The organism is Cupriavidus sp. D39 (genome assembly GCF_026627925.1).
GTDB classification, from domain to species: domain Bacteria; phylum Pseudomonadota; class Gammaproteobacteria; order Burkholderiales; family Burkholderiaceae; genus Cupriavidus; species Cupriavidus ulmosensis.
The window spans coordinates 1-104,190 of record NZ_JAPNLE010000005.1 but is presented as its reverse complement, the minus strand read 5'-3'; the positions used below and the strand labels follow the sequence as shown (position 1 = coordinate 104,190).

The 104,190-nt window shown below is 59.3% G+C and carries 112 protein-coding genes and 1 pseudogene; 22 read left to right on the top strand and 91 right to left on the bottom strand.

What is annotated here, in order from left to right:
- From OMK73_RS04065 to OMK73_RS04055, 3 genes are all read left to right on the top strand, one after another.
- Positions 1 to 257 (top strand): hypothetical protein (locus OMK73_RS04065; protein WP_420715454.1); only part of this gene is annotated, 257 nt, incomplete at its 5' end.
- 56 nt (positions 258 to 313) lie between these two features.
- A complete protein-coding gene (locus OMK73_RS04060) occupies positions 314 to 886 on the top strand; it encodes a hypothetical protein (protein WP_267600895.1) in 573 nt (190 codons plus the stop codon).
- Positions 871 to 1,257 (top strand): KfrB domain-containing protein, encoded by a 387-nt coding sequence (locus OMK73_RS04055; protein ID WP_267600894.1) that lies wholly within the window; start codon positions 871 to 873, stop codon positions 1,255 to 1,257. The genes OMK73_RS04060 and OMK73_RS04055 overlap by 16 nt, the downstream gene beginning before the upstream one ends.
- Positions 1,258 to 2,124: 867 nt before the next feature.
- Here OMK73_RS04055 and OMK73_RS04050 read toward each other — a convergent pair.
- The 24 genes from OMK73_RS04050 to OMK73_RS03935 form a co-directional block, all read right to left on the bottom strand.
- A complete protein-coding gene (locus OMK73_RS04050; protein WP_267600893.1) occupies positions 2,125 to 3,198 on the bottom strand; it encodes a hypothetical protein in 1,074 nt (357 codons plus the stop codon).
- A gap of 247 nt (positions 3,199 to 3,445) precedes the next feature.
- Positions 3,446 to 3,772, bottom strand: coding sequence for a hypothetical protein (locus OMK73_RS04045; protein ID WP_267600891.1), 327 nt, complete (start codon positions 3,770 to 3,772; stop codon positions 3,446 to 3,448).
- Positions 3,773 to 4,430: 658 nt separating this feature from the next.
- Positions 4,431 to 4,940, bottom strand: a complete 510-nt coding sequence (locus OMK73_RS04040; RefSeq protein ID WP_267600889.1) for a hypothetical protein — start codon at positions 4,938 to 4,940, stop codon at positions 4,431 to 4,433.
- A 458-nt stretch (positions 4,941 to 5,398) separates the two neighbouring features.
- Positions 5,399 to 5,872 (bottom strand): DUF5677 domain-containing protein, encoded by a 474-nt coding sequence (locus OMK73_RS04035; protein WP_267600888.1) that lies wholly within the window; start codon positions 5,870 to 5,872, stop codon positions 5,399 to 5,401.
- 155 nt (positions 5,873 to 6,027) lie between these two features.
- Positions 6,028 to 7,743 carry a phage integrase family protein gene (locus OMK73_RS04030; protein WP_267600887.1) on the bottom strand — a complete coding sequence of 572 codons (1,716 nt, stop codon included), beginning with the start codon at positions 7,741 to 7,743 and terminating at the stop codon, positions 6,028 to 6,030.
- 64 nt (positions 7,744 to 7,807) lie between these two features.
- Positions 7,808 to 8,521: a DUF7673 family protein gene (locus OMK73_RS04025; RefSeq protein ID WP_267600886.1), complete on the bottom strand. Its 714-nt coding sequence runs from the start codon at positions 8,519 to 8,521 to the stop codon at positions 7,808 to 7,810.
- Positions 8,518 to 8,760: a hypothetical protein gene (locus OMK73_RS04020; RefSeq protein WP_267600885.1), complete on the bottom strand. Its 243-nt coding sequence runs from the start codon at positions 8,758 to 8,760 to the stop codon at positions 8,518 to 8,520. Before OMK73_RS04020 ends, OMK73_RS04025 begins: the two co-directional genes overlap by 4 nt.
- Positions 8,757 to 9,305: a site-2 protease family protein gene (locus tag OMK73_RS04015; RefSeq protein WP_267600883.1), complete on the bottom strand. Its 549-nt coding sequence runs from the start codon at positions 9,303 to 9,305 to the stop codon at positions 8,757 to 8,759. Before OMK73_RS04015 ends, OMK73_RS04020 begins: the two co-directional genes overlap by 4 nt.
- Positions 9,305 to 9,661 (bottom strand): hypothetical protein, encoded by a 357-nt coding sequence (locus OMK73_RS04010; protein WP_324291650.1) that lies wholly within the window; start codon positions 9,659 to 9,661, stop codon positions 9,305 to 9,307. Before OMK73_RS04010 ends, OMK73_RS04015 begins: the two co-directional genes overlap by 1 nt.
- Before the next feature lie 125 nt (positions 9,662 to 9,786).
- A complete protein-coding gene (locus OMK73_RS04005; RefSeq protein ID WP_267600881.1) occupies positions 9,787 to 10,479 on the bottom strand; it encodes a hypothetical protein in 693 nt (230 codons plus the stop codon).
- 169 nt (positions 10,480 to 10,648) lie between these two features.
- A complete protein-coding gene (locus OMK73_RS04000; protein ID WP_267600880.1) occupies positions 10,649 to 10,972 on the bottom strand; it encodes a hypothetical protein in 324 nt (107 codons plus the stop codon).
- A 28-nt stretch (positions 10,973 to 11,000) separates the two neighbouring features.
- The gene (locus OMK73_RS03995) at positions 11,001 to 11,303 is read right to left on the bottom strand and encodes a hypothetical protein (protein WP_267600879.1); all 303 of its coding nucleotides are present in this window, start codon (positions 11,301 to 11,303) and stop codon (positions 11,001 to 11,003) included.
- 53 nt (positions 11,304 to 11,356) lie between these two features.
- Entirely contained in the window at positions 11,357 to 11,584 is a 228-nt protein-coding gene (locus OMK73_RS03990) for a hypothetical protein (protein WP_043418368.1), read from the bottom strand.
- A 152-nt stretch (positions 11,585 to 11,736) separates the two neighbouring features.
- Positions 11,737 to 11,946, bottom strand: coding sequence for a hypothetical protein (locus tag OMK73_RS03985; RefSeq protein ID WP_267600877.1), 210 nt, complete (start codon positions 11,944 to 11,946; stop codon positions 11,737 to 11,739).
- A gap of 101 nt (positions 11,947 to 12,047) precedes the next feature.
- The gene (locus OMK73_RS03980) at positions 12,048 to 12,344 is read right to left on the bottom strand and encodes a hypothetical protein (protein WP_267600876.1); all 297 of its coding nucleotides are present in this window, start codon (positions 12,342 to 12,344) and stop codon (positions 12,048 to 12,050) included.
- Between the two features lie 28 nt (positions 12,345 to 12,372).
- Complete coding sequence (locus tag OMK73_RS03975) at positions 12,373 to 12,588, bottom strand: hypothetical protein (RefSeq protein ID WP_267600875.1); 216 nt, start codon at positions 12,586 to 12,588, stop codon at positions 12,373 to 12,375.
- A 422-nt stretch (positions 12,589 to 13,010) separates the two neighbouring features.
- Entirely contained in the window at positions 13,011 to 13,241 is a 231-nt protein-coding gene (locus OMK73_RS03970) for a hypothetical protein (protein ID WP_267600874.1), read from the bottom strand.
- 146 nt (positions 13,242 to 13,387) lie between these two features.
- Positions 13,388 to 13,585: a hypothetical protein gene (locus tag OMK73_RS03965; RefSeq protein ID WP_267600873.1), complete on the bottom strand. Its 198-nt coding sequence runs from the start codon at positions 13,583 to 13,585 to the stop codon at positions 13,388 to 13,390.
- A gap of 40 nt (positions 13,586 to 13,625) precedes the next feature.
- Positions 13,626 to 13,910, bottom strand: coding sequence for a hypothetical protein (locus OMK73_RS03960; protein ID WP_267600872.1), 285 nt, complete (start codon positions 13,908 to 13,910; stop codon positions 13,626 to 13,628).
- 68 nt (positions 13,911 to 13,978) lie between these two features.
- Positions 13,979 to 14,281, bottom strand: a complete 303-nt coding sequence (locus OMK73_RS03955; protein ID WP_267600871.1) for a hypothetical protein — start codon at positions 14,279 to 14,281, stop codon at positions 13,979 to 13,981.
- A gap of 61 nt (positions 14,282 to 14,342) precedes the next feature.
- Positions 14,343 to 14,552: a hypothetical protein gene (locus OMK73_RS03950; RefSeq protein WP_267600870.1), complete on the bottom strand. Its 210-nt coding sequence runs from the start codon at positions 14,550 to 14,552 to the stop codon at positions 14,343 to 14,345.
- A 274-nt stretch (positions 14,553 to 14,826) separates the two neighbouring features.
- Positions 14,827 to 15,018, bottom strand: a complete 192-nt coding sequence (locus OMK73_RS03945) for a hypothetical protein (RefSeq protein ID WP_267600869.1) — start codon at positions 15,016 to 15,018, stop codon at positions 14,827 to 14,829.
- A 129-nt stretch (positions 15,019 to 15,147) separates the two neighbouring features.
- Complete coding sequence (locus OMK73_RS03940; protein ID WP_267600867.1) at positions 15,148 to 16,173, bottom strand: nucleotidyl transferase AbiEii/AbiGii toxin family protein; 1,026 nt, start codon at positions 16,171 to 16,173, stop codon at positions 15,148 to 15,150.
- Between the two features lie 329 nt (positions 16,174 to 16,502).
- Positions 16,503 to 16,736, bottom strand: a complete 234-nt coding sequence (locus OMK73_RS03935) for a hypothetical protein (RefSeq protein WP_267600866.1) — start codon at positions 16,734 to 16,736, stop codon at positions 16,503 to 16,505.
- Between the two features lie 399 nt (positions 16,737 to 17,135).
- Here OMK73_RS03935 and OMK73_RS03930 point away from each other — a divergent pair, with 399 nt between their 5' ends.
- Together OMK73_RS03930 and OMK73_RS03925 are read left to right on the top strand one after the other, a co-directional pair.
- Positions 17,136 to 17,351, top strand: a complete 216-nt coding sequence (locus tag OMK73_RS03930; protein WP_267600865.1) for a DUF2188 domain-containing protein — start codon at positions 17,136 to 17,138, stop codon at positions 17,349 to 17,351.
- 4 nt (positions 17,352 to 17,355) lie between these two features.
- Positions 17,356 to 17,988, top strand: coding sequence for a hypothetical protein (locus tag OMK73_RS03925; RefSeq protein ID WP_267600864.1), 633 nt, complete (start codon positions 17,356 to 17,358; stop codon positions 17,986 to 17,988).
- 85 nt (positions 17,989 to 18,073) lie between these two features.
- On the opposite strand, the gene OMK73_RS03920 is transcribed toward OMK73_RS03925, so the two are convergent.
- Both OMK73_RS03920 and OMK73_RS03915 read right to left on the bottom strand, forming a co-directional pair.
- Positions 18,074 to 18,262, bottom strand: coding sequence for a hypothetical protein (locus OMK73_RS03920; protein ID WP_267600863.1), 189 nt, complete (start codon positions 18,260 to 18,262; stop codon positions 18,074 to 18,076).
- Complete coding sequence (locus OMK73_RS03915) at positions 18,259 to 18,585, bottom strand: hypothetical protein (RefSeq protein ID WP_267600862.1); 327 nt, start codon at positions 18,583 to 18,585, stop codon at positions 18,259 to 18,261. The genes OMK73_RS03920 and OMK73_RS03915 overlap by 4 nt, the downstream gene beginning before the upstream one ends.
- 620 nt (positions 18,586 to 19,205) lie before the next feature.
- Here OMK73_RS03915 and OMK73_RS03910 point away from each other — a divergent pair.
- The 9 genes from OMK73_RS03910 (at position 19,206) to OMK73_RS03870 (ending at position 31,315) form a co-directional block, all read left to right on the top strand.
- A complete protein-coding gene (locus tag OMK73_RS03910; RefSeq protein WP_267600861.1) occupies positions 19,206 to 20,069 on the top strand; it encodes a WYL domain-containing protein in 864 nt (287 codons plus the stop codon).
- A 41-nt stretch (positions 20,070 to 20,110) separates the two neighbouring features.
- The gene (locus tag OMK73_RS03905) at positions 20,111 to 22,837 is read left to right on the top strand and encodes a DUF499 domain-containing protein (protein ID WP_267600860.1); all 2,727 of its coding nucleotides are present in this window, start codon (positions 20,111 to 20,113) and stop codon (positions 22,835 to 22,837) included.
- Positions 22,837 to 23,832 carry a hypothetical protein gene (locus OMK73_RS03900; protein WP_267600859.1) on the top strand — a complete coding sequence of 332 codons (996 nt, stop codon included), beginning with the start codon at positions 22,837 to 22,839 and terminating at the stop codon, positions 23,830 to 23,832. The genes OMK73_RS03905 and OMK73_RS03900 overlap by 1 nt, the downstream gene beginning before the upstream one ends.
- An 8-nt stretch (positions 23,833 to 23,840) precedes the next feature.
- Positions 23,841 to 25,379, top strand: coding sequence for a hypothetical protein (locus OMK73_RS03895; protein WP_267600858.1), 1,539 nt, complete (start codon positions 23,841 to 23,843; stop codon positions 25,377 to 25,379).
- Positions 25,280 to 27,094 carry a hypothetical protein gene (locus OMK73_RS03890; protein ID WP_267600857.1) on the top strand — a complete coding sequence of 605 codons (1,815 nt, stop codon included), beginning with the start codon at positions 25,280 to 25,282 and terminating at the stop codon, positions 27,092 to 27,094. The genes OMK73_RS03895 and OMK73_RS03890 overlap by 100 nt, the downstream gene beginning before the upstream one ends.
- Positions 27,091 to 27,258 carry a hypothetical protein gene (locus OMK73_RS03885; RefSeq protein ID WP_267600856.1) on the top strand — a complete coding sequence of 56 codons (168 nt, stop codon included), beginning with the start codon at positions 27,091 to 27,093 and terminating at the stop codon, positions 27,256 to 27,258. Before OMK73_RS03890 ends, OMK73_RS03885 begins: the two co-directional genes overlap by 4 nt.
- Positions 27,252 to 27,614: a hypothetical protein gene (locus OMK73_RS03880; protein ID WP_267600855.1), complete on the top strand. Its 363-nt coding sequence runs from the start codon at positions 27,252 to 27,254 to the stop codon at positions 27,612 to 27,614. The genes OMK73_RS03885 and OMK73_RS03880 overlap by 7 nt, the downstream gene beginning before the upstream one ends.
- Positions 27,614 to 30,259, top strand: a complete 2,646-nt coding sequence (locus OMK73_RS03875; RefSeq protein ID WP_267600854.1) for a DEAD/DEAH box helicase — start codon at positions 27,614 to 27,616, stop codon at positions 30,257 to 30,259. The genes OMK73_RS03880 and OMK73_RS03875 overlap by 1 nt, the downstream gene beginning before the upstream one ends.
- Before the next feature lie 183 nt (positions 30,260 to 30,442).
- Positions 30,443 to 31,315 (top strand): restriction endonuclease, encoded by an 873-nt coding sequence (locus tag OMK73_RS03870; RefSeq protein WP_267600853.1) that lies wholly within the window; start codon positions 30,443 to 30,445, stop codon positions 31,313 to 31,315.
- Between the two features lie 738 nt (positions 31,316 to 32,053).
- On the opposite strand, the gene OMK73_RS03865 is transcribed toward OMK73_RS03870, so the two are convergent.
- The 29 genes and pseudogenes from OMK73_RS03865 to OMK73_RS03730 form a co-directional block, all read right to left on the bottom strand.
- The gene (locus tag OMK73_RS03865) at positions 32,054 to 34,117 is read right to left on the bottom strand and encodes an acyltransferase family protein (RefSeq protein WP_267600852.1); all 2,064 of its coding nucleotides are present in this window, start codon (positions 34,115 to 34,117) and stop codon (positions 32,054 to 32,056) included.
- Between the two features lie 273 nt (positions 34,118 to 34,390).
- Positions 34,391 to 34,537: a KfrB domain-containing protein gene (locus OMK73_RS38775; protein ID WP_420715456.1), complete on the bottom strand. Its 147-nt coding sequence runs from the start codon at positions 34,535 to 34,537 to the stop codon at positions 34,391 to 34,393.
- Between the two features lie 293 nt (positions 34,538 to 34,830).
- Positions 34,831 to 35,667, bottom strand: a pseudogene (locus OMK73_RS38770) (DNA cytosine methyltransferase); the annotation flags it as partial.
- Positions 35,667 to 36,086 (bottom strand): hypothetical protein, encoded by a 420-nt coding sequence (locus OMK73_RS03855; protein WP_267600850.1) that lies wholly within the window; start codon positions 36,084 to 36,086, stop codon positions 35,667 to 35,669. The gene OMK73_RS03855 and the pseudogene OMK73_RS38770, both read right to left, overlap by 1 nt.
- Before the next feature lie 15 nt (positions 36,087 to 36,101).
- On the bottom strand, positions 36,102 to 39,335 hold the full coding sequence (locus OMK73_RS03850) for a KfrB domain-containing protein (protein WP_267600849.1): 3,234 nt from the start codon (positions 39,333 to 39,335) through the stop codon (positions 36,102 to 36,104).
- Positions 39,308 to 40,306: a hypothetical protein gene (locus tag OMK73_RS03845; RefSeq protein ID WP_267600848.1), complete on the bottom strand. Its 999-nt coding sequence runs from the start codon at positions 40,304 to 40,306 to the stop codon at positions 39,308 to 39,310. The genes OMK73_RS03850 and OMK73_RS03845 overlap by 28 nt, the downstream gene beginning before the upstream one ends.
- The gene (locus OMK73_RS03840) at positions 40,240 to 41,463 is read right to left on the bottom strand and encodes an Eco57I restriction-modification methylase domain-containing protein (protein ID WP_267600901.1); all 1,224 of its coding nucleotides are present in this window, start codon (positions 41,461 to 41,463) and stop codon (positions 40,240 to 40,242) included. The genes OMK73_RS03845 and OMK73_RS03840 overlap by 67 nt, the downstream gene beginning before the upstream one ends.
- A 317-nt stretch (positions 41,464 to 41,780) precedes the next feature.
- On the bottom strand, positions 41,781 to 42,137 hold the full coding sequence (locus OMK73_RS03835; RefSeq protein ID WP_267600900.1) for a hypothetical protein: 357 nt from the start codon (positions 42,135 to 42,137) through the stop codon (positions 41,781 to 41,783).
- Positions 42,138 to 42,507: 370 nt separating this feature from the next.
- Positions 42,508 to 43,134 (bottom strand): lytic transglycosylase domain-containing protein, encoded by a 627-nt coding sequence (locus tag OMK73_RS03830; RefSeq protein ID WP_267600847.1) that lies wholly within the window; start codon positions 43,132 to 43,134, stop codon positions 42,508 to 42,510.
- A complete protein-coding gene (locus OMK73_RS03825) occupies positions 43,122 to 43,736 on the bottom strand; it encodes a hypothetical protein (protein WP_267600846.1) in 615 nt (204 codons plus the stop codon). The genes OMK73_RS03830 and OMK73_RS03825 overlap by 13 nt, the downstream gene beginning before the upstream one ends.
- Positions 43,733 to 46,036, bottom strand: a complete 2,304-nt coding sequence (locus OMK73_RS03820; RefSeq protein WP_267600845.1) for a type IV secretory system conjugative DNA transfer family protein — start codon at positions 46,034 to 46,036, stop codon at positions 43,733 to 43,735. The genes OMK73_RS03825 and OMK73_RS03820 overlap by 4 nt, the downstream gene beginning before the upstream one ends.
- Positions 46,037 to 46,290: 254 nt before the next feature.
- Positions 46,291 to 47,895 carry a KfrB domain-containing protein gene (locus OMK73_RS03815; RefSeq protein ID WP_267600844.1) on the bottom strand — a complete coding sequence of 535 codons (1,605 nt, stop codon included), beginning with the start codon at positions 47,893 to 47,895 and terminating at the stop codon, positions 46,291 to 46,293.
- Positions 47,896 to 47,947: 52 nt separating this feature from the next.
- Positions 47,948 to 48,805 carry an ArdC-like ssDNA-binding domain-containing protein gene (locus OMK73_RS03810; protein ID WP_267600842.1) on the bottom strand — a complete coding sequence of 286 codons (858 nt, stop codon included), beginning with the start codon at positions 48,803 to 48,805 and terminating at the stop codon, positions 47,948 to 47,950.
- 291 nt (positions 48,806 to 49,096) lie between these two features.
- Positions 49,097 to 50,851: an LPD7 domain-containing protein gene (locus tag OMK73_RS03805; protein ID WP_267600899.1), complete on the bottom strand. Its 1,755-nt coding sequence runs from the start codon at positions 50,849 to 50,851 to the stop codon at positions 49,097 to 49,099.
- A 5-nt stretch (positions 50,852 to 50,856) separates the two neighbouring features.
- On the bottom strand, positions 50,857 to 51,081 hold the full coding sequence (locus OMK73_RS03800) for a hypothetical protein (RefSeq protein WP_267600840.1): 225 nt from the start codon (positions 51,079 to 51,081) through the stop codon (positions 50,857 to 50,859).
- A 235-nt stretch (positions 51,082 to 51,316) separates the two neighbouring features.
- Positions 51,317 to 51,832, bottom strand: coding sequence for a KfrB domain-containing protein (locus OMK73_RS03795; RefSeq protein ID WP_267600839.1), 516 nt, complete (start codon positions 51,830 to 51,832; stop codon positions 51,317 to 51,319).
- Between the two features lie 36 nt (positions 51,833 to 51,868).
- Positions 51,869 to 52,156: a hypothetical protein gene (locus OMK73_RS03790; RefSeq protein ID WP_267600838.1), complete on the bottom strand. Its 288-nt coding sequence runs from the start codon at positions 52,154 to 52,156 to the stop codon at positions 51,869 to 51,871.
- Between the two features lie 188 nt (positions 52,157 to 52,344).
- Positions 52,345 to 53,727: a DUF5710 domain-containing protein gene (locus OMK73_RS03785; RefSeq protein ID WP_267600898.1), complete on the bottom strand. Its 1,383-nt coding sequence runs from the start codon at positions 53,725 to 53,727 to the stop codon at positions 52,345 to 52,347.
- Between the two features lie 173 nt (positions 53,728 to 53,900).
- Positions 53,901 to 54,968 (bottom strand): ParB/RepB/Spo0J family partition protein, encoded by a 1,068-nt coding sequence (locus OMK73_RS03780; RefSeq protein ID WP_267600837.1) that lies wholly within the window; start codon positions 54,966 to 54,968, stop codon positions 53,901 to 53,903.
- 12 nt (positions 54,969 to 54,980) lie between these two features.
- Positions 54,981 to 55,721 carry a ParA family protein gene (locus tag OMK73_RS03775; protein ID WP_267600836.1) on the bottom strand — a complete coding sequence of 247 codons (741 nt, stop codon included), beginning with the start codon at positions 55,719 to 55,721 and terminating at the stop codon, positions 54,981 to 54,983.
- Positions 55,714 to 55,902: a hypothetical protein gene (locus OMK73_RS03770; RefSeq protein ID WP_150986957.1), complete on the bottom strand. Its 189-nt coding sequence runs from the start codon at positions 55,900 to 55,902 to the stop codon at positions 55,714 to 55,716. Before OMK73_RS03770 ends, OMK73_RS03775 begins: the two co-directional genes overlap by 8 nt.
- A gap of 165 nt (positions 55,903 to 56,067) precedes the next feature.
- A complete protein-coding gene (locus OMK73_RS03765; RefSeq protein ID WP_267600834.1) occupies positions 56,068 to 56,334 on the bottom strand; it encodes a hypothetical protein in 267 nt (88 codons plus the stop codon).
- A gap of 429 nt (positions 56,335 to 56,763) precedes the next feature.
- Positions 56,764 to 58,164, bottom strand: coding sequence for a TrbI/VirB10 family protein (locus tag OMK73_RS03760; RefSeq protein ID WP_267600833.1), 1,401 nt, complete (start codon positions 58,162 to 58,164; stop codon positions 56,764 to 56,766).
- Between the two features lie 10 nt (positions 58,165 to 58,174).
- Positions 58,175 to 59,062: a P-type conjugative transfer protein TrbG gene (trbG, locus tag OMK73_RS03755; RefSeq protein ID WP_267600832.1), complete on the bottom strand. Its 888-nt coding sequence runs from the start codon at positions 59,060 to 59,062 to the stop codon at positions 58,175 to 58,177.
- Positions 59,063 to 59,069: 7 nt separating this feature from the next.
- Positions 59,070 to 59,834, bottom strand: a complete 765-nt coding sequence (locus OMK73_RS03750) for a type IV secretion system protein (protein ID WP_267600830.1) — start codon at positions 59,832 to 59,834, stop codon at positions 59,070 to 59,072.
- Between the two features lie 1,177 nt (positions 59,835 to 61,011).
- A complete protein-coding gene (gene trbL / locus OMK73_RS03745) occupies positions 61,012 to 61,833 on the bottom strand; it encodes a P-type conjugative transfer protein TrbL (protein ID WP_267600829.1) in 822 nt (273 codons plus the stop codon).
- Between the two features lie 17 nt (positions 61,834 to 61,850).
- A complete protein-coding gene (locus OMK73_RS03740; RefSeq protein WP_267600828.1) occupies positions 61,851 to 62,036 on the bottom strand; it encodes a hypothetical protein in 186 nt (61 codons plus the stop codon).
- Between the two features lie 10 nt (positions 62,037 to 62,046).
- Entirely contained in the window at positions 62,047 to 62,790 is a 744-nt protein-coding gene (gene trbJ / locus OMK73_RS03735; protein ID WP_267600826.1) for a P-type conjugative transfer protein TrbJ, read from the bottom strand.
- A complete protein-coding gene (locus OMK73_RS03730; protein WP_267600825.1) occupies positions 62,790 to 63,407 on the bottom strand; it encodes a hypothetical protein in 618 nt (205 codons plus the stop codon). The genes trbJ and OMK73_RS03730 overlap by 1 nt, the downstream gene beginning before the upstream one ends.
- A gap of 36 nt (positions 63,408 to 63,443) precedes the next feature.
- Here OMK73_RS03730 and OMK73_RS03725 point away from each other — a divergent pair, with 36 nt between their 5' ends.
- Positions 63,444 to 63,662, top strand: a complete 219-nt coding sequence (locus tag OMK73_RS03725; RefSeq protein WP_267600824.1) for a hypothetical protein — start codon at positions 63,444 to 63,446, stop codon at positions 63,660 to 63,662.
- Positions 63,663 to 63,686: 24 nt separating this feature from the next.
- Here OMK73_RS03725 and OMK73_RS03720 read toward each other — a convergent pair whose 3' ends face one another.
- The 4 genes from OMK73_RS03720 to trbB all read right to left on the bottom strand — a co-directional run bounded on the left by OMK73_RS03720 (position 63,687) and on the right by trbB (position 68,028).
- Positions 63,687 to 66,290, bottom strand: a complete 2,604-nt coding sequence (locus OMK73_RS03720; protein ID WP_267600823.1) for a transporter — start codon at positions 66,288 to 66,290, stop codon at positions 63,687 to 63,689.
- A 5-nt stretch (positions 66,291 to 66,295) separates the two neighbouring features.
- On the bottom strand, positions 66,296 to 66,535 hold the full coding sequence (locus OMK73_RS03715; protein WP_324291649.1) for a hypothetical protein: 240 nt from the start codon (positions 66,533 to 66,535) through the stop codon (positions 66,296 to 66,298).
- Between the two features lie 105 nt (positions 66,536 to 66,640).
- A complete protein-coding gene (locus tag OMK73_RS03710) occupies positions 66,641 to 67,012 on the bottom strand; it encodes a TrbC/VirB2 family protein (RefSeq protein WP_267600822.1) in 372 nt (123 codons plus the stop codon).
- A 20-nt stretch (positions 67,013 to 67,032) separates the two neighbouring features.
- A complete protein-coding gene (gene trbB / locus OMK73_RS03705) occupies positions 67,033 to 68,028 on the bottom strand; it encodes a P-type conjugative transfer ATPase TrbB (protein WP_267600821.1) in 996 nt (331 codons plus the stop codon).
- Between the two features lie 105 nt (positions 68,029 to 68,133).
- On the opposite strand from trbB, the gene OMK73_RS03700 reads away from it, so the two are divergent.
- The gene (locus OMK73_RS03700; RefSeq protein WP_267600820.1) at positions 68,134 to 69,144 is read left to right on the top strand and encodes a TcpQ domain-containing protein; all 1,011 of its coding nucleotides are present in this window, start codon (positions 68,134 to 68,136) and stop codon (positions 69,142 to 69,144) included.
- A gap of 2 nt (positions 69,145 to 69,146) precedes the next feature.
- Positions 69,147 to 69,596 (top strand): type IV pilus biogenesis protein PilM, encoded by a 450-nt coding sequence (gene pilM, locus OMK73_RS03695; RefSeq protein WP_267600819.1) that lies wholly within the window; start codon positions 69,147 to 69,149, stop codon positions 69,594 to 69,596.
- Between the two features lie 76 nt (positions 69,597 to 69,672).
- Here the strand turns inward: pilM and pilV are convergent, their stop codons facing one another.
- From pilV to istA, 25 genes are all read right to left on the bottom strand, one after another.
- Complete coding sequence (pilV, locus tag OMK73_RS03690; RefSeq protein WP_267600817.1) at positions 69,673 to 71,049, bottom strand: shufflon system plasmid conjugative transfer pilus tip adhesin PilV; 1,377 nt, start codon at positions 71,047 to 71,049, stop codon at positions 69,673 to 69,675.
- The gene (locus OMK73_RS03685; protein WP_267600816.1) at positions 71,046 to 72,014 is read right to left on the bottom strand and encodes an ATPase, T2SS/T4P/T4SS family; all 969 of its coding nucleotides are present in this window, start codon (positions 72,012 to 72,014) and stop codon (positions 71,046 to 71,048) included. The genes pilV and OMK73_RS03685 overlap by 4 nt, the downstream gene beginning before the upstream one ends.
- A gap of 12 nt (positions 72,015 to 72,026) precedes the next feature.
- The gene (locus OMK73_RS03680; RefSeq protein ID WP_267600815.1) at positions 72,027 to 72,572 is read right to left on the bottom strand and encodes a type 4 pilus major pilin; all 546 of its coding nucleotides are present in this window, start codon (positions 72,570 to 72,572) and stop codon (positions 72,027 to 72,029) included.
- 51 nt (positions 72,573 to 72,623) lie between these two features.
- Positions 72,624 to 73,730, bottom strand: coding sequence for a type II secretion system F family protein (locus OMK73_RS03675; protein WP_267600814.1), 1,107 nt, complete (start codon positions 73,728 to 73,730; stop codon positions 72,624 to 72,626).
- 9 nt (positions 73,731 to 73,739) lie between these two features.
- On the bottom strand, positions 73,740 to 75,260 hold the full coding sequence (locus tag OMK73_RS03670) for a GspE/PulE family protein (protein ID WP_267600812.1): 1,521 nt from the start codon (positions 75,258 to 75,260) through the stop codon (positions 73,740 to 73,742).
- 8 nt (positions 75,261 to 75,268) lie between these two features.
- Positions 75,269 to 75,751 carry a hypothetical protein gene (locus OMK73_RS03665; protein ID WP_267600811.1) on the bottom strand — a complete coding sequence of 161 codons (483 nt, stop codon included), beginning with the start codon at positions 75,749 to 75,751 and terminating at the stop codon, positions 75,269 to 75,271.
- Positions 75,738 to 77,135 (bottom strand): type 4b pilus protein PilO2, encoded by a 1,398-nt coding sequence (pilO2, locus tag OMK73_RS03660; protein ID WP_267600809.1) that lies wholly within the window; start codon positions 77,133 to 77,135, stop codon positions 75,738 to 75,740. Before pilO2 ends, OMK73_RS03665 begins: the two co-directional genes overlap by 14 nt.
- On the bottom strand, positions 77,132 to 78,814 hold the full coding sequence (locus tag OMK73_RS03655; protein ID WP_267600808.1) for a PilN family type IVB pilus formation outer membrane protein: 1,683 nt from the start codon (positions 78,812 to 78,814) through the stop codon (positions 77,132 to 77,134). The genes pilO2 and OMK73_RS03655 overlap by 4 nt, the downstream gene beginning before the upstream one ends.
- A gap of 2 nt (positions 78,815 to 78,816) precedes the next feature.
- Positions 78,817 to 79,212: a TcpQ domain-containing protein gene (locus OMK73_RS03650; protein WP_170301903.1), complete on the bottom strand. Its 396-nt coding sequence runs from the start codon at positions 79,210 to 79,212 to the stop codon at positions 78,817 to 78,819.
- A 142-nt stretch (positions 79,213 to 79,354) separates the two neighbouring features.
- Positions 79,355 to 80,539 (bottom strand): hypothetical protein, encoded by a 1,185-nt coding sequence (locus tag OMK73_RS03645; RefSeq protein ID WP_267600805.1) that lies wholly within the window; start codon positions 80,537 to 80,539, stop codon positions 79,355 to 79,357.
- Positions 80,540 to 80,798: 259 nt separating this feature from the next.
- The gene (locus OMK73_RS03640) at positions 80,799 to 81,155 is read right to left on the bottom strand and encodes a helix-turn-helix domain-containing protein (RefSeq protein ID WP_150986940.1); all 357 of its coding nucleotides are present in this window, start codon (positions 81,153 to 81,155) and stop codon (positions 80,799 to 80,801) included.
- A 1,353-nt stretch (positions 81,156 to 82,508) separates the two neighbouring features.
- Positions 82,509 to 82,808, bottom strand: a complete 300-nt coding sequence (locus OMK73_RS03635; RefSeq protein WP_170301901.1) for a hypothetical protein — start codon at positions 82,806 to 82,808, stop codon at positions 82,509 to 82,511.
- A 61-nt stretch (positions 82,809 to 82,869) separates the two neighbouring features.
- A complete protein-coding gene (locus tag OMK73_RS03630; protein WP_267600803.1) occupies positions 82,870 to 83,748 on the bottom strand; it encodes a hypothetical protein in 879 nt (292 codons plus the stop codon).
- A gap of 19 nt (positions 83,749 to 83,767) precedes the next feature.
- The gene (locus OMK73_RS03625) at positions 83,768 to 84,406 is read right to left on the bottom strand and encodes a hypothetical protein (RefSeq protein WP_267600802.1); all 639 of its coding nucleotides are present in this window, start codon (positions 84,404 to 84,406) and stop codon (positions 83,768 to 83,770) included.
- A 1-nt stretch (position 84,407) separates the two neighbouring features.
- Positions 84,408 to 85,100, bottom strand: a complete 693-nt coding sequence (locus OMK73_RS03620) for a hypothetical protein (protein WP_267600800.1) — start codon at positions 85,098 to 85,100, stop codon at positions 84,408 to 84,410.
- Complete coding sequence (locus OMK73_RS03615) at positions 85,097 to 85,672, bottom strand: hypothetical protein (RefSeq protein ID WP_267600798.1); 576 nt, start codon at positions 85,670 to 85,672, stop codon at positions 85,097 to 85,099. The genes OMK73_RS03620 and OMK73_RS03615 overlap by 4 nt, the downstream gene beginning before the upstream one ends.
- A gap of 30 nt (positions 85,673 to 85,702) precedes the next feature.
- Positions 85,703 to 86,464, bottom strand: a complete 762-nt coding sequence (locus tag OMK73_RS03610) for a hypothetical protein (RefSeq protein ID WP_150986934.1) — start codon at positions 86,462 to 86,464, stop codon at positions 85,703 to 85,705.
- Between the two features lie 46 nt (positions 86,465 to 86,510).
- Entirely contained in the window at positions 86,511 to 86,636 is a 126-nt protein-coding gene (locus tag OMK73_RS38765; protein WP_420715455.1) for a DUF3717 domain-containing protein, read from the bottom strand.
- Positions 86,637 to 86,734: 98 nt separating this feature from the next.
- The gene (locus OMK73_RS03605; protein ID WP_267600796.1) at positions 86,735 to 87,061 is read right to left on the bottom strand and encodes a hypothetical protein; all 327 of its coding nucleotides are present in this window, start codon (positions 87,059 to 87,061) and stop codon (positions 86,735 to 86,737) included.
- A 68-nt stretch (positions 87,062 to 87,129) separates the two neighbouring features.
- Entirely contained in the window at positions 87,130 to 87,267 is a 138-nt protein-coding gene (locus tag OMK73_RS03600; protein WP_170301899.1) for a hypothetical protein, read from the bottom strand.
- A 48-nt stretch (positions 87,268 to 87,315) separates the two neighbouring features.
- A complete protein-coding gene (locus OMK73_RS03595; protein ID WP_267600794.1) occupies positions 87,316 to 87,603 on the bottom strand; it encodes a hypothetical protein in 288 nt (95 codons plus the stop codon).
- A 3-nt stretch (positions 87,604 to 87,606) separates the two neighbouring features.
- Positions 87,607 to 87,867, bottom strand: coding sequence for a hypothetical protein (locus OMK73_RS03590; RefSeq protein WP_267600793.1), 261 nt, complete (start codon positions 87,865 to 87,867; stop codon positions 87,607 to 87,609).
- Between the two features lie 75 nt (positions 87,868 to 87,942).
- The gene (locus tag OMK73_RS03585) at positions 87,943 to 88,167 is read right to left on the bottom strand and encodes a hypothetical protein (protein WP_267600792.1); all 225 of its coding nucleotides are present in this window, start codon (positions 88,165 to 88,167) and stop codon (positions 87,943 to 87,945) included.
- Entirely contained in the window at positions 88,164 to 88,937 is a 774-nt protein-coding gene (gene istB, locus OMK73_RS03580) for an IS21-like element helper ATPase IstB (RefSeq protein ID WP_420715453.1), read from the bottom strand. The genes OMK73_RS03585 and istB overlap by 4 nt, the downstream gene beginning before the upstream one ends.
- A complete protein-coding gene (gene istA, locus OMK73_RS03575) occupies positions 88,915 to 90,420 on the bottom strand; it encodes an IS21 family transposase (protein WP_267600791.1) in 1,506 nt (501 codons plus the stop codon). The genes istB and istA overlap by 23 nt, the downstream gene beginning before the upstream one ends.
- A 1,423-nt stretch (positions 90,421 to 91,843) precedes the next feature.
- Between istA and OMK73_RS03570 the strand changes: the two genes are divergently transcribed.
- Both OMK73_RS03570 and OMK73_RS03565 read left to right on the top strand, forming a co-directional pair.
- Positions 91,844 to 92,791, top strand: coding sequence for an alpha/beta hydrolase (locus OMK73_RS03570; protein ID WP_267600790.1), 948 nt, complete (start codon positions 91,844 to 91,846; stop codon positions 92,789 to 92,791).
- Between the two features lie 535 nt (positions 92,792 to 93,326).
- Positions 93,327 to 93,554 (top strand): hypothetical protein, encoded by a 228-nt coding sequence (locus OMK73_RS03565; RefSeq protein WP_267600789.1) that lies wholly within the window; start codon positions 93,327 to 93,329, stop codon positions 93,552 to 93,554.
- A 1,777-nt stretch (positions 93,555 to 95,331) separates the two neighbouring features.
- Here the strand turns inward: OMK73_RS03565 and OMK73_RS03560 are convergent.
- The 3 genes from OMK73_RS03560 to OMK73_RS03550 are packed head-to-tail and all read right to left on the bottom strand — an operon-like array spanning position 95,332 to position 98,110.
- Positions 95,332 to 95,850: a thermonuclease family protein gene (locus OMK73_RS03560; protein ID WP_267600788.1), complete on the bottom strand. Its 519-nt coding sequence runs from the start codon at positions 95,848 to 95,850 to the stop codon at positions 95,332 to 95,334.
- A complete protein-coding gene (locus OMK73_RS03555; RefSeq protein WP_267600787.1) occupies positions 95,847 to 96,290 on the bottom strand; it encodes a hypothetical protein in 444 nt (147 codons plus the stop codon). Before OMK73_RS03555 ends, OMK73_RS03560 begins: the two co-directional genes overlap by 4 nt.
- A complete protein-coding gene (locus OMK73_RS03550) occupies positions 96,287 to 98,110 on the bottom strand; it encodes a DUF6884 domain-containing protein (protein ID WP_267600786.1) in 1,824 nt (607 codons plus the stop codon). Before OMK73_RS03550 ends, OMK73_RS03555 begins: the two co-directional genes overlap by 4 nt.
- 407 nt (positions 98,111 to 98,517) lie before the next feature.
- Between OMK73_RS03550 and OMK73_RS03545 the strand changes: the two genes are divergently transcribed.
- Complete coding sequence (locus tag OMK73_RS03545; protein WP_267600785.1) at positions 98,518 to 99,231, top strand: hypothetical protein; 714 nt, start codon at positions 98,518 to 98,520, stop codon at positions 99,229 to 99,231.
- A gap of 94 nt (positions 99,232 to 99,325) precedes the next feature.
- On the opposite strand, the gene OMK73_RS03540 is transcribed toward OMK73_RS03545, so the two are convergent.
- The 4 genes from OMK73_RS03540 to OMK73_RS03525 form a co-directional block, all read right to left on the bottom strand.
- Positions 99,326 to 100,663, bottom strand: a complete 1,338-nt coding sequence (locus OMK73_RS03540) for a hypothetical protein (protein WP_267600784.1) — start codon at positions 100,661 to 100,663, stop codon at positions 99,326 to 99,328.
- Between the two features lie 205 nt (positions 100,664 to 100,868).
- Complete coding sequence (locus OMK73_RS03535) at positions 100,869 to 101,735, bottom strand: SprT-like domain-containing protein (RefSeq protein ID WP_267600783.1); 867 nt, start codon at positions 101,733 to 101,735, stop codon at positions 100,869 to 100,871.
- A gap of 23 nt (positions 101,736 to 101,758) precedes the next feature.
- Positions 101,759 to 102,037, bottom strand: coding sequence for a hypothetical protein (locus tag OMK73_RS03530; protein WP_267600782.1), 279 nt, complete (start codon positions 102,035 to 102,037; stop codon positions 101,759 to 101,761).
- A 45-nt stretch (positions 102,038 to 102,082) separates the two neighbouring features.
- Positions 102,083 to 102,622: a hypothetical protein gene (locus OMK73_RS03525; protein ID WP_267600781.1), complete on the bottom strand. Its 540-nt coding sequence runs from the start codon at positions 102,620 to 102,622 to the stop codon at positions 102,083 to 102,085.
- Between the two features lie 359 nt (positions 102,623 to 102,981).
- On the opposite strand from OMK73_RS03525, the gene OMK73_RS03520 reads away from it, so the two are divergent.
- Together OMK73_RS03520 and traI are read left to right on the top strand one after the other, a co-directional pair.
- Positions 102,982 to 103,299: a plasmid mobilization protein gene (locus tag OMK73_RS03520; protein WP_267600780.1), complete on the top strand. Its 318-nt coding sequence runs from the start codon at positions 102,982 to 102,984 to the stop codon at positions 103,297 to 103,299.
- On the top strand, positions 103,296 to 104,190 hold an 895-nt coding region (traI, locus tag OMK73_RS03515; RefSeq protein WP_267600779.1), incomplete at its 3' end, for a TraI/MobA(P) family conjugative relaxase. The genes OMK73_RS03520 and traI, both read left to right, overlap by 4 nt.

Below are 104,190 nucleotides of genomic sequence, written 5' to 3'. Positions count from 1 at the left end.
TTCGGTTCCTAAAGCGCGCGGAGCTCGAGGCGAGGTTCGGCCAGTTTGAACCAGCCGGCGACCAAGCGCGGACGCCGGCGCCAGAGCGGACCTACAAGCGAGATCCTGAGAAGCGGTTGCAGCGGCGCCTGGAGAGGAAGGCTCTTCGCGACGACCTTCGAGCCAGGTTTGCCGCCGAGCAAGTCCGTGCGAAAGAAATGCGGGCTCGCGCCACGCTGGCTCTTGCCCCCTGTACGCTGAGGACAAGCGGCGGCTAGTCGAGCTCGAAGCGCGTTACAAAGCCGGGCGGAAGGAGATTCAGGGAAGCCGAACATTGAACCAGCCACAGAAGCAGCAGGCTTACATGCTGCTGAAGATGACAACGGAGCGGACGCGCGCCCAATTGAAGGAATCCATTAAACGAGAGCGGGAGCAGAGGCGCGCCCTCCTCCCCGCCTTACCTAGTTGGCGGGCGTGGGTGGAGAATCTGGCGCAGCAGGGTGACGAGGCCGCCATCAGTGCTCTGCGCGGCATGGTGTACCAGGAGGGGCGTGATCGGCGAAAGGGCATAGTGGGCGATGCCCCTGCCGAAGGGCGTCCGGAAGACGAGCAGGAAGAGAACGCCATTCGTCCCGCCGAGCCACACCGGACTGACCCCCATGCACGGACGATCCAGAACCTCATTTGGAAGGTCTCCAACAACGGACGGGTGCTATACAGCTTCAACGATGGCGGCAAAGCATTTGACGATGAGGGCTCACGAGTCACCTATGGTCGGAGGGACGTGTCGGACGACGCATTGCTCATGTCTTTGCAGTACGCGGACACCAAATGGCCAGGGGCGTGCGCCTCACCGGCGGTGATGCCGAGTTCAAACGGCGGGCGGTACGCTTGGCTACGCAACTGAATATCCGGATAGCAAACCTCGAGCTGCAAGCTCTGCAGCGAAGCTATCGAGATGAGCTCTCAGCAGTAAGAAAGGTGCACGCTGTTGGCAAGCACGGCGAACGTCCGATAGTGGCCATTGAGGACGAAGTGCGTGCACTGGACAGCAACGCGAAGATTGCACACGTGAGCTCGCAAGCTGGGCGCTATAAAGGCAAGGTGGTGTTTCAGACGGCGACGCACATCGCGCAGGAGGTCGGTCGTCATGAATACGTCATTCACGACAAGACCGCCTTCCGTACCGTACCTGAGACCGGGGGCACCGTTACTGTGACCTACCGAGACGGCAAGGCCGGCATTTCGAGTAAGCCGACGCAAGGGCGCGGTCGTTAGGCAAAAAAAGGGCCGACGATCAGTCGGCCCTCTTGTTTGAGGTACGTCGGGGAGACTCAGGCGCGCGCGGCGCCGGCGCTATGCGCCACGTCGACCGACTTGAAGCAGACGACACGCAAGACAAGGAGCCCGCCCCCAGGCCAAGCAAGCTGCAGAGCAACTGCAGGCAAGACTGGGACAGGCTCGTTGTGGCCGTAAGCAACTGCCGCACTTCCCATGAGAGATTGAGCAGCATCCAGATGGTCGCAGCAACATAGAACACTGAGTGCAACGGCCTTCGCATCGCTTGTTCCATTGTCCGGCGCGGAGCCCGGATGAATAGCCCCAGCCAGCCTCCAACCAATATTGCGACCAGGTAGTGCACTGGCGAGAAGCGGTTTTGGGTTCGACAATGAAGTACACCGTCATGACGAGCACGAGGATGGCGGACGCTCGAAGCCCCTTCGACCAGTTGTCCACGAGTTTGCCAGCTTCCCGGAACACAAGTCCCAGTAGCTGGACGCCGCAAAATGCAATCAGGGTGTAGGCAAATCCTGAAACAAAGTGCTCCAACAAGGGAGGCGCGTCAGCGCTTCCGAGTGCTGCCGCCTCGGCGGCGCGCAGCGCCTGGACCCAGGAATAGTCAACACTACGATGAAACTGAGCAGCAATGCACATAAGCCCAATCGTGGTGGTCAGGAACGTCCACTGAATTGTGGTGAGCCAACGAAAATCTTTCTTCACTTTTTCTCCGTAGAGGTTAGCGGCGCCGACGGCAGCCATCCTAAGTAATGGACTTGGTTTTATCCATCTATAAAAAAACCCGGCCATTAGGCCGGGCGGGACAAAGACGCCAGGGCGGGTCAGGCCCAGCGCCGGAGAGGTGCGTTACAGGGACACGGCAGTGCGGATTGCGTCCAGAGCGCCGACGCTCAGGAACGCGCGCTTCGACTGGATGGCCACGTCCTTCGGGATGAAGAAGCCCGACTTCCAGCGCTCCGAACCGCTGCCGGCAACGATGGCCTTGCGCGCACCCGCCGCAAAGGCGCTGGCGGGAACGTAGGCGTTGAAGGATTCGTAGTGCGCTACGGTCGGGAACGACAGCAGATAGACCGTCTTGCCGTACAGCGTCTGGGTTTCCCATTTGCCGTCGGGCAGCGCCGTGGCGCCGGCACCGCACCCGGCGGCCTTGGCGTCAAAGACCTTCAGCACGCCCGACGCGGCAAGCTGGTATTGCACGCGTGCGCTGGCATCAGCACTGTCTTCGCAGAAGCTGCGCGTGAGCAGGTCCGCTTCGGATACCAGCAGCGGGTCGAGCTCGCCGAACATCGACGCGATGACTGTCGCCGTCGAGGGCGCGAACGAGGGATACGCTGCCTTTACGCCGGCGGGAAGCGCTGCGGCCACCATGGAGGCGGTCAGCGGTGCGCCCGCGGCATTGACGAGATAGTCCGTCACCTGGCCGCCGCCCACATCCTTGAGGTTGAGCTTCACCGACCAGGTGAAAGGAGCACTGGAGATGCTGCCGAACGAGACCGTTGCCACCTCGTCGGACGAGAAGGTCGCTTGGTAGCTGGTGGTGGCGTTGGTCCAGCCCGAGGATGCGAGTGCCCAGTATGCAGCCGTGTCGATCGTGTCGAAAGCGCTCGTGGGCGTGCTGTTGGCGCTGGGGCCGACGGCGACGGCGACGGCGGCGCGGATGTCGAAAACGTTGCTCGATGCCTTGGTCGCAGCTGTCTTGGAGATGCCCTTTTGCTCCACGCCGTTCACGATGTTGCCAAATCCGCTGGCCGTCAGGAGACCCGCTGCAAGCGTTGTCTCGCCCACAGTCACGGGAGCCGTCGGCGGAGGCGGCAAAGCTTGCTCCGGCGGCGCGGAATTGCCATCGCCACCTCCACCGCCGCACGCGGCGAGCACGAGCGTTGCCAGAAAGGCGGGCAGCATCGAACGGGTTGCTTTCATAAGTGGCTTCCTTTTGTATGATTTAAATAAAGTAGATATGCTCTCACGAAAACCCGCAGAGCGACAGTCCTCGCCTTCCCTTCCCTATTTCCAACGTTGGAAAGCTCTTAGCGCTGAACGTGTGATCATCATATGGTGCACATGTGCACCATGTCAAGGATGATCTGGGACTGGTCGCAAGGGCTTGGAGAAACGCATGCAACTGGCGCCGCCGGCGAATGCGCGGTCGGCGCCGCAATCAAACGGACTAGTTTGTCTTCTTGTATTCCACACTGCCATCGGTAAGGTTGCCCGATGCCTTGTCAATGGCAAGCGTGATATCGCCCATTCCCATAGACACTTTCAAAACACCGTTTGCGTAGGTAGCCGGAATATTCTTGGTCTCCGGCTTTCCGTCTATGAAACTCGGGCCCGTGTTGCGGACCATAAAGCTATCGCCGTTGCGCTCAATTTCAAGGAAGCGCTTTTCACTCTTTAAATTGACCCACTTGCCCAGGTATTCACTTCCGCTGTTGTTGCCGCATCCGGCAAGGACGCCGAGGATGATCAGGGCGCTTCCAAGTAGTCGCTTCATTCTTTCGCTATCTCCGTGTGATGACTGGTCGAGCTTCCAATTGCGTAGCATAGCGCAGGAGAGCTCTTCTTCGTTTTATCGGAAGCTTGGAGCGAAGCTTGATTGGAGGGGGTATGCGCCGGCGTGGATCAGCGGCAAGAATCGCCAGCGCTACCTGATTGCGGAATAGTTCGCGCAGGCTGTCCCTATCGCCCAAAGCGAGCTATTCGCTAGGCTGTGCTGGGACATGCTCCTCACCACTTCTTCATAAGGACTGCCAAGGGAATATTCTCTAAGCTGCTTTGGTCTAGACCGGCCTCCGGTGCGCAAGCGGGAGCCGGCCTGTTAGCCGCTACCAGGCCGCGCACTTGCCACCAGGTCCACCAGAGGTGCCCCACAGTAAGTATGCCTGCATGCTGGCTTCGGACCGCAGAGAGGCGTTCCATGGCGAAGTCCCTCTTCCCCATTCGCGCTGCCGATGCCAAGAATGCGTCAATCTCTTGGTCGCTGGCCGAGCGGAACTGCTGCTCGGCGAACAGAGCTGCGCAAGCCCAAAAGGCCACTTCCTGACGCCATCTGACAAAGCGATAGCCCGCAAACACGATGATGGCCGCGATAGCCGCGGCGAAGAGCGGACTCGTCAGTAGAATCGACGCGAGGGATTGAAATTGCATTGTGCTTAATCGCTGGAGGTGGACGCGTCTGCGAGAAACGAACTTCGCATCGCGCAGATCGACATAAAGAAGACCATAACGGCACCCAGCCACATCGCAGCGCCCGCCAGGACGCGAATAGCAGTCATGGATTCTGGTGAGGTGGCGCGCGCAACCAGCAGAGCCGCCGCACTCGCGATGACTGCGACAACCAGGTGCAGGCGATGCGCACGATAGACCTGGTGCTCGGTGCTAAGCTCGCTTCGATTCTCCACAACGCATAACACTAGGGCGGCTGCGGCTATGAGGAGAAATGCGAGGCCTACGTTCGTCCAATAGCTGAATGTCAGTGCGCGCATTATCCACTCCCAATGATCCCAGAGTCCACCAACGAGCAGAATCACCGAGGCGGAAGTGATGGCCGCGAAGCCGATGGTCTTGGCGGCTTCGGCCCATGACCTAGCTAAGCCATGTGTTGCGCCCATCTGCGAAGCGTGTTGCAACCCATGCGAGCGTGAAATAATTTTATGGTGCACAAGTGCACGTAGTCAACAACATTTGACCGTAGTAGAGTCATGACAATAGGAATACGGTTGGCCTACCTAGGCGGTTGTGCGGCTGCGGTAGGCGCGCCTTCTCGAATTCCCTCTACTGTTCGCACCGCATGGCAAGCTATTCCCACGGCTGGAATTGGGCGTACAACTGCTCGTAGGCAGTCCACAGTCGTGCGCCAGCGGCATTCGTATCAGGCGTTCGCACGCCGGTCCGGTCGCATGCATAGCACGCTAGGAGAATGCCGGCACACGCGCTCAATACTGCTCGGGGTGTGTAGCCTAGAATGGGCTGATATCTTGCCGTAGGGCGGCCACTTTCACCGTCGGTGATGTAGACATCCACTGCTGAAAGCGAGGGATGAGCAGCATGGTGGGACAGATGACGATAAAGCCCGTCATAGACTGCAAGCGCCTCTCCCCTCCTCGCGAACTCGCGCATGTCAATCGCTGAGAGCCCAGCGTTCTGAGTAACGAACTCCGTTAGTGTTTCTTTGAGCGGCGCAACGTTCGGATACTTGCTTGAGCTTGAGCAGTGCATTCGCGTGCTTTACGCGCGACGCGTTGTCGTGGCCGACTAACTCCCCTGGCGTCACGGCATCTTCGGCTATTGCGGCCAGGACGAAAAAGGTCTCGACAAGCCCTCGTGAAAGTACGAGGGACTCAACGGTCATGCCGCCTTCCGCGAGGTTCATAGCGGCTTGGTAATGCGACGTGCACCGAGCAAAAAATAGGCTGACGACCAATTGCCGCTTCGTCGTCGCGTCCGGCAAGAGGGCTGCCACTTTCATCGTGAGACGCGAACATTCGTCGGCGAATGCAAACAGCTCTTCGTACCTTTCACGTTGGCCAAGTCGAAGGCTAGCACCGCCGTCGCCAGCGAAACCCTCTTGCTCGAAAGCCCCGTTTGGGATCATGACTCACTCTCCTTCTGGTGTCACAACGATTTACTGTCAAAGGTTTTTGTTTCCACACTGCGCGAAGCGCTCTGTTTCAGCATGGCTATTGTCATCGAAACAGCATTTCCAACGTTGAAATTGAGTGCGGGACGCGCAGCCGGCGGTCGCTGCTCCTACTTGGTCCGGTAGAATTTCTCTACGTCGTGAAGCCTACGATCGCGGTCCGCCGTGCTGTACAGCGTCGTGGTTGCGATGGAGGCATGTCCTAGATACCCCTGCACGACATTGATGCCCATGCCGGCGGCGAGGCCGTGTGCGCCGAAGGCATGCCTGAATGCATGCGGATAAATCCGCGTCATTTCCGCGAGCAACTCCGGGCTTTCGCTGGTGATGTGTGATAGAAACCGGTCTGACGTTTCCTCGATCAGCTGGCGCAGGCCTCGTGCACTATAGCCCTGCCGACCCTCGGTAGCTTTGGCTCGAGCTCGTGGGGTATTAGGCACGACTAGCGGCGCAATCAAGTGATCATCGGATAGCGGGCTATCCGCGTTCGCTAGGTCTGCCCAGTGCTCTTCTAAGGCACCGCGGAGTCGCTGACTGATTGGCACGAAGCGCTCACGACCGCCCTTGCCCACGATGTTTAGTTCTCCCCAAACCGCTTGCAGCTTTCCGCCTTGGGACGTGTTAGCTAACGGGACGAGGTTCATCCGCACTGCTCCTGCAGCTTCGTCGCAGCGCATGCCCGTCTCACGAAGAAGAAGTACGGCAGCACGCAGTAGGCGACCGCGCGCGCTGGCGAAGGCCTCGGCATCTAACCATGAGCTCATCACCTCCCAGACAGGCATGGCGATGGCCTTCTCAACGTGCATAGAAGGCTTGGCCACGCGCTGTAGTGGCACGCCGGCCCAAGGATTTGCGGCGAGATAGCGCCGGTCCACGAGCCACGCGCAGAGTGAATTGAGCACCGTTTCGCTGAAGGCTCGGCTGCGAGGCGCCAACGGCCCCAGAAAAGGACGCCACGCCGGGTTATGCATCGATGTGCCGGCCACCTGGATCTCTCGTGCCGCGCGGGGCCCGCACCAGCGTGCTGCGGGCTGCGGATCGGCCAAGAAGGCGCGGTAGGCAATGCAGTCATCCGTGAGCGCGTCGGCGAAGGCTTTCCCCCGTTCAAGGATGACCCAGCCAAGGAATCTCTCTGCCTCTTTGCGATAGGCGCGATAGGTTTGCGATTCCGTAGGCCAAAGGGAAAGCCAGGTCTGGATTGCCTGGTAATCATCACGGGCGCCAATCATGCAGCGCTCGAGAGGCGCGCGATTCACGCCTTTGGACCCGTCGAGTTCGCGTGGCAATCGCATCGCCTCGAGGGGAAGTGCGGTACCACCATCCACGCGCAATTGAGCAGGTGCCAATGGCCCCGCCGGCGGTACGCCTGTGACATGGGCGCTAAGCGGCCCTAAACTTGCACTGTACCGCTCCAGCACTCTTACTATGCGCGCGGCTGCCAATGGCCCCACTCGCGGCACGCGCCGCCACCAGGCGCTTCCACGCTGATTGCACAGTGCAGTGAGTTCCCCGAGGGTACGGATGCTGGCCGCCTGCAGGCGGCGAGCCAATGGGGCGGCGAGCCACAGGCCGACCCCATGCTCGGGCCGCGGTGCAGGCGTCGAGAGGTTCTCAAGCTCTCGGACAGCCTCAATAGCGCGGTCCATGCCCTTTCCTGAGCGCCCAGGCAGACTTGCAGCCTCCGCGAGGTCGTCCCTGCCATGCTGACGTGCGCGTTGTACCAGGGCGTCCCGGAGGGTATGCAGCAGAGCGAGCGCTGCGCGCGGCTCGAGCACGTCGTCCGGATCGGTAGCCAGCCAGCGGCCCGCGATGAATTCGACCGGCATGCCCTGCAGCCAGGCCCGCAGGGCGGCGTACTGCGCTCGTGTGGGCGCAGTAGCTTCCGGTGCTTCAGTAGGTATCACGGTCAATCCACAAGGGGCGCTTCTCGCCTTCGCGCTTGTCGATCGGCCCTTCGGTGTCGCGCCATGCTCGGCGATGAATGCCGACGATGGCCCGCCCAATCTCCTCGCCGTCCTGCGCGGAGAAGCAAAGCGCAACCGGGCGCTGCCGATCGGGATCGTCCGTGAAGGACACGTACAAGGTGACGTCACGGTAGCCAGGAGCATTGCCGTGTGTTTCGTACTTGACTTGGTACCGCGCCCCCTCAACCGGCGCGGGTTCGGGCGGTGGCAGATTGTTGAGATTCCAGTCCGCAATCATCCGCTGGAATCGGGCTTGGCCGTCGGGGAAGTAGTTGTGCACTTCCGCCTTCGCGCTGTTGTCGAGCCGAAGCACGGCAAGGCAATGCTCGAAGAGGTCTTCGTCTAGCCGGCGAAGGTCCGTCAAATCGAACGGGAAGTCCCGCCCGTTGTAGAGGCCAGCGAGGAAGCCCGCAACAATGCTGGCCTGATCCGTGTCGGACTCGGTCAACTCCAGCAAATGGACCAGGGAATCGAGGCCCCGATCGTGATCCTGCGCGCGCACCTCGGCGGCACGCTGGCCAGCGGTATTGCTGCTGCGCGCCTGCGCGAAGAACTCGTCCACCGCCTGGTGGAACGCTTGCACCAGATGCACCGGCACATGATTGGTGATGGCATGTCGCGCGGGGCGAGGATCTGTCATGATTGGCTCTCCACAATCGGTTCGGTGAGGAAATGCGCGGCAGCATACAAGGCGTTGCAGCTCCATACTTCCGCCCCGTCGCGGTAAAAGGTGCACCACTTTCCGTCACTGATGCAGCGGGCCTCCGGATGGACAGGCTGATGCCCGTTCATCGCCACGCGCAACATATCCGTGTCCTTGGTCCGCGCGGTGTACTCGCCGGCGGCGAGTGCTTCAACGGGGGCGAATTTTCGTGTCATAGCTTGGTAGTCCTAAATCGGAACATCAGCCAGCCGCAGGCTAAGCCCACACCGCGCAGCGCGCCACGCCAAAGCTTCGTGCCGTCGGCATTGCCGTGGAGCGGCACCAGCCCCTCGATTGCCGCGCTAAAGGCGATCCAGAAGCAGGCGAATGTGAGGATGCTCGGGGAAAACGCATGCGCGAACATCGCACCAGCGGCCAGCGCCAGATTCGCGCCGGGTCCGGCCGCCGTGCACAGCCACGCGCGCCAACGTGCCAGCGTCACCGCATCGTCATAGTAGGTCGCGCCATTGGGCAGAGGCAGCCCGATGCGCCATTCACCAACGCGTCGAGAACGGATGCGCAATAGGACCGGTCGCGCGCCGAGACGGACCGCCTCAACGGGGCGCCCAAAGGCAAGGCTTGCGCCGGCGTGCCCGAGTTCGTGCATGACCAGGTTGAGGAGCAGCCATCCCGCCACCACGGACCACTGTGCTCGCGTCGCGTCGTAGAAACTGAAGGCGGTGAACCACAACGCGTCGACGCTGAAGAGGGCTTCCATCATCAGCCAGCGTAACCTTCCCAGCGTTCAACGGCTCTACGCTGCGGCGTACCAGGGGCGTCGGTGTTATCCACGATGGAATCGATCAGCCGAAGATGCGCCGCCATATAGTCGTCAAACTCAGTTATTGCCACGCCTGCCAAAACGGCGCGCGACCACCATCCGTAGGCCACTGATAGCTTGCCATCCTCCGGCTCGTAGTCGCGCAGGCGCTGCAGGCCACCGTCGTTGTGTGCCACCGCCCAGCCGAACCCCTTAAGCATTTCGCGGACCACCTTGGGGAGCCCGCCCTTGGCAAGCTCGTTGTGCTCAGCGCGGTGCGCGCGCACGTCTTCGGGGACGCTCGTGACAAAGTTCATTCGGCACACGCGGCACTCCACCAGGTCGGAATCTCCGCGCGGCATATCTCGGTGTTTCATCGTTTCGTCCCTCTTAGAAAAGTTGGCGCCCACGCGCCTGCAGGCGCACCAAGTGCAGGCTAGCCCTACGCCCGATCAAAGTTAGCCAAGCGCAACAGCCGCCCGGTCGAATCCGGATGCCACGCCTGCGACAAGCCGAAGCGTCGTTGCCCTGGCTCCGCATAGAGGATGTTCACCGCCACATCCCCCACGTGATAGAAGCTGGCGGCGAAGACGCAACGCCCCGCTTCCTCATCGCCCTGGATCTCCGACCATCCCGCGATGCGCTTTCGGTAAGGCATCGCCGGCGCGGGGCCGATCGCCAGATGCACATGCGGATGGGCTGTGCCCGCGCGCAAGGCCTGGGCGAACGGGCCAATGTCGATCGGGATGCCGTGCTCGACAATCCTGCAACCGAGCACCTTGACGAAATACAGGTGCACATGCCGCATGGCGTCCTTGGCCGGCCCCTGGAAGACCTTGCCAAGATTAATCAGTCGTCCGGGGAATAGGCTCGGATGCGCCCGCAGTGCGGCGGACAGTCGCTCCCACGCGCGGTCATAGGGCTGGCTCAGGGCGTTGTTGCAGGGGGCGCACAGCAGCGCGTCCGACTTGAAGGCCGGGTCCTTCACGGTGCGCTTGCGGACATTGCGCGCCGCATCGGTGTGAAGATAAAGCGGCTTGTCCTGGGAGACGGCCCCAAAGCAGGCGCGCAGATCGGACGCCTTCAGCAAGTGTTCCGCCGAGGTCGCGGGACTGCCGCAGATCCAGCAATTCATGTTGCCTCTCCCCATGACGCTAACTCCTTGATTCCACGGCAATTCGGCCAAGCGCAAATTGGAACCGACCCCTTTTGCCCCGTGAAACTCCATGCCGATAATAGCAGTTATCGGCATGGACACCGGTGACGAAAAAGCCGCCCGGGGGCGGCATCATGGTGGATGAACGCTATTTGCTCAGGTACTCATTGCCCCACTTGTACCCAAAAACCTCGATTCCGGAAATCATAAAATACCCATTTGGGTAGTTCGTGTCTGGCGGTGAGTACGGGTTGAGGCTTCCTGTCAGACGTATAGGCACTTTCCGTTCAATTGCTGCGGCCACCATCGACAGCATTGCAGCAGCCTCCTGACTTTGCTGGGCGCCTGCGCCTCCGTTTGCCGACGCCACTATGATTTTCCCAGCGACATCGAGTGTAATGCCAACAATGCGTCTGGGGATCCTGGAGTCCCAATACACGAGGCCGAGTGGTATACCTTCTAGTTCCGCCATACTCATCTCCCAATGGGGCGTTTTGCTTCTATGCGTCCGCGCGGGATGCTACCCAGTTCTCGCCCTCCTCTTGGGCTTCCTGGAATGCCTCTTGGCTCAAGTACGCGCCCCAGGCATCCACCGGCCGCGCGCTCTTGGCCGTGGCCAGCCAGCGGGCGCGCTCCGCCTCAGTCAGCGCATTGAACCACGCCATGCCACGTTGCGGCTCGGCTTCCCGGTCGGCGGGAAACACGCCACCACCGGCTTCCTGGCCATCCTCAAACAGCCGGAGCCGCCAGCCGCCGCCCAGTTCGGTCGGACGCGAGTCGATCTCGTAACGATAGGTCGTCATCGGTTCTCCTGTGGCCCCTGGGGCGTTTTCCGTGGCGTCTATCGCCGGCGACGTCACTTGCTCTTGTACAGCTGCACCCAGGCGATGATCTCGTCCAGCTGCGCATTGTCCAGATGCTCGCAATTGGCGTAGACGGCGGCCGCCACGAGATTGCGATATTGCTCCGTGGTAGAGCCGACATCCTCTTTGCCGTCCATGCCTGGCTGACCGCCATCAGTCAGAACCCGGCGACCGTAGCGGTCAACAAAGTGCGATGGGCTGATTACAAGCTGCAGGTGCATGATGTTCCTCTACGGTTGCCGGCCCGAAGTGGGCGTTATCCTCTGCTCCTCAGCTGGAGGCGTTTTCTCTTGCTGCCCTGGTTGGGGCGTTTTCCTTCATTGCCAGTTATCGGCATGGAGGCGAATGACAAAAAAGCCGCCCGGAGGCGGCGTCACTGCGCTAAATCGTCGCCGCGCAGCATGGGCTGACAGACCACGTAATATTCTTGTCCAGGACTAACCGGGACGGCGGTCACGGACAAACTACCGACCGGCTTCCAGCCTTTGCTCACATTGCCGCTGACGGCCGTTGCGAGTGCTTCCAGGGCGGTCTGAAGGCGGGTGTGCTCGGCTTTCGAAATGATGTATAGATTGGAACTCATGCTGTATGAAGGATGCCCCGGCCACGTACCGGTATTGGGGACGCCATCTAAATGGCACCGTCTCCATGATATCTACTCTGCTCTTTGATAGGGGCGTTTTCTCAATCATGACCCCACTGGCGGCGGGTCCAGTCGCGATAGAGCCTGTGATGACTAATCATTCTGGCTGCCACGCCGGCGCCCGCTAGAATGGCCAGCAGCAGTATCACCAGCCCAAATGCCGTGAGGCCACAGCCGCTCACAGCAGCTAGCCCCATTGATGCCGGAAGATGCTCCGCACCTTCGCATTGGCTAGCCCACAACTGCAGCAGGCCCCACCAGCCGATGATAGCGGACAGCCAGAGGGCCGCGAGACGGAGGGTGAGCTTGCGTACCGGATGACGTTTCAATGTAGACATGTTTTTCCAAACCTTGGGGGCGTTTTCCTTAAGAACCGTCCCGTTCGCCGCGGACCAAAACGTAGCAGCCATACACAACTATGGCAACGCTGGCCACAACTTGCGCAACGCCTACGCCTAACCAGGCTGGTTCGGTGGCTCGTCGTACATTGTTGAGCGCAACGAACAATGGCAGCAGCCCAATCAGGGCGGCCAAGCCTGCGCCGGAGTCATAGAAGCACTTCCAGAATTCTTTGAGGGTCATGATTTCTCCACAATTCGCTGTATCTCTTATCGGCTACCGCCAGCGTCTCTGCACCCCACAAACAGGGGGCGTTTTCCTTCAGTCACTTTGCTGCCGTCAATCGAATGGTTCCGGCTTTCAGGATGCCCTTACAGACCGAACCGCTAGCGAGTTGTCCACTTGGGCCAGTTGCGGTGAATCCCAAACTAAAGAGGTCCCCGTCGCACTCCCAGAAACGGGAGCCGTCCCGCTCAGAGGAGGGAAATAAGTTCGGTTGCGATGGTGTCATGGCTGCTCTTTTCTTCCACCGTCAAATTATGATATTAAAATACCACTAATGCAACGCTGCCGCAGACTTACGCACCGTTGGTGGTCCGGCACTTTTTCCAACGTTGGAAAAACCGGACCGTCACTCCGTCCTCCCGATTCAGTACTGCCTGTCCCTACGCCTTGCGCCGCGCCTCAGCGATGACGGCGCGAGTCTGCATATCGGTGTCGATGGCCTTGTCGAACGGCATGTCGCCGGGCAGGTCTATCCGCCAACCATCATCCTGCGGTTGCGCCAGCGACATCAGGTGCCGGTAGCGCCGCGCATCCTCGCGGAAGCTCTCCAGCAGCTCGGCTAACTGCTCCGCCCGGGCTTTCCAGTCGGTCTTGTCCCAACTGCGGTCCATCGTGTCCCTCCTTGGTCCGGTCGTGGTGCTTCACTCTTCTTCGGACGGCCTGATCGCGTCGACCAGTGCTTGAAGCCGCGCCGCGTCCCCGGGTGCGTGGTCGCTGTACGTCAGCCGGCCCCACACTCAACAGCGCCATGGGCGAACTACTGGAACGGCCCTTTCGCGGTGAAATCCCTCTCTCTGTCGGCATCTTTCTTCCAGAGCCCAATCGACGCCTCGACCACGGTTGTCAGGGCAGCGTAGGAATAGCGCGGCTCGCGTCTGGCCTCGTCGGCGCGCTCGGCGTCGATTTCGGCCCGCGTGCGCATGTCGCGGCGCACTTCGCGTTGCAAATCGGTCATGCGTTCTCCCTTGCCGCTGGGGGCGTTTTCGTTTGAGGTTTCAGACCATACCTAGCGAGCCTTTTTGCAGTCGCCTCACGTGCCAGCCCAGGCCTTCGGCCCATATAGGCTCGCCGTATTCGTCGTAAAGGCGAACCCGCACAGGGCGGCCCACCATGGCGCGGTCCAAATCACGCTTGCGCAGTTCAACCTGGCGCAATTGCCCGGCGATCATGGCGTGGCGCTTGACCAGCTTTGGCCCTTCCCAAATTCGTACAAGCCCCATCACGATCAGCGGGAGCCCGACCGTAACGAGCGCAGCGAATAGAAGAGCCTGACGCAGCACTGAAACTGAATTTTCCATACCATTTCCTATGGTCGGATGCCCCTGATGGGGCGTTTTCCTTCAACTGGTCAGTCTGTGATGTAGCCCCAAACCTTAATGAAATCGTGGATACCCACGCTCACCTGCGCGTCCATGGCATCGGCCAGGGCCAAGCCGTGCAACATGCCCCGAAAGAACTCGTGCCCATAACCCTCTCCCGTGCCTTCCTTGCGCTCACGGTACAGCGTGCGCATGTGGGCCTTGAGCGTATCCAGTCCCTCCGCACCGGCATACAGGAGGCCGCTCTCGCGAGCCCGCGCTGCCTCGGTTTCGCGGGCCACTTCGTCAGGCGTGCGCGGGTACATGCGCACCTCTTTCTGGAATCCGTCCATCGGCCTTTCTCCTTTGCCACTGAGGGCATGCTCTCTCGCTACCCACGATGGGCGTTTTCCTTCAATGCCAGTTGTCGGCATGGACAAGCGGACAAAAAACACCCGCCGAGAGCGGGTTTCGGTGTTCTGTCTGCAACTGCGCGACCGCAGCGGCCACGGCGCACAGCGGAGCCGTCGGCACCATCGACACGCCGGCGGGCCGGCGCGATTGGACGAAGCCCGGTCCCGTGGCCTGCGGCGTGATCCAGCCGCTCGGGTGCCCGGCGGCCAAGATGTTCCGCTGCCGTTGCGCTGGCTCGAGCAACTGCCGCAGCGTGGGCCTTTCGCGCCAGAACGCGACTCGCAAACTCCGAGGCACTTTCCTTCGCGCCATCAATAGTCAGGAAGCCCCGTGCCTCATAGGCCAAGCTCCAATTGCACGGGGGTGGCCGTTGGGATATGTCAGGTCCTCAGCAACGATGGTCGGGGGCGACCGCGATCATTTCCTGTCCCGCGAATACGGCCGTTTGCATCTGGTCGTATCCATCGCGCGATCCGCAGTGCAGTTAGCCTCGAAGGGTATTGCCCACGTCATCGAGCTTTGCGAGGCTTTCGGTGATTCTGGTCAAACTCGCGGTGAGCTCATCGTATTTGGGGCTTTCGTAGGGGGTGTCGTCCAGAGCCCTCGATACGCTCAGGAGCTTCTGCTGCAACCCTTTCAGGAGCGCATCGTAGGCGGCCTGTTCTTCTTTGGTCATTTGCATCCTAGGTGGTATTGACAGCGGGAGGCCTGTGCCTCCTCGCGCGCATTTCCGCGCAATAGCAATGTTAGGTGCACTTGTGCACTTCTGTCAATTCCTAGCGGGCGGCTTTCTGACGTTGGAAACCTAGCGAGTGTGGGAGCGGTCCGAGTCCCGGTCGACTGCCTTCCAATCGGCAATGGTGTGTTGGTATTTCACCTTGACATAGGTGCCAACTGGCGGGGAAGCATGCCAATGCTCTGTGGGGTGGATAACGACGGTGTTGCGTCCGAGATCCTGGACGCAGCACTTGTCATTGCCCCACAGGATGCGACCCGCATATTGGCCGGATTCGTAATTGCCCTGCTGGACACTCCGGCTCGTGGTGGCCAGAAACTGCTGAAGGTCGGGTGACGCGGCAATGAGCTCGTCCGCCGGCGGCGGTGGAGCAATCCGCTCACGCTCCGGTTGGAGGCGCAGGAGCTCGGCCTGAAGCAACGCCGGGATGCGATCCGCGAGGTCATCCGCCATCTTCATCTTGGAGAGGCACTCCAGCATCAATGGCCGATCGCTAGAGAGCTTCTCCGTGGCCTTCGCGAATGAGGAAATGATGGCTTGCCCATAGGCGCCCATCGCCTTCTCGACGGCTGCAGTGGGGATACTTCCCCACTTCTCCACCATCATGCCTAGGTCGATGATGTCCCGATACATGCTTTGGATGTCGCCTTGGCGGTCGTCGTTGGCGAGCAATTTCTCCGCATACATGTCTTCCCGCGAGAGGACCGGCACGCCCATCAGGGGGCTTGGCGCCCCAACAACCTTGATACGCGCCTCATGAACGAATTCGATCTTGAGAGGAACGCCATCGATCGATGCAAACGTCCGGACGCCATATTGGTCGGTCCGCACATCGCGTAGCAATTCAATTCTTTGACCCTGCGCGGCAACGCCTTGGAGCCCTTCGTTTTCGCGGATGGCTTCTCGAAGCTTCCGATAGCCCTCGGAGGAACCGACCATAAAGTCTACGTCGACCGATTCGCGATACTCATCGGCCCCCGGAGAAAGAACAATAGCCGTTCCGCCACCAAAATAAGTATCGCATTCTCGCAAAAATGAACCGTCGAGTTGGGACAGAAGTTTAGCGATCCGCTGGTGATGTTCTCGATTAAACAAGAAGGACCCCGTTTCCGAATTGATTGGTCAGCCGGCGAACAAGGTCGCGCTCAGGACGGGTCATGTGCTGTTGATCCACATGTCGCCAATTAGCCTCATAGAGGGCGAACGCTTCCCGATCATCCACGCGGGTTGTACCGGGACGATTCCAGACCAGCATTCGCAGTTGAGGGTATTGAGCTAACGTGACCATGATTTTCACTCTATTCAGAGTATGGCAAAGCCGACCTAGTTTGTCTAATCGAAGCCAGGTACCTGTTGGAGCGAGGGCCGCGGACAGAGTTCTGCGATAGCCCTATTTCCAACGTTGGAAATGGCCAAACAGGCACTTATTCTGTTGTGGCGCCAGAGGCACTCAGAACCCGCTCAGCGTGCCTAATTACCACCTCAGGACAATTGCGCCGGCGGCGGCTATTTTGCGCCGCGAGATATGACTTCCAGGTGGACAGGGCTATCGGAAAAGCCTGCCCTTCGTTGACAAGCGTCAGTGCCTCTTCCTGCGTAAGTTGGGCCTGCGCAATCAGTTCACGCAGGAGTTCGCCGTTGTCTTTCTGTGCCGCCATAGATTCAAATTAAGTGTACTTGTGCACCAAGGATAGCAGGTCGTGCAGATTTCGCACAGACGGCTCAACGGCTGCCTGCTCATCGGGGGAACGATTCGTCTCCTTTCGGGGTTGCTGGACAAGTTCGAGAGTCGCGGTACTGGCCCTATGCAGCACTAAGCGCGCATATTCATCCAAAGAGTAGCCTGCGGCGTTGGCCGCCTCGAGCAAATGCTCGTGGTCTGACGGGTGGAGGCTAAGATTGAGAACGGTATGAGGCAGCATAGTTGTCTATCCATTTATCACATGCGAAACAATACTATAAAAAAAGTATCGATGCGGCACGTACTCGTGTCGGATGCACTCCGATGGCGCTGGACCCTACTCGGCCAACACTGGAAAACCACAGGAGGTAGAGTCATGACCACCGCAAATGTTCATGTCGTGCCGCACGGCGACGGCTGGGACGTAAAACTCGCGTGCGCGAGCTCGCACCACTCAGAGCAGTCCGAGGCGGTCGCTGCGGGCACCGAATTGGCCAGGCGCGAAAAGGTCGAGTTGCTGGTGCACGGACGCGACGGTCAGTTCCGCATGCGCAACAGCTATGGGAACGACCCGCGCAACGTGCCGGGCTAACGCCATGGCTTCGCGTGAAGGGGTGCTGCAGCTGGCCGAGGTCACTCCCATGCTCGCGCGCAAGGCGCTGACCTTGCCGAGCCGTGGCGATTGGCGCTATGAATTGAAGTTCGATGGGTACCGGATGCTGGCCTCAACCACTGTGCCGGCGCTGAAGACGCGCCACGGCACCGACTGCACCAGATGGTTTCCCGAGGTGCTTCCAATTTTGGCGAGACTACCGCCAGCCACCGTACTAGACGGCGAAATCGCCGTCCTGGATGAAGTGGGGCGGTCTGACTTTGCCAAGCTACATGCTCGCGCCAAACGGCGCGGCTTGTCTGCGGGTGATCCGCTGGCGGTTTATTGCGTTTTTGATTTATTGGCCCTTCGTGGCAAAGACCTTCGCGGCCTACCCTTCGAGGCTCGCAAGTTGAGACTCCGCAAGCTGCTCCAGCCGATCAAGGAGGGCCTGCTGTACGTTGAAGACGTGGACGATGGCGAATGGCTCTACCAAGCCGTCCTGGCGCTTCAAATGGAGGGCGTGGTGGCCAAGCGTGTCGGCAGTCCCTACGTGGGCGGCGACGGCCATTCAGATTGGTTCAAGATAAAGCGGCCTGGCGCGACGCCGCCGGGACGCTTTCGGCGCGAAGTGTAGGGAACCGGAATTAGCTGGACTAGGTGCAACTCTTGCTGGACCCGAAATGAGTTCAGTGGACGCCGAAGGCGGTCCACTGAACTCATTAGCCGCCGCCGTTACCTTGGACGATGGTAAGCGTGGCGGCTGGCTTGCGCTTCACAAACAGCGAGATCTCGTTGTACAGCATGCTTACACTAAAACTGAGGTTGTCAATCGCAGCCTCCTCCGGCGTCTTTCCATCGATCTTGAGCAAGTCGCTTGGCACCCCGATAAGCGACGAGATGTGGTTCATACGATCGAGAACGCCTTTGAGTTCAAGATTGTGTGCGATGTGTTGCGCAGGCCGTTTAGCCTGCGTGCTGCCTCCCAAACGTTTGGATGAATGTCCTCCTTAGAGAGCGCTTCAGCGAGGCAAATCGCCTGATGGCATTCGAGTCTTGCTGCCGCCAACGCATCCTTGTTCGCAAGGCGTTCATCCACGAAAGAGCGAACCTGTTCTTCCACGAGCAGGTGTAGCTTCAGGATCAATAGCGAGACGTCACTCCCGCGAGGTAGAAACGAATGGAACTTGCGGAAGGATGCAATTGCGTGAGCATCTGGTTCTGGCAGGTGCATTTTGCGACTCCTAACGAATGGGCTCCATGGATGCCGAAGGCAGCCCACTATAACGGCGGGTTAAGCACATATCCATACATTCAGAGCCCTTCTCCGTGACTGTGGACAATTTACCTCAAGGCGTCGAATGGTCGAAACTGGGCCGAAGCGGCGCCTCTCGCGCCTGGAAACAGTCAGGTGGCTCAGTCTAACGAATTTGCGCTGGGAAACTTGCCCTGCGTTGGCGTTGCCGACAAAGCTATACGTTGGCAGCCCATTGATTCGTAAGGACTCGGCTAGCGAATTCGGTTTCCCTGCACGAGTAGAGGTCACTCGAACTTCTTGAAATCGTCGACAGCTTGAAATGCAGGTGGTCGCCAAGCGTTTAGACGACGATGCCCACGGTAAAGCGCTGCGGGACAAACAACGTCGGGCTGCAGCTCGGCGGTGGTCCACGCGCCCGAGAAGGCGGCCCTTGGCGTCGTAGAGCTCATTTTTGAGCTACACGTTATTGTTAATAGTGCATAGCATACCCTATCAAAATGATTCGCATGGTATTCTTTGCGTTTTTTTGGCGCGTTCGTTTCTAGCGCGCGCGAGGGCCACGAGTCTGGGGGCATGCATTGAAAGTTAGGGAAGAAATGTTGTCGCAAACGCAACGGGAGAGGTTGGCCTTCCTAGAGCTGCGCGCGTTTTTCACAGGTGAGCTCAGTCGCGGCGACATCGAGACCCGGTTTGGAATCAAGCCCGCGGCGGCCTCGCGCGACTTGGGCATCTACCGCGAGATGGCGCCGGGAAACCTGGATTACGACCCGGCTGGCAGGCGCTATCGGCCCACGGCGTCGTTTGCCCCGATCTTCGAGTTCCATTGCGAGCGAGTGCTCGCATGGCTGTTGCAGGGGTTCGGCGACGGATTGGAGCTTGGCCTCAAGCCGGCCACGCCATGCGAGGGGCCTGGCCAATTGGTGCGGCCAGACATGGCGGTCCTGGGCGTCATCACCCGGTCCATGTGCGCCAAGCGCCCGGTCAGAATCAGCTACCTGTCGATGTCGTCAGGGCAGAAGCGTCGTGAAATTGTGCCGGTCGCCTTGGCCGACAACGGCCTGCGTTGGCACGTTCGGGCATTCGACCGGGAGCGGCAGCGGTTTGGCGATTTCGTTCTGACTCGGATCGCCAAAGCCCAAGAGCTCGATGGCGAGGCGGAGGAGCGCGAGCTCCTCGGGGCGGATGAGCAATGGGCGCGGATCGTGGACATGGAATTGGTCCCGCATCCCGGCGTGAAGTGGCCCAAGGCGGTGGAGGCGGACTATGCCATGAGCGATGGCGTGCTGCGAATGAAGACGAGGGCAGCGTTGGCAGGCTACGTCTTGCGGCGCTGGTCGATCGACGCGACGCCAGACCACAGCCTCGATCCGGCGTCGCATCACCTTTGGCTTCGGAATACTCCCACCCTTTATGGGGTCGAGAGCGCCGCATTGGCGCCTGGGGCTGCGGCCGAGTATTGAACACAGAACATAAACATACGAAGAACACAGAAGGGAACAATATGCTTGGATTGCAACTGCGCGACGAGTTCAAAGGAGCCAGGCTCCGGGGGACGACCATCGACTTCACCAACGACGCGAAGACTGGCGCGTTGGATATGGCCGCCCAGGATTTCTTGCGCATCACCTATCCATCGGTCGACCTGATCAAGACAATCAAGGCGGCGGCTCCCGGATCGAACCGAGCGGTGGTCCTTATCGGCGACAAGGGACAGGGCAAGTCCCACCTGATGGCAGCTCTCTGTCATTTGCTGCGCGACCCCGAGGCGGGCGAGGCTTGGCTCAAAGACTGGTCCGATAAGCTGGGCCGTCCTGAGCTCGCACAGCTTGGACTTCACAGCGCGCGCCATGTCATCGCCGAGCCACTGCACGATCGGCGCTTCGCCTACCTATGGGATTTGCTGTTCGCGCGCCATCCCAACGGCGAATATGCCCGCGGCGTCTGGGCAGGTCAAAAGACCGAGGTTCCAGGCAAGGACATCCTGGTGGCGATGTTCAAAAGCAAGCCCTGCGCGTTGCTGCTCGACGAGTTCCAAACCTGGTTCGACGGCCTCAGCGACGCCCAGGAGCCCCGCCAAGTATGGGCCTTCAATTTCATCCAGCTCTTGTCGGAGATCGCGGAGAACAACCCCGAGCTCTTGACGCTCGTGGTGTCAGTCCGCGAAGGCAGCTCTAACGCTGCCCAGCAGCTCTTTCGCGTCAATCCCGTGCGCGTCGATTTCAAGGGCGAGCAGGCCCAGCACGACCGTCGTCGTTTGTTGCTGTATCGGATTTTCGAGAACCGCATCAACATCTCCGAGGCCCAGATTGTCCCGCTGATCGAGCCTCATCTGTCCGAGTTCATCCGGCTGGGTCAGCGCCCCGCGAGCGAAGTCGACAAGCATCGGGCGCGCTTCGTCGAGGCCTGGCCGTTCTCGCCAGAGCTGCTTCAACTACTGGACGACGAGGTCATTTTCGCCATCAAGGCACAAGGCACGCGTGATTTGGTCCGGATCTTGGTCGAACTGTTCAAGACAGCGGGCGACACGATTCCGGTGATCACGCCGGCCGACTTCGAGCTGTCTGGCGATGACCGTGGCAGCGCGGCGGCTCTGATCGACAACGTCGGCATCGACCATCACAAGCAGCTTCGCGACCGCGCGCTGCGTAACCTTACGGCAGTCCAGGAGGCCTTGGGCGGCGATCTGACCGGCGTTCCGCACTTACGCGAGATTCTCACGTCGCTGTGGCTGCGCTCCTTATCGCTGGACAATCAGCGCGTCGGCGCCGATCCCGAGACGCTGCAAATCGATGTCACGCGTGGCGCGAGGCTCGACGACAACGCTTTCCAAGCCGAGCTCGCCTCGATCGAGAGCAACAGCTACAACATCCACAAGACCGGCTCGCGCCTTGTGTTCAAGCTCGAGGAGAACGCCCGCACTCGGCTGATGGCTCACGCCAGAAACGACAAGCTGTTCCAAAACGGCGAGGACGTCGATTTCCTGGCGAGCGAGATTCGCCACGCTATCGGCGGCGACGCGCAGATCAGCGGGATGTATCGGACTATTGTGCTCAAGCGCGAATGGAACAACTCGCCGTGGGATGAGGTAGAAGAGGCGCTGCGCCCGAACGTGTGGGACAACAAGATCCCGTTGATTGTCCTGCCGGCGTATCCGGCCGAGCTCAATGCGACGCTGGGCGCGTGGCTCAAAAAATTCTTAGGCTCTAATCGCAACACGGTGCGTTTTCTGTTGCCCAAGAAGGGCAACGACGGCGCATCGGCCATCTACCAGGATAAAGAGCTGATCTTGGCGGCCAGGGCCGCGAGCCTCGCCAAGGGATGGGCTAAGGACGAGCCTGCCTACAAGGCGCTGTCCACCGAGTTTCTTGGCGCGTTGAAGACGCGCATCGCCGAGCGGTTCGATCGTTTCGCCATCCTGTCGGTCTGGAACCATGAAGACTCGTCCAAGTGCGTGTTCAGCGTCGAGCCTCACGGAACCAAGGGCGACAAGATACCGGCGGCCATCCAAGAGAAGATCAAGCAGAACTTGTTCGTCGATGAGGATTTCGATGAGCTGGTGGTCAGCTTCGCCGAGAAGAACATGTCGATGGCCAAGCTGTTGGTTGAGCTTCGCGAGCCGCGGGGCGGTGGTCTCGACTGCATTCCTTGGTTAGGTGAGGCCGAGGCGAAAGACTCGGTGTTGGCCGCTTGCGCCGCTGGCCAGATCACTATCCATGCCCGTGGGCTCAATAGCCTGCAGGTGGTTCCCGGTGAGCCTGGCGATGTCGCTCTTCGGCGCATGAAGCGCGACTTCAACGTCACCGGCAAACAGCTCGAAGACACCACGCTCTCCAAGCCTGGCTCGGCGCCGTCGAGCTCTGGCCAGACGCCCATCGTTCTGCCTGTGGGAGGCATTGGCGGTTTGCCTGGCATCGCGCCAGTCCCAGGCGCTCCGGGCGCACCTGCTCCGGGCGACGCGCCGCCCCAAAATCCGTTCGGCGATCCGCCGCCAGCAGGCGGTGGGGCCGGAACTCACGCGCCGATCACCACCAAACTTGAAAGCGCTCCTACTTCGGGACTCAATCTGCTCAGCCGGGTCGTGGACACTTGGCATGTGGGACCGGCGACGATGGTGCGCAACGTCTCGATTAAAGTCGAGAAGCTCACCGGTGCACAGTTGCAGCAGTTGATCCGCAATCTGCCCGATGGCCTCTCGTATGGGCTCGATGCGGACAAGGAGGAATCCTGATGGCTATGACCGCCCAATCGTTGCAATCTCTGCTTGTCCAGGCGCCAAGCGTCGTGTGGACCGACGTCTTTTCCGATGTTTGGGAACGTATGTCGCAGCCCGTCAGCGGCGATGTCGCCTCCGAAATGGTGCGCCGAGACAAGGACATCGAAGGCCTCGACTTGGTGCTGTCGAGCGCTGCCTGGGATCTGTGGTCTCACTTTGAGGCTTGCGCGCCAAAGACCTCCAAGGCCTTGCAGGATTTCTGGTCCGCGTCCCTTGGCTCGAAGGCTGTCCTAGTTCTGGATGCGTTGTCGTTGCGCGAGGCGCCTTGGATTTTGCAGGAGGCTCCAAAACGCGGCTTCAAAGTCCATGGTGGACGGGCTACCGGATCGGCGCTCCCCAGTGACACCACCAGTTTTGCAAAAGAGCTCGGCATGTCGCAGCGCTCCGTGTTGACGTCAGGCCAAGTCGGCTCGTTGAAGCTGGCGGGCGCGGCCACGGCTCTGTTTGCCCAGCCGTGGCTCGAATGCGCTAACACGTTGCCTAACCATCCTGATTTGTTTGTGTGGCATGACTGGCCCGACAGCCTTATGCATGATCTTTCCGGCCCAGGGCCTGGGTTGCGCCAGCTTGCGGAGGATGCGAAGATTGTCCTGACCGGCGATGATTTTTGGGCCTTCGTCGAGCGTCTAGCCACCGGCCGCCGCCTCATCATCACTGCGGACCATGGATACGCGGCTTCCGGCCAATTCAGCGATGTCCTTGATCAAGAGCAGAAGGAATACTTCCAGAAGACTTTTGGGGCCGAGCGTTTTGCATCAAGCGCCGACAAGGCCGCTTCCCATTGGCTCCCTCCGGTCGACCTCCCATTGACGACTGCCCGTGGCGACTACCGCTTTGCGCTTGGTCGCAGGGCATGGAGCGTCCAAGGTGGGCGCAAGAATTTATCTCACGGTGGCATCTCATTGCTGGAAGTCGCCGTGCCATTCATCGAGCTCTCGCGGGCGCTCTGAAAGAACATATGGTTACTACAAAAAAGAGTAAGGCGGAGCTTCAAGGCGAGCAAATCGCCGCATTGGTCGGCGCAGGGAAGGCTGTTTCGCTCAAAACGGTCGATTTCTCTGACCCTAACCGACCGAAGACTTGTCTGGAAGTTGATTTCCCAATTTTGCCCATTAACCAGGTCGCAACCTTGGAAGGCAACGCGGGCAAACCAATCTATCAAATGTCGAAATGGTGGGCACGGCGCAGGTCCAGCGTATTTCGCTCCATGTTGATCGCGGCAGCCACCAAGGCTCCCGATGATGAGCAACATGCCGCCAAAACGGTTTGGGATTCCTACTACGCAAACCACCAAAAGCGAGGCTCATTCAAAGACGTGAAGGTTGCCGAGATCTTCATGGGCGGCGGCACGACGATAGTCGAGGGAGCGCGGCTTGGCATGCAGATGGTTGGGAACGATCTCAATCCGGTGGCTTGGCTGGTCGTAAAGAACGAGCTCGCGCAAGTCAAAAGAAAGGAGCTTGAAGACCTGCTGGCGGCCATCGAAGACGATGTGAAATCTGAAATCATGCCTTACTACGCTACGACATGTCCCCGTGGACATAAGTCGAAGTGGATTGAAAAGTCTACTGGGAAGGTGATGGGCGATGAGTTCAGTCCGCTGACGCTGACGAGGGACCAGAAGAAGCAGTATAGGTATGAAGGCCCTGAGGTGATCTACACCTTCTGGTCGAAGCACGGGCCATGTGAAGCCAATGATTGTGGCCATCGGACGCCAATCATGTCGTCCGCCGTGGTGTCGGTCAAAGAGATATCCGTTAAGACTTGGAGCGGCTTTGAATGTTCATGCGGCCAAACGTTCCGCATTGAGCGTGATGAGGCTCGCATGGCCCCCGGTGCGCCTTTGTTTGTGGCGCCAAGCGAAAAGCCGTATTCGGCAATGGACGCGGAGGGCCGTTTTGAATGCCCACATTGCGGGAAGGAGCATCAGGACCTTAAAGCCAAAATCAGCGGCGATTCGATCAACCTGGGCAAGGGCAAGAATGAGAAGATCGCGCTCACGCTTTTGGTTCATCCCGACTGGTTAAAGGGCGCTCCCGGAAAAGATGCGGAGGGACGCCCTTATGGCGGTAGCGTGACTGACGATGTGGAATCTACGCGCAGATGGAACGCCGTCCGTGCATCAACGCTCAAGCTCCTAGAAGTTCGCGGGGCTTTGCCGGATGTCGTGACATGCCCAGACACAGGCGTTTCATTCGAACCTTCGGCTGGAACCATTCCAAAAAATCGACCTTCACATGCCAGGAGGCGACATGCGGCCGGGAGAACGATGTCCTTGATAGTATCAAGGCGACAGGCAAGACCGGGCCTGTGTCCGCTTATGCGCAGCAGTGCTATTGCCCAGAATGCGCCGCCGCCGGCCGCCCATACAACGGCAGATACTTCGAGCTTCCAAAGGTGGAGGAATTCGACAAAGCCAACGAAGAGTGGTTCGCTCGCAGAGACGCTGATCTTGCGGGGTATTGGCCAACAAGCGAGCTGCCGTATGGCTTCATGACCCACCATCTACAAGGCGGAGTTCCAAATCATGGATTCACGCATTGGTGGACCATGTTCAATTCGCGTCAACTACTGGTCCACGCTTCGCTTTTGAAGTCCTTGCTGACCTCTGGGAAGGCGACGTGGGAGGCGCGTGAAAGCGTGCTTGGAGGATTCCAACAGTATCTGCGTAATCAGAACATGTTTTGCTTCTGGAATGCGCAGCGGGACACCCCTGAGCCGCATTTCTCCAACAACAATTACCATCCAAAATCCACAGTCATCGAGAACTGTGTGTTTCCACGACTAGGACGCGGAAACTGGGCTTCTTGTGTCGATGGGATTCTAGAAGGCGTCGATTGGTGCAAAGCCCCCTGGGACACTCTGGCGAACGCGGAAATTGAAACCAAGGATCGAGTGCTGGCGAAGGCATTGTCGGGCAAGAGCGAGAAGGTCTATCCAGGCGACGTGGTCCTCCCAAACGCAGTCATACACTGCGGCTCCTCGACTGACCTCAATTTCATCGAAAGCGAGTCGCACGATCTGGTGATCACCGATCCGCCGTTCGGTGGCCTGTTGCACTACTCCGAACTTTCCGACTTCTTCTATGTGTGGCTGCGTCTAGCGTTGAAGGATAAATATCCAGAAGTCTTTGCGGGTGAATACACGCCGAAGACCTTGGAGGCGGTATCCAACAAAGCTAGACACCCAGACGATCCAGATGCTTTTTACGAGCGATTGTTGACCGCGTGCTGGAGAGAGTCCCACAGGATATTGAAGCCAGGCGGCATTTTAGCCTTCACGTTCCATCACAGCGAAGATGAGCCGTGGGTGGGTGTGCTCAAGAGCTTGTTTGATGCAGGTTTCTATTTGGAGGCCACATATCCGATTCGGAGCGACGAGACCAAGGGCGATGGCGAGTTCGGCTCGAAGACGATCGAATACGACATCATCCATGTCTGTCGCAAGCGGGTCGACGACCCGACGCCGATCAGCTGGGCGAAGCTTCGCCGAAAGATTGCCGACGACGTGCGCGATCTCAAAGGGCTGTTGGAACAGCATCAAGCCAGCGGCCTGCCGCGAGCCGATTTGGAGGTGATCCGTCGCGGCAAGGCTCTTGAATACTACTCGCGCCACTACGGCCACGTGTATGTCGAGAAGGGGCGTGAGTTCACGCTACTTGAGGCTCTGGCAGGAATCCATCAACTGCTGGATGACGAACGCGATGACGCGGGCGTTGCGCCTCCCGTGTCCGCAGAGGTCCACACGCGGCAGTTTTTGCGCATCTACGACAAGGCCGTGGCGGTGGATCGCAACGACATGGTCAAGTATTTGCGCGGAACGGGCACGGCGCCATCGATGTTCGAGGCCTACGGCTGGTGCGCGGAGGAGAAGAAGATCTACCACCTGTGTGACCCGCTCGAATTCGCCAAAGGCTGGCGTGGCAAACATCGCAAAGGCATGTCACGCGATTTGGATCAGACGTTGTTCCTGGTCGGCGCGTGCTTCAAAGATAGCGGTATGCGGGTCGATGAAACGCTTAACAACCCGAACTTCGATCCGCACCCGGCTGTGCCTGACTTGCTCGATTGGATGTCGCACCGTGGCGGGTCAAGCGAGATTCAGGCCGCCGCTCGCATTGCCAAGCAGCTCTACGCCAAATGGCTCAGCGAGAACAAGGCGAAGGTTAGGGCTGCCCACGAGCAATTTGACATGTTTGGGGAGATGGCATGAAGAACGCGCCGATGGAAATCGACACATGGAAGCGCCAAGGCCACAGCATCCTGTGGGATGTGCCTAGACTTGCGTCGTTTTGCAAGCCCGAGGAGGCCGTCAGCCTGCGGCAGTTCTGCATGCTTGGCGCCTCGGGTTGGAAGGGGTGGATGCCCTATTGGTGAAGGACCGCGCGCTGGTGGTCGCCGGCCTCGAAGGCAGCCTTGATCCGCTCGACCCAGACGCCGCCGTCGCATGGCTTGAAGCCCATATCTATCCAATGATCTCCTCGTTTCAGCGGGAGGTGGCCTTTGGAGGCAGCGAGGCGGCTTTGATTTTCTGGTTCGCCGATGCTCGGCGCTTTGAATATCGCCAGGCGGAGCAAGCGGCCTACTGGAAATGCAGCGCGGCCCATGGCAAGCGCGAAATTCCGATCGGCCGCTGCCTTTGGAACGGCTCCGAGCCCAACAGCCAAGAGATTCGGACGAAGGTCGACGGTGCCGCCCGCTTCGCTGGCTACTACCTCCAGCGGATTTCCTGATGTCGACATTGGTGGGCGTTTCGGCGCAGATCATCCAACCTGGCCAGCGCGTAAGACACGTCCAATTTGGCGAGGGGGTCGTTGTATCGGCAGCCTCCGATGGCTATGCGCGCGTGTTCTTCCAAGGCGGCGAGCGCCAGGTCGCGGTCGATTCGCTCCTGCCCGCGTTTGGCAAGGCGCAGCGCGTCGTCGCCAGCGTCGGCCAAGGCCGCGACCGGGCGCGCAAGGCCTGGCTTGCGTGGCAAGCCCACGTCTTGCCGTTGATGGAGAGCGCCGCGTCCCTGACTTCGGCCAAGATCGATTTGCTTCCTCACCAAGTCGTTCTGACTCATCGCGTGACGATCACGGCGCCGCGCCGCTTCCTAGTGGCCGACGAGGTGGGCTTGGGCAAGACCATCGAGACCGCGCTGATCCTGCGTGAGCTCGCCAGCCGTGGCGAGCTGAAACGGGCGTTGATGGTGGTTCCGGCCGGTCTGGTCAACAACTGGCACCGCGAGCTCAATGAGGTGTTCAATCTCAATTTCGAAGTATTCGGCTCTGAGGGCGACGTGACGGACAGAAAGTCCAACGCCTTCGCCAAGCATGACCGCCTCATCGCCAGCATCGACACCTTGAAGCGCAAGGCGCGGGTGAAGAAGCTTGAAGAGGCGCCGAAATGGGATTTGGTGGTGTTCGACGAGGGCCACCATCTGACTGCATTCAAGTCGGGCGGCAAGGTCAAGAAGACCGAGAACTACAAGCTAGCCGAGTCCCTTCGGGATCACAGCCGGGATTTGCTTCTGCTATCGGCAACCCCGCACCAGGGCGATCACTTCCGCTTCTGGATGCTGATCCAGCTTCTGGATTCGACCCTGTTCAATTCCCCTGAGGAGATGGTGCGCGAGCGCCACCGGCTCAACTCGGTTGTGGTGCGCCGAACCAAGGCTGACGCCTGCAAGCCTGATGGAACCGCTTTGTTCGCCAGGCGCTGGGTTCACACCGAGTCGTTCTTGATGAACGAGCGCGAGCGGCTGTTCTACGCTGGCCTCAACGAATACTTGCAAGACGGCTTTGCCCTTGCCAAGAGGCAGGGCAACAAGGGCATGGCTCTGGGCTTCGTGATGACGATCTTCCAGAAGATCGCTGCATCCAGCTTTGCTGCGGTCGCGCGCACGCTGCGCCGGCGTCTCATAGCATTGACGGTCCACGAATCATTGATGCATGACGAGAACCGTGACATCGACCGGCGCGACGAATCCTTGCGCGAGGCCAAAGACTTGATCCGCTCGGAGCTGAGGCTTGGGGACGATCGTTTGGCCGACATCGAGGTTGACCGTGCTCTTGGCGACATCCAGCGCAGGATATTGAAGAAACTCGACGAGGAGGCTATGGACATGGCTTCCAGCGTCTCCGATGAGGTAGCGTTGGCCGCCGCCGAGGATTCAGCCGTGGCGTCGGTCGCTCTCGCTTTGCCGGAGGAGCGCCTGCGCATCAAGGATTTGCTGCGCAGGTTCCCTGAGGAGACCGAGACCAAAGTCCAAAAGCTGCTGATGGCGTTGGGCGCGCTGTGGCGCCAAGATGCGGGCGAGCGCGTGGTGATCTTCGCGACTTACCTGGGCAGCGTCGAGATGCTGGGCCAGATGATTGAGCGCGAGTATCCAGGGCAGGGTGTGGTGGTCCTCAAAGGCGGCGACCATGGCAGCAAGTCGGCCGCCGAAAAGCGGTTCAAGCAGGCTGATGGCCCGCGCGTCATGATCTGCACAGCGGCGGGGCGCGAAGGGCTCAACATGCAGCATGCCCGCGTGCTGTTCAACTTCGATCTGCCGTGGAATCCGATGGACATGGAGCAGCGGATCGGACGCATCCATCGCTATGGCCAAAAGCACACGGCCCAGATCTACAACCTGGTGCTGTCCGACACGATCGAAGGCAAGATTTTCCTGCTGCTCGACGAGAAGCTCACGGAGATCGCTAAGACGTTGGGCAAAGTCGACGAGCGCGGCGAGGTCGCCGAAGACCTGCGCTCCCAAATTCTGGGACAGCTCTCCGAGCGGCTGAGCTACGAGAAGCTCTACGCCGAGGCGTTGGGAGACCCCGAGCTCAAACGCACGCGAGTCGAATTGGAGGCCGCGATGACCAACGCGAGCCAGGCGCAGGCGGTGGTCTTCGAATTGTTCCAGGACCTCGGCGGCTTCAACATCGACGACTACAAGCCGCTGTCGGACACGTCGGCGGGGATGGGGGCGTTGGAAAGCTTCGTCAAGGCGGCCGTGGAGTCGGATGGCAAGAAATTCGCTCCTGCCGGTCCCGGCGCGTGGCAAGTCCTCGGCACCGATGGTGCCACGGTCGAGGCCAGTTTCGTGTCGGACCGCGATTGTGCTTTGGCCGACGAGCGCCTGTCCTTGCTTGGCCTAGATCACCCGTTGATCGCCGGCTACCTCGATGTCCTACGGTCCACGGCGGCCGAGAGCCTTGGTCTTTCGGTGAGGGGCGTGGATGGCCGCCAAGGCATCCTGTCGCTTTGGCATGTGGTCGCCACCGACGACAAGCACCGCCAGCGGTCGCTCGTCATTCCGCTCGCGGTGGATGAGGAGGAAAGAGGTCGCCGCCCATGGAGAAGTTCGCGGATCAGTTGTTCGACGCGGAGCCATCCGTGCCGGCATTAGACCGAGGGCAGGCATCCGAGAGGCTCGTTGCGGTCATCGAGCCCATGCTGCATCGGGATTTGGTTCACAGGGGACTGGTCAAGCCAGGCCAAGCGTATGAGACAGATTTGGTCGGATGGATTGAGGTCGTCTAGCAGGGAATCGCACGGCAAAACGAACAAGAAAGAGTGGTGGAGTCAGGGTATGCCAAGCATTCGTTCCATAGACATGCTTTTTCTTGACGACCTGCTCGCCATGGGCGGCGGGTATGTCCTCAATTTCTCCGACCGGACCTTCTCCCAGTTTTTCGCCGAGGAGCTCAACTGCGACATCGACGATCCCGCGTATGCGGTGAATGGCAGGTCGAAGGGCAAGCGGCTTCGGTGCTTCCTGCAGACGGTCGATATCCCCACCGTCGTCCGCGCGCTCAAGGCCCTATGGGAATACCGCGAGGCCGTGCGCGCGCGGGATCAACAGGAGGAGACGGTGGAGAACGCCGAAGGGCGGCTGCTGGCGCTGATCAATCGGTTGGAGGGCAAGCCCGAGGCGGCCAAACCGGCCGGCCAGACGCCCGCGCCGGCATTTGATCGTCCACGGCTCATCCAGCTCAAGGCCGAGCTGCTCGCGCTCCACCAGCTCGCTCCTCAAGCGCGTGGCTATGCCTTTGAAAAGCTGCTCCGCGACATTTTCAACGTCTACGGGTTGGAAGCCCGCGAGCCGTTTCGCCTGCGGGGCGAACAGATCGACGGCAGCTTTCAGCTCTCGAATGAAACATACCTGCTCGAAGCCAAGTGGCAGGGCGGCCAAACCGGTGTCGCCGATCTGCACACATTCCACGGCAAGCTCGAACAGAAGGCTGCTTGGACGCGCGGCTTATTTGTCAGCAACAGCGGCTTCTCCGAGGATGGGCTCGCAGCCTTCGGCCGAGGCAAGCGGGTGATCTGCATGGATGGCCTTGACCTGCACGACACGATGCACCGGGAGATTTCCCTCAGTCACGTCCTTGATCGCAAAGTGAGGCGGGCCGCGGAGACGGGCTCGCCATTCACTCGCGTGAGGGACCTGTTCACGAACTAACAGCAAGAACGAGCCAGAAAGAGGAGAAACATGGGCAGCCAAGTGTGCGAGCTGGCGTGCGTCCGAGTAGTCTCACTATTTCGGTAACTACAGTCTCACAAAGTCCCTCCCGGTCTCACCAATTCCGTTCCCCCGCACGAAGCGCGCGAGATCTAGGTAGCGCCGTCGGCGCCATTCACCGATACTGTATATTTATACAGTCATCGAAAAAGTGGGCCATGGGCAACAGCAAACGCTCCGCCGGCTGCCAGATTCCCACCCGGGACGGCGCCGAGCCTCTCCCCTTTCCTACCGTTGGTCAAGCCGCCGAGCGTCTACTGAACGCCCTGGACGAACTCGCCGAAGGCTCTGGCGGATTCAGTGGCTGGGAAAATGCTGCCGGCAGGGTGGCAGGTGACGCTGTTGAAGAGGCGCGGCACGAATTGCGCACTCTGCTCGAACGCCCACGAGCGTTGCCAGAGCCCGCCATCTTCGAGAAGGTATTCCGCTCTCCCCCGTGCAAAGGGCGGCTGAAAGCATGGGCTGGCGCGGACTGGCAGAGGCCATATGGCGCGCTGCCTATGAGGGCGAGTGAATGCGACTCGCTGCCGGCATCCGTCAAAATGTTTGAAGGTACGTCACAGCCTTCGTTCTCCTTGAAACCTAAGACAGCGCAAGGGATTCAAGGAATCGGAACCAGGTGGCGCGAGCAGCTGCAGGACCGCTGGCCAGCTGATCGGCGCCGGCGAGTTGATGAAATTATTTCGTCGTGCCACGCTCGCCAAAAATGCCTTCCAACTCTCCGGGGTGCTTCGCCCTGTATGCGCGATAGTAGATCTCGCTTCCACCCTGCCCGAGGTGGCCGGTATCGTTGTGACGGTATAGGGCGACACCGAACAACTGCGACTGGCACCTGCCGCCGTCACAAGGAACGTCGTAGGTGTGGACGATTGAGATGCTCGGAAACTGCTGCTTCAGGTCGGCCAGCAGCCTCTCGGCTACCTTGTGGTCCTCGCGCGCGCGCGTTTCCGCATAGGTGCAATCGCCATCCGCCCCTACCCCATATAGCCGATTCGAGATGCAGTTCTCGAGCTCAGCCGGCACGATCGGCACATCGTCCAGCAGAACCACGCGCTTCCCAGCGGCAAGCAACTTGGCAACCGTGTCCTGGAAGTACGTATCGCCTGGCAGGAACCCATGGGTATTGGGTGCGGTAGCACCTTGGACACCCACATAGCCTTGCCAGACGGCCGCCATGATGACCTGGTCGATCTCCGGATGGGCAAGCACGTAACTGAAGACTGCTTCGTTGTGCCGCAGGCACTCCTCTCGATGTGCCTGGAAGGCCGGATTGCCGGCTCGAGCGGGACCTCGGCCGATCGGCGGGCACATGGAGAGCGCGACGTCATGAATTGAGAGCCCGAACTCCTTGCCTAGCTGGTCGATGAAAGGGACGAGATGGTACGCATGCGAATCTCCCCAGTAGATCGCCGTGGGGGAAGCAGCAGCCAGTCCGAGCCGGCATGTTGACTGGTCAGTCAACTCGACTTTGTTCCAGCAGGCGTCAGCGCGCTTGCCTTGAAACACTGAGTGCCCCGTTTGCTCGTAGCTGGCGCGAAGGTCCTTCGGGTAGAACGCCACGAAATTGTCCGTCGCTTTCGCGATCAGCAGCAGGCACCCAAGCGCGCATACAGGCGCTACAAACAGCACCAGAGTAGTCTTTCGGTTCGTCCAGTTCCGCCGGCGTATAGGCTCCTCAATCCAATGGTGAGTAGCCATGGCCAGCCCGGTGCACAAGAGGATACCGGCGAGCGTCCAGGCGTCGGACGTTAAATGGAATCTGCGCAGTGCGAACAGAATCGGCCAATGCCAAAGGTAGAGCGTGTATGAGAGCTTCCCGGCATAGACTGCTGCACGATTCGTCAGCAGGTTCCCAACCCTACTGGCACGCTCACCAACTGCGATGACCAGGGCCGCGCCAAGGCAAGGGATCAATGCGTAGACCCCTGGCATCGGTGTATTGGCCTCAAATCCGACGACGCACCATACGATGACCGCCAGCCCGCACAAGAGCAGCGCGTCCGCGATTGTGGCGGAAACACGTGCCAAGTATTGCCGACCGCCGAACGCCAACAAAACACCGATCAGGAACTCGAACGCGCGCGTATGCAACATATAGTAGGCACGCGAATCGGCGAGACCAACGGCGTGTTGGGAGTATGCGAGTGAAGCCGCAAGGAGACACGCCAAAACGCCGAAGCGCGCCCGCCCACTGGCTCGTCGCAACGCCACGAGAAGCAACGGGAAAGCAAGATAGAACTGCTCTTCTACCGACAGCGACCAGGTGTGCAAGAGTGCTTGCTTATCCGCGGTTGGATCGAAGTACCCGGTCTGCTTTCCCAGGAAAATGTTGGAATAGAAGATGCCGACAAAGAGGCTGTTCTTCAGGACATCGTAGGCGTCCTCCGGAAACAGGAATGCCAACGCGAACGCTACTGTCGCGCCGAGCATGCAGTACAAAGCCGGCGCCAACCGGCGGAGCCGGCGGGCATAGAAAGTCGCGAGAGAGAATGCGCCGGCGTGCTGCTCCCGAGCAATCGCGCCCGTCACAACGAACCCTGAAATGACGAAGAACACGTCGACGCCAATGTATCCACCTGCGAACCCTGCGATCTGGGCATGGCAGAGAATCACCGCGAGAACCGCCAGAGCACGAAGCCCATCTATCTCTGGTCGATAGTGGCTTACGTTGTGCCTAATCTGCTGCGGGACTGTTGCCGCTTCGCTTCTTTGGTGAGCGTCCGCGCTCGTTCTTAACAACATCCCTGCTACTGACCTACTCACCTGAATCCTTTTCTCTACGCGGCTCCCCCATCCCGAGGACGGCACCACCGTTTTCCCAATGGCAGTGCCCACGCCGGTGGCAACCCCTAGTTGCCATCCATTTTTTGAAATGGACGGTATATAGAAAATGCTCGACAGGTGCGAGCCTTTTGTTACAAAGACGGTACATCGAGCTACCTATGGATATCGGCCGCCGGCGAAAAAAGTAAAGGCACGACCCAATGGCGTGCCTTTTGAACCGGAAGAATGTCCTTACACCAGGCCGAGCGACATTTGCTGTTTGTTGGGCTCCTCCGCACGCCCACGTCCGCGCTCATACGAGATGCGTACCGTAGCTCCCAGCTTCGGAGGCCGAGCGAAGGCAGAGGCGTCATGCACAACACCGCAACCACGGCCCACGTCCTGTATGACGAGATTGCCCTGTATGGCCACAACCTGGCCCTTGTAGCGCCCCTTCTCAGAATCCGACCGGGAAAGCACTTCCACCACTTCGGAAGCCAAGATGACCACCTCAGGGGAAGTTTGAGCTCGTCGGCCACCTCCTGGAATTTGCGATCTTCCAGCGGTATCCCGCCTCGGCCCACCAGACGCTGCATCGAGTTACCCATGTGCTGGCCTAGATCCTGAAAGGGCTCGTACAGAACCGCCTGCCCCAACATTTCGTGCGCTATGGTGTTCGAAAGGCCCTCAATGAGTGCGGGCGGCACCCCTTTCAGCGATGCGTGCTCGCCGGCGGTGAGCAATCTCATCTTTGAGGGGTCCGTCGGTGAAGCGACATAGGTGCCCGTGGATTGAGCTTTCGAGTACGTCTTGTTAATGGTCCCGGTGTGGTCGCTATCCGGCGTGACCACGCTAAAGGCGAAATTTTTGCCCTCTGCCTGATCACGAACGAGCTTGTCCTTCAAGTAGCCGTATTCCCTGAACCGAGGGTCCTCCGACGGAATGTCCTCGAGGACTTCGCCCAACCTTCGCGGGGGCCTGTCAGGGGGAAGGAGCTCCTCGAGATCGATCTCAATGCCCTCCGTCACGGCCACCATGCACCAGCGATTGCGGTGCTCCAAAGCGCCCCACTCCTTGCCGTTCAGCATCCGCTCGTGAATGTCGTATCCCATATCGCGGAGTTGATTGCGAAGAATGGACGCGGTCTCTGTGTTCTCCATTCCCGGGACATTCTCAACCACGACAATGGCCGGATTCACTTTCGCGATGATGACAAGAGCGCCCACCACCAGGTGTCCAACCTCCGGGTGCTCCGCCTCATGCTTCAGTCCGCGTTTTGCCTTTCCGGCGCGGCTGGCCCCGCTACACGGTATCCCCGCCTCGAGCACATCCACCTTCGGGATGTGTGACATTGCACGCTCGTCAAACGCTAGCTCCTGCATAGGCGCAACCAACGGGACAGTCTTGCTTGACCACGCATCGTTATTCGTCGACGCTTGCTGCATAAGGTCCTCGCGGATCTCGTTGGCAAACGCCAGTTGCGCCGGGACGCCAGAACGCTGCAGGCCGGCATGCAGCGCGTGGCTCATCACTCCGCCCCCATGGCTGAGGCTGCCCATCGTGATCGGTTCACCGGCCTCCAGCTTTGCTCGCAATCGCTGAAGCCGCTCCTGCTTCTTGAGCTCCGAAGCCAATGGAAGAATGTAGATCTCCCCCTGCCATTCTCTCCCTGCTTGGCCACCACACGAACGGCGGCCATGCCATCGAAGCAGGCTAAAAGGGCCTGCGAGTTCAAATCGATAACAGGGTTGATCCGTTCGCCGATCGTCTTGGCTGAAACGACACGCGTGCCGTCGGGATTGGCCTGCAGCACCAGTGTTCTGCCGCGCACCTCGATGTCGTAGCGCTGGCCAGGGCCAAAGCCCGCGATTGCGGCCTGCAGCCCCTCCAGCCAAACGCGGGGACGCCCCTTGTTCGCGCCGATCTTCTTGATGAAATACCCGTCCATAGTGCACTCCTCCGTTTAGTGCTCAATCGCCTTTCCGTCCTGCGGCCTATCGCGTAGCGATGCCATGGCAGAGCCGAATCGATACGTCACCCTCACGTTGTCGCCGAGTTTGAAAGCCTTGTTCAGCAACTCATCGCGCGCGTGGATCACTGCGCGCCGTTGCCCCACGTCCTGCAGGAAATAGCGATCGGTCTCACCGACAAACGGCCCCATGTACTGGCCTTCGCCACGGTTCGGGAGGGCTGTGTCGAATCCAAGCTGACGCGCGTGGTCCTTGGCCTGCTGCTGGTACTGCGTGACAGATTCAGCGGCATCTAGCATTTCTTGCGTCGCATACCACTTGCCCGGATACGAAGACACGGCCTCTGCGAGCGCCCTGTCCTCCTTGATGCGCTCAACCAGCATGGTCTGCACCTCGCGACCGTCGCCCATTTCCATCAGTGAGTCGAATGCACTGTCGAAGATGCGTTGGGTAGATGCTGGTTCCTTGGTCGCCTGCAGGAAGCGGCGGGCAGCTTCATCAACGCGCGTCACCGTGCCCTGGATCTCTCTTTGCTGCTTGTCGGTCTCGGCTGCCAGAGCATCGGCGCCGGCGCGCTCCGCTGCCCAACTGGCAGGCGTCCACTTCGACACGTACTCAGAGTCCGCCTGCATTTTCTTGAGTTCTGTCATAACGTCTGCCACGTCCTTGCGCAGCGCGAGCAAGCGGCCCTCGTCCGCGAACGGCCGCCCGATCTCCGACTTGACCTTCGTGCGCTCGCGCACCTCCCTGTCTAGATCAGACTGTGCGTCCGCAACCGACGACTCAAACGTGTCAAGAACGTTGTCCAATCGCCTAAAGAAGCCGTCGACGCTGAAGTTGTCATTCTTCCCATAGGCAAGGTTCGGCGGTCGGCGCTCGTAGACAGGGCTATGAATGACAAACTGGAGAGCTCCCTTTGCGGCAACCGCCTCGACGGTGAAGCCTCGATAGAGCCCCACCCGCTGAGGAGCCTCTTTTTCGTAAGCAAATGTCTTCGCAGATTTCAACGCCGATTCCATCGCCACGCCGATATGGGAAAGCAATGCATCCTTGTCGTCCTTGCCGAACCGACGCTGCCCGATCTGAAACGCGAACTCTTCCGTCGTGTTTCCGTCACGCAGAGCAATCTCGGCCTGCAGCTTTTCGATACGATCCGACGCACGTACCTCTGCGCGCTCGAGCCATTGCAGACGCCCTTCCATGCTGTGCATGTTGCGCTTGTAGTTCGCATGCACGGCCTCAAGCTTCCGCAACTCGGACGACAGCTGCACCTGCATAAAGATCAGCGGGTTGCCCGTCGCCGCAGCCTTCATCTCCGCGGCGTTTGCTGCCTCGCTCGCGATATCCTCGATCACTCGCTGGCTACCACCACCCTTGCGGAACTGTTCGATGCCGGCGGCCTTATATTCGATCGTTTGCCACATCCGCGAGTCGTAGGTCTGCTTTGTCGCATAGCGAATCAACTCGACTTCAAAACCATCTGGATCTTCCTGATAGAACTCGTTACCTTGGCGAATGATCCGGCCTTCCCTCTGTTCGAGGTCGCGCGGTCGCCAGGGGGCGTCCAGGTTGTGTTCGGCGACAAGCTTCTTCTGCACATTGGTCCCAGCCCCCATCTTTGCGGTCGATCCGAGCAGGAAGCGCACTTCCCCGCGATTCACTTGGTCAAATAGCTTCGCCTTCTGCAGGTCGCTGTTGGCCTCATGGACATACCGGATTTCCGCCGCCGGCACGCCACGCGCGATCAGCTTCGCACGGATATCGTCATAGACACTGAACGAGGAGCCTGTCGCGAGGAGGTCATCCATCGAGATGGTGGCACCCTCGTCCTCGATCTCCTCCGCGTCATCGTCCCTTACTGGTGAAGCCTCCGCTTGCGCCATCCCGCCCTTCCCGAGCTTGGGCGTGGACAGATCGCAGAAGACGACCTGCGTACCCTTCCGTTCGTCCCACTTCTTGTAGATCCGCATCATTTCTGCGACAGCGGCATTGACCTTGCTTCCCGCGAAATCAGGCACGCTAGGATCGATCAGCCGGAAGTCCAGACCGGCCTTCCGCGCGTCATTCGTCACCTTCAACGGGTTGTCTTTTCGGGGGTCTTTCGGCATGTTCTCCATGCGATGGATGATCGATCCCTCGTTCCAACCCATCACAGGGCTTCCGTCTGCGCGCAGATACGGCTGGCCGTTTGAATCATAGCGACGCTCTTGAATGCCCATGTACTTCGCCTGCTGCGGCGAGCGCTCCACCACGATGTTCTTGGACTTCCCGCCGGCCACACGAGGTACAGGGAACCGTTTCCCTTGCGCCCGAGCCTGCTCCTCGAGGTCATCTCGCAAAATGACGTCAGCAAATGATCGGTACATGTTGACGAGCTCGGGCACGTTCTGGAATTTCGAGAACCGCGAGTTGAGCTTGTAGTTCACGCCAGTGGCGTCCAATTCCCATCCGGCTACCACTTGGCCAAAGGTCGAAGCCCAGGCGTCGAAATGCACGATGCCGCGATCCTTCATGTCCTCATACTGGAAGTAGCGCTGCAGCGTGTACATCTCGGCAATCGAGTTGGAGAGCGGCGTGCCTGTCGCTCCATACATCCCACGGCCGTTGTAGCGCTGCTCGAGGTATCTGCCTTTCACGAACAGGTCGAAAGCCATGTCGCTACCCGTGAGATTACCCAGGCCTGCGACTGATTGCATCGTCGTATTGATGAAGAGGTTCTTGTACAGATCGAACTCGTCGGTGAGCAACATATCGACACCGAGATCATCGAATGTGACGGCCTTGTCTTTGCCGCCGCGATCCGCCATTTTCTCCATCTTCTGCGTCATGCGCTCACGGGCTTTCTCCATCTGCTTGATGGTCATGCGATCGCCGTTCTTGCGCTTGATTTCTGCGATCGCGTCCGTCAAGTCGTCAATCTGCTCCGAGAGGATGGCTGAGAGCGTTTCCTCCGGCATGCCGATTTTCTTGAAGCTCGAATGTCCAACAATGACGGCATCCCAATCCCCTGTGGCAATACGGGCGAACAGCGTCTCCCGATTCTCCTTCTTGAAGTCCGACTTTTCAGCCACCAGTACATTCGCATTTGGATACAGTTCGTAGAACGCATCCTTCCATTGCAAAACCAGGTGGTTCGGAACGTTGATCATGGGCTTGTTAGCCAAGCCCATGCGGCGGCTCTCCATCGCTACGCCAATGATCACCATCGTCTTGCCGGCGCCGACCACGTGGTCGAAAAGGCCCTTCCGTCCTGCACGCCGCGCCAGATAGCATCCTTCTGATGCGGACGAAGCGTGATGTCTACGGATGCACCAGGCAGTGTCAGATGATCCCCGGAATAGCGCGGGGCCACGTCGGTATTAAACCGGTCGTTGTAGAGCCTCGCCAGGGCGTCTCTTCTATCCTTGTCGGTCCACACCCAGTCAAGAAACGCCTGTCGCAGCTCCTCAGCCTTCTGGTTCGCAGCAGCCGTCTTCTCTTCGTTGGTGCGGTAGATCGGACCGCGCTCGTCGCGACCAATCAGATCCTTTACCTCGATGGGGCGATTCTCAAGAATCCGCTCGATCAGCGTATTGGCCCCCGCCTCTGCCGTGCCCCACTGGACGTTGTTGGTCGTGCGATCCGCCGGCGAGATCTTCACCAACCATTTCCCTATGGCCTCCTGGTAGCTAATTTGGCGGCTCACGCCTCCCAAGACATGAGAGATGAACTCGCTCACGTACTGCTCCGGGACCCAGGTCGAACCTAGCTGGATAGAGATGTCGACCGGCTCAATGTCCTTCGGCTGTACGGCTTCAAGAGCGTCGACATTCGCTGCGTACCGCGCGTCCTGCCCCGCGGCGAGCTTCGCAGCCGTAAGTTTTGCCTTGACGTTGCCAGTCAGGTACTGGTCAGCAGTCTCCCACCGATCTCGGAACGGGTTGTGGTAGATCAGCCCGCGCAGTTCTGTGACCAGGGCTTCCTCAGTCTTCCCCACCAGCCGGACCATCAGGTCCAGGTCGACGCGGCCACGCTCGTTCATCGAAACGACCAGAGCGTCTTTGGCGGTGGCCACGCTCGTGATCTCGCGCGTGGGTGCCATCACCCGCTTCGTGAAGATCGCCGCTTTAGTGGCGCTAGGCTCGCGCGCCTCTATGCCATTCTTGCGCGCGGTTTCCTTCGAGACGCCTCGATCAAAGTCTTTTTCAAGGGCATGCAACAGGGGTACTCGGGATCGTCACCCATTGCCTGCTTGTTGACCTGGCTGCTGACGAAACCGTGCTGCTTCACGAAGCGATCGTAGACCCGATTGAGGTCACGGCGGAGGGCTTGCAGTTCATCGTCCGTGGCGTCAGTCCGCTCGGCGGCCATCAGCGCCCGGAGCGACAGGCGCGCATCAACCATCCCCTTAATCCGTTCACCGGCGCGCTCGTTCTTCGGTTCCACGAGCTCGTGGCGCTGTTCGTCCAAGAGATCGGGAAGACGACGTGCAATTGCCCCGCCGGGCGTCACGAAGTACGCGCCAACCTTCGTGTGCGCTGGGATCACTACCTTCTCTTCATCGCGGCCTGCAGGAACCACCTCGAATCTCGTCTTCTCCAGCTGCCGATAGATGCCTGATGGCAGCGACTCGATTGCGGCGGCCAGCGCGGCGGGCAGATCCTGGCCGTCAGGAGCGATAAGAGCGGCAGTATTGCCCCTGTACATCGTCCCTTTCAGTGCCATCTCCCCAAGCATCATGTTGGGCCGATCGAGGTAATACTGATTGACGGTAATGGGCACGCCCGTTTCTGCATCGGGTAATGTACCGACGTTCACCCATGAGAGATCGGCCTCCTGCTCTGCGGTCCGCTTTTGCAGGAACACGATGTCCGTCGTCACCTCCGTTAGCGCGTTCTGCTTGAAGGCGGTGTTGGGCAACCGGATAGCGCCGACCAGGTTCGCTGTCTTGGAGACGTGCTCACGCGCGGTCGAGAGATTGGCATCGAGGAAATAGTTGCTCACCACCACGGCGACAACGCCGCCTGGCCGCACCTTGTCTAGCGCCTTCGCAACGAAGTAGTTGTGAATGGAGAACTCGCCAAGTTCTTTGTGCTCGCGATCGTAGAGCTTCTGATTGCCAAAGGGCGGATTACCCACGGCTGCATCGAAGTAGTCGTGCGGTATGCTGACTTCTTGGAAGCCTTTATTAATGACAGTTGCAGAGGGATAGAGGTGCTTGGCAATCGCGGCGGTAGTCGGATCGAGTTCGATCCCCGTCAGCTTGGATTTCTCCCGCATTTCGCGGGGCATGAGGCCGACGAAGTTGCCAGAGCCAAGGGCAGGTTCAAGCATTTTGCCACCGGGGAAGCCGAGGCGATCAAGGCCGGCGTAGATCGCCTCGACAACCGGTTGAGCGGTGTAGTGCGCATCCTGAGTGGATCGACGCGCAGCATCATAATCGGGACCCGAGAGAAGTTCCCTGAGCTCGTTGAATTCGCGCGCCCAATCCGAATTCGCCGGATCAAACGCTTGCGGTAGTCCACCCCATCCTACGTACCGAACAAGGGCCCCTTGCTCCTCCGCAGTCGCGGCTCGCTCCTCGCTCTCCAGCGCGGAAAGAATACGCAGTGCTGCGACGTTATCGCGGTACTTGGCCTTGGCACCACCCTCGCCGAGAGCGTCCGCGTCCGTGATGACATAGTCGGTCGGCTTTACAGTTCGGTCTGGACCTGCGCGCTGGCCAGAATCTCGAACTCCGTCTCGCCCGCTGCCAGGCGCTCCAACGCCGCCTGCGTCGTCAGGACGTCCATTTCGGTCGTCTGCTGTTCGAGCAACCTGCTCAGGAGCAGGATCTCGCCCTGCGCTTCCAGCGCCGACAACTTCTGCGGATCGTTCACCGCCCAGCGATCCACGATCTTCCAGCCGTAGATCGTGTACGGGCTCTTGGCGATCAACTGCAGTGTGCTGGCTTGCAGCACCCGTTGCGCCATCTCCAGCGGTTGTGTTTTGCCCACCAACATGATTCTCTCCAGAAAAAAGGTCCAGTTCATCGGCACGCGCGTCTGCATCGATGCGCTCAATTGCCTCTACCGTTTCGTCAAAACCAAAATCAAATGCTAGCTGATTCAGCTGCTGCTGCTGTTGTTGTTTGCGTCGTGCCATGTGCGAGCCTTCCATCGTACAGAATTCTTTGCTAGGCTTCGGCTGCCCTGAAAGGGGCAGGAAGCCACGGCAAGGGACGCAGCTCGCACCTGCGTTACCGAGTGGCTTTGGGGTGTTCCCGCACTTCCAAAGCCGCTTCCTTCATTTAAATGTGACATAAATATACTACACTTTTTCAAATTACTTTTAAATCCTGTTTTTCTGACGTTGGAAATTCGGGATCAAAACGTCTCTGCCTCGAGCTTTGCAAAGCGCGCCTCGAGGAGCGTGCTGGGTCTAGCCGTCATCCCCCCTCGCGCCGGCCGACACTCCAGCCGCTCGCACCCGGACAGCCGATACGGTGCCTCCCGTCCTTAGCGCGGGGACAGTGAGACGGGCGGCACTCACCACCTTCTGCACATAGCCGTTGGCGAACCCGGATTCAAAGTTACCGGTGTTGTACGCGCTGATGGCCGCTTGCAATGCATCGTTCTCGTTGGCGTATTTCTTCTTCGCCGCTGCAAAGAACTCCAGGAGGACCTTGCCACCGCTCTTGAGGTTCGTGCAGAGGTCCAATGCCTGTTCCACGCTAAGACCGAGCTTCGACAGGTGCCGATTGCTAAGCTGGGTCAGGCCTATGCCGAACCAGTGCCCTTTCTCAGCCAGGTCGCGCGAGATTTGCACCGCTTCCTCTAGGGTCGAAGGTCTGAAACTGCGGATTAGTTTCTTTCGCTCACTCCATGGCAACCCGGCGGGGCCATCGTCTGAGATCGCGAACATATTGCCCCCCGTTTCCACCCGCACGATGGCCGCCATCGTTGTCGGATGGACCTCGGGTACACATCGCGCCATTAGACTCTGCAGATCTTCGCCGTGGCACAGAGTGGCGATGAACAGCGTCAACGCACCTACTAGGAAGCGCATAGCTCTTGCTCCTTTAAATAAAGATGTTTGTGCAGGGCAGCCGACAGGTCTGCAGCGGCGTGCTGCGCGTCGGGCGCATTCCACCCCATTCCGCCATAGTAGCGTCGTGCGTTCTCAAAGACTGCCCAAGGAACGAACCCATGGCCGTCGGCAAACCATTGGGTGTACGGCCTGTCCGAGGCGAGGACCTCGAAGGATGCCGCGCAGTGCTTCGCCCACATCTGAGCCACCTCGTCAGCCGTGGTCAGAGCAGCGTAGAAACTCGCGAGTACCGTCCAGAACTCCTCTTCGACATTGGCCGCAATGCGCACGGGCCTGTGCGCCAGGAGCACGTCGCGATATCCCTGCGGCGATGCCGTCGTCAAGCGCTGCCCCACTCGCCTGCCGCCATGCGCCGCCAGGCAGAGCCGTAGCATGGCGCGTTCGCACCACCTCAGTGTTGGCCAGAACAGTTGCCAGCGTGCCCTATAGCGCTCGGGTTCGATCAGACACCAGTTGTAGCGCGCGAGAAGACGATATAGGTGCGCTGCCGCGCCGGCGCTCATCCACACGCTATCGACCAAGGGAAGCGCTCGAACCATCACGGTTGCTGAGCCCTTCACGCTACGGACCCTTTCTTGCCGGTGTAGCGAATTGCGACCCGCTCCCCCACTTTCGGCACATGAGAAAGGCGCGCCAACCGATGAAGCGAGACGGCTCCGAGATCGCCCATGCGCTCCAGCACCAGGTAGTGTTCAGTGGCAAGAACGACGTTGCCGCTATACCGACTATCTTGCTCGGCGCGCTCGAGTCGAATGTCGGCGACCTTGCCAGTGTCTTCCTCGAGTTGGTGGTAGTGCTGCTTCACCTTCCGGCGAGCCTCTCGCTCATAGTCGGAGAGGCGGCGTCCAAAGCCGCAGATCTTAGCGCCCTTCCATTCCTCCTCGTCAAGAGGAGAGAAATGAACCTCGAAGTATTCCCGGGGATCTAGCTTGAACGCCTCATCGCGCGGGGTGGCGAGGAAGTGCGAATCATCGATCGTAATTTCATCGGAGAACTCCGCACCATCGCGCCGGCGCAAGACATATTCGGCCTCAACGACGGTGTCCTCCTCGATGTTCTCCTGCTTGACCGTAACCCGTACTGCAGGGAAGCTATCGTAAGCGTTGATACAGATCAGAATGCCGCCCTGCTCCCGCGGCTCGCATTGGACCATGAACCACTGCGCTTTCACACGCCCGTCTTTCAGCACCGCGATTTCTACCCGCGTAGGGCTCTCAATCTCTGCACGGCGCTTGAACTCTTTCATCTCGAAATAGCGCAGCTTCTTGGCCCGAATCGGGTTGTGACCCGTGTTGAAGATAATGAGCTCGTCGCGCGGAAGCCGCATCGCCTCATCGTCAGTTAGCAAGGGGCGTTCGACGTCATCCTCTGAGACGCTCATCTGGTCCAGCATGGCGGCAGTGCGCTTGCCCGAGTAGTTGACAGTCTGTTTTTTTACCGTCGTGATGCCGGTCATTGCCGAAATGTCCTTCGCTGTGGCTAGCGTGTTTGGGGCGCTCGCTACTCGGACTTGGCAACCCGAAGTGATGGTCTGGTTCTCCCCGTAGGCGTCAACCAACTGGATCGTGTCCTGAGCGAAGAGGAAGGCTGTGATGCCGTAGCCGGCGAGGTAGCCCAGACCGTCCTGCAACTGGTCCATCTTTCCCAGGGAAGGGAGCTCATCGATCAACAGCAAGAGACGATGCCGGAACGAGCGGAGGCTCTCGCCATCGGCAAAGTCCATGCTTTGCGTCAGCTGCCGGATCAGGTACGTGAAGAACATGCGCAGCAGCGGCTGCAGCCGCTTCTTGTCCGACGGTGGCACCACCAGGTAGAGGCTGACGGCCTTTTCGTGGTTCATCAAATCCCGAATCCGGAAGTCCGACCGCCGAATGTTCCGCGCGATGACAGGATCTTGGTAGAGCGCCAATTTGGTTTCGGCAGTCGACAGCACGCTTGCCCGCTCCTTCGCCTCGCGGTTCAGATTGGCACGCGCGACGGCTGCCACAACTGGGTGTACCTTCGTGCTTCTCCCGCTGGAGTCTTTCCAGCCGAAGTGACCTGTGGGATCGTGTTCAGCGTTCAACATGCCCATCAGCATCTGCTCTGGGTCCTCAAACGTCGGGTCCGTCAGATAGTTGAAGGCGCCTGTAAGCGACTTGTCCCGCTCCGCGTACTTGCAGTGAAGAATCAGCCCGGCTATAAGGCCCCACGACGTACTGATCCAGTGGTCACTGCCAATCCCTTCGTCGTTGGCATCCGCGATAATGGCTGCGATGTTCTGCGCGTCCTGCACATCGTGCGGATATTCGCGGACCTCCTCGCACACATTCCATGAGCATCCGACTCGGAATGGCGTGCGGCCATCGATGCTTCGACCGTCCGTGCCAGTCGGGTCAAAGCAAATAACCAATGATCCCGCCGAATGGCGGAACCCACTGGTCAACTCGAAGTTCTCCCGCTTCAGGTCATTGGTGGCCGTACTGTGGGGATACGAGAGCAGCGTGGGGACGACCAGACCAACGCCTTTGCCGCTACGCGAGGGCATGTAAGCAAGGACGTGAGCCGACTCATCGTATCTCAGTACCTTTCTCCCGTCAGGCGTGTCCAAGGCCCCGAGATACACCCCGTTCGCGGTGTACGAAACGCGCTTGTAGAACGGCCAGCTACCCTTCTTCATTTCATACGAAACAAACCTCATCGCCTGTACGTCCTCGAGCGACGCCCACTTGGCGGTGCCATGCAGCCCTTCGGTAATTTGCCTGGTGAGGCTTCGGCGGTACCAGAGATAGAAGCCAAACGCGACACTCATGAACATGCCCACAACGTGGATACCGGTTGTGCGCATAACGTAGTCTTGCAACCGCCCGGTTTCGTTCATCCATGTCCAGCTCCATATCCACCCTGAGAAAGGCTGATAGATCTTGACTCCCGAGCGGAACGCCAAGACCGGTTCCCCGAGGCCTGGCTGATAGCGGAGCATTGCAGCGAGATATTGGGTGGCCACCCAGCACGTCGCTATCGTGCAGAGAGCGAACACGAAGAAGACCGAGACACTCAGACGAACCGAGTCATTCCGCTTTCTGCTTTGGATCATATTAATTTTCTAAGATATTTTTATATCACGATATCTTACTATCGCTCGAGGACTTTATCCACGGCCCGCTTCGCTCGATCCGTGAGTCGCGCCCTGCCGTTGGCATACGCGATCTCCACCGTCAACCCGACCGCCGCTTCGCCGAGGACTGTCGCACGGTTGTGCCTTACAGCAATGCCCCGGCCGATCTGCTGCGTCAGATGGGTCTCCGAGATCTCGATCACCTGGCCAATATAGCGCGCCCCGAGTTGAGGCTCGAAGACTTGCATGCGCGCCGGCTCGACCTCCGCATGCCCGACGCGGGCGGTCTCATGTCCGCGCTGAATCACCTTTTTCAGCTGGACGGAGACCGCCTGTAGCCCCTCCCGCACGTGCAGATCGTTGAAGTCGGTCGGGAATCCATCGTGGCTGGCGAAACGTGGAAAGATCGCAGTAGCGCCATGCTCCGCTGCGGCCGCCAGCGCTTTCTCTCGGCCCACGTTGTTCAGCATGACGCGCAGCACGCCATCGGTCGACGCATTGCGAATCTCGCCCACTATCCGAGGCGTCTCGTGCGGTCCCGACTCAACCCGAAGGCTGAGCGTGCATTCCGGGTTGTGTCGCGCTGGTCGCGGGATGCCATCAAGCTTCAACTCATCGGGGTCGATACTGTTGAGCTTCAGCTTCGCGAAGGTACGTTCTGTGGTGAGCATGCCGTTAATCCGGCGGAGTATCCTCGAAGGCGGCAGGTCATCTTCGTCGCCGCACACAATCTTTTCCTTGCCTTCCACGCGCGCGCTCACGGCCCGCATCACGGCGTCGATGTTGCCGCTGTCGAACGTCAACACGACAGGCAGCGACGTGGCCATGTGGAGGCTGGCCCCGGTTGCGTAGCCTTCGGCGAAAAGCACTGTGGGCGATGTCTCGATATCGCCGAGGATGTGAAAGCACCCGGTCTTTCGCGCATCCTTGAGGAAGAGTTTTCCTCGCTCCTGGTCCGAGAAGATCCGCTGCACGTTGCAGAGGCGGTTCTCGGCGTCAACGAGAGGGATCACCAGTTCACCGCCGTCCACACGAACGCCAAAGGCGCCCACCTGCTTCCTGTCAAGATACGGATGCCGGCCCTCTTCGCGGCTCGACCCCCACTTCTTCTGCGCGTAAGCGGCAGCGCGCGTCTGAGCCGCCTCTTGCTCCCGCTGCTGGCTTTCGCTACGAGCTCGCGCCTGTTGGTCAAATTCGGCCCGCTGTTCTGGCGTGAGGATTACACCACGGGCGGACCAGGGCGTAGAGAAGCCATTCAGTTTGTTCTCGATAAAGCCGTTCGGCCTATCTGCGTCAAGGTTTCCCTTATAGACGCCCTGTTTCATCTTTGCGTTCTTTGCCGACTCCACTGGGGTTCGGTGCCACTTCCCGTCCATCACCGGTGCGCCGTCCAGCACCAGACCCGCGTCACGCAGTGCATCTGCGAACTGTCCGATAATGTCGTTCTCCGATAGCTCTCGGGGCTTCTCGAGCCAGCGCCCTACCGCTTTGATATCGCCAGCGGCGGAGACATGCCAGTAGCGCTTCTTCTTATCCCAGACAGCGCCGGCATCCTTTGCTTGCTGGATCTCGGCAAAGGGAACGTAGAGGACCAGTCTCTTGCTGCTGTTCGGACCTGCCATAGTTCCCCCTTTTCTGACGTTGGAAATTCTCGGGCGGAACCGTCCACCCGCACTACCACAGGAGCCGCAGCGCGCTCCCGTTCCACTTCGAGTCCCAGCACATATTCAGCCAAGCGCTCCGCCTCACGTGCGCAGCGATACATAGCGTTCTTGTCTGCGCTGACCAATACGGACCAGGACTGCAGTACAGGGGGGACAGCAGGTTGCTTGCTTCCAAGCCCAATCGACCCGCCACGAACATGCCCGCCATAGCGGTAGCGAAGGAGCGCTCCGCGACAGTCTGCAGGCTCTGTGTAACGTTCAATCGGTTGGGGGCCATCGCTGCCTCGCCGACGAGTCGCAACGCCTCCGCATAGTAGTGGTCCTCAGAGGCAAATGCGGCCTTCGGTCTGGCATAGATCGCGTCACGTGCCTCGACGTAGATTGGTTGCCGTTCGCCGTCGTGGAAAATCGGTACGTGCGCCCGTGTCAAGATTGCTTCCGCGCGAAGCTTTGCTTCCGGTCCGCGCGCTACCTCTAGCTGCGGCACGCGCTCCATTTGCTCGACGTTGAACACATGCACGTATTGCGGTGTCGGGCGCTCGCGCGGCACTCGCACCCGCTCGATCTCGCCACTCTCGTTCTGCCGCTCTACAACGTCGGCATACTTCCAGAACTCGACTACAGTCGACGTTTGGCCCTGGCGCACGTGCCAACCATTCGCAGCAGCTTGCCGATACGTGCACCAGCGCGGATCGGAGTATCCCGAAGCCATCAGGGCGACGGCGTTGCCACCCCGAAAGAGCTTTCCGGTTGAGGGATTGAAGGGCAGTCCGGCCATCGTTCTATAGGGCCCGTGCCATGGCACTTCACCTGCGTCGAATAGCTCGGCCAGCCGCGTGGCAACATCGCCTCGGTAGTCCCGTGCCATGGCCCTATCCCTGCGTTCCAGTGACGATAGGCTCGGGGGAATCGGTTAGGTCAGACTCCGTAAAGCCCGAGTCATCGACATCAATGCCACCTTCATAGTCTTTCGGATCGAGCAGATCGCGTGGTGCAGTCGACATTGCTATTACCCCTCTTGGATGGAAAAAGCCGGCGGCTTGCGCAACCTCAGTAGCGCACTGCCGCCGGCGGAGGAATGACCCCGACCAAACACAATTCTGCCGTGCGTTTGGTGTCCCCCGCGGTCATTTTGCCTATCGGAGCCTAGGCCCGCAGATTAACGCGACAATCCAGACTCGCGCGATACCTCCCGGTCTGCAGCGATAGCGGGCCGGCCCTTCTTGTAGTCGACGCGGACGGAGCGGCTGCTTTCCCGCGCATCCTTCAACTTCTCCGGGTCCAGGCCGTCCTTGGCGTGGACAACGGCCACGTTGCGCCCAATGTCCTGGACGACATGGTGAGCGGTCTCGTGGACGATCTTGCCCTTATAGCTGCCGCTCTCCAGCGGGCCCTGTAGGCCGCGACCCTCCTTGAGGGCCAGATTCTCCGCTTCCGTGCGCGACGCCTGCACTTCGGGGGCAGGTTCGTCGCCAGCTTGTGCCAGGCCGCGCGAGACAGCCTGCTCGAGGCGGGCCATGTCCTTCTCGTTCGGCTCGTAACCGATCACGTCCAGCCCGGCGAGGCGCGCCGCAAACCACGCTTCGGAACGAAACTGCTCCGTCCCCGTGACTTGGATTGCTTGCCATTTCTTTGCGCTAGCGAGTTCGGTGGCGGCCTGGAACGTATCGAACTGCTTGTCAACGAAGCGGATCTTCTCGCCCTCGTCCACGAGTGCCACACGCTCTTCCCCGATGCGTCGATACTGGCCTGCGGCGTCGCGCACGAATCTACCGCGCAGCAATGTCGACGGGCCTTCAACATCGTCGCGCGCATCCAGATCGAGGCCGTTGTCCGTACCGTTCTCGATGAGCGAAATGTATTCGTCCAGCCGGATCGCCTCTTGGCTCACCGAGCGCTCGACTGCGACGATCGCGTTTTCGGGTGGCGCGGTGATTTGCTCATGCGCCCGGCGGTCCTTTAGCGCGCTCAGGGAATAGAAGGCATCGATGGCCCGGCGCTCTCGCTCGGCGATGCCCTGCTCCGCAAGGTACTGTTGGACTTCGGCTTCGTCCTTGAAGCGAACCACGGGCTTGTCGATCGCACGCGGAACGACGGCGGCCCGCGAATTATCGCCCAAGGTATCGGTGCCTTCCAGGTAGAGAAAGTCACCGTGCGGGATCGAAATGCGCTGACCAGCGACGTGATCAAAACCAGCCACCTGATCGTGTAGCATCGAATCGACTTCGATGGCCTTGCTTTCTTCCTTTTCGCTCACCAGGGCCGCCTCGCGCGACATGGCCGCGCCCAGGTCCATTGCTAACTCCGGGGCCTCCTGCAGTAGCGCTTCTCGATAGGTCTGCTGCCTGTCCGCATTGTCGGCCATCGCCAGGGCGGCCCAGTGCCTTTCAGTCGGATCGGACACCCCCTTGTACATCGTCACGTCATCGTGAACCAGCCGTCTCGCAGTTTCTGCGTCCAGTGCGTTCTCCGGCACCGCCATTAAGCCCTCGTTCGTCGCCTCGATCTCCTTCCGCGCAGTAGCGTCCTTCACGAAATTGCTGATGCTGTTGGCGGGGGATGCGTTGGCGAGCGAGGGTGTGGTGTTGCTCGGCGCGATGTCAACAAACAGAGCCGTCTTACCGAAACGGTCTCGTGCGAGGAAATCAGCGCCGGCCTTGATCAGGAGATCGGCAGTCTGCGGGTTATTGCGTGCCGCATAGTGCAGCGCTGTGCGCCCGAGCCGATCGGTCGCGCGAACATCCGCGCCCAGGTCGACCAGCTTGGCCACCAGCTCGGAATTGTTGTTATGCGCGGCCTTGATCAGCGCCGTTGCACCCTTGTTCACGCCCACGTTGACCGCATCGCGTCGCATCGTGGCGTTCACGTCGGCACCGGCCTTCGCCAGGATCTCCGCTCCTTCCACGTTCGCCATGAGAATCAAGGGGTGTCCCCTTGGCTCACTTCGTCCACCTTGGCACCCATTGCCACGAGCTCCGCCGCGAACTCGTTGTCGCCGTGGCGAATCGCATAGGCGAGCGGCGACATGCGCGAGCGAGTCCAGTCGCGGGTGTTCGGGCCCAGCTTGTGCTGCGCCATCAGCTTACGGGCGGAGACGAAGTCCCCTTCCGCAAGAGCATCCAAGAAATCCGATTTAGCCGACATAGTTCACTGTCCTGGTTTGACTCACTGCATCTCATGGAAACTGCACGCGCGCATTTCGGCGTGCAGGGTTAGCGCGCGGAGGCGGCCCGCCGCGCGAATAGCACTACCTCGCAATCAAGGCTTCGCGCCCTTGCTCTCGCTAAAGGAGGCGTCATATCGGCGAGCCTCGCCATGTTTCTTTAATACTTTTTATATATTACTTCTGATCGTCGTTGATAGCCAGATAGGAACCATATCAACGAACGTTAGATTCTCGCGTTTGCACTTGGTCGCGGTCGATGACCTGAGCCGCTCCTGCGCGATACTGGATCGCAACGGACCTGGCCAGAGGAGGCACTCTGTCCAGGCTCGCGAGATCGTGGATTGCTACGGCGTTTCGCCCCAGATGCTGCACCAGATGGAAATCGGTGCGGGCTTCCACCCTCCCAACAAGTCTCTCGTCGGGGCCAGGCGTCCTGATTGTTGCCTCATCTCCGAACAGATCACGCGCAGCTTTGACAGCAAAGGCGTAGCTAGCCCTTACGGCGTCAACCGGAGTAACGGGCGTGTTGGGAGCAACGGACAACGGTCGTTCGGATTCAGCCTTCTTGACAGCAGCAAGGATCTGCGAAATCCGCTGTGGCGAAAGACCCACTGCTATTCCCGCCTCGCTCGGTGACTTCCCGTCCACATACACCAAACGCGCCGCTTCGCGGCTCTTCGGCGTCAGGCGTGTCGTGTTGACCAGGTTGTCGAACTCCCGCTCGTTCATTTGTCGCGATGCTAGCTGGTGGAAACCGCCCGAAGTCTACAGGATGGCACGGGCTTCGATGGAAACTTCACGCAGGTCACGCGCAGGCGCGCGTTCCGCGTGGATCTCGTCCGTTTCCGCTTCCTGCATGGCCAGCGCCCACGTGTCTTCCAGGTGTTGCAGATAGACGGAGGTAGGAACAGACCCGTCCGCATTCGTCTTGAAGGGGACCGGATGGTCCCCGAACACTTGAGCAAGCGTCGCGGGCGAGACCACGTCAGTCAAGGTCGGCACAAAATGCTCCGACTCCGGGTTGATCAGCGCGACATTGTTTGTGTTCTTCATTATTCTTAACCCCTTCCTTACGTACGTACCCGTGTTGTCCTTTCGGTACATGATACGCGCATTCAATAGTTTGTAAAGATCATAACTCTTAACACCTATTAACTTGCGCTCTTAAATTCCAACGTCAGAAAATTGCCCCCTGGTCACGTGCGTCACCCTCCAGCATCCGCTGGCCGCACAATTTGACGCTAGGGAGCTTGGAAGTTGACCCAGTGAGTGCCGCTCTGTAACTCGCCGGCCCCTTTCATGGTGATGACGCAGCGGCGCCGCGGATGGATCCATTCGAGCGCCTTCGTTGACATACCCAGCATGCGGTTGGCATCGCGCCATTGATTACGATCAAAGCCGAGCATGACCTTTGTCCCCGCTGCGGACATAAGATCATCGGTAAAATGTCCCGGACCTTGAGAGGCAAGAAGGAGCATTACGCCAAACTTCCGGCCTTCGTTTGCGATTCGGTTCAGAATGTGGTCTTTCTCGTCACTTACGAAAACCTTGGCCTCGTCCACCACAAGAACGTCCAACACCTCGTTTTGTTTGCCGCGCTGCATGGCGCGCGAAAGGATGTCTTCCGCCTTTGTATCCACGAGCAGCTTCTGCGCGTCGTCATGCAGCGCTGTCATCACATATCTGTGAACCTTGGCGTTGGGATCGTGTGGAGGTGGGACACTCCGAAAAACGCCCATCGCATAGAAGTTTTCAAGGCGGTCCACTACCGACTTCACCGTCTCGATCGAGTCGTACTTGAGCAGATCGTCCAATTCCCTGCCTGTAACCATGGAATTGACAGCAACCGTGTACGCTGCAATAGCCTTAGCGCGAGCATCCGCTAGCTCGGCACTGATTTCTTCCTCTCCCACCATCACCTCGGCCATGCGCGCCGCGCGCCGTTGCTTGACAGCCAGGTTCTTGGCCACCCGTTGCACGGCCTCCAGACTGCGCACAGCTTGCTGACTTGACCCCAAGAACATGGCCTTGAGCCGGTTATTTGAAAACCGGATAGCGTCAAGCAATGTCGGATATCGTTGTCCAGCCACTTTCACAGGCCATCTCCGACGCTCTCCCGTGTGCTCCCCATGGGGGCACCACCACGCCTTCTCATCACCGTCCCAACGGATGCCGCATTTCTTCGCCCGATCGATTTCTTCGTATGGCACCTCTAGATAGAGGCGATCTTCTTTGCCGGGGACGCTATAGATCTCGGCAGCGTTCGCCGCGTGCCAGGTCCGGGGGTCATCCAGGGAAAAGCCCATGGACCTATACAGATCCAAGAGCAAGTTCCGCAGAACAGCCTCTTGTCTATGTCCAAGACGTTGGCTAGTTCGATTGATGCCGGAAATGAACGCTTGCACACGCTTTCTCACCCCTCCGTAGTGGGGGTCGGGGTTCAGAACTAGAGGATTGATGCCGAAATCAGCAGATTGGCTAAAGAATACGGACGATGCGCCCTGCACTTCGATATCGCCATGACGGTCGAGCACATGAATCTTGGTATGCGCGGAACTCGAGCGCACCAAGCTATCGCAGACATGCAGCAGCTGGTGCGTCTTCCCGCTACCGGTGTCGCCCATCAAGATCATGTGGGGATTGGTCAGCCTGCGACTTTCCCACAGGATAGGGCGTAGCTCGTGAGGTTGCGCAGCATCGTAGCCAAACGGAACTTGCAAAACTAATGCCTCTTTTAGTGCAATAATATATTCACTACACGGCGGGACGAGAGGAGCTATGCGCTCCCCTTGCTTCGTCAGATCGAGTTGAGTTGATCCATGAAGGCGGCCTGCAGAAGCGAATCGGTTTCAGGCAATTTTCCGCCGATCTTCTTGTGCATCCGCTTCAAATCCTCGACCGGCAGAATCAGCTCCACCATCAAGCCCTTCTCCTTGCCAGTGATGGCGCTCTTCTCAATGAGCATCTTCAGTTGGCGCGCCGTGATACGCAGCGTGCGCTTGTCGATCAGACTGGCGTTCACATTCTCGACGCCGCTCGGAATGATCGGGGCCGTTATGCCGACATCAGTGAATTGGGTTTTGGGCGGATGATAGTGTTCGCCCTTCGGCGTATTGGCCTCGAGCATCTGATCGACCGAGCGCGCCAACTCGGGGTCAACCGAGACCCGCCCCGGCGTTTTCATCCCGTCGCGAGCCTTCTTCAGATCGGTTGAGGTAATCTTGCTGCGCCCCTCGGCCTGAACCTTCGTCTTCACTTCTGCCCGGACGTTCTCCGGCAGCGCGCGGTATTGTTCAAGCAGCGATGCGAAGGAGATCATCCCCGAATCGACTACGTCGGACCACTTCGGATTCAACAAAGCGAGGATACGGGAGATGTATTGACTGTTCTGCCGCATGATCGCCCCGAGCTCGGACTTCTTGAGCTCAGGGTTCTCTTCCAGCGTTTCCTTGACGAAATGCGCGACCTCCAGATCGGTAAGGTCATCGCGATTCAGGTTCTCGGCCAACTGCGCCAGGCGCAACTTTGCCGGCGACATGTCGTTCCGTACAAAGGCCGGAATAGCCTCATGTCCGGGAACGCCCTCTTCCTGATTGAGCACAAACGCGCGCCACCGGCATTCGCCCATGACGATCATGTAGCCGCCGTCCACCTCGCGCACGGTAATCGGCTGCAGAAGGCCTTGATCAGCAATGCTCTTGGCCAGGTTCTTGATGTGGTCCCGACCTTCCACCGACACATTGCCATCGATTTCGCGGTATCTCGTGCGCGGCTGCTTCGGGTCGGGCATCACATCCCGAAGAGGGATACTGATGGCCGTTGCGGCAGGTGCTTCCAAGCTGTCGAGGAAGTCGAGAGTGCCCATGTTTTCCTATCCTTAAAGTCCCAACACACGCCCGGAAAAATCTTTCCAGGCGGCGTTCAATTTCTTGTCCTTCGCGAACCGCCACACCGGCTGGTAGTTGGCCAGCGCATCGGACACCGCGACGCGCGTCGTGAACTCGCCCACAATCATCTTGCCGAACTTTTGCTCGAGCTCCGCACGCACCTTCTTTTGCGACGACGACGCCTTGGTGTATCGGTTGATTACCACCTGCACCTGCAGGCTCGGATTGCGCTTCCGCGCGTCCTGGATGTTCTTGAAGACATCGGCCATCCCAGTCAACGAGGTAAGCTGAGGCTCAACAATCACGACGGCCAGGTCCGACCAGAACAACGGAGCGGTCTGCCGCGGACCGAGCGCCGGCGGCGTGTCGAAAATCACGTAGTCGAACGGAAGCTTGCGGATCTCACCACGCTTCCGGATCGCCAGTTCGCTGAGCTCGTCACCGCGCGAATCCAACTCTTGCAGGTATCCATGCCCATGCAACAGTTGAATGTTGTCCACCCAAGCGGGGGTGTATTGTAGCTCCGCCTGCTCAAAAAGCTGTTCCGAGCCGCCGCGACGCTTCGTGATCTGCAGGTCTTTGGTCAGAAACTGACCAGCGTTCCCTTGCGTATCGAAGTCACACAACAGGGTCCTCTTGCCTGCTTCCCCCGAGGCGAAAGCGAGATGGCATGCGATGGTCGTTTTCCCGACTCCGCCCTTGTTGTTGATGACGGTGATCAATTTAGCCATTGTCCTGTCCTGGTTTCCGGGCTCGCCGCGCCTCCCAAGCTTCTTTGGCCAGTTCAACAACCAATTGGGGAATCGACACGGTTTGCCCGCGTTCACGGGTCTGCGCCGCACTCTCGTCCAATAGTTCCTTGCGGAACTCGACGGGCAATCGAACCAGCGTGGGCTTCTTCTCTTCAGTCACATTTACGCTCCTGCGATATTGCAATATTATGATAGCCGACTCTTGGGCGCAACGGTTTTTTTGATATTTTTATTGCACTCTACGCCGGTCAAACGGGCCCGGCTCGGGCCCGAATTTCTTACGTTGGAAAAAGGCCGCGTGGCGCTAAAGTCGGGAAAACAGAACTTACTGCGACAGACGCTTGACGGCTTTTGGCGGATAAATGTACTGAATCCACCAGAACATAGCCGTGTAGCAAAATGCGGCCTTCGATACGCCCACGCCCCTTGATGCATGCTCCACTTGCTCAGCTAGGTCCGGCGGAAGCTGAATGTTCACCTGCTCCCAACCTGTGCGGCCCGCGACTCCATCCTGAAACGTCAGCGCCGTGCGCGGCTTGCGCCAAAGGAGGCCGTGTTTCCATGGTTCCGTAGCCAGGAATCGGGTCATCATGTCTTGAAACATTCCGGTCAACGAGCGCCACTCAAGGGGGCGATCATCTTCAAGTATGTGTACATGTTCTCCGGACATCGGGTAGGCACGACCTTCGGCTCCTCGAGGCGCGTTCGCGGACGCCCAAGCCGCTTGGGCCGCACGATATTTGCCGGTTCAGGAACGCTCGCAGGCGCCGGCGCTGAGATGGCCTTTCGTGGTGTGCGAGCGCTTGAAACGTCACGTCGTGTTGCGGTCTTCGTAGCAGACCGCGCGCGGCTATTTTTATCAGCTTTCATATTTTATGATTGCCCCCACCCCCCAGTGGATATTCCCTATGACTTTTTCTTTGTGATTGTAGCTGATACTAAAAGAATGGCACGAAAAAGCCGACGTAAAAAAGCCCCACTACAACCGCGTGGGGCTCCAGATTCGCCTGGGAAAGGGCACTCAACGCCCGTAAGGGGCTGGGAACAACATGTCGCGAGTGAGCGTGACATTGAAGCGGTATCCGGGCATCTGCGTAATAGTTGGCTGGATCTGCATGTTCCGCTGGATCATGGCACCGCTTACCTGAGCCAGCTGCTGCCCCATAGCGGCGGCGATCGTCTGCTGCGCCGAAGGAGCGGTGCCATTCGTTGACGACTGCTGCGGCTGCGAGAGTTGGGCGCCTGCAGACACCAAACTCATCATCCCGGCCCCCAAGAAAATTCGAGCGTAGTGGTTATTCACGTCTCCGTCGAAACCTGCGTTCCCCGCGCCGTCAGTACCCGGCATGCCCTGTATGACGAAGCTTGTCCCATCGGGAAAGATCAGCCGATTCCAGACGACCAGCAGACGACTTTGGCCAACAGCAATCCGGCTGTCATACATGCCGATCGCCTTTGTCCCCTGCGGAATGAGAAGGTGACGACCAGACACCGTATCGTAGACATTCTCACTCACCCTCGCGCAAGTCTGCCCCGGCAGGTCCGAATTGATGCCGCATTCCAGCACCATAGGAATGTTCCAGCCCGCCTTAACTTCGTACACGCCGAGCGGCTTCTGCTTCGTTTCCTGCAGGTAGGTACTTCCAGAGCTCGCGCTGGCATCCCGCAAGAACGATTCCTTGCGGATCTGCTTGTTCACGTCGTCTTGTTCTTGTTGCCCGTTCAAGCCTAGTCCAGCAAGGCCTGTACCAGGCTTACCTTGCCCCGCTAACGCTGCGGCAGCTTGAGAAACGGCATTGGCAATTTGAGCATTGGCCGCCCCTGCACCGCCCGTGACACCTTCGGCAGCGCCCGAGCTTTCAATGGATGCAGCCCGAGCCTGACGGGTCTTTTCGTCCCGCTCGTCTCGCGCCCGACGTGCCGCCGCCTGTTCGCTTGTTTCAGCCGGCTGAGCCGGCGCTGCGCCCTGCCCTGGGGCCGGCACGATCGGCGTAGCCTCCCCTTGCTTGCCAGGTGCACCGTTCGTCTCCGGGAGCTTCACCGCATCGCCACTTTTTGCGGTGCCGACTTCGGCGGGCCCCACTTGGATGCCGCCGCCCAGCGATGTATCCACTCCCAGCTTGTCCGCGACGGCTGACGCTTGCCCATCGGGTATCTCGTCCGCGTTGCCGTCCGCCCGAGCGAGTTCCATGCCTTTTGCCTTGGCTTGATCGCTCGCATTCGGGTCACTCGAGGCAACCGGAGCAGTGTCATCCCCCACGGTCATGATGGAAAAGACAATGCCCGCCACCGTGCCAACGGCGGCCATCGACATGAGTAATTTTGCCTTGCGAGACAACTTGGTGATGCCAGTAACCTTTCCCTTCAGAGGAACGGAGTCCGGCGATGCGAACGGATCGCTAGTGGCTTCTGCTTTTGCCATGGGTGCGCCCTTACCAGAACAGGCCGCGTTTCGGGGCCTTGTTCCATGTGATCGTCACTTTGCTCTGGTTCGAGTCGACACCGACGACCAGCATGGCGCGGTCGAACAGCTTGTCCACGATGTAATAGGCGTCCTTGACACGGTAGTTGACAATCTGCGGCTTGTCCTCGCGATCGAGCAGCAGAAGCACCGGCGCCTCCGCCGACTTCATTTGCTCGGGCATTTGAATATAGGTCCGCGTCCCATCGTTGAAGACTCGCGTAGGATTGAAGAGCGTTTTGTCACCGTCGACGCTGTAGCCGAAATCGAGCTTTTCGACTGACGTAGGGGGAAGATCCGCGACGACGCGGGTGCCTTCTTCCCTGGCTCGCTTCTGCGCGGTTTGCTCAGCATCGTTCCACTCGTCAACGATGTCCTGCGGATAGTAGAAGCCCGCCCGGTTCATATAATCCCGGTCGTTTGCGCTTGAGTAAAGACGCATGTGGTACGTGCGCCGATCGGTAGTGACGATCATGTTCGTTTCCAAACCTGTGTCCGTCGGCTTCACAACGATATGAGTCACGCGCTTCTCACCTGATCCAGATTGGGCCTTGGAGAGTAGCCACCTGGCGGAGTCGCCGAGCATTGGCTTGCCGCTCACATTCTCACCCGGCTCGAGCTCGACGTCGCACGCACGCATGGGCGCACACGTGATCGTCGGCATGTACTGGCCGAATGGATAGAGCACTTTCCCATCGTCCGACATGATGGGCTTTGCAACCCCCGTCTGCTGCCATTTCTTAGCTTGCGCCAGTGCAGCGTCTTCCAACGTCAGAAATTTCTTGCTGGTGCCGGCGCCGGCCACCGACGACAACAAAGCGACAGCCAGCGCTACGAGAATCTGCTTTTTCACGATCATGTTTGCCTCAAATCCCACTTTGCTTCGACCAGGAGAAGTCAGTGACCATGTAGCCGGCAGGATTCCGGCGAATGTTCTCTTCCGAGTCTTGCGCGACGATGGCGTACGTCAGCTTCACCTTCCAGCGTTCCTTCCTGAGAACCTCTCCCTGGAGATTGCGCCATTCCTCAGTCCACTCCAGATCCCACGTGTTGCCTCCGATGGGGAGAGCCAGAGTGACGACTGCAACGGCGCTTGAGGTGGCTGCGGTCTTGTATGGCTCTCGTTGCCGATAGAATTCATCAAGCTTCTTCTTGGCCGGCGAACCGGCGGCCACGCGCGCATATACCCAGTCAAAGTTCTTCTTCGCTGCCTTCAGATCGCCAATGACGGCGCGTGCATTCTCCACCCATTCGATCGTCTGTCCACGAATGATGCGGCGCGAGTCGATGGGATTGCTCTGATCGACCGGCCCCACCGCCACAACGTGCCCAATCTGGTCTTGAACAACCACGTAGGGCTGAAATTTGGGCTTGAGCAGTGCGTAGCCGTTGAAGGCTATCGAGATGGATAGCAGCGCCGTCTGCATGCAGAAAGCGACTTGCCAGTTTGCCTTCGCCTTTGCCAGGTTCATATAACGATCGTCCTGGTGCCGCTGGTGCTCCACGAACGGATTCACCGCATCGCGGCCCTTCTTCTTAGCTTTCGCCGGCGCCTTATCCGCGCCAGCTCCGACATTGTCGATGTCCGCTACTGCGGCGGCACCCTGATCTGCCTTCTTACGCCAGAGCATGAATCCTCACTATATTTATCAGTCGCGCGCGTGGCCGATGTTGATGTTGATCGCGGCACTGCCAGCGCCGTCCTGCGGCACATAGCCTTCCAGTTGCGAATCCTCTCGCCAGCGGAGGGCTTGCGCTCTCCCTGCTGACCACCGGAATTGCCTGCAGCCGAGGCGGCATCCCCGGTCGGCGTGGTACCGGCGGAGAGCGCAACGCTGGAAGCATCGCCAACGGACGCAGGTGCAGCCGCACTATCAGCTACCTGTGCAGGTTGTGGCGTCGGGGCAGCTTGCGAGTTGGCTGCAGGAGCCGACGGAGCCGTTGGGGCGCTGCTCGACGCTGCAGCAGCGGGGCCGCCGGCGCTGGCTGCAGGCGCAACCGCGCTGGCCGCAGCCGGGGCTCCTGACGGCCCCGCAGCGGCGCCCGAGGGGCCGGCAGCAGCGGGCTGAGCCGTAGCCGCCTTCCCTGCCGGCCCACTAGTGCTGGCACTCTGCGCGGCAGGACTCACCGCGGCAGGTGCTGGGCTCGATGCAGCCGTTGCCGCAGCCGCATCGCCGCCCTCGCTAGCGCCGCTCGAGCCAGCTTGCGCGCCGCTGTCCTGCGCCGGCTCAGCGCCCGGGGCCTGGCCATGTCCGCCGGCATTGCCACCGGCGGGCGCCGCCCCAGCCCCGCCACCAGCATTGGCCGGCGCGGGCACTCCCTGGACACTGCCGCCGCGCGTCGCCTCGATACTCGATGCAATCTTTCCGCCGGCGGACTGACCGACCTTATCGGCAAAAGCGGTCTTCGCGGAGCCCGCTGCGCCGCTAGCGGCACCGGTGGCCAGGCCCAATCCGTGGGAAGCTACCTCCTTAGCCGCGTGACCGGCAGCCGCCAAGCCCGTCTTGCCGTGGTCGGCAGCCGAACTCAGGCCTGCGCCGAGGGCCTGCGCCAACCCTCCAGCCCCTGCAGCCCCGCCCACGGCCCCGGCGACGCCGGCAGCGCCCGCCGTCGCAGCCAAAGCGCCAGCACCCACCGCTGCACCTGCCACCGTCGCGGCTGTTCCTGCTAGCGAGCCTGCCGTGAGGTTCGGGCTACCGGACATCATCGCCGTGGCCAACTGCGGCACGTTGATGGCGAGGTAGGTATAGATCCCCGCGACACCCAGGACCACCATGCAGCTCTTGATGAGCTGATCCGCATCGATCATCAGGCTGCCGAACAGGCTCTGTCCCCCCCGACAATTGCGTAGAGGACCATCAACTTGATCCCCGTACCCACGGCGAATTGCAGATACTTCGTTGCGAAGTCCGTGGTCCATCGCGACCCGCCGAACCCCAGCAAGATCACGCCCAAGCCGATCGCGATGTAGCTTTCGATCAAAGTCACCAAGAGCTGCGCCGCTACCCAGAGGAATGCCAAGAAGATCAGCAGGGCCATGAAAGTAACGGGAAAGACGACGACCATCTTGTCGAAGGCCCCCAGCGACTTGATCATCTGGAAGGACCCCAGTGCGAGATCGAGGCCCTTGTTCACGATGCCATCAGGCGTGAGGTCGCCGACGTTTGAAGCAGCCTTACCGATCGTGATAAACGATTTGATGATTGCCGGAATCCACTCGTCGGACAGCTTTAGCAGCGAGAAGAAGAATCCGAGATTGAAGATCTTCCGCACAAGGGCGTGCAAGATCTCTGGCATCTCGTTTTTATCTAATACATATATTACTGTAGACCAACAAAAATCGACCAGGGCGAGCTTCCAGAATAGCCCCATCGCAAAGCCCTTGACGATGGAATACCAACCATTTTGCAGCCCCCGGAACTTGTCATCGATCTTGTCCAACTGCAGCAAGGAATCGTCGGCTGACGCGGTGACCTGCGAAACCATGTACAGCAGGAACACCACCAGCAGGCCCAACCGCAGAGCCTTCCTGCACTTCGGCTGCTCCAAGACAGCGCGAATAAAGGCTATCTGGAGCGCATCCAGATAACGAAACAGCCGGATGGCCGTCGACGTGAAACTTGACTGCATGGGGAGCCACCTAACGTTCAGTTATCGGATTTACGCACGGAGTTGCTGTTGATGCCTCCGAACGCCTTGTCAATGGCCACGTCGCCAGACGAGCGGGAAGCGTCCGCAGCGCCCGCGCTCCGCGTCGGGTGGCTGTCTTTCTGACTACAGCCGGCGCACAGCGCAAAAACAATGAGGAGGGGCACAACGAACTTGTTTCGCATATGAGTTTTCCTAGTTGGCCTGGCCCTTCACGGACTTGGATGCAACACCGCCAAACGCTTTCTCCACGCCCAACTGTTGCGCGTCCTTCTCGCTTTGCGCCGCCGCGGCGAACTCGTTCTGGCTCTGCACCTGCGCGAGTGCCACCTGGCGGAGTTTCTGCATCTGCCCCACCATCTGCAGACTGATCGCGGCGCCGGCCTGTGCGGCTTGCAGTTGACCTGCAGCCGTCTGCGACTTAAAGGCCAGTTCGTTCATCATCCCCTCTTCGGTGGCGAAATTCTCCGAGTGGGCAGTGACCAACTTGATCGCGTTCTTTGCTGCCGAGAGCGATGAATCCGACCAGTTCCTGTAGGCCGAGGAGAAGTCCACGGCCCCGCCGTATCCGGGGTGGTTGCTCTTAAACTGCTGATTCACCGACGCGAGCGAGTAGGCCGTCTGCTGGCCCTTCGAATAGATGTTTCGCAGATCGCTGAACGCCTGCGACATGTTCTTGTCGACAAAAAGCTGCTGCGCTGCTGAATCGAGCAAGCTGCTCGGCGTCATGCGCTCGAGGTTCTTCAGCATCGCCGCGTACTGGTTCATCGTGTTGGCACTCGTCTGGGCCTGTTCGGCATAGGCCAGGACCAGTTGCAGATTGTTGAGAATCTGCGTGGGCTCCGTGGCGCCAACAACGGCCCCAGCCTGAGCGACGTTCGACGTGACGCTCGACAGCAGCAAAACTCCTGCTGCACACATGATTTTCAGATTCTTCATCAGTTTCCTCCTAGGGGTTCACATATCGACATGAGCTCAGGCGTGAATGCGCGCACAAACCGGTATTTGGTGTTCTTGCGCATATCCTCCTGGATCAGGGACCGTTTGAAATGGTCCTCATCAACCGCAGGGACCGGGCGATCCGGATACCGTGCTTTCACGCCAGCGACAGCCACCACCGCTTTCTGGACCATTGCCTCGCTAGCGAGCGTCAAGGCGCCATAGCCGACGTAAAGACTCCAGCCCTGATAGCTCGGTGAGCTCGACAGGGGAATGTTCAGCCGGACCGACGAAAGCCCATCGCGACGAACAATGTGAGGGATCAGGGCGGCGCCCGTGAATGCCTCCCAAGCCGAATCTTGGTTCAGCAGCGCGGCCTGCATTTGCTGGGGGTCATGAACCCCGACATATATGAGCCCTGGCCTCCCCGCGTCTTCTGGGTTCACCAAGAGGTTGAGCGTTACGACGGGCGTGCGTCCGGCGCACCCTAGAGTCTGGTTCGCAACCGTAATGGTTGAAGGACCAGGTACGAAAGGGGTGGCGGCGAATGTGGCAGACGCCGCGATGCTCGTCATGACCATCACGGCCAGGCCGAAAACATGCGAAATGCTCTTCATGCTCTTTTACCTTGAGGGATGAGTCGGCGCAGCCTAATGCTGCCTAAGCGCTATTTGATGGCGCCGTTCGCGTGCCGCGCGCACAACGGCGCGAGCAGCAGCACGAGCAGCCCGGAAGGCGAGTCCGCCGGTAAAGCCGACCAGCCCGCCAAAGAGCCCAGCAGCCACGCCGACAAGCGGACCCGCCACAACCAAAACGAGGAGAAACAACGTCGTCATATCAACCTCCCTAGTTGCTTTAATTATATCACTTAATAGTGATATTACAATATCAGAATCTTAAGCCGCAGCTTGACGGTTCTCCAGCAGCGAAGCCCATTCCGCAAGACCATCGCCCCACTCTACCTTTGCCGTGGAGCAGTGGCGCAGCCACTCAGCGCCGAAGTTCCGCGTACCCGAGGCAAGGATGCGCCGCGCGTGATCAATATCCTCGGTGCCGCTGACGCCCACGAAGGCCAGAGTCACCGGGCCAAGCCCAAGGCGGAACCGGCGCCGCCCCAACGGGGACATGTAGAAGTAATCCTGCTTCTTCACGCCTTGGGCAATGAGCTCGATCTGCTGGTCGTTGAGGCCGATGCGCTCATACTCCTCCCGCACGCTCACGTTGCGTTGCGCTTCGGGATTCGACAGGAAGATCTTCGTAGGGCAGCTTTCGTAGAGAACGTCACGGATCGCGCTTTTTCCAACGTCAGAAATCGACTGGGTGGCAAAGCCGACCGAACAATTCCGTTTGCGCATGACTTTGAGCCACTCTTTGATTTTCGCACTGAAGATCGGATGCTCAAGCATGAGCCACGCTTCGTCAAGAATGAGCAGCGTGGGCGAGCCATCCAACATCGTCTCGACCTTGCGGAAGAGGTACAGGAGCACCGGCACAGCGATTTGCGCGCCCTTTCCCATCAGGTGTTCCATCTCGAACACGATGAAGTGCGCGCCCTGCAGCGTGTCGTCTTCGCCGTCCAGCATCTGGTTGTTGCCGGCCAGCGTGTACGGTTTCAGCGCTTCCTGCAAATCGCTGTCCTGCAACTGGGACACGAAATGGGTCATCGTCCGCTGGTCAGGGTCTGCGTTTCCAATCGAAACCAGCGCATTGGCGATAAGATTGCGCCGGCGCGACGTTACCTCGACCTTGGAAAGCGCCAGGCACGTCTCGATCCAGTCCAGCGCCCAGAGCCGCCAGGAAGGCTGATCGACATGGCGCAGGGGGCATAGCGCGTCTCGATACTCCTTGCCTCCCACGATACTCGGATGCTCCCCCGCCAGATCGTAGTAAGCGCCGTTGACCGATGCGCATGCGACATAGGACGAATAGCCCTTCTCGAACTTGATCGTCCTTGCCCTGCGGTAGCGCATGTGCTGAAGGCCCATCAGTTCAAGCAGCGTCGACTTACCTGCGCCCGTCGGGCCGAGCATTAGAAAGTGCCCGACATCGCCAACGTGCGTCCCCACCCTGAAGGGCGTTCCGCCTGTTGTATCCGCGTACATCAACGGCGGACTGTTCGGCGGATAGAAGGGGTTGGGGTTGGTACTCAGACCTGGCCAAGTGGCCGTCGTCGGGATCAAATGCGCAAGGTTCATCGTGTGAAGGATTGGCCGGCGCACGTTCTCATATCCATGGCCCGGAATGCTCCCCAAGAATGCTTCTACCGCATTGATTGTCTCCACGCGAACGGCGAAAGAGAGGGTACGGATCGCCTTCGCGCACATCTCTACCGCCTCCAGGAGGGCCGGCAGATCTTGATTCATAAGCACAATCACGCTGGTGTAGTGACCAAATCGAACTCTGCCCGCAGCCGCCTCTCCCATGGCAGTTTGGGCATCGATCATCATTTCCAGGGCGTCCTGGTCAACCGCTCCCGCTGAGTTGTTAGACACCGTATCGCGCAGTCCGCGAATTTTCTGCCGCCACTTCTTGAACATCTTCTCCAGAAGATTCCTGCCCTCCTCGGGGTCCATAAAGATGAACCGCGTGCTCCACCTATAGGTGACCGGCAGCGAATTCAGGGAATCCAAGATGCCCGAGTAGCCGTGCGAAGGGAACCCTTCGATGGAAAGGACGCGGATATGATTCGCGCCTACCTTGGGCGTGTTCCCTGCGACAAAGTCCTGGCTGCCAACGATCGTGTCGATAGTCACTCCAGCCTTCGGCAATGCCATGTACTGGGCAATGCCTGTGACGCAGTAGTGCACGTATCCGAGCAGATCATCGACATGATACTTCCGGCCATCTGCCGCATTGATCCGCTCGTGGCAACGCATTCGGGTAATGGCATTGAAGACCAGCCCGAGTTCGCCCTCGAGGGAATCGAGAATCGTATTGAACTGCGCGACAAGCCTCTCCCGCGTTGCCGTCTTAATGCCCCGCAGGTCCTCGCTGTGCTCGAACATCATCGACTGAGCCTTGCTCTCCGCGGCGAGTGGGGGCAGATAGGTGAGGATGATGGCGTAGCGGCTCTCATGGTGGAGGCCTTCGCCGCTGTACTGCAGGCGCCGCTCCTCATCCACGAGCTCGGCCACAGGATGCACGAATGGAGTCCGGTCCGGGTAGCCGATCGCTTCAGACCGCATCGCGTCGATATGCGCCATCCAGCCCGAGCCAAGTCGCGCAAGCGCGTTGTTGACGCGGGCCGAGATCATGTCGAGTTCGTGGTTCGTGGACGATTCGGTATCGGTCCCTCGATAGAAAAAACCGCCTATGATCTCGCCGCCCTTCCCCGATAGAACACCGTCAGCTATGGGTTCGGCATGGCGAAGAAGATCTGCCAAACCGGCTTCGGAGTCGCGAAACTCCTCCTGCATTCCTGGCCGATGGCGCAGGAATGCGAAGAGGAGAAGCCCCGCTTCGATGATGAGGATGAAGATGAAGAAAAGGAATCCAGTCATGGCATCTACTTGTAGTCCCGATACTGCGGCTGCGGGGCATCGAACCGGCCTCTCGCAGGATAAAAGCCCTTGTACTTGCGAGCTCGCTTGAGCACCGCCCACATCTGCGGATCACTCGTCGCCATTCGCCGCAGAATGGCCATCCCGAGAAGCCATACGACTCCACAGACAGGAACAGCCACGAACATCCCAAAGCGCAGCGTGAGAATGTAGGCGAGATAGACGGTCGCAAACAGGAGAATCATCACCTGCCTGCGCTCGCCCCCAGGAACGTCAATACGCGGACGCCAGCGCGATGAATGGCGACCTTGATCAGCTCACTGCGATGGCTTCCGCTCATGTCTCACCTTTCAAGCAGGGCAGCTGCCGATACTCGCGCCCATCTTCATCGCGATCCAGCCGATGAAACTCGACGCGCCGATGAGAATGCTGACGGCCATGACCACGTTCACGATCTTCTTCATGATGCCCGTGAATTCCTCGCCCCAGATGAAGCCGCCAGCAGCCGCTGCGAACGCGATCGTGCCGACGGCCAGTGCCGTAGGGCCCTTGAACCAGTTCGATACGCCGCACAGCGGGCCATCCCAAGGCGCCCCTGTACTCGATTGCTGCGCAAGAGCGGCACCCGCATACAGCACGATCCACCCCAAGATGTTCAGCTTCAGGAACGACGGCTTGCGCTTCGCCCAAACGGACACAACGCGCTTCCAAAGTTGCTTCATAGATATCACCTTTTATTTAATTACTCTTGCACGTCCCGCAGGACGTATTGATGCGCGGCAGCGTCGTAGCGCTCCACAAGCGCGACCTGTTCAACCCGTCTCTTGCCTGAGATTTCCCCCTTCTTGATAAAGATGACCATATCCACCGCAGAAGCTATCACCTGCGGGTTAACCACAGCGACCGCCTCCTGAATGAGTTGCTCCACACGGATCAACCCACCCATGCAATCGTTCGCATGAATAGTGGCCACCCCTCCTGGATGGCCTGTGTTCCATGCCTTGAGCAGCGCGTTTGCCTCTGGCCCACGCACCTCTCCCACGATGATCCGATCGGGCCGCAGCCGCATAGTGGCCTTCAGAAGGTCAAGCATTGTGACCGTCCGGCTGGTTTGCAGAATGACCTTGTTCTCAGCCGTGCATTGAACCTCGCCCGTGTCTTCGATGATGACCACCCGGTGATCAGGGGTGTGCTTCGCGATAGCTGCGATCACTGCGTTGAGCAGCGTCGTCTTCCCCGAAGCCGTCGAACCGACCACGAGAATGTTCTTCCGAGTACGAACGGCCTCCAGGATCGCTGTGTAGTACGCGAGGGACAGAATGCCGGCCTGCACATAGTCTTCGAGTGTGTACACAAACTGCGCATGCTTTCTGATACTGAACAGCGGTCCGGCGGACGCTGGAGGAATCACGCCTTCAAAGCGCGACCCATCAAGGGGTAGTTCGCCTTCGAGAATTGGGTTGTCAGCCGTGACCGTCCGATCCAGCATCGACGCGATCGTGTTCATGACATTCAGTGCTTGGGCCGGGCGCAAGGTTTGCCCAGTGTCAATCATTCCTACACCCACTTTGTAGATCCAGAGCTTTCCGTCGGGATTCAACATGAGCTCTTCGACGGCTGGATCTTCGAGAGCGGCCAAGCAGGTCGCGCCCAATCCTCTTCGAATCGATTCATTCAACCGCTCACGCGGATCGCCCTTACCTTCATCGGACACGGCCATCACCTCCTCATTGATCACGATGCGTATTGTGCTTTTATTTTAGTACAATGTGCAATAGCATGATATCAGAGGCGCTCAAGTAACGCCGACCCATTTCCAACGTCAGAAGAACCGGAAACCTTCATGAACGCAAAGCAGATCGTCCTGGCCATCGCGCTTGTCTTCAGCGCCTCCGCTCACGCGTCGTTCTATGTGGACGAGGACGCGCCCCAGCAGACCGCAGCGAACCCCCAACCCCTTGTCACAACGAGTGCCTTCGACATCGGGTACAGCATCAAGCGGGCTGTCATCGGTCCCTCGTCCCGAAAGCTCCTAGCCGATCGACTCGAGGACGCCATCGACGCCGACCAGGTGATCGTCACCGGCTTTGGAGACGCCGCCGGTAGCACCACGCTCGCCAAGCAGCGAGCCACGTCCGTGCGGCAGTGGTTCATTGACAACGGGGTGCCTGCCAGCAAGATTCAACTGGCGGAGGACACGTCCGCCCGGGAGCCCGGCGGAAACCGGCGCGACGCGAGCAAGGTCTCCATTTCTCTTCGCATGCCTTCGCGGAGCACCTCGGGGGCGACGCCCAAGACCATTGAAGCAACGAACCAGCGTGCGATGCAGACGGTAGACGCTATCCCCGCCCGCCCACAGAGCCAGAGCCCGATGCAAGGCCAACTGCCGGCGATTGATCCGATGGTCCTTCAAATGGTCAATCGCGTCCTCGCGATGGCGCAAAGCAACGCCATTAAGGCAGACGACGCGCTCCGGCTCATTGCTGACTTGATGCAACAGCGACAGCCGCAACCGCAGTTGCAGTTGCAGTTGCAGTTGCAAGCAAGCCCCGGAGCGCCGCTAGTCGCCACTATCCAGCCGGCGCCGATCATTATTCCTGTGGTGGAGCAGCCTCGCGTATGGACCCTGACGTCAGGGAAGAGTCTGAAGGAGAACCTCGAGGCATGGGCCGCCACCGCCGGTTGGCCTGCGCCGACGTGGGAGGCCTCCAATCCCTATCAAATCACTCAGGATCATCCGATGACCGGGACCTACATGGAGGTGCTCGGCCAATTGGCAAAGATGGTCCCTACGATCGATCTGCAGGTACGCAAGGGTGCGCGTAGCCTCAAGATCGTCGACGCGAGGAAATAACCATGCTGGGCTATGCACTGGCAGCCGCTGCAGGAGCTTTCGCGTTCACGGTCATGTTTCAGACTGTCGCGTATCAGAGCGCCGCGGCGGACACCACACAGACGGCTGCGCTCGCCGGCAACATGCTGAACTATTCCCAGCGCGTCGCCGCCTATGCCGCAGCAAATCCTGCCACCTCGGGCGCTGTGCCGGATTCCGCTTTGTCTCTCCCGACGTGGTACCAGAAGGCCCCCGGCGTGTTCAACTACGTCGACGCCGGCTACCCCTACGTCTACCTCCCCGGCACTCAGCCGGGCCTGCCAACTGCCATCGTGACCGTTAGCAAGGCCACCGTCCACGTTGGCATCAAGGCGGGAGCCTCGATCGCACTGCCGGCTGGCCAGCCGGGCTTTCCCCTCGCCCGCCCCCTTCCCGCCGTCATCCCGGACGGGGCGACCGTGATCGTCCCCTAGGGGGCCACTACAGTTGCCCCAATAGAAAGAGCCCGCAATCGTTGCGGGCTCTTTCCGTTCTGACGAGGTGCGAAGCTCAGATTCCAAAATACTGGATCGAACTCCCATAGCCGGAGCCAGAGTACCGGCTGTTATTCGTGCTAAAGACGTGCCACCCCGGATCTAACGTCACCTGGCAAACGCCCAGCGATTGCACCGACCACGAGCCTCCGGAGACGACCGAAGTATCGCCAACCGTCGGACAGGCCGATCCATCTACCACGATTTGCGCCGTCACCGAGCCGCCGGCTTGCTGCGCGGAGGCGGTAATGATGAAAGTCTTGCGCGAGGTCACGGTAACCCCAATGGCTGTATCGCTCCCACCGCCTACTGGCCCACCAATGATGGCCGATGCTGAAGCGCCCTGCCAAACGCCCGACTGGCAGGACAGAATCCGCCCATTGGCGTCCCGACCAACGAGGCCGTTCGTGCTGCACCAACCGCCTTCGCCGGCCCATCCGTCCAGTTGAAGGTATTCTCCTGCCCGCACTCGCCCGTTGGAGTTGATGTAGCTACTCTGCACTTCACTCGGAGAATAGATGCCGGCGTTGTTATAGGCCCGAATCCACTGCGTGTCGGACATGTACAAACCACCGCCCCACTTTTGGCTATACCAACCTGAGTCTCCCTGCGTTCGGAACCATCCGCCGGTATAGGTCTCCTGCCCGATCCTAGCGTCGTTGGAGATGGCCAAATTCGCCCCGCTGACCTGGCCGGTGGCGGCAACCGTAGTTGCGTTCACAGTGCCAACAGCATTCAGGTTGTTGCCAGCCATATCAATGGCTGTTTCCATCCGGTTGTACTCCGGTCGGCCAGCGACTACCTTCCTGTGCAGGTAGTCGCCAGGATCAACGGCGGTGCCGTCTTGGAAAGCAAGAGCCAGTGCAAGCTTGCCGGCGCCAGGAGAACCACCGTAGGTGCCTAGAGCGTAGTTCCACCCACCAAAAGACCCTGTCGCCTGCGCGGCGTTCGTCGCACTAACGTAGCCGCCTTGGCCGCCGATCAGCTGCGCTATCTGCCGCAGACTGGTCTCCTTGATGGTCTCACCGCCCGTAGTCACCACCAGTGCCTCAAGGCGATTGGCAGCAACCTTGTTGATCCGGATCGAATAGCCTTGCTGGTACACATTGGTCGCGGCAAAGCCACTGGGGAGATAGCCAGCGAGGGCCGTCGTATCGTAGGCCACGTAGGGGTTAGCGCTTGCCAGGATCGTCGCGTAGTTGTCCCCCATCCATTTCTGAGTCGCCTGCAGCACCGTCGTCGCACTGCTCGCCGCCGTTGCGTTGACCTTTCGGTCCACATCCGAGTTGATCCACGAACTCATCGTCGTCATCAGGGCGATCACGATAATTATGCCCATGGCCACCTCGACCGAGATGAAGCCTCGTCCCTTGCGCCTCTGCGTGTTCTTCATTTTTTAGTCCCCAGCATCTTGAGCGACTGCTGATCGAATGCGATCTTGTTCGCCTGGTCGATCACGTCCTGCTCCAGCATCGAGAATTTCGCATCCCGAATCTTCGCGACAACGCTGTTCATGCCTGCAACGCGCAGCACCTTCGTTTCCAACCGCGTCGCATTCCTTTCCTCGCTGGCCCTGCGCCGGATGGTTTGCCATATGACCATGGACAGGCCATCGGCAATCAGGTCAGCAGCGCGATTGGTCTGCCCAGCGCATAGCGAATGAAAGCGAGAAACGGCATGCACGGGCGTGTCCGCATGGATAGTGGAAATGCAGGTGAACCCGTTGATGGCTGCACGACCAACCTCGAGCGCCGTACGCTCATCGCGGATCTCACCAACCAGTAGGAGATTGGCGCCGCTGCGGAGAGCCTTCTTCAGCTGTTCCTGGTAGCCACCTCTCTTCTCGCTAGCCCAAAGCTGAATACACCTGCCTTTGCCCCGGACACCATGCAGCGCAGTCTCGTTTGGGTCCTCTACAGCGACGGCCACGCCGCCGTGCAGAGCCAGTCTCTCAGCGAAAAGCGTTGACGCTGTCGACGTTTTTCCAGTAGCAATTTCGCCCGCAACCAAGACCAATCCGCGCAGGTCCGCAGCGAGCAAAAACTCAAGAATGCTCGGAGCAAGGGGGAGCGAAGCCGCTGGCCGAATGCTGGCCGCGGACTTCCGCAGCACGAACGTGATCGTCTCCGTCAAATCCTCCATGACAGTGACCCGGAACATCGTTCCTTCGACGTTGAGAGAGAACTCCTCTTCTCCATACCGCTCGTATTTGCTCTCACACTGGCGACGGAGCTCCTCGACATCGCCTAGCAGCGGAGGAGGTACCGGGCTGCGGCCCGGCTTCCCGTTGATCCCTGTGATGTCGCTGAAGTCCGCGCCAATGTAGAGGTCTACGAATTCGACCTTATGGATTCGCATCGGATCAGGTGCCTACGATGCAACCGTGTAGGTCACGGTCGACATGGCCGCGCCACAGGCAGTCGTCGCTGCTGGCGCCGCGATTTCGCCGGTCGTTGCAGCGCCGCTGCCAACCTTGGTGTTCGAGAACGTGCCGCTACGCGTCAGTTTCGGGACCACCTTCACACAAAGCGTGGGCTTCAGGTTGCTGGTAGCGATCGTGAAGCCGGCGCCGGTGCTCGTCACGACATAAGTGCCGCCAACAGGGTTCTGCAGCACGCCACCCACTATAGCGACGTTCGTCGGTACACCGCCGATAGCAATCAGCGTGGCTGCCAGATCGGTGCCCGAGGCCCCGTAGCCGGCGTTCGACTTGAGCGCCCTGGTACTCGTAACTAGCGCTTGAATGTTGCTGATCTCCTCCGTTGCTTCGGAGTTACCAGAGAGCATTTCGCTCTTGGATGCGCCGAGAGCAATCAGGCCGATAACGATGACAAGCACGATGATGGCTTCCACCGAGAGGAAGCCCCGCTGCGTGCGAGCCGAGAAGGATTTCTGACGTTGGAAAAATTTGGACATGGCGTTACTCCGATAAGTGTTTTACTGCTTTTGATATATTACTACTAAATTTTACTTGTCGAACGTGGCAAGGCTTGCATCCTCCATGCCGCTTGCTCCGGCCAGCACCAGCAAGATGATCGCGCCGTTGAGAATAATCCCGGACGCGAGCATCACCTTTGCGAGTGCCTGCAGCTTGACGATGCTCTGGTCGAGCCAGTCAGCGCCGAACTGCTCGATATTCTCTTCCGAACCTTTCTGCGATGTGATCGCACGGAGGAAATACACCGCCCGACGGTCCGGAAAGTCGTAGCCAGCATCTGTGAGCGCCTGCCCGAGCGTCTTCCCGTTGTTCACGCCAAACAGCGTCGCTTCCAGCCGTTCGCGCAGCCAAGGATTTGCATGCCTGGCAGCATCAGTGAGGATCTGCGAAAGCTTGATACCAGCGCTCATCTGCACTCCGATGTTCAGCAAGAAGGTGCTCCCATACATCATGCGATAAAAGGAGTAAGGAGGAAGCTTGTCCAAGTAGTACCGGATGTTTCCGCGCAGCACTGGCAGCGACAATATGACGAGCACGCCAAGGACCACCAGCGATATTGCCGCAATGTGGCCGTAGTTCGAGACGAAGAACGAGAGCTCCTTCAGCACCCAAGCAGGCCCCTCCACCGTCTCTGCAGCCTTCCCCCGTAACAGCTTTGGCACCAGGTCGTTTGCCACCTTGTTAAGCAGATACGCGCACTGCAACATCAGGATCGTGGGGTAGACCGTAGCGCTCATTACCGCCTTCACAGCCAGTCCTTTGGATCGCACAATCCGCATCACCTTGTCGAAGGCCTCCAAGATATTGCCAGATGCGCTACCGGCGTCCAGCAACGAGCACTCATCATCTGGCAGCCATCGTCTGAGCGCCTCGCCAAAGGACTTTCCGGTGCGGATTTGCATCAGGCAGTCAGCAGAGACGACGGCAACGATATTCCGAGGCTTCCGTCCGTCCTCGCTGTAAGCGTTGTAGATGTCGGTCAGGGCAACAGGAAGCTGCACATTCCCCTGCAGCATGAGTTTCAGCGTCTTGAAGAACTCGATCTTGTCGTTCGCGCGGAATTGGCCGCGCACCCACCACGTCGAGAAGTGATGCCACGCTTCCCGCGGATTGGCCAGCATGTTCAAAGCACTCATGTCCTGTTCCTATGCAAGGATAATGTCGTCCTGGTCGAGCAAGCACACCTGCTGCTCGGCGAATAGCGGGTCGACCAGTCCCTCATTGATCAGCCGGATGAGGTGCATGCACTTGGTGATCCCGCCGAGTTCCTTGGCCCAGTACGAACGGGCAGCAGCACTGCCTTCGGTCCGGTACACGTTCATCAGCTTCTGCGTCGGCGTCACAACTTCGGCCACAACCGACCGTCCTCGATGGCCCTTGCCCTTGCAGTGCTTGCAGCCCTTGTTCTTTCCTCGCACTTTTACCCTCTGTGGGTTGCAGTAGCGTTCCACACGAGCTCGAAGATCCTCCGGCAGGGTTTCCTTAGCGGCGTCATAGGGCCGAGCGCAGTGAGGGCAGTTTAGGACCACTAGAGACTGATTGATAAGGCCTGTGACAATCGAGGCGTCCGTCACGAACGAAGGGTTCACCCCCAGATCGATCAAGCGGTCCAACGTCTGGATCGCGTGATTCGAGTGGTTCGTCGTCCAGACACCATGGCCGGTCATCGCGGCACGGAATGCCGCGACAGCCGAGTTCAGATCGCGCATTTCCCCAATCATGATCGTGTCTGGGTCAAGACGAAGCAATTCACTGATCGCGTTGGCCCAAGCCCGTGAGACAGATTCCGGATCATCCGAATCGCACATCAAGGGAGTCTGCACTGCCCCCGGAATCTTGTACTCCGGCGGGTGCTCGACGGTCATTACGTTAGTCTTACCCCCGAGATAGTCGAGCATTTCCCGCAACAGCACTTCGAGGGAGGTAGACTTGCCCGCGCCCGTCGGACCGCTGAAGATATTGATGCCGTAGGGGTTGCGCGTCATCCGGACGATATGCTCAGTCTGTTCCGGAAGGTAGCCAAGTTCACGAACGGCCTTCCGCTCACCCTTCATGAGAAGACGCAAGACCACCAGGTTGCCGTCGTCAGTCGGCCTTGTGCCAATCCGCGCGCCGGTTAGGCCCAGCTGCCGCAGGTACTCAGCCTTCAGGCGACCATTCTGCGACTTGTTCTCGTAATATTGCTCCTCAGCCACGTCGCACATGGAGCCATACATCGCGCGGCAGATCTCACGTCCATCCTCTCGGCTGAACTCGCGGAGAGGCTCAAGGAAGCCGTCAACTCGCACCAGGACTAGCGACCGTGTGTCTTCGTTTCGGAAGTGCACGTCGCTCGCGCGAAGACGAATTGCCTCGAGGATGATGCCTACTACCTGACCCTGGCGCTGCGTGAAATCTTCGCGCGCAACAGCGGCATTTTCTGCGTACAGCCCTTGAATGTGTTCTACCGAAGTAACCTCACGGCGGTACTGCACATTTTTGCGCCGCAACAGTTCGATGTAGGCCAGGACAGCGGCATCCGTGGCATACGAGCCTGCTATGTACAGCGTATGATCGTCGCCGAGGTACATCTTGTCCCGATGCGCTACGGGGATGGCCAGCCTTCCCGTCGCAGACACGACGGAAGGCAAGGCACCACCCATGGCGGTAAGGTCGTTAGCGCCCATGTTTTCCCCTAGCGAGCCACGGAAGGCACATACGGCGAGCCGGTTGGCCCGAAGTTGGGGGTTCCCTGTGCTGGCTTCTGCTGTTGGGGAACCGAGGACGACATTCCCACGGTGTACCGTTCTTTCCCCCGGGTAAGGTCGACAGTCCTGGCCGTCATGTTGATGGCGTCGACCCGGAATCCTCCGGGCAGGCGCGTGCCTTGTCTTGCCTCGACCTTCACGTTGCCGGCGAAGATCAGTTCTGCCGTCACAGGATCATCATTGACGCGATCGATCTTGAGCACATTGGGCAATACGCCGTTGTCCCCGTAGCCGCCTCCAGACTTCGATACCAGATCCTGCCGCGCCTCTTCCATCTTGGCTTGAGCCTTGAGAAGAATCGTTTGTGCGTTGACTTCGCCGAGCTGGTCCTCGCTGGCTACGTTCGCCGCCACGGCAACGCTACTGATGGCAGCCATGCCGATCACTACTGCATATTTACCGATTCGCATACAGATCCCCTTTGACCGTCCATTCGAGTTTTGCTTCTTCCTGGCTGAGCGTCGCCGTGATGTTGGTGAGCCGCAAGCCAGGTAGATCCTTGAGGCGCTCAACGTGTCTTGCCGGTGGTAGACCCGTTTTGAATTCAAACGTGAACTCCTGCCAGGTCGGTTCTGGCGGAAGAGGTGCCGCCGGCGTGACTTGACCGGGTAGCGCCGGTGGAGGCTTGGGGACCGAGATGTCCCGATGCACAATGCTGACAAGCTTGGCTACGTCTTCGCCCCAACCCTGCACCTCCGAAGCAAGGCGCATCTTCGCGGCGGACGCATCGAGAAGCAGCTCGTCGCCGGCTGCAGGCATCGATAGATCCCGCGTGATGGTCGCTTCGATACTGGAATCTAGAACAGCAACGCGCCAGTCCTTCAGTGAGCTCGCGGCGTCGTGGAATGCTTCCACCGTGGCGCCTTTTTGTCCCCTGACGTAAGCAACGACGACGCTTCCTGCCACGCACGACGAATCCCTCTCCACCCAGCCAGCGATGCTCAGCGGCGTGGCGGCACTCGCCTCCTTGCACGCGCTTGTGAAGGCCAGAGCCGATGGCATGTGCGCCCACGGATGCTCGAGAGCTTTGACCGTCTGCTTCTTGCGCGACTGCTCTTCGAGCAGCGCAAGCGCGCGACGGCGAAGCTCGGCTTGTCGTTGGAGTTCAGCGATTCGCTGCGCTTCCTGATGCTCTGCCCATTTTCCGTAGGCAAAGATCCCAACGCCAGCGATCAGCAATGCAACGGCAAGCACGCCGATCTCCTTCTTCGTCAGGCCGAAGGTCAACTGCTTGAGCTTGTACTCGGGCCGCAGCAGCTTTGGCTTGAGGACGGACGGGAGATCATGCTCCTGCAGCGCGACGCCGAAGGCCTGTGGCGCAAAGACGTTCTCGCCGAAATCGAGCAGGTTGATCCCGTGCATCAGGAGTTGCTTCGCCTCCTCAAAACCATGCACGACGCGATCGAAACCGGGCACGATCGTGCCTTCGTGGACGGCTACAACCGCGTATCGGTCCTGATCGTCCACCGCGAATGCGCCGATCCAGCGGTCCCCAAGCACTCCAGCCAGACTGGCCGCAAGGCTGTACATGCCCTTCAACGCACCACGGTCCTTGCTCACGAAGCCGGCTTGGATGCGTGCCCGACCTCGGCGGATTGCGACAATATCCCAGTCGTGCTTCTTCCCGAGCTCGCGAGCTTCGCCCATGTATGCGCGAGCCCGCGACAGCGGTTGCCAGAACAGGCCGCTGACAAATTTCTTGCCGTGGATCGTGATAATGGCAATCTCGGACGACTCCGAAGCTGCTACCGCCTTCTTCTCAGGTGGACGCCTCCTCCGCGATGGGAATTTCATTGCATCACCCTGGGTGTGATGAGAACCAGCAGCTTGGTCTTGCGCTTCGTACCGTTTATGCCGCCCCCCAGCAACCAGTTCGAGGGAGTGAACGTCCCCGTCTGCGTCGCATTGGTGTCTTCGTCGTCAAAGCCGGACAGCATCATGGTATCGCCGGAAGCAAGCCTTACCTTCTGCGACATGTTGATCGGCAGGTTCAACTCGGGCAGTTCTGCATACGTGTCGCCGCGGCTAACTGCCCGGATGTTCAGCAGGGAGGACAGATTGATGCTGAATGCCACCAGCATTCGATTGTCCTCGAACACATATGGCGTCAGCGACATGTTGAGGCCGGTAGTGACCATGCCAGTCTGCAGGGTGGTTGTGGAGCCCACCTGAGCCGTGTTCGTCGTCGTGGAGCCCGCCACGAAGCCCTTCTGACGCGCAACCTGCACTGAGACGGTCTGTAGGTTGAGGGTCGTCGCCGACGGCGCCCTGCGCAACCCAACGTTGCCCTGCTCCGACAACGCGCTCACGATTGCGTCGGTGCCCGACCAGCGGCTTCCTGAATTCTTGAGAATAGAGAACGTTCCACTGGCTGCCGCAGTCGGCGCCGAGAACGAGCTCGCCAGCGAGAAGCCATACTTCTGATTCAGAGTTTGGAACAGCGCATTGAAGCTAAGGCCTAGCGCATCGGTGTCGTTGGTTTCCACCGAGACGAGATCCACATCGAACACCACCTGCTTCTCGAGGCGAGCGTTGAGCGGTGTGACATAGCGCTCCATCCTGCTCAGAACATCCTCGTTATCGGTGACTGTGATGGTGCCGGTGGATGGCGCGCCCACGACAGTTCCCTTCGGTGACTTCATGCCCTTGACGGTCTCCATGATGTCCTTCCACAACTCCATCTTCAGAGTCACGGTCGTGCTTTGCTGGGAGCCGGTGGAGCCCCCAATGCCACCGGCGGTGCTTGTGCCCGCACCGCCCGATCCCGATGCACCAGCACCGGCGGCAGACGTGCCGTTTACCATCGTAGTGCCGCTTTGCACGTCCGATTTCAGTGTGGTGTCAGAGTTGAACGCAGAAAGCAGGAACACGCGCGTATCTACGTTGTAGATCTTGATCTTGCCGTCCTCGACTTTCCAGGACACACCCCAGCGCGACGTAACGGTATCCATGAGGCCGGACAACTCACCGTGGTAGTTGAGATCAAGCAGGCCGATCTGCCCTGCATTCCCCAAGCCGGTCTGCGCGCCCATGGGCTGCGGCTGCATTGGCGGCGCCATAGGCGTGTTTGTAGCCGCAGCGGTCCCCTCGTTGGCCAACGGGTTCTGGACCGCCGCTAGCGCGTCGGGCGTGACTCGGACATTTACCTTGCACTTGCGCGTGATCGTTTGCGCGAACTCGAGCATGCTGATCGGCGCAACCGTCTCTATTGAAATGCGGCAACGCAGTAGTGGCGACGAAGGGGCCGCGTTGTTCACCTTCTGCAGGATCGGCGTGAGGCTGACGAACTGGTCGCTCAAGTAACGCACGGTCTCACGGGGCCGCTCCGTCCCAGCATTCTTCATGGCGGCCATTTGCGCTTGCGCGTCCACCTGGCGCTGAAGAAGATCGCGATTGATCGTGCGGAAGTTGTCTACTGATGTGCAACCAGATATATATATTGCACTCAGCGCGATGATAAGGATTTTGCGCATGACTATTTCTTCCTGACAGTGATGTACACCACTCGTTGATCCGGCTGAATGTCGACAACAAGCGGGATGTCCGCTCGTTCATACCTACGAATCCACTGCGCGACTGCGCTATCGAAGGTGCCCTGGAACGTTACAGGCGCCGGCAGGCCGTAGTCGACTTTCTCGGCGCCTTTGAAGGCATCCCAGATGACGACCCACTTCGCCCGGTTGGCCCATTGCTGAAGGGAGTCGCTCAGGGTACTCCCCTGCTCTCCCTTCCAGATTTCGACCGGGATTATCACTTGCGCCGGCGCAGGTGCTGCCACAACGACGGCTGGCTTTTCTCCTTCGTCTTCCACAACCAGGCCAGCGGTCGCGGTCAAAGGAAGAAGCGCCAGCCCTAAGATTAGATGCCTCATCAGGTGCCCTCTCATGTTCAAGGCGCTTCGCGCCCACCGTTCAATTATGATATTAAAATATCATCCGCGCAACGATGTTCGCAGGCTTACGCGCCGTTGGCGGTCCGGCATTTTTTCCAACGTTGGAAAAACCGGACCGAATTCACTCCGCCCTCCCGATCGATGCGAGCGTCTTCGCGCGCAGAGTCGGGGGCAGCTTATTGATGGTTTCCATGCTGAGTGTGGACGGATCAATCTGCATGGATGTCGCTGCAGCGACACGCCGCGCCCTTCCAGCAGCCGACTCTCGGGCGTCCTTGACGGCTGCCCCCACATTCAGACTGAACGATCCCGCTTTCACGGCCTCGATCAACTGCTTGGTCAACGCGATAACGGACGAGCGGATCGTTCCAGCGCGCTTGTAGCCAGCAATTTCGTCCAGGACATCTTGGCGATAGGCCGGCGGGCATCCGGTGAGCATGCTTTCGACAGCAATGCGCTCCGTTTGCGTCAGGCTTTCGGGAAAAACAAGTCCATCAGAAGAACTACAACCACGGTTTTGGGGTTGTAGTTGTTTGGAAGTCTTTGAACCCGTTTTCTTTGTTTCATTCGGCAGCGACGTTTTCTGCGCTTGCTGGAACTCGGGCTTTGACATCTCCTCAGAAGGGGATTCTTCGCCTACTGGAACCGGTTCAGGCTCGGTTCCAGTAGCTTCAGGAGGCGAGTCTGCTGTAACCAGATCATGTGCGTTTCCTGTAAATGAAGAATCTTCATTTACAGGAAGTGGGATCTCTTCACCTCCTGTGGCTGAGGGTTCTTGATTTACAGGGAAAACGGGGGCCTGAGGGCCATTTTGCCGGGCGAATTGACGGTCTGAGCCGCGTTCCCGGCTGATTTCGTAACGCCTGGTCAGCGATTCATTCGAGCTCACGCGCGTGACATTGCGTTCTGCGAGTTCGTCCAGGCACGCATCCACCAGAGGATGGTTGCGAAAGTAGGTTGTCAATTGCCGCCGGCGGTCGTAGACGGAGCAATAGAACTTGCCCTGGAACTTGTCGTCCGCCGCGTCGAATGCGGACTTGGAGGGCCAGCGGTGGCAGATCTTGTCGGCAGCGGTACGGAACTCTGCTTCACTGATCGCAAGCTCTTCGGTCCAGCTATCACCATCGCGGTAGTCCGGATGCTCGCTAGCAGGGCTGAGGAACTTATAGAAGCCGTCTGGCTTCTGATTGAACCAGAAGTCCATTTGCTGCATGAGCAGGCACCCCACGACAGAACCGGTGTAGGGCTTGAGCTCAGGCAGGTATGCGATGACGCTGCGGGTAATTTGCAGGAGGCGATTTCTCATGCCATCAACGCTTCGTTGAAGGAGAAGTGCCCTGCGAAGCCCATGGAAAAGGGCTTGGAAATACTGCTATATGGATGCATCTCATCACCGTAGAGGTTGCGCTTGCAAACGCCAGGGTGAAGGGAGTAGAATCAAATCAAAGGCGCGAGTTGTGCCTTGTGACCCTAGCCCGTCACACCTGACCTAGTGGATCGCCCGATTACTAAGTCGCTTCTTTCAAGAGCCCGAGGTTGCCGCCTTGGGCTTTTGTCTTTCTGGCCTACATCGCCATACTCGTCATCTCCGCGGCAGAGCTGGCATTGCCCACACGGGCCCCTTGCTCTGCGTCGCGCATTTCGTTCAGAATCAGTTCCACCATCTTGGGCTTGGCAAAAGCCATCTGAATCAACGTCTTTGCCGCGCCTGAGGGCTCCCGCCGTTTCTTTTCCCAAGAGACGTAGGTGCTCACGCTTACTCCAAGAAGCTCCGCCAGTTGTTCCTGGGTCTTCTTGAAAACCTGAGTTCGGATTGCTTTCAGGCTTGGCTTGCCGTCCGCTCCGATCAAAGATTCTGCTTCGTTCAGAAGCGAAAGTTGGGCGGGAGCGAAAGCAGCAGCAATATAAGTCTGGGCTTGCATGTGGCTTTCCTTGTATCTTGGGGTAAACAACCCTCACATAGTGACGGTAAGAATAGCTTCCGCCATCACTCTGTGTCAAGGTCCCCGCCATTTGCTACTGGTTTACCCGAATTTGAACCGAAATTAGTGAGACTGCCCGGAAAAATCAAAATCCGGGTTCTTTTGCTTTTTGCTATTTGTTGGCGGCATAGATCAAGGGCAATCCGAGCAGGCGAGCCCATGCAGACATAACTTCCATTTGTATGTCGGGAATACTCGTCCGACGAGCCCACCATATATTAGAGGTGCCGACCAGCACGGTCGGATCTTCGGCCATCGTTACTAGCAGAGGAAGCACAAGCAACTGCTCGTAACAAATGGCGGCTCCGACGACCTGACTCCCAATTCGGACAGATCCTTTCCCAAACGGTTGTCCGAGCGCCGACGATGAGGCCCAAGGACGCCACATGCCGATTGGCACCGGAACTCGTGCCACATACTTTGCATTGTCATGCGCACCGATGGCATACATGCCACTCTCATATCGACCTGGTGCGACTGTTTTTCGGCCCCCTACTAGAGCCGTCTGCTTCCGCCTATTGAGAGCGGCGGCTATGTCTGCCCACCAGAGCTCGTTCATTCCCCACTCCCTCCCACCAATTCTGGCAGAACCAGGATCGAATCAGGTGCCGCGCTAGCGGAGACCTTGGCCACCGCGGATTGAAGAGAACGCATTTGCCCGTAATCGTCTCCGTCAGCAACACCACGCCCGAAATCTGTATTCACAGCTACGTAAGCTGGGGAGGGGGCGGCGCACGATATGTAGCGTTGAGGAAAGCCGAGAGTGCGCAAAGCGCCGCAAACAAGAAGACGGTGCGCTTCGTTCGGAGTTCAACCGCAACGCAACATAGGACCCCAAGTGTGCATACGAGCCCGGTCCATCCAAGGCCGGGGTAGAGCGCGCCGGCTGCTGTTAGAGGGTTCGCCCATCCGACAAGGCCAACAGGGGGAAGGGCGAGCAACGCGATCGCGATAGCCACGCGAAGAGGGCGCTGATGCCGCCCCCAGCAAATGCACCAGACAGCGGCCATCAAAAGAGACGGCACCATCCATATTGCTAGCCCGATCCGCCAGTCCTTCTCGCCGCCGGCTGTCGAAAAAACTCTGTGGCTCCTACGACCAGGCCGCGTGCAGCTGCCAAGTAGTAGGCGAGGGCGATGACAAATGCTTGGAGTTTGCTGCGCGCATTTGCCCAGCAGAAGACGAATGCCGGCAGAAGGGCAAGTAGGAATACGGAACCGCGCCAGGCGGCTAGGCCGACGCCGGCAGCCCCCAGCGCCAGCATGCAAGTCCGGACAAAGGAGGGCAGGGACGCTATCGCATGAGAGCAACGTCGCAACCCCGCAGAATACCCTCGAGGCGCGAGCATTCCCGCTGAACCGCGTTTAGCTTGCCCCAGAAGGGAGATGACTCGGAGATCGTTTCTTCCGCGCATGTTTCTAGCAACCTTTCAACTTCCTGGCAAAGTTCGCGCATCCGCGCGGCGACAGCGTTCAGGCGACTTACAGCCTCACTCGTCGCGCCGGCGGCGTTGGATACATCAGCAATCCCATGCGCTAATCGGCGGTAGAGAATTGCGCATTTCGCCGCCGGCTCTTCCTGATCGCCCATCATGGATTTCTGACGTTGGAAATCGCAGCCCGGAGGAGTAGGGGCCGGGCCGGCCCCCTTTCTACTAAGCCGTCATTGGGACGATGTTGAGCCGGATACCGAAGCCATGGGCACGAAGGATGCCGAGTAGCGGCTCTTCACCAGGGGAGCCAGCCGTTAAACGCTCGGCCAACTGCGCTTCTGCGCACTGGAGCAAGGCGCTGAGCAGTGCGGATCTCGTCGCGCCCGGCTCTACCTGAGCGCTGGAGGTTTTGAGCGTTCGATTTTCTCTCTGCAGGTTCTCCACCAGGACTTGCAACCTAGTTTTTTCGCTAGAGGCTGAGCGAAGTTCATCGGCCAGCCGATCGCGCTCGGCCTCCGCTGCCGCCAAGTCTTCGACCACCTGGGTGATGTCCGCCAGTTGCCCGGCATCACGACCGCCGATGGCTGGGGGAATTCCTGCGTTACCGTCATGCGGCACGGGCGAATCGAGCCCCGGCGGCAGATCGATAAACGCATCCTCTCGACTAGCCGAGGTGCGTCGCGCGGGCGGAATGCTTGGGGGATGGCTCTGGACCGGAGCGGCTGGCGGAGGGATCTCAGCGGCGGACGTCGGAGGTGCATTCAGGACATCGACGTTCACGAGCTGGCGGAGGACCGCCTGTTCCGAGGCTGCATCCTTGCCGAATAGCTGGCACGTTTTCCAGCCGAGCATCGAGGCGATGTTGTTGGCGTTGTGCATGTTGTCGACGGACGGGCCATAGATGGAGATCTTGCTGCCTTCTGCGTCGAGCCGTAGCGAGCCGTCGCCGTCGCGCTCAAGATCCTCCAAGGTCCAGAGTTCGGCGTCATGGTCGGACGCCTCATACGAGTAGACCCCCATCGTGCTCGGAATCTGATGATCGGATTGGGTGCGGTCAACCGCAACGAGTGTTGCGATTGCTCCCTCGGGGATGAGATTCATTATTTTCCCTTTCTAAAGGTTAGTTGATACGCCAGCCCCAAGTCTTCTTGGCTTGGGGGTCAAAAGGCACGCAATAGGTGGCCGAGCCTTCTCTGTGCGTTTGATAAGGGGCGGGGCAATCGAGCATTGTTCTCACTGCGTTCATCTGCGCGAAACGTTGAGCAGCCGCGCCGTCCGCCGTTTGCAGCCAGGCAGCGGCTGGCCCGGCTGATTTGGAGCCAATCGAGTAGCCTAGAAAGCCGGCGCACAACAGAAGCACCGTCGCAACACCCAGGCTGGTAACAGCGCCAATGAGCAGCCCCTTCTTAGCTTGAATCGCGGCAAGAGCGGTGCCAGTCTTCTGCGCCTCGGCCAGGAGCTTGCTTGTGGTCTCCCGAACGGAGTCCACCAGGTTGCTTTTGATTGCACGTTCTGCGGCGGCCGCTGTCGAATCGAGAGCTAGCTTGTGGTCCGCGAGAGTCTTGATTGACTGTTCGCCGATCTTGTCAGCGATGTCCTTGTACAAGATTTCGTAGTGACCAAAGGCAAGGATGAGCGACCACACCGAGTCATGTTCTGAGAAGCCACAAGCTTCCTTGATCTGGTAGAACTTGGCGATCTCCTCCGTGGTCGGATCGCGCTCGATCAAGACAGTGAGTGCCTTGTCCAACTGGCTCATGTCATTCTCCGTAAAGGGTTTCGTCTAACGCTTCACAAGCCTCGGCATACCAGTTCGCGACGGCAATCTTGGCCCAAGTGAAGTTGGTTGGGGTATTGGCTCGCTGATTCGCAAACGCACTGAACGCGAGACCCGATTCACGGGCAACGCTCATAATTCGTGGGTGCAGCCCAGGGAAAAGCACAGTGTCTGCTGCAGATCCGGGGCCGTAGGCTTGGTCAAAATGAACGAAGCTTTCGGGCGGCCCGAAATGTAGGTTCTTGACGGGGAAGAGGCGGGGGAGGACAAGCCGGAGCTCGGGCAGCAAATGCAGGCCGTCGGGAAGGTTGTTCATGACGAACAGAACCTTGACGATGAAGCCGTGGGCTTCAGCCACGATTCGGAAGCGTTCCAAGAAGCCCATCGCCTTGTCTGTCACGCCGTCGGGGAGATTGGTAACGATGTGCCCAATGAGCCGATTTGACCCAATGAAGTCGGCGTACTCGCGCCAACCGCTTTCGTCGTCCAAGCGAAGTTCAGTGACAGGAAGCGAGTCTTCGAAAGCGCGCGCAACGTCCGGAGTCCGCTCGTCCCCATCCACAACAATGACTGGAACGGGCTGGCTACGAAGCCAGCCGGCGAGTGCTTTGCCCACGACGGACTTGCCCACTCCTCCTTTATTGCCGGCTACCAGCCACACAACTTTATCCATCATCCGCCTTTTGACATTTCTTTAACTGCTTTAAGTATAGCAGTCCTATCGACTAACGAAAGCTGGGAAAGAAGGGCGATGATTGCAGCACGGACTGCTTTGCGTCGTCTCTCCGGATTTGTGACGCTGGCGTTGTCAAGCGTGTCGCGGAGCATGCCGATCAACTGAGTGAGGGCAAGACGGGTAGCCGACTCTTCGGTGCTCTCGCTGTGATCGTCAGAGATGCCACTCGAGAAGCCGCAGTATCCGCCGGTAGCGATGGTGAGGCTAAACGAGTAGGCCCAGCGATCCGGCCCGATATGCAGAACGTATGCGACAGCGTGATCTCTACCACTGGTGCTGCGATAGGCAAACTGCTTGGCATGGCGCTCATCGTAGACGCCATGCTCGTTAGGGGCTGGGAAGATCGTGTGCCCTAGATCGCTCTCAGAGATGCAGGCACCTGAATCCAGGCTCGAGGGGCTGGTCGCGAGCACTCGGAACGCTCCGACCTTGCGGCCCCAATATCCCCGGTGCGGGCCCACCAATGAATAGTGGATGACGGCCTCACCCCGGCGGAAATTGAACTTGGCCATCTACCCCTCCTTTTTCCAACGTCAGAAAAGTTACAGGCCCAGACGATGACGAATGGACTCGAGCGTGTTGTGGTTAGTGGTGACCCAGTGCACCAGTTCCATGTTCTCGCTGGCGGTAAAGCCGTGGACGCTTTCCTTGTGCTGTCCTACGGGCTGCACCGCCCGAGAAAAGGGCATGATCGCGTCGTTGTCGGCGTACAGCTTGTCCACGGTGCGCTCGTGGAGCTCCGGCAGCTTCAGTGTGACGCCGCCGGCCTGCTCGAAGTTCGAACGAGTCGTGCTGGTATCCCAACGCGTGAACTTCTCGGCGGGACCGAAGTAGAGGTTCTTCACGACATACCTGCCTGCGAGATCGCCGCCGAGGGTCTTCTCTGCCTCGGAGAGCAGGTTCACGCTGTCCGGCAAGCGGTTGATGACCCAGAACAGGTGCATCGGTCGTTCCAGCAGGCGGATCGTGTTCACGAAGGAGGCGCCCTCCTTGCTAAGCTCTTCACCGATGCCAGCTGGCATCGAGATGACGATCACGCGATGGCTATGTTCGGACATGAAGTCCGTGAGATCCATCCAGCCGTCATGCGTGCGCAGGTTCAGTTGAGCGACCGGGGCAACCGATTTGAACATGCGGGCAACGTCCGGATTTCTCGTGTCGCCGTCGACCAGCGCGAATTCAATTCCAGACTTGTCCAGCCAATCGCAGATCACCGCGCATTCCATCGACTTGCCCACGCCGCCCTTGTCGCCGTGGCAGATGAATACCGGGCAGCCGGTGCTTTTCTTGGTTTCTTTAGCCATGTATGAAACTTCCTTTACTGAATTAAAAAATGACTTTTTGCCGACTTTAATCGGTCCAACGTGCCAACGCTTCGCGAGCGTGAATGGTAATGCTGTCCAGGTCAATCTCGGTCATGCCGTAATAGATCATGATGCCCCAAACCTCCGCAAGGGCGCGTACATCAGCAGACAGCGTGACGCCGGTAATACCCCTGCGTTGCGGCTCCTATTGATCGCCGCCTCGATCGAAACAATGCCAACCTTCATAGTGACTCTCCAAGTCATCGTGGCCTAGAGCACCTCTGTGGCTTGCGCCGCGGCGACCACGCCTTCGCGATTCAGTATCGGGCCCCAGCCGACGAGTTCGTAGAGCTTTACAGGGCGGCGCTTCTCGGATAATCCGTCCGTCACGGAGATATCCACGTACAGCTCAGTGCGAAGCCTCTGCAGATCACCAGCGATGGTATGCCTGTGGTGCCCCGTGAGATCTTCGAGGGCGACCGTGCTGGTCAAGCCAGTTCGCTCCAGTGCGACGAGCACAACAAACAGCCGACGAATGTCTCGAATCGGGAACTGATAGAACCCGTGTTCGTTGATGGTGATTTCGTTTGATTCCATAAAAGGGGCAAAGATCGTGCGATATCCAGCGTAGCGCACATTATGGCCCCTCTTGGCGGACCCGCCTATCATGCGTTCAGCGAACGCGGTCCGACAACTTCGAACAGACCCGGCAGAGCGCGTGTCTGCAACCACATCAGCGCCTCTTCCAACGTGCCGAGCGTTTCAACCTCACGTTTGGTGTCGCGGTAACGAGCAATGAACATCGGGAATCTCCTTGGTTAGTTTTCGATTCGATTAGTGTTGGCCATCTGCTACGCAACCAGGTAGCCGCTGACCTGGAGACCGTCGATACCGGCCTCGAGCGAGCCAGCCTCGCGGGAATACGTAACCCGTGCGCACCCGGCTTGTTCAAACAACTGCCTGATCATTCGGGCAACAAGGGTCATATGGACGGGCACGATCGCGAAGTAAGCACGCGACATCCGGCACCACCTGCAGCTATCAATGCCCATCAGAATGTTGATTCGCTCTGCGAAGGCCTCCGCTTTTGCATCTGCGGACCGTTCGGGCGCTTCCTCATTCTTGAACAGCGTGTTCATTCCTTACTCCGAGAGTTCCCAGCACCAGTTTTCGATCCCGTATGTAGGGATCTGCTTGCCGTCCACGAAAGTGTCGACTGCCTTGACCTCGAAGACCCCCACATCACCCTCGCCCGGATCATCGACCACGGAGACCCTGCCGCTCGCCTTGTCATAGAAGACGACGTCGGGCATCACCGCCGCCACCATCGCGATACCCTCTGCAGTGAACTGCGGTGTGATCCAGTCGTTCCAGCGTGTTAGCGGCGGCCTAAATCCGCGCATAAATGGTGGCAAGGTGCGGCAATCAATAAGGGACCCACGCGGGGCCCCTTGTTGGCGAGGAGGTTGTTGTGCTGCTCAGAACCCTCCCAGGATGTCTTCGATGTCAGAGTCTTTCGGCGGGAATCGTTGCTCGCGGATCTGGTCGTGCAAGTCCACGCAATAGTGCATCCAGACGCGCGCCCGCAAGTCGCTGAGCAGTTCGAAGACGGCCAATGCCTGTTCGGGCGTCCAATTGTCGGCGACCAGGAAGTCGAGTCCGCGCTTGATGCCGGAAGGCAGGTGTGTGAGGCTCTTGTTCATGGCCGTTTCTCCGCGCGGGCCCTGCTTCGTTTGCTGGTGCGCTGCTCGGCGCGTTCGCGTGCTTCCTTGAGCCGGTAAGATTCCCCCTCAATCGAGATCACTTCGGCGCGATGCACCAGCCGGTCAACCAGCGAGACCACGCAGGCAGCGTTGGGGAACACCTCCGACCAGGCTGCAAACGGTTTGTTGGTGGTGACGATTGTGCTGCGGGCCTCATAGCGGCGGCTGATCAACTCGAACAGCAGGTCGGCGTGGCGGTTGCCGTAGGACAGATATCCGACCTCGTCAATGAGCAACATGTCCGGCGAGGCATAGCGGTTCAGACGCTTGCGTAAAGCGGAATCACTGTCAAGCGCGGCTAACTCGCCAAGCATCTGCCCGGCGGAGGTGAACAGCACCGTATGCCCCTGCAGCAGCGCCTGGTGCGCCAAGTTCTGCGCAAGGGTGGACTTTCCCACGCCATTCGGGCCGATGAGCACCACGTTGGTCGCTTCCTTGAGGAAGGCGAGCGTCATCAGTTCCTCGATGGCTACGCGATCGATGCGCTCGGGCCATTGCCAGTCGAAGTCGCTCAGGGATTTGAACCGGCCCAGCTTTGCAGCCCGCACGCGTCGCTGCAGCGAGCGGTGGCCACGCTCGTCCTCTTCCCACTGGATGAGCGGCGCCACCCAGTCGGCGCCGTCCACCTCGGCCCAGTGTTCCAGCAGTCCGTTCAGGCGTAGCGCTTGCGCGCGTGCGCGCAGGATTTCATTCGCGTTCAAGGTCATCATCACGGCTCCGGGTCAGTTGGTCGTAGGTATCAAGCCGATGCGGCTGCACGGGCGTGTCCTTGCGGCGCACGTGTTCGGGCAGCTCCATGGCCACCGGTGGCGGCTCGCCCCGCGCGGCGCGGCGGCGCTCCAGCGCCAGACGCACGGCGTTCATGTGGGCCACGCCCTTGGCGAGCGCTTCGTCGATGGCGGCCTGCAACTCGGCCGCCCCGTACCGGTCGAGCACACGCAGCAGTGCGTTGGTGAGCGCACCGAGGTTCTCGCCGCGCTCGGCGGCGCGCGTGAGCAGCGCCTGGCTGGCCGGCACGGCCCGGGTCAGGCTGTTGACGCCCCGGTGCTGGCGGGCCTGGTGCTTGCGAGCTTCGAGTTCTTCAATGTGCGCCGGCAGTTCGATCTGCTCGCCGCGGTCGTAGCTGCGGCGATGCCGGGCAATCACCTCGGCCCCACCCAATACCCGGACCTGTTCCGGATCGGCGCGTACCGTCAGCGTGCGGCGCACATGCGTGTGCGGGATCGAGTAGTCGTTCAGGTCGAAGCGCACGTAGGGGGTCTTGCCGACCTTGACCTCAACCTGCTCCTCCACGGGATACGGATTGTCTGGCAATGCCAGCAACAGCGGCTGCTCCATGGCGAAGGCCTCGCGTACCGTCACCGCCTGATCTTCCGGACATCGCCTGTCTGCCGCCAGGGTGCGGCACCATTGCTCAGCCTGCGCATTCAGATCGTCCAGGTCTGCGAACTTGCGCGCAGCAAAGAAGCTGTCGCGCACGTAGCGGATGGCCCGTTCGACGCGCCCCTTCTCATTGCCCCGTGCCACCGCCACCGGGCGAGGCTCGAACCGGTAGTGCGCGGCAAACGCCAGCAGCGTCGGATGGAAGCGGATCGCATCGCCCTGGCGCTCGAGCACAGCACTCTTCAGGTTGTCATAGAGGATGACCTTGCCGAGCCCGCCCCAGTGGGTGAAGGCGCCAACGTGGCCACGCAGGAAGTTCTCCATGCGCGCATCCAGGAAGAAGCGGAGGTAAATGTCGCGCGAGTACGACAGCACCATCACGAAGGCCATCAGCGGCCGACGGGACCGGCCTATCTCCAGGTGGCCGAAGTGGGCCCAGTCGCATTGGCATTGTTCGCCTGGCAGCGTGCGCAGCCTCAGGAATGCCTCGGCCACCGGGCGCGGCCGGTGCATCGCAACCAGATGTCGGAAGTGGTCCGCCCCGCCTTTGTACCCGCGCTGGCGCACCATCTCCCACAGCCGGCGGGCCGTCAGCGTGGGGAACTTCTCCAGCGTCTGGCGGATGAATGGCAGATATGGCTCGATGAGCGAGCCGCGCACCGGCCCGTGCCGCGGCAGCCCGGCTTGCGCCAGCACCCGTCGCACGGTGTCGTGATGCACGCCAAGCTGGCGCGCAATGGTGCCGCAGCGCCATTTCTCGACGTGGTAGTAGCGCAGGATCTGCGCCTCTCGTTCAGCTCCTATAGTCAATCTGGGTCTCCGCGATTGAAGTGATAAACACGACGGGGACCTCGACGACGCACAAAGCCGGTACGCACCAGCGCTGGCAACGGGCAGCCACAGCAGTGACAGCGCGACGTCGCCGGCGCTGCCACCACCACGCAAGTGGTGGCAGCCACCGCGGCGGCGGCGTCAATCGGGTCCGACTGCAGTACATCATTCGCGGCTGTGGCGGGTGAACTGTGATGCGTCACCAACTTGCACCGGGCCCGGTAACGGCGCGCTCGCGCCGCATGGGCAAAGCGCCCACGGCGGCTGCTCTGATAGCGGTGGCCAGCAGCGCTCAGGCTCTCGCGTCGGGCAGCACGTGCGCAGTCGGCCGTGCAATAGCGGTTGCCGCGGTCACAGCGACGACAAATGAAGACTTGCGCCCGGCAGCGGGCGCACATGAACAGTCGGCCCGTGGGCTGCATCGACGCTCCTGAACGAACGCCGAAGAAGATTCGTTGGGGATCGACGGAGCGCGCAAGCAGTGCGATACTGCGCCTTCACGCGTTCCGTCATGGGGCAGGCCATCCGCCCGCATTACGATTCCTGTGGGGCGCGGCACCGGACTGAACTTGGCGGTTTGCTGCGGTGTCGCGCCGGTAGTTTCCTCGGCGAGATCGCCTTTCTACCACGTGCCAGACCGTTCACTTGACGCGACGCTGGGCGCGTCTCCAGTCGCCCTACGGGCTCCCTTCGACGCGCCCAGCGTCAAACCTTCCTTCGTTACCACGACCCCCTGTTAGACACATCCGCCAGGAGCAGGCCGACTGCCCGTTTGACTCCACCAGTCCCTCTTGCTGCCAGATTTGTGCGGATTTACACCGCCATCGACACAGCGCGAGCCATTCCAGTAGGCCGGGATCTTGGTGCCCACCGGCATCCACTCTGCGGTCACGTGGACAAGCATGTAGCGCAACAGATCGGTCGGCTCGAAGCTATTGGTTCCCTGCTGCTGCCTCATCATCATTTCTCCTATCCCAAACAGTGAAATAATTATATGGAAGTTGAAGTGCCATATCAAGATAATTCGAGAGGATGGGCAGCAAACAAACAAAAAATTGTAGGGAATCGGAATTAGCTGAACTACGTGCGCTTTTGCTGGACTAGAAATCCGGAATTGGCTGGATTGCCGTGCAGCCCGATGGGCGCGCGGCTGCTCCAGAGGTATGGTCCAGAAGCCCGGGACAGCGCACGACCGCTGTCCGGCCAGAAGCGGTCCCATCGGTCGTGGGCGTAGGACAGCGGACGTTAGGTGCTGCTCTCGTCTTGCAGTTGACTACCCGGTAATCTATATATTGATGTTGAAGCGTGGCGCAGCACACGTGGCGGTCATGCATCAGACTTGGGACCTGTGCGGAGACAAGACCCCGATTGGTCACCGTGCGAGCTGCGTCGGGAGATTGTGATGAGCCGTCGAGAAATTTTCGGGCGCGCCCTGGCGATCCTGGCCTTGGGCGTCGCCAGTCACCTATCCCTGGCGCAGGTGCCGCCCGATCTTGACGAAAAGCTCAAGGCGCTGGAACGAGTCGTTGACCCGTCGAGCACCGCCGCCCTGTATGTGCCGCTGTTGAAGGCACAGTCTTATTCGGGAGTGCGTGTCTCGCGGGATCTGAACTACGGGCCGGCAGACAGCCAGAGGCTGGACCTGTTCGTACCCGCGACCGCGCTCCAGTCGTCGCGTGCCGTGCTGATCTTCGTGCATGGCGGCGGCTTCGTGCGCGGTGACAAACATGCGTCCGACAGCCCCTTCTACGACAACGTGATGCTATGGGCCGCGAGCCGCGGACTGATCGGCGTCAATCTCAATCACCGGATGGCACCGCAGAACTCTTGGCCAGCGGGCACCGAAGACCTGGGTCTGGCAGTGCGTTGGGTTCAGGAGAACATCGCCGCGCGGGGCGGCGACCCGAAACGGGTCTTTCTCGTGGGTCACTCGTCTGGCGCGGTGCTCGGGGCCTCCTATGTCGCCCACCCACAGTTCTATGGACCGGTTGGCGTAGGACTGGCTGGCGCGGCGTTTCTTTCGGCGACCATCTTCGACCCCGCTACCGCCGAGATTAGCCCGGCGCTCAAGGCATATTTCGGCGACGACGTCAGCCGGTACGCGGAACGCTCGTCAGTGCCCGGACTTCAGCAGACACCGTTGCCACTCATGGTGGCAACCGCGGAACTCGATCCCGTCGCCGTGGAGCGCCAGGCGCTGCAACTCCAGGACGCGCTCTGCAAAGCCAACCGCTGTCCAACATTCACACGCTTCCCGGGACAGAACCACTTCTCCGAGGTTTTTTCGATCAACAGCCCCGACGATACAGTGGGCACGGGAATACTTGCGTTCATTCGCGGCGTTCGATAGCGCATGCCCCGGATGGCGATGCAGCCCACTCAGTTGGCGAAGGAAGCCCTGATTGAATCCTGTCACGATTGGCTATTCGTGACCGGTACGCAACGGGCAATGTCCAGGACGCGTTTGCCCCGCCGCGTCGAACGTCAGCTTTCCGAGAGTCCTTATGACCGCAATGGGTCGCTAAGAGCCAGTGAGCAACCGGTGAGGAGCAGTCCAGCTAATTCGCGCTTCTCGTCAGCGCAGTCCAGCTAATTCCGGGTCTAAGACGGCCGAGCGGCGGCGGAATTAGCCTGTTAAGTCATTGATTTTTCGGAAAATGCAGTCTGACGTATTCCGATTCCTCACAAAATTGTAGGAAACCGGAATTATCCGAACTACGAGCGCTTTTGCTGGACTGGAAATCCGGAATTAGCCGGACTGCCGTGCAATTCCCGCCAACGCCGACCCAGACCGGTCGGTCGGTTCACCCTCTGGTCACTGGGCGTGGCTCAAGATATTTGGGAGGAGGCCGTCAATACGGGGGACTCCATTACCTGTCTTCGCCATGCGCTACATTCCGATCCGCGACCAGCACCTCACTATTCTCGCCCGCAACCCCGATGCTCGGCGGGCTCGGGCGGAACAGCGCTTTGACGTCGAAAGTCTCATTCGGGCATGCGTTCCGGATGCCGCCACCTGCGATCCAAGCATTGTGGCCGACGCAATCCGGGAGTGGTTCGATAGCTTCGACGACAGAATTCCGGCATGGCGGCTGTCGTCGCAAGCACGATAGGAAGCCGGCCAGGCGGGGTCCAGCGCCGAGGATCGGCTTGCCAGGGGGACCGTTGTCGGCCATCAACGGACCTCCGCCCATGCTTGCACACGCACGTTCGAGCGTCGGTTCCACCCCAGAGAACGGACATTCGCAGTTAGTCCTTTTATGTCGTCTGTCCGGCGAAAGATTGTGCAAGATTAAGCGAACAGCCGATTCCTTTTGTTTTCAAGGCCCGAGGCTACCTAGTGCAAACCGATGGGACCGCATTCGCGGCGGAACCAAAGCGATCCAACTAAGGAGAAACATCGTCCCCGTCACTTAAAAGTGAGGCGTTTACCCAGTTACCGTTGTTGGTAACGTTTCGATATCGGATGTTGCCGTGGCCGGAGTCGTTGCTGCAAATCGGCAATAGAACTATTTGCTTGCCTTGCAAGGTAATTAGCCCTTTAGTTAAGTTGCAATTTACGTCAAACACCTCGATAACGCTCGTATCGCCCGAATACATGTACTGGCCATTGAGTCGAATGGTAATCATTGATTGCCCGAAGCTGGCAGTTATGCACGCGAATGCTAAAGTGCACATGCCAATCAAATTTCGTCTCATATTACCCGCCGAAAAACGTATCTGTGACCTCCGCAACCCTTTATTCTTGCATTCAGCTGATAAGGGATCTCTGCGCACCTTATTTGGGGTAAGCGAAACGCCCTTGTGATCCAGGAGATTTGGGGCTTGCATCCATGCAGACTACCTTGTCCCCTTGCCACGTCTTTTCTGCTCCGTACATGAATCCGTCAGTGTCAGGCCACGCGCAATTCTTTGATTTTGCCATGCAAAAACGCGCCGCTCCATTCCCTGGGCCCGGCCAGCACGCGGTTGAGAAACACTGCTCATTCGACTCGCACCTCTGGCCATTGTTTTTTGACGGTTCTTGCGCAATGGCCTGCGACGATGCAGCAATTAAGATCAAAGCGCTAGATAATAAGTAGTCGATTAAATTCATCTTATTCCTCACTTGGTTAAAGAGCTAAGGCGTTTTAATTGATTCTAGCCATAGCCCTGTTCGGAGTTTAATGGGCGCGTCCGCTTGAATGAAGTGATCCAATACCGGTAGTAACTTCTCCAGCAGAGCGTCGAGCTTCAGGTGCTAAGATAGACGACGCCACGGCGAAAGCAAGCGATATCACGTCCTTGACCTTCGGTCATGGTGACCGAAGCCGCAACCTGGCCGCTCGCTTCAATCGTAACGATTCGATCTCCCATGGCAGCTTTCTCACACCCCCTTGCGCTCTATGGAAGTAGCGATAGTCCACTAAATTGAGCGGGACGCGTTTGACCAGAGCGGTCGATGAGTTGACTCATCCTCTAATACAACAACCCGCAGTGGACGACCGCTGTCCCTTGCCAGCTGCCCTAGAAGCATTGTTTTTCCGGGCGCCCGCTACGGGTCGGCAACAGCCACTGACCCGGGGGCGAGTTCCCGCTGCAGGCTGCTCGGGTAGGAAGCCAAGAAACGTGCGCAAAATGGCACTGCACTGCAGTCCAGCCAATTCGCGCATCTTGTCACTGCAGTCCGGCTAATTCCGGTTCTGAACGGCCCGAGCGGCGACGGAATTAGCGGTTAAGTTATTGATTTCTCGGAAAACGCAGTCCGACGAATTCCGATTTCTCACAAAATTGCCCGCATGCAGCGGGCGAGGACAGCGGGATACCACGAGCTAACGGCAGCGCATTGGCAATGTTGAGGCCACAGGCAGACCTCCGACCTATCGCAGATCTATTGGCACATGCCGGGGCTCATTTCCCCAGAAGGGAGAGCGGTCGAGCAGTCTCGCTAGTGCGTACGCCTGTTGAATGCCGATACTCCCAGGGTGGTACAGGGCTCGTATCGGTCCACAGGCCACGCCGGATGGCCCTCGCGTTAGTCTCGGCACGCAGAAATGAAGCATCGTTCGTGTACTGTCGATAGACCCATGCCATGCCGGCCTCAACCTGGCGGAGATTGATTGAGACGCCATCCATCCATACGAAGCCAATGCGTCTTCCATAGCGGTCCGGCCCCTGGTCCTGAACGAGGACCTGCTTTGCGTAGACAAGATTCGACAGGGCAATTTTTGAGCGCGAGCCAAAGGGTTGCGATTTCTCTGGGGCATCGATGCCAGCCAGGCGGACGCGGATGGGTGTCTTGTCCACGAGAACGTCGATGGTGTCTCCATCCAGGACGGCTACCACTGTCCCCGAGAAGTCAGCAGCGGAAGCCGAAGCAAAGAAGACTGCAAAGATGATGGCAAGCACGTAGCGCAATAGTGATGTCATGGTTTTAGATGAGTCAGGGAGGAAGAGAAGTATGAGGCTTGCTGATCCACCCATACCCACGCCTTGACCCAAACGCGTTGAGCGCCGGGGGTTTCAACAGCGAGGCGGATCTCCGGCTCCTCCTGGTCGACCACGACAGTTGTACCGTCGTCATAGGTGCGTGCCGCGAGTTCAACGAAACTAGCACGCGTTTGGCGACGCAATGCAGCAGCTTCGTGATCCATCCAGCTACGAATGAAAGCCTCCCGTTGTTCAAAAGTGCCCTCCTGCCACTGCGAGTTGTCGGAATCCATAACTGAGGCAAAGTGTGCCGCCGCTACGTCTCCGTGGAGGATGCCGGCGACGGCCATGAGCGGCTGCAGGGCCGCATCGAGATCGGCATCCCTGATGGACGCCTGAATCATTTGTGCGGTGATGGCTTGGAGGTTGACGTTGATCATGTTGCTCCTGTCCTGTGTAGTTGACGATGACGTGTAAGGTGCAATCGGGGCGTGGGTTGGTCAGAGGGAATCGAAAGTGCACGAACGCAGGTAGGCGCCAGTTGCCCGCGGATTTCACCTATGCCGCCCTTCGTTGATTCGAGTGAGGCGTCGGCGGCAATGACTCCCGCGTCCAGGAGCTGCTGGACGTATGCACGAGCCACCTCGCGATAGTCAGCACCGCCGGCGATGAAGACCTCGCGGTAGCGCTTCCCATTGAATTGCGACAGATCCAGGCCCTGAGCGGCCAGTTCCTTAGCGCGTTGCGGCGTCATGCGCTGGTCATAGGTCTCGAGCTCCGTGGCGCCGTTCACGAGTCCATGCTTGGCCGAAAGGATGTGCACATCGGGCCGCGCATGCCCGGCGGGAATCCACTTGTTGAGCACGCCGTAAAGCGCGCCGGTATAGAGGGCCGCCGCTGGATATCGCCCTTGCCTCTTCGCTGCTGAGCACGCAACGAGCAACAGGCGCTCGCTGCCAACGATTTTCGTGTTTGAGGGTGCGGATTGCGACTGCTCTGCGTTGGTCCGCCAGCGGCCATTTCGCAGAACGTACTCTGTGCCGTGCTCCACCTTCCGATCGCCTTCGATCGGGCCATCTGCCAACCCGAAGTCGCGCCGCACAATTTCCTGCGGTGTACCTGACAGATCCGCGATCAAGCCCAGCAATCGCTGTTGACGCTCGAAATCTGCGCCGCCCAGCACCTCGCGCATCTGATCCCGGCCACCGTATTGTGCAAAGACATTCGAGAGTTCCGTAGCGCGAGCGCGCGCGCTGAGTCCGTCGATGATCCGATCACACCGCTCACCCGGCGCGAGCTTGGTGCCGTCGCGCGGCAGGACCATGCTACGGAGCGGATTCGCGTCAGCGGAGACTTCTATCGCGTCGCTCATGCCGGCATTGACGATTGCCTTGAGCCATTTCGTCAGCCGGCTGTCATGCAACGAGCCGAGGAAGTGAATGGCCCGTGGCTTGCGATCGAGCAAGAAGGCAGTCACTTCTGCAGGGGACCAAGGATTCGCAACCGTCGGGATACCGACGACGAAGTTGTCGGTGCCCGCAGCCAATACCGCCGCGTCGTAGTAGTGCGAGAGCGTGTAGCTGTCGCCTCGGGGGATCGGTACAAGGAGACGCAGGACATTGAATTGCGCGGTAGCCTTTATCCAGGCCGAATGATGTTTCAGAAGATGGAGCGAACCGTGCTGGTCGCCGATCACGTCAGGCAGAGAGACGAGGGGTCCCGGCAATTGCTCTTCTGCTTCGTTTTTCTCGTGGATCAGTTCGGCCAGTTGCTCATAGCGAGCGAGGATCTGGCCGAAGTCGAGCGCGACGACTTCCTTGCCGGCGGCCAGATCAGCCTGCTGCCGACGAAACATGCTGTAGGCGCCCGAGTCCACAAACACAGGGGTACGCTTCGTAGCGACCATCTCCGCGAGCTCGCCCATCGCTTTGCGGGACAGTTGGCCCACGTCCACGCCCACGGCATGCCCAGCATGACCAGCGGCACCGAAATCTCGAGCGCGTGACATGCCGGAAGCGAATCTCGCCACCTTCGCCGCGAGGGAGGCAATAGCCTCTGTAGAGGCGCTGGCCGTGAGGGCGAAAAGATCCAGTGTGGCGCGACGGGTCAGCTTGGACCGACCAGGGATAGGCTCATGCGCTTCATCGCAAAACAGCGTCAATTGCCTGGCCGCAGCCGGGACGCCGAGCATTGCCAAGAGGCCCAGCGTTTCGTTCGTGTGTGTCACGTTCAGGTGCATCGAACCAACCATAAAAAACATTGCTATATGTGTAGTATTATATGGCAGTTGAGATGCCATTACAATATCCCGGGCTTGATTTTGCCTGCTGGCCTCGAACGCCGTGTGCGTAACCGGAATTGGCTGGACTAGGTGCGCTTTTGCTGGACCGGAAATCCGGAATTTGCTGGATTGCTGGGCAGCCGGTGCAGGCGAGTGCTGCTCAAACGTGATGATGGACGGCCGCTTTCGACCCGATGCGGTTGGCCAACTGCCATGACAGTGGACGTTCAGGGTGGGTTGTTGTCCAGCTCGTATTGCTGCGTCCGCAAGCGCACTATCCAATCAGCAGTATCAGTTTCAGACAGAACGCGGCTCGCCAATTCGCGCACCGTGGTTAATCCGCGCAATGCAATACAATTACGCCGCACAATCCGGGGACCATAAAAATGAATTTCATAGTCGCGTTTCTACTGGTGGGAAGCTTTTTTGCGTTCTTCGTTGGGTTAATCAGTCCGTCGACCTTTGGTCGCAAGGGAAAACCCGCGCCGTCACGGTTAAAGGTGTGCTCAGCGAGTGCCGGAGTCTTTCTCTTGTGCTCAATCGTCCTCGGGAATTTCGCCTCGTCAAAAGCCGGCAACAGCAACTCGTCCAGCGCGGCAGCGCCCAGCGCTGCTCCCCCGACTCATTCCGCCGCTGCGGCCGCGGCTAGCGATACTCCCGTAGAGACGCCCCAACCGCCCCGCTCAGACTGGACGTACTTCGATCAACCGGATCAGATTACCAGCAAGCAGATCCACTTCGCGTCAGTCGATGCGTCGGGGAAGCTTGACTTCAACTTCCCGTATAGCGGGGGCTCGACAGCAAACCTCCAGATTCGAAAGCATCCCAGATACGGCACGGATGTCATTCTATCGATCGACAAAGGGCAGTTCGTCTGTGGTGTAGAGGCTTGTTCCGTAATGGTTCGATTCGATGACGGACACGCAGCGCGCTATTCGGCATATCAGCCATCTGACTACAGCTCAACCGCACTATTCATCAAGCCGTCCAGCAAATTCATCACATCGGCGAGGAAGGCGAAACGGGTCGTGATCGAGGCAAGTTTCTATCAGGACGGCAACCGCGCGATGGTGTTCCCGATCGAACGCTTGACTTGGTAGACACCGCGCTATTTTGCTCGCAAAAAAACTATCGTTTCAGAACCGTAGCTGTAGCGTCCATTCGAGAACCGTGCGCAGTGATGTGCCGCCGCGTTCATTCGCTTTCAGAGGCCGGCGGCGTGAATTGACCACTGAAGTCGTCATGCCAGAACAGGCTTTCGCGCCTTGGAAAATGGTAGGCGGTACCGCCAGACTCCACGATGCTGTCCGCAACAGGCCGCAGCACGCTGCGGCTGAGGAAACTGACTCCGACTACGTGATCGCGGTTATGCGACGACAGGAACCTGCTCACCTTGATCTTCAGTGCCGTAGGTTGAAACCGAGGATCGTTGTCCTGTCGGGCAATGGACAAGAGTTGTTCACTGTCGAGACCATCAAAGCCCGCCATCAAGATGCCAGGGCGGTTGCCTGTCAACTGCCGTTGAGCCGCATCGCGGAGTGTCCGAAACGTTGCACCTAGGAGGTCGTCGTTCTCCGCGCTCTGGATTACAAAGGCGAGTGCTCCGCCTTTCTCTGTGCCTAAAAGCATCACTTCGCGGTTCTGCGTGCCGGTTACGCTCGCGATTATCTCGCGCACGACTTCGGGGCGATGGCCATTTGCAACATTGCCAAGCTGCGCTAGATCAAACTCAGCGATCCTGACGTTTGAGCCGTCGTCGAGGCGGCCACTTCGGCCAATGGTTATCTGCTGCCGGACTCGCTTTGCCAATGCCTTGCACGCGTCGTGCCGACTGGGCAGTTTACTTGGAACTGTAAGTACCACAGCTAAGCCCACGCTCAAGTTCTTGCGAATTGTCTCAAGCTCGCTGGCAAAGAGGTGATGGAAGGCCAGCGCCTCGCGCCGATGAATATTCCGTCCCTTGTCGTCCGAAATCGATTTGCACTCAACTTCAAGACCACACCTGCCTAGATCGGGAACAAGCAGATCAAAAGTGCCGCCCCCGGTCATCTCCGGCCATTCAAGCCGATGGCCACGACGGGTGAAGTGCGTAGCCGCGATCAACTCAAGTCGAAGCGCACGCATGTCCTTTGGATTATTCAGCGCTCCTTCGACACGCTTCCGCAGACGTTCAGCCTCCACATGCGTGGCCAAGTCCATCATGGAGAGCGTCTGTGCGGCAAAGCTGATCGCCGGGTACAGCATGCGAGCCGCTTCCAGATCTCTGGGCAGTTGCCCGTACCGTTCGATGAGGTCACCGCAGCGCTCCAGACCGAAGGCGATGTCGTTCTCGTGACGCAGGAAGTCAGTCAAGAAAGGGTTGCCTTCGATTTCCGCCTTCATTTTGTTTACACGGCACGTCCAACGCCTCGCATCAATAACGTTGGCGAAGCGCTGGTATACCTCCGGAATGTCGGCGGTTTCTATTTGCGTCAGAAGGTTGGGATCGGGCGCGGTAGCTGAGGAAGGGTTGTCTATCACGGTGCGAGTCATGGAGTCAGGAGGCTACATTATCAACCGACCCGAACATCCCGCCAGTCCAACTAATTCGCGTCACAGATCCGGCGAGTCTAACGAATTCTGTTCGGGCGTCGTCTGCGACGTGACCGAATTCGTTAGTAAGTCATTGATTAAGCTAGAGGCGTAGTCTCACTAACTCAGCGCCCGCGCACGCCGCCGCCCGCCGCCCGCCGGCGGCCTACGGCTTGTCGTCTTCGCTGTCGGCGACTGTTGGCTTCGCAGGAAGGAACTGGCTGCCACAGATGCCACACGTTGCAAGAATCCCCCGCTTGCCCCATATGTTCGTCATGCACGCGCAGGTGTACTTTGTCCTGGTTGGGGCGCTGGGAGGCTGACTGGGGTCAGCCTGGACGGAGAGTTTGGCAAGCGTGTCGGCTGAAAGCGGGAGGCTGGCCAACGTCAGTGCTTCTGATGCGGCGTCGCCGAGATCCGCCGGCGCGGCAGTGTTCGCTGCGGCTAGTTGAACGATAGCGACCGGAGGAAAGCGGTCCATCCATGCGATCGTGAATCCCGACGCTAAGAGATCCTCGACTACCTGCAGGAACTTTCCGCCGGCAATGGGATAGTCCGACATCGACTCGCCCGTCTCCTTTCCACCAGGCTTACCGGTGTTGGACGCCTGAAGGCCGACCTCCGCCATCATTCGAGCAAACTCTTTGTTGTGGTAGCCGCGCCGGCCAGGTTTGCCATAGAGACTCTGCATCTGGTGGACCATTTCGTGGCACAGGGTCTGCAGTGCTTCGAGCAGCGGCGTGACGGCAAAGTGGTTTGGGTTGAGTGCGATCTCATCCGCGAACGTCCCTGCTCTGCTCACCCAGCGCTTTCGTGAAAAGTACCCGTAAGAATTTCTGCGCTCGCGCTGCAGCGTGAGAAGGCATCCCGGCAAGGCGCCGCCGAAGAGTTTTTCGTTGAATACGTCGTACAGCTTTTCCAGCGGCCCGTACATCTCTGGTGTTGCCGCTACGCGGATCTGGCCGGTCAGGATGCCGTTCGAGGTCGTCAATCCGGTTTGGATTGCACAATCCAATTCACTGTCAAAGGTCATTTTCTGACGTTGGAAAAAGCGTTTCAGAGTTTGGTCGGCATCGTCACGAAGTCCTTCGTGGACGTCATGACCGTGGGCGCGATGATCTTGCCCGTCTGGCGAATCAAGTACGCCTGAGCCTTGGAAAGCGTCGCGTCAAACGCTTCTCCGCTCTCGTAGTACAGACGCCCTTGGTGAAGGACAACGTTCTCGCGGAGATCTGGCCTCACGCCTTGGATGCTTGCGCCGGCCTGCAGAGCCTCTTCGATCGTCGGGCCGATGCCTTCTGTTCTCGGTGCAACGGGAGGCGCTTCGGCGGGCACGGGCTTACTCGGCTCCGCCGGCGGCTCAAGGGACCCCTCCCCGCCCTAGAAATCGCCGCCCCCAACGCATGCGTTGGGTGGCGGCGCGACCCCCATAAGGGGTCGCGCGGGCTTTTGCTTTTCCGCCTTCTGCGGCTTCATTGCAAAAGGCGCCGCCGCCGGCGGCACCTCTGGGGGCGGTTCGGGGAAGTGCGGGGAGCGCTTACGTTTCGCCACGGCTTGCGCCTCGGTCAGCGCATCCTGGCTAAAGCGCTGCCGGTCGTCGCTCTCCAGCTGAGATCGGGTGCGCGCGACCTGGTCGGCGTGGGCCTTTTCGTGCGCGGCAATGTCGGCCTGCGCCTTCAATTGATAGAAGTACAAGCGCAACGTGTTGGCATTGAGAACGAGCCCCGCTTCACTGAAGATGGTCGCGATCTCGTCAAATGACATCCCAGCTTCTCGTACAGCGATGATCGTTCCCAGCAGTTGGCGAACAGCTTCCTTCTTCCGCAGCTTGTCCGTAGCCGCGCTATCAAAGAACTTCGCGAGCAGGAGTTTCCGCGCCCGCTCTACGCTTTCGAGTTCATGAGTTTCAAGCTTTGTCATCTGCTTTGCGGTCTGGACTGTGGCGAGCGTCGTTGCACGCGGACAGCCGGGAATTCACCCGGCACGCGTCAGGAAACTATGCCTTTTCGTGATTTCTTTATAGTAGCAGATGGCATACACTCTGTGGGCATCGGCACGCCGAAACCCTAGTCAGGTCTATGGATAAATCCATAGACGGAAACATAGAAAAATAACCCCAGAACAACAGGACAGGATGGCAGATGTGGCCACAACACAAGTGTTGTGACCCCACCGGCCGAATCCGCTGGGTCGCCTGCGGCGCCCGTCGCGGATTCGGCCTTCTGCGGCCTGCTCAGGGCTCCGCCCCGAGACCCGTATTTCTGACGTTGGAAATTGCTATGGCATTCGCAAAGGTAGACAACCCCAAAACCGAGATCTGCAAACTGCGCGTCACAAAGGACGAGAAGGCAGCGCTTCTCATAAAGGCGGACGAATGCTCCATGCCGCTGTCTGAGTATCTGCTTGCCGCCGGCTTAAAGCGGCAAACTCGCGGTCGCGCCGATGTTGACGCTATCAATTTGCTTCGGGAGATTGCCGCCGGATTGAAGGCTCTGCACGAAGTGGCCGACGATATTCACGAAGAGCACCTGCAGCGTGCACTTGATGAGGTTGTGCAGGCGATCCAGCGTGTCTGGAGCGAAGGGGCACGGCGATGATCGTGAAGGTTCCGAAGAATCGCAGGGACGGGCGCTCGTCGTTCAAAGATCTGAGCAAGTACATCACCGATGGAATCCAGAACCAGGCAGCACCGCCGACCACGACGAGCTGGGACCGGCTGACCCAGTACATCACGCAAGAATCAGTGCTAGATGAGCTTGGAGATGAAGTCGAGAAGACGATTGCCGTGGAAATTGGCAACGTCACAAGCCTGGCCACAGCCCCAGCCGAAATGTATGCGGTAGCCAATAAGAATGCCCGCGCAAAGAACCCGGTGTACCACTACATCCTTTCCTGGCCTGAGCACGAGAAGCCGAAGACGGAGGACATCTTTGAGGCGGTGCGTCACACGTTAGGCGCTCTGGGCATGGCTGACCACCAGTACATCGCCGCGGTGCATGCGAATACCGACAACATCCATGTCCATGTGGAGGTGAATCGGGTGAACCCGCAAACGTTCAAGGCTGTGCCGTTGGGCTTTGATCATAAGACCCTCCATCGAGCAGCGCGAGAGGTTGAGATCCGCTTTGGGTGGCATCACGACTCGGGACTGTTCAAGGTCGTGGATGTGGGCGGAAGGAAGCTCGTCGTTGAGGACGCGTCCTATGTGGAGGACGATATTGCTCGCGTTCAGGGTAAGGCCGAAGCAGTGGGAACCTGGTCAGGGGACGAATCGCTTCAAGAGTGGTGCGCGCGAGTTCCAGCCGACCCGCTGCGGCGTGTCTTGAAGGACAACAAGATGACCAGTTGGCAAGATGTTCACAGAGTGCTCCTGCAGCATGGTCTTGAGCTTCGAGACGCGGGCGGTGGCGGTATGGTTGTAGCAGATACGACCGGGGCAGCGCAGTCGCGCGGAGGCCAGCCTGTAGTCGTGGCCGCATCGAAAGCGT

Bases quoted from the DNA above. Each gene is read 5' to 3' on its own strand.
- OMK73_RS03970 (WP_267600874.1), bottom strand. From the start codon at position 13,241: ATGGACCGCAGTTGGGACAAGACCGACTGGAAAGCCCGGGCGGAGCAG.
- OMK73_RS03895 (WP_267600858.1), top strand. From the start codon at position 23,841: ATGGTTACTACAAAAAAGAGTAAGGCGGAGCTTCAAGGCGAGCAAATC.
- OMK73_RS03765 (WP_267600834.1), bottom strand. From the start codon at position 56,334: ATGATGACCCGATTCCTGGCTACGGAACCATGGAAACACGGCCTCCTT.
- OMK73_RS03925 (WP_267600864.1), top strand. From the start codon at position 17,356: ATGGCTTCGCGTGAAGGGGTGCTGCAGCTGGCCGAGGTCACTCCCATG.
- OMK73_RS03720 (WP_267600823.1), bottom strand. From the start codon at position 66,290: ATGACTGGATTCCTTTTCTTCATCTTCATCCTCATCATCGAAGCGGGG.
- OMK73_RS03645 (WP_267600805.1), bottom strand. From the start codon at position 80,539: ATGAGAAATCGCCTCCTGCAAATTACCCGCAGCGTCATCGCATACCTG.
- OMK73_RS03600 (WP_170301899.1), bottom strand. From the start codon at position 87,267: ATGTTCATTGCTCGTTACCGCGACACCAAACGTGAGGTTGAAACGCTC.
- OMK73_RS03710 (WP_267600822.1), bottom strand. From the start codon at position 67,012: ATGAAGCAACTTTGGAAGCGCGTTGTGTCCGTTTGGGCGAAGCGCAAG.
- OMK73_RS03930 (WP_267600865.1), top strand. From the start codon at position 17,136: ATGACCACCGCAAATGTTCATGTCGTGCCGCACGGCGACGGCTGGGAC.
- OMK73_RS03595 (WP_267600794.1), bottom strand. From the start codon at position 87,603: ATGAACACGCTGTTCAAGAATGAGGAAGCGCCCGAACGGTCCGCAGAT.
- OMK73_RS04000 (WP_267600880.1), bottom strand. From the start codon at position 10,972: ATGGCGGAACTAGAAGGTATACCACTCGGCCTCGTGTATTGGGACTCC.
- OMK73_RS03920 (WP_267600863.1), bottom strand. From the start codon at position 18,262: ATGAACCACATCTCGTCGCTTATCGGGGTGCCAAGCGACTTGCTCAAG.
- OMK73_RS03625 (WP_267600802.1), bottom strand. From the start codon at position 84,406: ATGAGCCAGTTGGACAAGGCACTCACTGTCTTGATCGAGCGCGATCCG.
- OMK73_RS03610 (WP_150986934.1), bottom strand. From the start codon at position 86,464: ATGGCTAAAGAAACCAAGAAAAGCACCGGCTGCCCGGTATTCATCTGC.
- OMK73_RS03550 (WP_267600786.1), bottom strand. From the start codon at position 98,110: ATGTTTTTTATGGTTGGTTCGATGCACCTGAACGTGACACACACGAAC.
- OMK73_RS03990 (WP_043418368.1), bottom strand. From the start codon at position 11,584: ATGCACCTGCAGCTTGTAATCAGCCCATCGCACTTTGTTGACCGCTAC.
- OMK73_RS03835 (WP_267600900.1), bottom strand. From the start codon at position 42,137: ATGCAGACGCGCGTGCCGATGAACTGGACCTTTTTTCTGGAGAGAATC.
- OMK73_RS03585 (WP_267600792.1), bottom strand. From the start codon at position 88,167: ATGAACAAGAGCCTCACACACCTGCCTTCCGGCATCAAGCGCGGACTC.
- OMK73_RS03775 (WP_267600836.1), bottom strand. From the start codon at position 55,721: ATGGCTAAATTGATCACCGTCATCAACAACAAGGGCGGAGTCGGGAAA.
- OMK73_RS03630 (WP_267600803.1), bottom strand. From the start codon at position 83,748: ATGAATCTCATCCCCGAGGGAGCAATCGCAACACTCGTTGCGGTTGAC.
- OMK73_RS03915 (WP_267600862.1), bottom strand. From the start codon at position 18,585: ATGCACCTGCCAGAACCAGATGCTCACGCAATTGCATCCTTCCGCAAG.
- OMK73_RS03995 (WP_267600879.1), bottom strand. From the start codon at position 11,303: ATGACGACCTATCGTTACGAGATCGACTCGCGTCCGACCGAACTGGGC.
- OMK73_RS03800 (WP_267600840.1), bottom strand. From the start codon at position 51,081: ATGTCGGCTAAATCGGATTTCTTGGATGCTCTTGCGGAAGGGGACTTC.
- OMK73_RS03780 (WP_267600837.1), bottom strand. From the start codon at position 54,968: ATGGGCACTCTCGACTTCCTCGACAGCTTGGAAGCACCTGCCGCAACG.
- OMK73_RS03620 (WP_267600800.1), bottom strand. From the start codon at position 85,100: ATGATGGATAAAGTTGTGTGGCTGGTAGCCGGCAATAAAGGAGGAGTG.
- OMK73_RS03685 (WP_267600816.1), bottom strand. From the start codon at position 72,014: ATGCGAATCCATAAGGTCGAATTCGTAGACCTCTACATTGGCGCGGAC.
- OMK73_RS03715 (WP_324291649.1), bottom strand. From the start codon at position 66,535: ATGATTCTCCTGTTTGCGACCGTCTATCTCGCCTACATTCTCACGCTG.
- OMK73_RS03875 (WP_267600854.1), top strand. From the start codon at position 27,614: ATGTCGACATTGGTGGGCGTTTCGGCGCAGATCATCCAACCTGGCCAG.
- OMK73_RS04035 (WP_267600888.1), bottom strand. From the start codon at position 5,872: ATGATCCCAAACGGGGCTTTCGAGCAAGAGGGTTTCGCTGGCGACGGC.
- pilV (WP_267600817.1), bottom strand. From the start codon at position 71,049: ATGAAGAACACGCAGAGGCGCAAGGGACGAGGCTTCATCTCGGTCGAG.
- OMK73_RS03605 (WP_267600796.1), bottom strand. From the start codon at position 87,061: ATGGAATCAAACGAAATCACCATCAACGAACACGGGTTCTATCAGTTC.
- OMK73_RS03955 (WP_267600871.1), bottom strand. From the start codon at position 14,281: ATGGACGGATTCCAGAAAGAGGTGCGCATGTACCCGCGCACGCCTGAC.
- OMK73_RS03870 (WP_267600853.1), top strand. From the start codon at position 30,443: ATGCCAAGCATTCGTTCCATAGACATGCTTTTTCTTGACGACCTGCTC.
- OMK73_RS03750 (WP_267600830.1), bottom strand. From the start codon at position 59,834: ATGCTCTGGCGTAAGAAGGCAGATCAGGGTGCCGCCGCAGTAGCGGAC.
- OMK73_RS03975 (WP_267600875.1), bottom strand. From the start codon at position 12,588: ATGACCCTCAAAGAATTCTGGAAGTGCTTCTATGACTCCGGCGCAGGC.
- trbG (WP_267600832.1), bottom strand. From the start codon at position 59,062: ATGATCGTGAAAAAGCAGATTCTCGTAGCGCTGGCTGTCGCTTTGTTG.
- OMK73_RS04015 (WP_267600883.1), bottom strand. From the start codon at position 9,305: ATGATGGAAGCCCTCTTCAGCGTCGACGCGTTGTGGTTCACCGCCTTC.
- OMK73_RS03540 (WP_267600784.1), bottom strand. From the start codon at position 100,663: ATGACTCGCACCGTGATAGACAACCCTTCCTCAGCTACCGCGCCCGAT.
- OMK73_RS03525 (WP_267600781.1), bottom strand. From the start codon at position 102,622: ATGACAAAGCTTGAAACTCATGAACTCGAAAGCGTAGAGCGGGCGCGG.
- OMK73_RS03740 (WP_267600828.1), bottom strand. From the start codon at position 62,036: ATGCGAAACAAGTTCGTTGTGCCCCTCCTCATTGTTTTTGCGCTGTGC.
- OMK73_RS03820 (WP_267600845.1), bottom strand. From the start codon at position 46,036: ATGAACGAAACCGGGCGGTTGCAAGACTACGTTATGCGCACAACCGGT.
- OMK73_RS03560 (WP_267600788.1), bottom strand. From the start codon at position 95,850: ATGACATCACTATTGCGCTACGTGCTTGCCATCATCTTTGCAGTCTTC.
- pilM (WP_267600819.1), top strand. From the start codon at position 69,147: ATGCTGGGCTATGCACTGGCAGCCGCTGCAGGAGCTTTCGCGTTCACG.
- OMK73_RS03670 (WP_267600812.1), bottom strand. From the start codon at position 75,260: ATGGGCGCTAACGACCTTACCGCCATGGGTGGTGCCTTGCCTTCCGTC.
- OMK73_RS03640 (WP_150986940.1), bottom strand. From the start codon at position 81,155: ATGCAAGCCCAGACTTATATTGCTGCTGCTTTCGCTCCCGCCCAACTT.
- trbL (WP_267600829.1), bottom strand. From the start codon at position 61,833: ATGCAGTCAAGTTTCACGTCGACGGCCATCCGGCTGTTTCGTTATCTG.
- trbJ (WP_267600826.1), bottom strand. From the start codon at position 62,790: ATGAAGAATCTGAAAATCATGTGTGCAGCAGGAGTTTTGCTGCTGTCG.
- OMK73_RS04045 (WP_267600891.1), bottom strand. From the start codon at position 3,772: ATGAAGCGACTACTTGGAAGCGCCCTGATCATCCTCGGCGTCCTTGCC.
- OMK73_RS03900 (WP_267600859.1), top strand. From the start codon at position 22,837: ATGGCTATGACCGCCCAATCGTTGCAATCTCTGCTTGTCCAGGCGCCA.
- OMK73_RS03935 (WP_267600866.1), bottom strand. From the start codon at position 16,736: ATGGCGGCACAGAAAGACAACGGCGAACTCCTGCGTGAACTGATTGCG.
- OMK73_RS03965 (WP_267600873.1), bottom strand. From the start codon at position 13,585: ATGACCGATTTGCAACGCGAAGTGCGCCGCGACATGCGCACGCGGGCC.
- OMK73_RS03635 (WP_170301901.1), bottom strand. From the start codon at position 82,808: ATGATGGGCGATCAGGAAGAGCCGGCGGCGAAATGCGCAATTCTCTAC.
- OMK73_RS03980 (WP_267600876.1), bottom strand. From the start codon at position 12,344: ATGTCTACATTGAAACGTCATCCGGTACGCAAGCTCACCCTCCGTCTC.
- OMK73_RS03590 (WP_267600793.1), bottom strand. From the start codon at position 87,867: ATGCGCGGATTTAGGCCGCCGCTAACACGCTGGAACGACTGGATCACA.
- OMK73_RS03790 (WP_267600838.1), bottom strand. From the start codon at position 52,156: ATGAAGAACACAAACAATGTCGCGCTGATCAACCCGGAGTCGGAGCAT.
- OMK73_RS03680 (WP_267600815.1), bottom strand. From the start codon at position 72,572: ATGTCCAAATTTTTCCAACGTCAGAAATCCTTCTCGGCTCGCACGCAG.
- OMK73_RS03730 (WP_267600825.1), bottom strand. From the start codon at position 63,407: ATGAAGAGCATTTCGCATGTTTTCGGCCTGGCCGTGATGGTCATGACG.
- OMK73_RS03570 (WP_267600790.1), top strand. From the start codon at position 91,844: ATGAGCCGTCGAGAAATTTTCGGGCGCGCCCTGGCGATCCTGGCCTTG.
- OMK73_RS03760 (WP_267600833.1), bottom strand. From the start codon at position 58,164: ATGGCAAAAGCAGAAGCCACTAGCGATCCGTTCGCATCGCCGGACTCC.
- pilO2 (WP_267600809.1), bottom strand. From the start codon at position 77,135: ATGAAATTCCCATCGCGGAGGAGGCGTCCACCTGAGAAGAAGGCGGTA.
- OMK73_RS04010 (WP_324291650.1), bottom strand. From the start codon at position 9,661: ATGAACTTTGTCACGAGCGTCCCCGAAGACGTGCGCGCGCACCGCGCT.
- OMK73_RS03815 (WP_267600844.1), bottom strand. From the start codon at position 47,895: ATGGCAGGTCCGAACAGCAGCAAGAGACTGGTCCTCTACGTTCCCTTT.
- OMK73_RS04030 (WP_267600887.1), bottom strand. From the start codon at position 7,743: ATGCCGGTCGAATTCATCGCGGGCCGCTGGCTGGCTACCGATCCGGAC.
- istB (WP_420715453.1), bottom strand. From the start codon at position 88,937: ATGATGACCTTGAACGCGAATGAAATCCTGCGCGCACGCGCGCAAGCG.
- OMK73_RS03810 (WP_267600842.1), bottom strand. From the start codon at position 48,805: ATGGCACGGGACTACCGAGGCGATGTTGCCACGCGGCTGGCCGAGCTA.
- OMK73_RS03830 (WP_267600847.1), bottom strand. From the start codon at position 43,134: ATGCGCTTCCTAGTAGGTGCGTTGACGCTGTTCATCGCCACTCTGTGC.
- OMK73_RS03545 (WP_267600785.1), top strand. From the start codon at position 98,518: ATGAATTTCATAGTCGCGTTTCTACTGGTGGGAAGCTTTTTTGCGTTC.
- OMK73_RS03910 (WP_267600861.1), top strand. From the start codon at position 19,206: ATGTTGTCGCAAACGCAACGGGAGAGGTTGGCCTTCCTAGAGCTGCGC.
- OMK73_RS03805 (WP_267600899.1), bottom strand. From the start codon at position 50,851: ATGGCGAACGTGGAAGGAGCGGAGATCCTGGCGAAGGCCGGTGCCGAC.
- OMK73_RS03865 (WP_267600852.1), bottom strand. From the start codon at position 34,117: ATGTTGTTAAGAACGAGCGCGGACGCTCACCAAAGAAGCGAAGCGGCA.
- OMK73_RS03985 (WP_267600877.1), bottom strand. From the start codon at position 11,946: ATGAGTTCCAATCTATACATCATTTCGAAAGCCGAGCACACCCGCCTT.
- OMK73_RS03535 (WP_267600783.1), bottom strand. From the start codon at position 101,735: ATGACCTTTGACAGTGAATTGGATTGTGCAATCCAAACCGGATTGACG.
- OMK73_RS03555 (WP_267600787.1), bottom strand. From the start codon at position 96,290: ATGATCAACGTCAACCTCCAAGCCATCACCGCACAAATGATTCAGGCG.
- OMK73_RS03520 (WP_267600780.1), top strand. From the start codon at position 102,982: ATGGCATTCGCAAAGGTAGACAACCCCAAAACCGAGATCTGCAAACTG.
- OMK73_RS03725 (WP_267600824.1), top strand. From the start codon at position 63,444: ATGCTGCCTAAGCGCTATTTGATGGCGCCGTTCGCGTGCCGCGCGCAC.
- OMK73_RS03675 (WP_267600814.1), bottom strand. From the start codon at position 73,730: ATGAGTGCTTTGAACATGCTGGCCAATCCGCGGGAAGCGTGGCATCAC.
- OMK73_RS03945 (WP_267600869.1), bottom strand. From the start codon at position 15,018: ATGACCAAAGAAGAACAGGCCGCCTACGATGCGCTCCTGAAAGGGTTG.
- OMK73_RS03785 (WP_267600898.1), bottom strand. From the start codon at position 53,727: ATGGGCGACACCGGTAGCGGGAAGACGCACCAGCTGCTGCATGTCTGC.
- OMK73_RS03905 (WP_267600860.1), top strand. From the start codon at position 20,111: ATGCTTGGATTGCAACTGCGCGACGAGTTCAAAGGAGCCAGGCTCCGG.
- OMK73_RS03665 (WP_267600811.1), bottom strand. From the start codon at position 75,751: ATGCGAATCGGTAAATATGCAGTAGTGATCGGCATGGCTGCCATCAGT.
- OMK73_RS03700 (WP_267600820.1), top strand. From the start codon at position 68,134: ATGAACGCAAAGCAGATCGTCCTGGCCATCGCGCTTGTCTTCAGCGCC.
- OMK73_RS03615 (WP_267600798.1), bottom strand. From the start codon at position 85,672: ATGGCCAAGTTCAATTTCCGCCGGGGTGAGGCCGTCATCCACTATTCA.
- OMK73_RS04050 (WP_267600893.1), bottom strand. From the start codon at position 3,198: ATGAAAGCAACCCGTTCGATGCTGCCCGCCTTTCTGGCAACGCTCGTG.
- OMK73_RS03655 (WP_267600808.1), bottom strand. From the start codon at position 78,814: ATGCGCAAAATCCTTATCATCGCGCTGAGTGCAATATATATATCTGGT.
- OMK73_RS03795 (WP_267600839.1), bottom strand. From the start codon at position 51,832: ATGAACGAGCGGGAGTTCGACAACCTGGTCAACACGACACGCCTGACG.
- OMK73_RS03885 (WP_267600856.1), top strand. From the start codon at position 27,091: ATGAAGAACGCGCCGATGGAAATCGACACATGGAAGCGCCAAGGCCAC.
- OMK73_RS04005 (WP_267600881.1), bottom strand. From the start codon at position 10,479: ATGAATTGCTGGATCTGCGGCAGTCCCGCGACCTCGGCGGAACACTTG.
- OMK73_RS04020 (WP_267600885.1), bottom strand. From the start codon at position 8,760: ATGACACGAAAATTCGCCCCCGTTGAAGCACTCGCCGCCGGCGAGTAC.
- OMK73_RS03565 (WP_267600789.1), top strand. From the start codon at position 93,327: ATGCGCTACATTCCGATCCGCGACCAGCACCTCACTATTCTCGCCCGC.
- OMK73_RS03650 (WP_170301903.1), bottom strand. From the start codon at position 79,212: ATGAGGCATCTAATCTTAGGGCTGGCGCTTCTTCCTTTGACCGCGACC.
- OMK73_RS04025 (WP_267600886.1), bottom strand. From the start codon at position 8,521: ATGACAGATCCTCGCCCCGCGCGACATGCCATCACCAATCATGTGCCG.
- OMK73_RS03855 (WP_267600850.1), bottom strand. From the start codon at position 36,086: ATGGACGGGTATTTCATCAAGAAGATCGGCGCGAACAAGGGGCGTCCC.